This is a genomic window from Pseudomonas sp. Van50 (assembly GCF_055390755.1).
On the sequence record NZ_AP024343.1, the window covers coordinates 2000689 to 2114061 of the forward strand.

Here is a 113373-nt window from a genome sequence, read left to right on the forward strand (position 1 = left end):
CTCGACAGCGACCCGACCAAATTGCTGGACGTCGTGCAGATCGGCAAGGAGCTGTTGGTGACCCGTGGGGCGCTGACCACCTTTTCCATCGCCAACGACATCGCCAAGTATTTCGCCATCCTGCCGGCACTGTTCGCGTCGATTTATCCACAGCTCGGCGTGCTGAACGTGATGCACCTGAACAGCCCGCAGAGCGCGATTTTGTCGGCCATTGTCTTCAACGCCTTGATCATCGTCGTGCTCATCCCTCTGGCCCTGCGCGGCGTGCGCGTGCAAGCGGCAAGCGCGGCGGCGCTGTTGCGGCGCAATCTGTTGATCTATGGCCTGGGCGGGATCGTGGTGCCGTTCGTGGGGATCAAGGCGATCGATATGTTGCTGACGGCATTGCACCTGGTTTGAGCCTGATGTTCGGTGCACAGATTTTTTGTGCCAGGAGAGGTTTTGTGGCGAGGGAGCAAGCTCCCTCGCCACGATGAATTTTTTGATTCGAGGATTTTGAAATGTCCACTCTGATTCGCCCGGCCTTGAGCCTGTTATTGTTGATGAGCCTGATCACCGGTGTCGCCTACCCACTGGTGGTCACCGGCGTGGCGCAAGTCGCCTTTCCCGCCCAAGCCAACGGCAGCCTGATCGTCGATGCCGCCGGCAAGGTCCGTGGCTCAATGCTGATCGCCCAGGACTTCACCGGCGATGCCTGGTTTCATCCACGGCCATCGGCCGGTGCCTTCGCCACGGTCGCCAGCGGCGCCAGTAATTTCTCCCCGAGCAATCCGGCCCTGGCCACACGGGTGATCGATGACGCCCGCAAACTTCAGGTGCCGGGTCAGGGGCCGGTGCCGCTGGCATTGCTGACCACCTCCGGCAGCGGGCTGGATCCGCACTTGCCTCCGGCGGCAATTGCCTATCAACTGGCGCGTGTCGCCGCCGCGCGCAACCTGCCGGCCTCGACCTTGCAGCAATTGCTCGACGACAACATCGAGCAACCCCTGGTGGGCCCACCGGTGGTGAATGTGCTGGCGCTGAACCTGGCCCTGGAAAAACTGTAGAACCTGTGGGAGTAGCGCCTGTGGGAGCAAAGCTTGCTCGCGATGAACGATAACGCGGTCCATCCGTTGAACTGTGTCGTCTTGATCGCGAGCAAGCTTTGCTCCCACAGGTCCAGTGCCCATATGCTTTGCTCCCACAGGTCCGGCTCCCACAGGGTGTTTGATCAATATTTGAAAGAGATTTCCACGCCATGAGCGACTCCGGCCGCGCCGACGCACTGTTAGCCAATCTGCCCCGTAACGGCCGTGGTCGGCTCAAGGTCTTCCTGGGCGCGGCCCCCGGTGTCGGCAAGACCTACGCCATGCTGCAAGCGGCTCACACCCAACTGCGCCAAGGCGTGACGGTCATCGCCGGGGTGGTGGAAACTCACGGTCGTGCCGAAACCGAAGCGCTGCTCGGCGGCCTGGCGCAGCAGCCGTTGGTGCGCTCGGAATATCGTGGCGTGATGCTCGAGGAAATGGATCTCGATGGCTTGCTCGTCGCTCGGCCGCGCCTGGTCCTGGTGGACGAACTGGCCCACAGCAACGCCCCCGGCAGCCGCCATGCCAAGCGCTGGCAGGACATTCAGGAACTGCTCGCGGCGGGCATCGACGTCTACACCACGGTCAATGTCCAGCATCTGGAAAGCCTCAACGACCAAGTGCGCGGCATCACCGGCGTGCAGGTGCGCGAGACGTTGCCGGACTGGGTCCTGCAGGAAGCCGATGAACTGCTGCTGATCGACCTGCCACCCCGTGAGCTGCTGGAGCGTCTGCGCGATGGCAAGGTCTACGTGCCGGAACAGGCCCGGGCGGCGATCGATGCGTTTTTCTCCCAGACCAACCTGACCGCGTTGCGTGAGCTGGCGATGCAGACCGCCGCCGCCCAGGTCGACAATGACCTGGCCCTGGGCTATCGACAACTGGGCCAGGCCGCGCCGGCAGTGCGCGGACGCTTGCTGGTGGGGGTGGACGGTGATGTGCAGGCTGAACGCCTGGTGCGCCATGCCAGCCGCGTCGCTCAGCGTCGGCATTTGCCCTGGAGCCTGGTGCACGTGGACAACGGCAGCGCCCGTGACGAGGCCTCGCGCCAGCGCCTGCAGAATGCCCAGCAACTGGCTGAACGCCTCGGTGGCGAAGTGGTGCTGCTGCGGGCCGGTGAAGTGGCCAGGACGCTGATCCAGCACGCCAGCGAACGTCGCGCCACGCTGGTGCTGGTGGGGCAGTCCCGGCCGCGCCTGCGCCGACGGCTGTTTGGCGGCGGCCTCGCTTCGCGCCTGCTGCGCGGTGCCCGGGGCCTGGAAATCAACGTGCTGGACAGCGATGAGCAACCGCGTCCCGCCCGCGTGCACTCAGGCGCCGTCCAGACCAGGTTCGATTATGTGCTGGCGTTGCTGGCGACCGTGGTGGCCAGCGCATTGGCCTGGGGAATCTCGGGATTGCTGGCGTTGCCCAATATCTCCCTCGTGTTCCTGATGGCAGTGTTGCTGGTGGCCGTACGCAGCAGCCTCGGCCCGGCGCTGGCCTGTGCGGCGCTGTCGTTCCTGGCCTATGATTTCCTGTTCATCCCGCCGAATTTTTCCCTGACCATCCAGCGCGAAGAAGATGTGCTGACGCTGGTGTTTTTCCTGCTCATGGCGGCCCTGACCGGCAACCTGGCCGCTCGCCAGCGCCGCCAGTTGCAGGCCCTGCGCGACACCCAACAGGAAACCGGCGAGCTGCTGGACCTGTCGCGCAAACTCACTGCCGCCACCGACCGCCAGGCCGTGATCAGCGCCGCAGCGCAGCACCTCAACGGTTGGCACGACTTGCAGCTATGCCTGCTCGACCGCGACAGCCAGGGCGATTGGAAGGTCGAAAGCGGTGAGCCGTTGACCCTCACCGAGGCCGAGCGCGCGGCGGCCGATTGGTCCTGGCAGCACGATCAGTCGGCCGGCGCCGGCACCGGGACACTGCCCTCCGGGCGTTGGTGGTGGTGGCCGTTGTCGGCGGAAGGCGGACCGCTGGCCTTGCTGGGCGTCTGCCCGAAAGAAGGCCAACCCCTGAGTGGTCAGCGTCGCCGTTTGCTGGCGGCCCTCAGTCAGCCATTGGCCCAGGCGCTGGCTCGGGCGCAACTGGCCCAGGACCTGGAGGCGGCGCGTCTGCATGGCGAAACCGAGCAACTGCGCAGCGCTTTGCTGGCGTCCGTGTCCCACGATCTGCGCACACCGCTGACCGCCATGCGCGGCAGCATCGACAGCCTGTTGGCGCTGGGGGAGGCGATCCCGCTGGCCGATCGTCGCGAGCTGCTCGAAGGCACCCGCGATGAAGCCGAGCGGTTGGATCGCTACATCCAGAACTTGCTGGACATGACTCGTCTGGGCCACGGCGCCCTGAAACTGGCGCGGGACTGGGTGGCACCGGCCGACATCGTTGGCAGTGCGCTGAATCGCCTGCGAGCGGTGTTGGCGCCCCTGGCGCTCACGGTCGAGGTGCCCGCTGAATTGCCCTTGTTGTATGTGCATGCAGCGTTGATCGAGCAGGCCCTGGTGAACGTGCTGGAGAACGCGGCGCGGTTCTCGCCAGCCCAAGGACGCCTGCTGCTGTGTGCCGGGGCGACCGCCAATGAGGTGTTTTTTGCCGTGGCCGATGAAGGCCCCGGGATTCCTGAAGAGGAGCGGGAGAAAATCTTCGATATGTTCTACACCGCCGCGCGCGGTGATCGGGGCGGGCAGGGCACAGGGTTGGGATTGGCGATCTGCCAGGGCATGGTCGGTGCCCACGGCGGGCGAATCAGCGTGGCCGATGGCCTCGACGGACGCGGCACCTGCATCACGTTGCACTTGCCGTTGCAGGCGCAACCGGGCATGGACGATGAAGCTTGAGCCTGGCTGAGATACTCTCTTGTCACTTGCGTGCCTTTCCACTGGATTGCAACGAACGAACCCCATGAGCCAGACCGCGACCCTTTTGGTCATCGATGACGAACCGCAGATCCGCAAATTCTTGCGCATCAGCTTGAGCTCCCAGGGCTACAAGGTGCTGGAAGCCGGCACCGGTGCCGAAGGGCTGGCCCAAGCGGCGCTGAACAAGCCCGATCTGCTGGTGCTCGACCTGGGCCTGCCGGACATGGACGGCCAACAGGTGTTGCGCGAGTTTCGCCAATGGTCGACGGTGCCGGTGCTCGTGCTCTCGGTGCGGGCCAGCGAAGCGCAGAAAGTCGAGGCGTTGGACAACGGCGCCAACGATTACGTGACCAAGCCGTTCGGCATCCAGGAATTCCTCGCCCGTATCCGCGCGTTGTTGCGCCAGGCCCCGGCCGGCGAGCCACAGGAAGCCGCGCTGAAGTTCGGCCCGCTGACGGTGGACCTGGCCTATCGACGGGTGCTGCTGGACGGCACCGAAGTGGCCCTGACCCGTAAGGAATACGCCGTCCTGGCGCAACTGGCGCGGCACCCGGGGCGGGTCATCACCCAGCAACAATTGCTCAAGGACATCTGGGGCCCGACCCACACCGAAGACAGTCACTACCTGCGGATCGTGGTCGGTCACCTGCGCCAGAAGCTGGCCGACGACCCGACCCGGCCGCGGTTCATCGTGACCGAGGCGGGGGTGGGGTATCGGTTGTTGGGGGAGGGTGGGCTTTAGTTCTATGTTGTCCGGGTTGCCGCCATCGCGAGCAAGCTCGCTCCCACAGGGTTCACCACAGATTCAGCGTGGGAGCGAGCTTGCTCGCGATGAGGCCCCCACAGCCAGCGCAAATGCCTAGTTCTGTTCACGCTCATAGCGATCCAGGGTATCGCTGGCAATCTCCCGCCCCAGGGCGATCAACTCCGGCGCCTTGTAGAACTCGAAGAACCGGCACACCCGTTTCGGCACGTTGATCAGCACATCCGGCGGGTAACCCGCGATCTTGTACTGGGCCAGTGAGGTCTGCATCACTTCGAAGCTCTGGTTGATCAAGTCCAGCAACGAAGCCGGGCCGACGTTATCGATGATGAATGAGCCAGTGGCGGATTTCGGTGCGCCTTCGTTCTCTGGCGCGGCAGCCGGTTGTTGGCCCTCGGGCTCGGCCGAGTCGATCCACGGGTTGATCTCGGCGGCCTCGGCTTTCAAGGCTTCCTGCTCCAGCAGCAGCAACTGCTCGGCCTGCTTGCGGCGAAACGGCAGGCGCGAGCCCAGGGAACTGACCAGGGTGTCGAAGCGGCGCCTGAACGCGGCGGGGCGCGGGATCACCGGTAACCGATACTGTTTCTGGTTGGTGGCGTTGAGGTTGACCGCGATGATCAAGTCGCAGTGGCTCGACACCACCGGCACGATCGGCAACGGATTGAGCAGGCCGCCATCCACCAGCATGCGATTGCCTTGCATCACGGGTGTGAACAGGCTGGGAATCGCCGCTGAGGCGCGCATTGCCTGGTGCAGGCAGCCTTCCTGGAACCAGATTTCCTGCTGGTTGGTCAGGTCGGTCGCGACGGCGGTGTAGGGGATGCGCAACTCTTCAATGTTGAGTTCGCCGACGATCTTGCGGATCTGCCCAAAGACCTTCTCGCCGCGGATCGCCCCCAGGCGAAAACTGACGTCCACCAGGCGCAGGACATCCAGGTAATCCAGGCTTTCGATCCAGTTGCGGTACTCCTCGAGCTTGCCCGCCGCATAGATCCCACCCACGACAGCACCCATGGAACAGCCGGCGATGCAGGCAATGTCGTAGCCACGTCGTTCGATTTCTTCGATCACCCCGATATGGGCATAGCCCCGGGCGCCACCCGAGCCCAATACCAATGCGACACGTTTTGTCATGACCCGGCCTCTTGTCGAACAGACTTCAACAATGCACTCATCGACGGCTCGGCTCAATCGTTGTGGCGCAGACGTCGTTTTTTGACACGCTGCGACGGCATTTGCGTATGCTCGGCCACACTTGAATTTACGCGGTCAAGCAAGGCACTTTTCGCCGTTGCCACCGTCTTAACAGCACGACTGTTGACCTGACCTGAGGTGTTATTGATGAAAGCCCGGATCCGCCTGCCCTTGGTGGCATCTTTGATGATTTTGGCCCTGGCCGGTTGCGCAGGTAAAACCGCTTACCGCGACAGTTGCGGCAGCCAGCTCGACAGCGCCTGGCGTGAACTGGACCTGGCCAAGGCCGAAGGCTTTGCCGGCACCGTCAGCTACTCCAAGGCCTTGTCCCTGCTGACAGGCGCCAAGACCCAGCAGCAATTCGAAGCGTTCGAAGGCTGCTCCAAGAAAGCCGAGAAGGCGCGTTTCTACATTCGCGAATCCCGCGCGGGACGATAAAGGCAGCGACAAGCCATCAGCTGCAAGCTACAAGGGAAGGGGACAGAATCTTTTTTCACGGGTAGCTTGCGGCTTGACGCTCAACGTTGTGTACGGAGTACGTCCATGATCGATCGGCTGGTGGCCCGCATATTGGGCCTGGAAGTCCGCCTGTTGGCCTGTCAGGCCCGCTTGAATGCCCACACCGACAGCGAAGCGCTGCATGACCTGCGGACCACGGTGCGCCGTTTGCGCAGCCTGCTTCGTCCGCTGCGTGGGTTGCCCGGCGTCGAACAACTGGAAACGGCGGCTTCGGCGGTGGGTACCCTGACCACGCCCCTGCGCGATCGGGAAGTGTTGGCGGCTTACCTTGAACAACATGGCCTGGCCGAGGCGGCGCGGCGACGCCAGATACAAATGGCCGATGCCTATCCCGCCGTGGCCGCGAGTGTTGAACTGGCCCAGTTGCTGATGATGCTCGATGCCTTCCCGCGCTTCATTCGCGCCGCCCAGCGTGAGGGGCTGCTGAAGGGCTTGCGCAAAAGCATCGAGAAGCGCCTGGACAAACAGTGGAAGAAACTCGGCGAAGCCCTGCGTGATCCGGCCCATGACCGCCACCGGTTGCGCCTGCTGATCAAGCGCGTGCGCTACGCCATCGAAGCTTACCCTGAGCTCGACCGCCTGCCCGAAGCCGCCATGCCACGGCTCAAATCCGCCCAGGGCGCGCTGGGCGACTGGCACGATTGCTGGCAATGGCTGGCCAGGGCCAGGGAAGAAACCGATCTGCAAGCTTGCGTGCCCACCTGGCACGCCACGATGGAAAAGGCTGAGGCCAAGTCCGACAAGGTGCTCGACAAGCTGATTGCCAGTTGCTTCGAAAAATCCTGAATCCACCCCATTTCCCCTTGTGGGAGCGAGCTTGCTCGCGATGGCGGTGGGTCAGTTTGCATACAGGTTGACTGATACACCGCCATCGCGAGCAAGCTCGCTCCCACAGTGGTTGGGGTGGATTCAGGAATCCTCGGCTTTTCTGTCAGCCTCTTTGGCCGGAATGAGCCCTGTGCCGCCTGTCTGGGCTGGTTAAGATGCCTTCATCCTTTTCCCCTGTTTTCGAGGTCGTCATGCGCTTTTCCGAGTTGATCGATGCCGTGCGCCGGCAGCCAGGTGCTGTGACCATCGCGCCGGAATGGGGCCAGGGCCGGGCCAGTTTTGGTGGGTTGGTGGCGGCGCTGCAATATGAGGCTATGCGTGCCCAAGTGCCGGCGGATCGCCCGGTGCGTTCCCTGGCGATTACCTTTGTCGGCCCGGTCGAGCCCGACGTGCCGGTCAGTTTCGAAGTCGAGGTGTTGCGAGAAGGCAAGGCGGTAAGCCAAGTGTTGGGGCGTGCGGTGCAGAACGGTCAGGTGGTGACCGTGGTGCAAGGCAGCTTTGGTGCCTCGCGCTCGTCCGTGGTGGCGGTGCAGGCCGACCCCGCGCCGGAATTCAAGAGCGTGGAGCAATGCCAGGAACTGCCTTACGTCAAGGGCATGACTCCGGAATTCATGCGGCACCTGGCAATGCGCTGGAGCGTCGGCGGCTTGCCGTTCAGCGGCAATAAATCCCGGAGCATGGGCGGCTGGGTGCGCTTGCGCGGCGATGTGCAGGAGGAGCCGCTGAACGAAAGCCATATCCTGGCCTTGGTGGACGCCTGGCCCCCGGCGTTGTTGCCTCACCTCTCGCAAATGGCCCCGGGCAGCACGCTCACGTGGACCATTGAGTTCGTCCAGCCGCTGCTGGACCTCACGACACTGGACTGGTGCAAGTACCTGGCCGAGATCGAACATGCCCAGGACGGCTACGGCCATGTCGCCGCGAAATTCTGGAGCGCCGATGGCCGCTTGATCGCCCTGAGCCGGCAGACGGTAACGATCTTCGGGTAAGGTTGCTTCGGCTAAGGTTTACGGTGGTGACGGTGGCGATCACGCCAGGCGCGCCACCAGCCACCGCTGAAAAAGAACCGCGGAAAAGTCAGGAACTGCTCCACCAACAGGCGCGACACGGCATCCTTGCGATCGCTGAACGGCTCGGAGGCCTGGGCCTCCAGGCTGTGTCCGTGACGCTGCAAGCCGAGTGCAGCGAGCAGGCCGATGACGCCGATGGCGACGTCCCCCAGGCTCAAGCTGAATACTCCCGTCACAATCAGCAGAAACGCGATGATGAACAGCGGCACAGCAATCAGGTGCAACACCAGGTTGGTGGGGTGGCGATGATTGTCGGGGTAGGCGCGCCATTGCCAGGCTGGAAGATTGGGGTGACGTTTGCCCATGATGCTATTCCTCGATTCGTGTGCACTTATGCTTGAAGAATAGGTGCCGCCCAGGGCGCCTGCGAATCGAGGTTGGTTATCGGGGCGATAGAGTTTCAAAGGTAACATTTGAGTTGACTGTACTGGCCTCTTCGCGAGCAAGCTCGCTCCCACATGGGGTCTGTCGGGTTCACAAACTTTTGTGTCCGACTCGATCCAATGTGGGAGCGAGCTTGCTCGCGAAGGCGTCCTCAAAGCTTGAGCTGCCCAATCGCCTTGCTCAACTCGCCCGCCAACGTTGCCAATTCATCGCTGGTGGTGGCTGAATCGACGGTCTGGCGCACGGTGTTTTCGGTCACGTCGCGAATGCTCACCACCGCCCGGTTCATTTCCTCGGCGACGTGGCTTTGCTGCTCGGCCGCGACCGCGATCTGGGTGTTGCTCTCGCGCATTTGGGCCACGGCTGCGGTGATCTGTGCCAGCGCGTCGCCGGCCTCGCGGGCCTGTTGCACGCAATCGTCGGCCTTGAGCGAACTCTCCTGCATGAAGTCCACCGCGTCCCGGGTCCCGGCTTGCAGGGCCGAGACCATGGTGGTGATTTCATCCGTGGAGGCCTGTACTCGCTTGGCCAGGTTGCGCACCTCATCGGCCACCACGGCAAAACCTCGGCCCATTTCCCCGGCCCGCGCCGCTTCGATGGCCGCGTTCAGGGCCAGCAGATTGGTTTGTTCGGCGATGCTGTGGATCACATTGACCACGCCGTTGATCTTCTGACTGTCTTCGGCCAGGCGCTGGATCATTTCGGCAGTCTGCTGCACCCCCGACGACAATCCGGTGATCGACAGCTGCACCCGACCGACCACTTCGTGACCGTTGCCGGCCAGGGTGTCGGCGGTTTTCGACAGGTCGCGGGTGGCGCCGGCGTGCTGGGCGATGTGATAAACCGTGGCGGACATTTCGTTGATCGCCGTGGCTGCCTGATCGGTTTCGCTTTGCTGGCCGAGCATGCCGTGGCGAACATCGTTCATGCTCGACGCCAGGCGCGCCGCACCACTGTCCAGCTGCCGGGCAGTGCTCGCGACGGTGTCGACCACCCGTTGATAACCGGCCTGCATGGCGTTGAACGCCGCCGCCATCTGGCCCACTTCGTCCTTGCAGGCCAGAGGCACGCGGGCGGACAGGTCACCGGTTTTTTCCACATGCAGCATCACGTCTTTGAGCGTGTTGAGCTGGCTGAGCAAAAAGCGGATCAACAGTTGCGAGGCGCCCAACATTGCCAGCATCAACACAAACACGGCCATGGCGTATTGGCTGAAGCGTTCAGCGAACACTTGGCTCAGGCTTACACCTCGGGCCAACACCGCGAGTGCCTGTCCGTCATCTCGACGGATCACTTGGGCACCCAGCAACGGGTCGTCGCCAAGCAGCGGCCCGGCATCGAGTTCGACCCAGCCATCGGCCTGAGCCAGCGAAGGCAACGGTCGTTCGTTGAACACCGGGACCTGGTCGCGCCGGAATGCCAAGAGATCGTCGGCCCCGGGCAAGGATTGCCCGGCAGGCCAGGCCTTGAGCACCTGTGCTTGGGCCTGGGCGTTCGCCTGGGCTGCGTGGTTGCGCGCCTGCTGCTCGAGGTGCACCGCGTAGAGCACCAGCAGCAGGGTAGTGATAAAGGCGACCGCATTGACCGCCCAGAATTTGTATTTCAACGAGATATTGCTAAGCCAGGCACCCATGGAAGGTTTTCTCTGATAGCGGAAACAGCATTGGCAAGGTGCCATTATTCTGCCGCTATTCAGGTGCCGGGATTTTGATGTGGGTCAACAGACAACAGAGTCGCAGGGTTTTGATGTAGGCCAACAGACAACGAAGTCCTCTTGTGGGAGCGAGCTTGCTCGCGATAGCGGTGTGCAGTCAGCCAATGTGCAGGCTGATACGCCGCTATCGCGAGCAAGCTCGCTCCCACAGGGATCTGCAGGGTTCAGGAGATCGTGGGCAACCCAAAGAACGCCCGGGCGCAGGCGCTGCTGTGGGCTGCCAGGTCTTCCTGGGTTTCGCCCCGGTGCAAGGCCACTTCGCGCAGGACTTCCGTCAGGTAGGCCGGCTCGTTGCGTCCGTTCTTGGGTTTGGGCCGCAGCGTACGGGGCAGCAGGTAGGGCGCGTCGCTTTCGAGCATCAGCCGGCCACGGGGTATTTCGCGCACCAACGGGTGCAGGTGCGTGCCGCGGCGTTCGTCGCAGATCCAGCCAGTGATACCAATATGCAGGTCGAGATCGAGGTAGCTGAACAACGCCTTTTTTTCCCCGGTGAAGCAGTGCACCACGGCCGCTGGCAATTGATCGCGAAACTCCCGGAGGATGTCCAGCAAGCGTTGGTCGGCGTCGCGCTCATGCAGGAAGACCGGTAATTGCAACTGGACCGCCAGGGCGAGGTGTTCCTCCAGGACCTTTTCCTGCTGGGGCGGGGCGAGAAGTCTCGGTTGAAATCCAGCCCGCATTCGCCCACCGCGCGCACGCGGCTGTGCATCAGCAGGTCCTTGAGGTGCCGGGCGCTGTCGGCGGTCCACTCGCTGGCGCTGTGGGGATGAATGCCGGCGGTGGAAAACAGTCGTTCCCCGGTCTCGTCGAGGTGTTGGCACAACTCCAGGGCCTGTTCGCTGCCCTCGATGCTGGTGCCGGTCAAGACCAGTTGGCAGACCCCGGATGCATAGGCGCGCTCAAGCACCGCCTGGTGTTTGTCGGTGAAACTGGGGTTGGTCAGGTTGACGCCGATATCGATGAGTTGCATGGTGCTACCTCGGCCCAAAGGCCGGAAAGCATATCAGAGCTGTAGATTTATAAGAAAAGCCAAGAACTACAACGAGTTGAGGCTGTCTGTTAAGGCCGCGAGACACATAGGGTTGGTATAAAAGCCATCACTGTGCCAGTCTTCCGCACTTTTTCAGCGCCCCAGGCGCTCTGTTTCTGTCGACCCAGCCTCGTTTTTCACGGAGGCGGTCCGCAGTGTTCCTTCCGGAGAGTGGATGACACGTCCCCAGGTATTGTTACTGTTGTGTTGTTCGCTGCTGTTGCCGATACCGGCCGAGGCACGGCTGCCCGGGCCGGTGCAGGCGGCGGCGCCGGGCACGGTGCGCGACCTGGCGCAGATCCGCAGCAGCCGTGTGTTGAAGGTTTTGGTCAACCAGAGCCGCAACAGCTCCGGTGAAGTCCAGGGGCAACCCATTGGCGTCGAATACCACCGGCTGCGCGCCTTCGAGCAATACCTCAACGGCCACGCCCGGGACGGCCAGGAAATTACCCTCAAGATCATTCCCAAGGCCAAGGACCAATTGCTCGGTGCCTTGCAGCGCGGGGAGGGCGACCTCGTCGCGCCGGGTGAGCTGCTTGAGCCTCAGGCCGGCCATGCTGTCAGCGCCAGCAACCCGATTCGTACCGAGGTGCCTTTGCTGTTGGTGGGCATCAAGGGAGAGAAGCGTTACACGCGCGTGGAGCAACTTTCCGGCAAGACCCTGGCATTGCCCAACGGCAGTGCGGCCGGGGATGCCGTGAGCCAGATCAACCAGAAACTGGCGCTGCTCAAGCTGCCGCCGGTGAAGATCGAATGGGTCGATCCTACCCTGGCTGTGGAAGATGTCCTGGAGATGGTCCAGGGCGGGATTTTCCATCTGACCATCGTTGAGCAACCCATTGCCGAGCGCTGGAGCAAGATCCTGCCCAAGCTGCGCTTCGACCGCCAGGTACTGATTGGCGAGCCGGGTGACGAGTATTGGTTCGTTCGCCGTGACGCCGCCATGCTGCGGGCGAGCATCGACCGGTTCCTGGTGACCTACAAGGTGCCCTCCAACCAGGACGCGGCGTTCCTGCGCATCTACCGGCGTTTGTATCAGGTCCACTATCCGCTGGCCCGGGCCAACCGCCAACGCCTGGAAAACTTGCGTCCGGTGCTGCAAAAGCATGCCGATGCCCAGGGCATGGACTGGCTCAACCTGGCGGCCCTGGCGTTCAAGGAATCCGCCCTGCAACCCAATGCCCGCAGCGGTGCAGGCCCCACCGGCCTGATGCAGATCACCCCGGCGGCAGCCCAGCGGGTCGGGGTCGATAACATCCAGAACCTGGACGCCAATGTGCAGGCCGGCGCCAAGTACCTGGCCCTCATCCGTCGCAAGTTCTTTGCCAGCCCCAAGCTTAACGAGCGCGAGCGCATGGCCTTCGTCCTGGCGGCCTACAACATGGGCCCCGAGCGCGTCCAAGGCATGCGCGCCGAGGCCCGGCGGCGGGGGCTGAACCCCAACCAATGGTTTTTCCAGGTCGAACGCATTGCCATGGAGCAGGTAGGAATGGGCGCCGTCAGCTATGTTAATAGTGTGAATAAGTACTACCTGGCATTTGATCGTGAACGGGAGTCCTTGGAACCGAAGGAGCAAAAGGTTGCATTGCGTAAGTGATCGAATAAACTGATTGGTATTACGGATTTTTTCCGCTTTTAACATGAATTTTATTGATTAATATAGCGGCCACTCTCTACTACTCCCAAGGAATGACCTTATGAGCACTCTCATCAACAAAGTTCTGTTCACCCGCGCTGGCTATGGCTTGACTGTCTTGCGCATCGCTGTCGGTGTCATATTTGCCGCCCACGGCTCGCAGAAACTCTTTGGCCTGTTCGGTGGCTACGGCCTGGCAGGCACGGCGCAGTGGATGGAAAGCATCGGCCTGACCCCGGGCTATGTGATGGCGACACTGGCGGGCGGTACGGAATTTTTCGCCGGGCTGGCGCTGATCGTCGGTCTGCTGGCGCGTCCAGCGGCACTGGGCCTGGCCTTCCTGTCGCTGGTGGCGATTTTCTCCGTGCACATCGGTAACGGCTTGTTCATGGCCAACAACGGTTATGAGTTCGCCCTGGCCTTGCTGGCGGGCAGTATTGCCGTGCTGATCGAAGGGGCGGGCAAGCTGTCGGTCGATCGCGCCATCGCGGGTTGAGTGCACGATTGGAACCCGAGGCCCGTCTTGTACGGGCCTTTTTTATGGGGCGTGATTCTTGACACTGGCCGGTCAGCTTCTCTAGGATGCCGCTCATGCGCCGATTTAAACAGCTACTTGCGGGGCGCCAGGTGACTCATCCCGTTGCCGATAGAAGCCGGAAAGAACGGTTTCGAAATACCGCTAAAGCGCTGGTTCGGTGTTGCCTCTCACCTGCCATGCAGACTTTCGAGGCAGAGACACGACACGATGAACGCACCCAGTCCCCTTGTACGTCTTGCGCCGATCACGGCGAACCTTGTGCAACGCAACCCGAAAATTCTCCTGGGCGGCACTCACCAGCCAACACTCTTGCGTTACCTCGACGGCTGGCCGCGTCGCAACCACGGGCCTGCCGCTTTCCTGATCCAGTTTGTCGAAGACGGTGAGTCACTGGCGCGTTTTGCCAATGACAGCTTCGACCTGGCTGTCATCCAGTCCCCCAGCGCAGCGGACGCTCCTGAAATGATCCGGCAACTGACCCGTGTCGCACGGCAGGGCTTGATCACGCGCCGTTGAGGTGAGGGTTACGGATACGCGATGTCCACGATGTAGACCCGTTTCTCGCCTGTGGGCGTCTGGACGCTGACCTCGGCGTCCAGGGCCTTGCCGATCAGCGCCCGTGCCAACGGCGAGTCGATGCTGATCAGGTTCTGTTTCAGGTCCAGCTCGTCCGGGCCGACGATGCGGTAGCGTGATTCCTTGCCGTCCTCATCTTCAACCGTGACCCAGGCGCCAAAATACACTTTGTTCGGATCGCTGGGTTTTTCACTGACCACTTTGAGTGCTTCGAGGCGCTTGGTGAGGAAACGCACGCGACTGTCGATTTCCCGCAGCATTTTCTTGCCGTAGGTGTATTCGGCATTTTCCGAACGATCACCCTGGGCTGCCGCCTCGCTGACCGCCTGGGTCACCTGGGGACGGCGCACATGCCACAGCTCATGGAACTCAGCGCGCATCCGCGCTTCACCCTCGGGGTGATCAGCGCGGTGCCGGCGGTGCGGGGTGGGCGATAACGGCTCATGGCAACTTCTTGTGATAGCGAAGCCGGGAGTCTATCAACCCTCGCGCAATACTGTCAGCGGGCTGGCGTTGAGCGCCCGACGGGTGCCGAACACCCCGGCCGCGCCGATCAACAAAGCCCCCAGCAACGGCAATACCAACAGCCATGGATGCGGATGCCAGGGCAGGTCGAAGGCGTACCGGTAAAGCACCAGGCTCACCAGTTCCGAACCCAGGGCCGCCAGCAGGCCACTGACGGCGCCCAGCAGGCCGAACTCGATGCGCCGGGCCTTGACCAGCAGGGGCCGTTCGGCGCCCAGTGCACGCAACAGCGCGCCTTGGCGGATCCGTTCGTCGAGGGTCGCCTGCAGGCCGGAGAACAACACCGCCATTCCCGCCGCCAGCACGAACAGCAACACGTACTCCACGGCCAGGGTCACTTGGGCCAGGATGCTGCGCAGTTGTTCGAGCAAGGCCTCGACTTGCAGGATCGTCACCGCCGGAAAGGCCCGGGACAGGTCGACGATCTGTTGGTCGTGGCCCGGCGCCAGGTAGAAACTGGTGAGGTAGGTCGCCGGCAGGTCTTTCAATGTACCGGGCTGGAAGATCATGAAGAAGTTGGGTTGGAAATTATCCCAGTTGATTTCCCGCAGGCTGGTGACCTTCGCTTCACGGTTGACCCCGCCCACGCTGAAGACCAGGCGGTCGCCCAACTTGATCTTGAGGTTCTCGGCCACTTTGCCTTCCACCGAAACCCCAGGGACATCGTCCGCAGGCTGCTGTGGCCACCAGGTCCCTGCGGTGACGACGTTGCCCGTCGGCAGGTCCGCAGCCCAGGTCAGGCTCAGGTCGCGCTGCAGCGCCCGGTCACCCGCCGAGTCCTTGGTGACGAACTCCGTCGCCGGTTCGCCATTGATGCTGATCAGACGCCCGGGTACCACGGGGTAGAGCGGGGCCGATTGTGCGGACAATTCCAGCAGTTTGTCGGTGAAGGCCTGCTTGTCGTTGGGCAGGATGTTCAGGGCGAAATAGTTCGGCGCGTTTTTGGGCAACTGGTTTTGCCAGGTGTCCAGCAACTCACCGCGCAGTAGCGCGATCAACGCCATGGACAACAGGATCAGGCCGAACGCCAAGGCCTGGCCGGCGGCTGCCAAGGGATGACGCAGCAATTGGCCGAGGCCCAGCCGCCAGGGCAGGGCGGCGCGGGCCAGCAGGCGACGCAGGCTCTGGAGCAGCAGCAACAACAAGCCGCCGAGCACCAGCGCGGCAACGACGCCACCGCCCAGCAGGGCGAAGGTCAGGACCAGGTCCAGGCTCAGGCGCCACATGATCAGGCCCAGGGCACCCAGAGCGGCACCGTAGATCATCCAGGAGCTGGAGGGGATCGGCAGCATGTCCCGGCGCAGCACGCGCAACGGTGGCACCCGTCCCAGCGCAGCCAGTGGCGGCAGGGCGAACCCCGCCAGCGCCACCAGCCCGGTGCCGATCCCGGCGATCGCCGGCAGCAGGCCGCCCGGCGGAACGGTGGTGGGCAGCAGGTCGTGCAGCAGGGCGAACAGGCCCAGTTGGGCGATCCAGCCGAGCAGGGCGCCGCTGATACTGGCAAGCAGGCCCAGCACCGTCAATTGCAGGCTGAACAGCACCATGGTTTCCCGACGTGAAAGGCCCAGGCAGCGCAGCAGCGCGCTGGCATCGAAGCGTCGGGTGGCAAAGCGGTTGGCCGAGAGCGCGACGGCGACCCCGGACAGCAACACCGCCACCAGGCTGGCCATGTTCAGGTAGCGCTCGGCCTTGCCCAGGGCGCCGCCGATCTGACGGTTGCCGTCGCGGGCATCCTGCAGGCGCTGGTTGGCTTCAAGGCCAGGCTTGACCAGGTCGCGGTAGGTTTGCAAGGCCGGTGCCGGGCCGCGCCACAGGTCGCGATAGCTGACCCGGCTGCCCGGTTGCACCACGCCCGTTGCCTCCAGATCCTTGAGGTTGATCAGCACGCGCGGGGTGAGGCTGTAGAAATTGCCGGCACGATCCGGTTCATAGGTCAGCACTCGGGCCAGCCGCAGGGTTTGGTTGCCAACGTCGATGCTGTCGCCGATCTTCAGGTCCAGTGCCGTCAGCAGTCGTGCCTCGACCCAGGCCTCGCCGGGGTTCGGGCGTCCGCCGGTTTCTTCCGGCGCGAACGGGGCGGGGCTGCTTTTCAGCTCGCCGCGCAGTGGGTAGGTGTCATCGGCCGCCTTGACGCTGGACAGCTGGATGCCATTGTCGGTGGCCACGACACTGGAGAACTCCACCACCCGGGCGTGTTCCAGCCCCAGTTCGGTGCCGCTGCGGATCTGCTCCGGGCGGGCCGGCGAGCTGCCTTCGAGCAGCAGGTCGGCGCCGAGGAATTCGGTGGCGCGCATCATCATCGCGCCGTTGAGGCGGGCACCGAAGTAACCGATGGCGGTACTCGCCGCCACCGCCACCAGCAGGGCGAAGAACAACACCCGCAACTCACCGGCGCGGGCATCGCGAAGCAATTGGCGGACAGCGAGACTGAACAGGCGCAACAGCGGCAAACGTGCCATCAAGGCTCCAGAGGGGCGACCATCTCGCCGGCTTCAAGTCGGATCAGGCGCCGGCAGCGATGGGCCAGGCGTTCATCATGGGTGACCAGCACCAGGGTCGTGCCGCGTTCCTTGTTCAGTTCGAACAGCAGGTCGCTGATGCGCTCGCCTGTGTGGCTGTCGAGGTTGCCGGTGGGTTCGTCGGCAAACAGCACGTCGGGCTCGGCGGCAAAGGCCCGGGCAATCGCCACCCGTTGCTGTTCGCCGCCGGAGAGCTGGCGCGGTGAATGGGTCAGGCGCTGGCCCAGGCCGACGCGCTGCAACAGCTGCGTGGCGCGTTCACGGGCATCCTTGCGGCCGTCCAGTTCCAGCGGCAGCATGACGTTTTCCAGTGCATTGAGGCTGTCGAGCAACTGGAACGACTGGAAAACGAAACCGACATGCTCGGCGCGGATCCGTGCGCGCTGGTCTTCATCCAGTGCGCTGAGGGCCTGGCCGGCGAGTGTGACTTCGCCGCTGCTGGGCAGGTCGAGGCCGGCCAGCAGGCCCAGGAGGGTGGATTTGCCGGAACCGGACGCGCCGACGATGGCCAGGCTGTCGCCTTTGTTCAGTTCCAGGCTGAGTTCGTGCAGGATGGTCAGTTCACCTTCCGCGCTGGCGACCACTTTGCTAAGGTCCGTCGCGGTGAGAATGCTTGAGCCCATGGAGAATCCGATGCGTGTGTGGTTTTTGAGTGCCGGCCTGGCCTTGATGTGCATGGCCCAGAACGCAGCGGCGGGTACAGTCCTGATCGTTGGCGATAGTATCAGCGCGGCTTTCGGCCTGGATACCCGGCAAGGGTGGGTGTCGTTGCTCGAACAACGGCTCAAGGCCGAGGGTTTTGACGATAAAGTGGTCAATGCTTCCATCAGCGGCGACACCAGCGCCGGAGGCCAGGCGCGGCTGCCGGCGCTGCTCGCAGCCCATAAACCGGACCTGGTGATCCTGGAGTTGGGTGGCAACGATGGCTTGCGCGGACAACCACCAACACAATTGCAACAAAACCTTGCAGCGATGATCGACAGCGCCCGCGCCAGCGGTGCCGAGGTACTTTTGCTGGGCATGCAATTGCCACCCAATTACGGACGGCGTTACACAGATGCCTTTGCCCGGGTCTACAGCACCTTGGCCGAGGAGAAAAAAGTCCCGCTGGTGCCGTTTTTCCTCAAGGACGTCGGTGGCGTTCCGACCATGATGCAAGGCGACGGATTGCACCCGTCCGTCGCGGCCCAGGGCAAGTTGCTGGAAAATGTCTGGCCGACGCTAAAACCGCTGCTTTGACGCTTTTCTACAGGCGGGCTTTCGGCTAATGTGGCGCCCCCGATTTGGAGCCCCCGATGCCGCGTCCCGCCTGGTCCCTGTTTGCCTACCAACTGATCGAGCCTGACGAGCAGCTGGATCTGTTCGCCTGCCAGGAAGTGCGGGTGCACCTGGTGACCCGGCAACTGGAACTCGGTGGCTCGGCCGACCGGACCCTCTGCGGTAGCCTGCTGCCGGCCCAGCCGCGCTGGTCGAGCGTCGATCGCAAGATTTTCCAGGATCATCGCCTGTGCTCGCTGTGCCGGGCGATCCTGGAATCCCAGAAGCGCGGCACCTCGCCGATCTGGCCGGAGCTGCGGTTCGAGTTGTAATCCCTCAGCGCGTGCCATGACCCGCGCCCCTGTGGGAGCCGAGCTGAACTGGCCTAATAATTCCGGACACCTCTTAAGGGCGATATGATTTCGCCAACTTGGAGGTTCCATGAACGAAAGAAAGGTCTATACCCGCGAGTTCAAGCTGCATGCTGCCAGCATGGTGCTTGATGATAACTGCCCGGTACCAGAAGTTTGTGCATCTCTGGACATCGGACCCACCGCTTTACGGCGCTGGGTTGATCAGGTTCGTAAGGAACGCGAGGGCCAGCCAGTTAAAGGCACCAAGGCGATTACTGACGATCAGCGCCAGATCCAGGAGCTAAAAGCCAAGATCAAGCGCATGGAGATGGAAGCTGAAATCCTAAAAAAGGCTACCGCTCTCTTGATGTCGGATCCCGATCGTTTCCGATGATCGCAGAGCTAAGAGAGTCATTTCCGACGGCCGTGGTGTGTCGTGTTTTCGGCGTGAAGCGCAGCAGCTTTTATGAGTGGATTCAGCGGCGATCCAAGCCGCGGATCAGACGTGAAGAACTCAGGCTGAAAGTCGTTGAACTGCACAGTGAAAGTCGCGAAGCCATGGGCTCCAGGATGATCAGCAAGGGCCTGAAATCGCAAAATATTGCAGCGGGAAGAAGCCTGGTCAGAGCGCTGATGAGGGAAGCCAACATTGTCAGTAAACAACGCCAGCCGCATCCATTTAGATCCAAAGGCGTGGAGGCATTTGTCGCGCCTAATCGGCTCAAACGCAACTTCAAACCGACTGCAATCGATCAGGTTTGGTGTGGCGACGTTACCAGCCTGATGGTGGGTAAACGCTGGATTCATCTGGCCATCGTGATCGATTTGTTTGCTCGCAGGGTTATTGGTTGGGCTTTTTCTCTGGTTAATGAGGCCAACCTAGTCAGCAAAGCGCTACGCATGGCGACAGCTGTACGAACGTGTCCTCCAGGGCTGATGTTTCACTCAGACCAAGGATGTCAGTACACCAGTCGCAAGTTTCAAGAAGAACTGACCCGCCACGGCATTGTGCAAAGCATGAGTCATCGGGGACAGTGCTGGGACAACGCTCCAATAGAGCGTTTTTTCGGCACACTGAAGTCAGAGTGGGTACCTCGCAACGGCTACAGCCTGATCGAGGAGGCAAAAACGGACATGGTGCGTTTCTTCATGTACTACAACCGCACCAGGCTCCACAGCTACAACAACTACCTGTCGCCAATAGCCATGGAGCAAAAAGCGGCATAAACACCGTAATCGGTGTCCGGGATTACTTGACCAGTTCAAGCTTGCTCGCGATAGCGGTGGCACTGCTTGCATCGAGGGTGAATGTACCGCCGTCATCGCGAGCAAGCTCGGCTCCCACAGGGCGCGGGGTGAATGCCCAAAAAAATGCTGTGCATCGGACGCCGCCTTGCCGCTCTCCCCGAAATAATGGGTGGCAGTGTACAATCGCCGTTTTCATACCCCTTGTTCGATCTGCGAAGGATTTCCCGGATGTTGCCGCGCTTGCCTGCCGTCGCCCGCTGCCTGTCTCTTGCCGCCCTGTGTATGGCGGGCCCCGTTGCTGCACTCGAGCTGCCTCTGCCACCGCCGGGTGAAGACATCATTGGCCAGGTGCAAGTCATCAAGGCCAAGTACGAAGACACCTTCGCCGACCTGGGCACCACTTATGACCTGGGCTACAGCGAGATGGTCGCCGCCAACCCGGGGGTCGATCCCTGGTTGCCTGGCGCTGGCACCGAGATCGTGCTGCCGACCCGTTTCATCCTGCCGCCGGGCCCGCGCGAGGGCATCGTGATCAACCTGGCCGAGTACCGTCTCTACTATTTCCCCAAGGGGCGGAACGTGGTGTACACCTTCCCGCTGGGGATTGGCCGTGAGGGCTGGGGTTCGCCGATCGCTCACACCAGCATCATCGCCAAGACACCGAACCCGACCTGGACGCCGCCCGCATCGATCAAGGCCGAACACGCTGCCGACGGCGACCCGTTGCCGAATGTCGTGCCCGCCGGCCCGGATAACCCGCTGGGCCCTTTCAAGTTCACCCTGGGCACCCCGGGCTACCTGATCCATGGTTCGAACAAGAAGTTCGGCATCGGCATGCGGACCAGCCACGGTTGCTTCCGGATGTTCAACAACAACGTACTGGAAATGGCCGGCATGGTGCCGGTGGGCACGTCGGTGCGGATCATCAACGACCCCTACAAGCTGGGCTTGAGCGGTGGCAAGGTGTACCTCGAAGCGCATACGCCACTGGACGACAAGGGCAACCCGTCGGTGGTGGACAAGCACACCGCGGTGATCAATGCGATGCTCAAGCGCGAAGACATCACCAGTAACCTGCGCATGAACTGGGACGTGGTGCGGGACGTGGTGGCGGCGGAAGATGGCCTGCCGGTGGAAATTGCCGTTCCCAATACCTCGGCACCGATGGTCTCGAGCGCGCCGATCGACTTGCAGCAGTAAAACTCGAAAGCAACCCGCCGACGTTTCGCGATGTCGGCGGGTTTTTTATCGCCTGCTTAAACGCCAAGCAATAAAAAAGCCGACCCAAAAATGGGTCGGCTCGATAACAATCCCGAAGGACTATTACTTGCGGCTAGCTTTTTCCAGCATGCGCAGAGCACGCTCGTTAGCTTCGTCAGCAGTCTGTTGTGCTTTTTGAGCAGCAGCCAGAGCTTCATCAGCTTTACGGTACGCTTCGTCTGCACGAGCCTGGGAGCGAGCTGCTGCGTCTTCGGTAGCAGTCAGACGTGCTTCGGTTTCTTTCGATGCGCTGCTGCAACCGGTAGCCAGAACTGCGGCCAGGGCCAGAGCAGAGAATTTCAGAACGTTGTTCATCGGTTTCCCCTTCAAGGACTTTCTATTAGTGACTGTCTCCCCAGACTGAGGAGTTAGCCGGCGTACATACTACCCATTACTTGTAGTAAGTAAACTGACGTAGCGCAAGAAGCAAAAAAATTGTAGGCGGTGATTCTTTTTCGAGCAACTTTTCTTAGGGCCGTTGAAAAAATATACAGCCCCAAGCCCATGGCTGGAGCGCGTCGACGAAAAAAAGTTCCGCCGCGGGGAAGAACTCTTGCAGCCCTCGCTAACGTCGTTGTTTATTGATTCACCTACACTTTTGTACATTTTTTGTGCAGCGTCCCAGGCATCTTTATTGGTATTGGCGGTGACTTTAACTACGCGCGCTCGTCTCAAGACTCAACAACTGGCGATGTTCAGCTATTGCACCGTGACCGACTACCGCTCGAGGATGGCGCTCAATCGATAAACCCGACCAGGTTTACCCCTTCGATGACAGGCGTGCCTTGAGCATTTGCGTCATTGGTGCCTACTATTCACGACGTGCTCGGGTTTGAGCGGATCGGTTTTGGCGCTCGGTGACCAGGAAGGCACGGGGTGGCGTAGATGTTCCTTCGCCGGAAAAACATCGGTAAGGTAGGGGTCGGCATTCAGACCCGCGAGGAGTAGTGATGAGCGAGGCGGTTACCATCCACCATGACCAGGCTGGTCATCAGTTCGAGACCAATGTGGACGGTCATCGTGCCTATCTGACCTATATGGACCTGGGCAAGCAGACCCTGGATATCTATCGCACCTTCGTGCCCAACGCCTTGCGCGGCCGGGGCATCGCGGCGGCGCTGACCGAAAGGGCGCTGCAGTACGCTGAAGAGATGGGCTACACGGTGATCCCGTCCTGCTCCTACGTGGAGCGTTACATGGAGCGTCACCAGCGGCACGCGGCGAAGCTCTGAGAAAACGGATTCCCCAATAAAAAACGCCGGACTGAAGAGTCCGGCGTTTTTTTATGCCTTAACTTAAAGAGAGCAGAAAGATCGCAGGCTTCGCCAGCTCCTGCATCCCCAGCCCAAATACGTCTATGAGCTGTGTAGGAGCTGTCGAGTGAAACGAGGCTGCGATCTTTTCAACCACGCTGCCGCTTCGGCAGCACGTCCTTGAGTTTGGCGTGCATGCTGCGCAGGGTGTTCTCGGTCGCGCTCCAGTCGATGCAGGCATCGGTGATGGAGACGCCGTACTGCAAGTCGGCGAGGTCTTTCGGGATTGCCTGGCAGCCCCAGTTCAAGTGACTTTCGACCATCAGGCCGATAATCGACTGGTTGCCTTCCAGGATCTGGTTGGCCACGTTCTCCATCACCAACGGTTGCAGCGCCGGGTCCTTGTTGGAGTTGGCGTGGCTGCAATCGACCATGATGTTCGGCTTGATCCTGGCTTTGTTCAGCGCCTGCTCACACAGTGCGACGCTGACCGAGTCGTAGTTCGGCTTGCCGTTGCCACCGCGCAGGACCACGTGACCGTAGGCGTTGCCCTTGGTGGTGACGATCGACACGCCACCTTCCTGGTTGATGCCCAGGAAGCGGTGCGGGCTGGAAACCGACTGCAAGGCGTTGATCGCCACGGTGAGACCGCCGTCGGTGCCGTTCTTGAAGCCCACCGCCGACGACAGGCCGGAGGCCATTTCGCGGTGGGTCTGGGATTCGGTGGTGCGCGCGCCGATGGCCGACCAGCTGATCAGGTCCTGCAAGTACTGCGGCGAGATCGGGTCCAGGGCTTCGGTGGCGGTGGGCAGGCCCATTTCCGCCAGGTCCAGCAGCAACTGGCGACCGATGTGCAGGCCGTCCTGGATCTTGAAGGAGTCATCCAGGTACGGGTCGTTGATCAGGCCTTTCCAGCCGACGGTGGTCCGCGGTTTCTCGAAATACACGCGCATGACCAGGTACAAGGTGTCGGAGACTTCCGCCGCCAGCACTTTCAGGCGCTCGGCGTATTCGTGGGCGGCCTTGATGTCATGGATCGAGCAGGGGCCGATGACCACGAACAGGCGATGGTCGGTGCCGTCCAGGATGTTGCGAATGACTTCCCGGCCCTTGGTCACGGTGCGCAGGGCAGCGTCGCTCAGGGGGATATCGCGCTTGAGCTGGTCAGGCGTGATGAGGGTCTCGTTGGAGGCGACGTTAAGGTCATTGATCGGTAAATCAGCCATCGTGTTACTCGTCAGGTCACGGGTGCCGGCCGCCAGCGATCCCCGCGCGGCGGTGCACAGCGAATTTTAAGCGCGTCGGGGAGCCGAACCTTATCGCGTTACGAGGTGGCTCGACAATGGGCTGGGCCCGGTTTAATGCCCTATAGGCCAGGGAAAAGGCCTTGGCGATGGCTCTGCAACAGATTCGTGAGCGGATGTAATGAAGATTGCATGCCATGCTGCTCGCGCCGATAGTGTGCAGGGTTTTTTTACCAGGAGAGTTGCAACGATGCAGGCAGGGGTTAAACCGCGGATCGGAATGATCGGCACCGGGGCGATTGGCGGGTTTTATGGCGTGATGCTGGCGCGCGCTGGTTTTGACGTGCACTTTCTACTGCGCAGCGAATTTGCCGCCGTGGCCGAAGCCGGTTTGCGAATCGACAGCGCGGTCCATGGCACGCTGGCCCTCGACCCCGTCCAGGCCTATCGCTCGGCAGCCGATATGCCGCCCTGTGACTGGCTGCTGGTCGGCGCCAAGACCACCAGCAATGCCGACCTGGCGCCGGCCATTGCCCAGGCTGCCGCTGACGGGGCAAGAGTCCTGTTGCTGCAGAACGGCCTGGACGTCGAGGACGATCTTCGATCGTTGTTGCCCGATTCGCTGCATCTGCTGGGGGGCCTGTGCCTGATCTGCGTGCATCGCGTCGGCCCTGGCGTCATCGCCCACCAGGCACTTGGCGCGGTCAACGTCGGTTATCACAGCGGTCCCTGTGCCGATCAGGCGCAACGCATGGCGATCGTCGAAGAGGCGACGACCGTGTTCCGCTGCGCCGGTATCGAGGCCCAGGCCATGCCTGGCTTGCAACAGGCCCGCTGGCAGAAGCTGGTGTGGAATGTGCCGTACAACGGTCTTTCGGTTTTGTTGGGCGCCAGTACCACGCCGTTGATGGCCAACAGTCATAGCCGCGAATTGATCCAGGCGCTGATGGTGGAGGTGGTCCGCGGTGCGCAAGCCTGCGGGCATCACATCGCGCCGGGTTATGCCGAGTATCTGTTCACGATGACCGAGAAGATGCCCGATTACTGGCCGAGCATGTACCACGATTATTCCCACAAGCGAGCGCTGGAACTGGACGCGATCTACGGCCGGCCATTGGCGGCGGCGAAAGCGGCAGGGTGTGAGCTGCCGAAAATCGAAGCCTTGTATCAGGCGTTGGCGTTCATGGATCGCTGTAACCGCTGAGCGGGGCGAAAGGGGAGTGGCATGGCAAACAACATCGACGACAAACTGGTGCTGGCGATTTCGTCGCGGGCGTTGTTCGACCTGAGGGAAAGCCACAAGGTGTACTTGTCGAGTGGCGTCGAGGCCTATCGGCAATACCAGATCGAGCATGAAGACGAAGTCCTGGCACCCGGTGACGCGTTCGCCCTCGTGCAGAAACTGCTGGACCTCAACGAACACCTGGGGCGTGCCCGGGTCGAGGTGATCCTGGTGTCGCGCAACAGTGCCGACACCGGCCTTCGGGTGTTCAACTCGATCCATCATTATGGGCTGGCGATTTCGCGCGCGGCCTTCGTTGGCGGTCGCAGTCCTTACCCGTACCTCAAGGCATTCGGCTGTGACCTGTTCTTGTCCACCCACGCTGAAGACGTGCGCAGCGCCCTGGACGCCGGGTTTGCCGCGGCGACCATCCTGTCGGGTGGGGCCAGTCGCGCCGCCAGCGCAGAACTGCGCATTGCCTTCGACGGCGATGCCGTGCTGTTTTCCGATGAGTCGGAGCGTGTCTATCAGGCCGGTGGCCTGGAAGCTTTCCAGGCCAGCGAGCGGCAGTCTGCCCGTGAACCGCTGCGAGGCGGGCCGTTCAAGGGCTTCCTGGCGGCGCTCAACGCGCTGCAGCGCGAGTTCCCCGAGGACGCCTGCCCCATCCGCACGGCCCTGGTGACCGCCCGTTCGGCACCGGCCCATGAGCGGGTCATCCGGACTTTGCGTGAGTGGGATATCCGCTTGGACGAGTCGCTGTTTCTCGGCGGCCTGACCAAATCGGCTTTCCTGGAGGCCTTTGCCGCCGATGTGTTTTTCGATGACCAGACCGGCCACTGCGAATTGGCCCGGGAGGTGGTCGCCACCGGTCACGTCCCCCATGGCATCAGTAACGAAATAAAGCCCTGACTGCCTCTGGGTCGGGACGTCAGGCCGCACGTCGCAGTCCCCGAGGCGCTGCTAAGCTGAATCAATCTCCGCCATTCTGGCACGTGAGGAGGTCACATGATTCGTTCGATGCTGTACGCCACAGACCTGGGCCTTTATGCCCCTTATGTGATGCAGCATGCCTTGGCGCTGGCACGGACGTTTGAAGCCGAGTTGTATGTGGTGCATGCGGTGGAACCGATGGGGCTGTTCGCCGAATCGGTGTTGCAAAGCTATCTCGACGAGCAGGCGCTGAACGAATTCCATCGCCAAGGTCTGAATACGGTGATGGCCAATATCGAACAGCGGGTGCTCGACAGTTTTCGTGAGGAATTGGGGGAAGGGCAACAGGACTTGAAACTGATCAGGTCGGTCAGGGTGTACCAGGGCGATCCTTCCCAGGTCATCCTGGAGCAGGCTGCGAAACTCTCCGTTGATTTGCTGATCGTAGGCAGTCATTGCCAAGGGGCGAACGGTGAAACCCCCTTGGGCAGGACCGCTGCCCGGGTATTGCAGTTATCCCGGGTACCGGTCTACCTGGTTCCGCTGGTCCAGCGTCGACGTCAGGGCGAGGCTTGAGGCTAAATGATGGCGTTTTATAAAAAGTTCTAGATTTATTGTCGTAACCTTCCATATAGTTATATACCGTCGCTGATGCCCGTGGCGTCCAACTGCTTTGAGGGATACATATGAAGCTTCAACAACTGCGCTACATCTGGGAAGTGGCGCACCACGACCTCAACGTTTCCGCTACTGCCCAAAGCCTCTACACGTCGCAACCCGGCATCAGCAAGCAGATCCGCCTGTTGGAAGACGAGCTGGGCGTCGAAGTCTTCGCCCGCAGCGGCAAGCACCTGACCCGCGTGACCCCGGCCGGTGAGCGCATCATCACCACGGCTGGCGAGATCCTGCGCAAGGTCGAAAGCATCAAGCAGATCGCCCAGGAATTCTCCAACGAGAAAAAAGGCACCTTGTCGATCGCCACGACCCACACCCAGGCCCGCTATGCGCTGCCACCGGTGATCAGCAACTTCATCAAGCAATACCCCGACGTGGCGCTGCACATGCACCAGGGGTCGCCGATGCAGATCGCCGAGATGGCTGCCGACGGTACGGTGGATTTCGCCATTGCCACCGAGGCCCTGGAGCTGTTCGGGGACCTGGTGATGATGCCGTGCTACCGCTGGAATCGCTGCGTGGTCGTGCCCCAGGGGCATCCGTTGACCAAGCTGCCGAAGCTGACCCTCGAAGCCCTGGCCGAATACCCGATCGTCACCTACGTATTCGGTTTCACCGGGCGTTCCAAGCTCGACGAAGCCTTCAGCCATCGTGGCCTGACGCCGAAAGTGGTGTTCACCGCCGCCGACGCCGACGTGATCAAGACTTACGTCCGCCTGGGCCTGGGCGTGGGCATCGTCGCGAAGATGGCCGTCGATACCAAGCTCGACAGTGACCTGGTGGTGCTGGATGCCAGCGAATTGTTCGAATCCAGCGTGACCAAGATCGGTTTCCGACGTGGCACTTTCCTGCGCGGCTTCATGTGCGACTTCATCGAGAAATTCGCGCCGCACCTGACCCGGGAAGTGATGGCCAAGGCCATCCAGTGCCACAACAAGCAGGAACTCGAAGAGTTGTTCGACGGCGTCGAACTGCCGGTGCACTAAAAAACGTTACCTGCCTAGATCGCCTCGGTGACAGTGAACTGTTGCCGGGCGCCCGCGACCACGATCTCCACTTCATCCCCTTCGAACTTGCCCAGCAGGCCTCGGCCCAGCGGTGAGCGAGGGGTGATGACGGTGATCGGCTGGCCTACCAGCGAGACCTTCAAGCCTGCCGCATCCGGCCCGAGGAAGAGCCATTGCTGGCGGCCGTGCTCATCTTCCAGCCCGATCAATGTGCCGACCTGAACGCCGCGCTGCTCGTCGTAAGGCCTCAACGTCAGGTTTTGACAAAGGGTGAGCGCCTGGCGGATTTCTTCCACGCGCCTGGCTTGTCCGGCGGCGAGGTAGGACGCCTCGAGGCCCAGGGTGTCGTATTTGTTCTCGGCGATGTTTTCTTCGTGGGTCGCGGTTTCGTAGGCGGTTTGCGCGGCGCGCTCGGCGATATCGAGATCAATCTCGAGCTTGTCGAGAATCAACTGGTGGACGGTCTGTTTGTTCATGTCACTCGCAAAATTGCAGCACGTTGGCACGGCTTTTTTCACTGGGTGCATTCTGGTCCTGTTGCAGCCAGAACTGGCACTTGGGGTTGGACAGGTTGCGAGGGTTGCTGCGGGCCTGATCAAGCGCCTGACGTTGTTCGTTCCTCTGCAGGTTCTGCTGATACTGCTCGAACATCGGCGTGGGCGGCTCGGGGGCCGGTTGCACCGCCGGTGGTTGCGCCAGTTGATGGACGGCGGCGGCCACCGGTGCCAGTTGTTCGTTGAACAGGAATCTGGACAGCAGCCAGCCCGTCAACACGATGGCCAGGAACCCCAGCCACAGGCCCAGGGCAATGCTGAAGGTCAATTGCAAAGCCGTAAGGCGCGAGGGTGTCGAGTGATCGGGCATGGCTGCTTCCTGGCAGGGTCATGGGCAGGCGCTGATTGTCGCATGAAGATTAATCGCCGTCGGCTCTTCTGCGCGATCGGTTTATTCGGGACAATCAGGCCTTTGTCACAGGGAGTCGGGAATGGCTGTGCGCTGGGATATTTTCTGCACCGTCGTCGATAATTATGGCGACATCGGTGTCACTTGGCGCCTGGCTCGGCAATTGGTGGCCGAGCACCAATTCGCGGTTCGGCTGTGGGTCGACGACCTGCGTGCCTTCGAACGGCTGTGCCCGCAGATCGATATCACCCTGCCCGAGCAATGGCAGCAGGGCGTGCAAGTGTGCCACTGGCCTGCTGAGTGGCAGCCCACCGAGGCCGCCGAGGTGGTGATCGCCGCATTTGCCTGCCAGTTGCCGAGTGCCTACATGGAAGCGATGGCCGAACGCCAGACGACGCCCTTGTGGATGAACCTCGATTATTTGAGCGCCGAAGACTGGGTGATCGGTTGCCATGGCTTACCGTCAGTCAAATACAAACACGTGCAGAAATATTTCTTTTTCCCGGGCTTTCGGGAGGGAACGGGTGGCTTGCTGCGTGAGGCCGGTCTGCTGGAGCGCCGTCGGCAATTCCAGCAGGATGCCGAAGCGCAACGCAGTTTCCTGCAAGGATTGGGCGTCGAGCGGGCGCCGCAGGCCTGCCTGATCTCGCTGTTCGCCTACGAGAACGCCGGGCTGGCGAGCTGGTTTGACGCGATGGCAGCCGATACCCAGGCATTTCATGTGCTGGTTCCCGAAGGGCGAGTGTTGGGCGACGTCGAGCGTTGGCTCGGTGTCGACGGCCTGAAGGTCGGTGCGCTGCATCGACGCGGCGCACTGACGGTGCAGGTGCTGCCGTTCGTTCGCCAGGATCAGTACGACCAGTTGCTGTGGTGCTGTGATTTCAACGCCGTGCGTGGCGAAGACTCCTTCGTGCGTGCGCAATGGGCCGGTCGGCCGCTGCTCTGGCACATCTACCAGCAGGAAGAAGACGTCCACCTGGAAAAGCTCGAGGCATTTCTCAGGCTCTACAATCAGGGGCTTTCACCGGCCGCGCAAAAAGCGACCAATGGTCTCTGGCGGGCCTGGAATGCCGGCCAGGACATGGCCGAGCATTGGAAAACCAGCCGCGAACAGCAGCAGGAACTGGCCGAACATGCCCAGGCGTGGTGTCTGGAACAGGCTTCGCGACCCGATCTTGCCGCGGCGCTGGTGAAGTTTTATGTAAATTGGATATGATACGCGGCCTAGATTTTTGTAAATCCCATCCAAATTCGGATATTCGCAATGAAAACTGGTAAAGAACTGAAACCCGGGACCGTGATCCGTCTCGAAAACGATCCTTGGCTGGTTCAGAAAGCTGAGTTCACCAAGTCGGGTCGTAACAGCGCGATCATGAAGACCAAGCTGAAGAACCTGCTGACCGGTTACAAGACCGAGATCGTCTACAGCGCCGACGACAAACTGGACGACGTGATCCTCGACCGCAAAGAAGCGACCCTGTCCTTCATCAGCGGTGACACCTACACGTTCATGGACACCACTGACTACACCATGTACGAGCTGAACGCCGAAGACATCGAAAGCGTTCTGCCATTCATCGAAGAAGGCATGACCGACGTCTGCGAAGCTGTGTTCTTCGAAGAGCGCCTGGTTTCCGTAGAACTGCCGACCACCATCGTGCGTCAGGTTGACTACACCGAAGGTTCCGCTCGCGGTGACACGTCCGGCAAGGTCATGAAGCCTGCCAAACTGAAGAACGGTACCGAACTGTCGGTCGCTGACTTCATCGAAATCGGCGACATGATCGAGATCGATACCCGCGAAGGCGGTTCCTACAAAGGTCGCGCCAAGTAAGCGCAGCCTTCTGTATAAAAAAGCCCGACCATTGAGTCGGGCTTTTTTATTTCAGGACTGAATACCAGATCCCGTGGCTTCTCCTGGTTCCATCATCACTTCAGGTGCTGCTTGAGCTCTTCGGACACCTGCAACATCGCCGAACGCACCGCTGGCACCTGGCTGACCACGTTGAGCAAGCCGTAGTCGTGGATCATGCCGTTGTAGCGTACGGCCGTCACGGGCACACCGGCCGCGTCCAGTTTGCGGGCATAGGCTTCGCCTTCATCGCGCAAGACATCGGCCTCGGCGGTCTGCACCAGCGCTGGCGGCAGGCCCTTGAGTTGCGCGGTGCTGGCCCGTAGCGGCGAGGCATAGATCTCGCCGCGTTGCCCGGCATCGGTGGTGTAGTTGTCCCAGAACCACTTCATCATGTTTTTACTGAGGAAGTGCCCTTCGGCGAACTGGTTGTAGGACGCCGTCTCGAAGCTGGCATCGGTCACCGGCCACAGCAATGCCTGGAAACGGATCGCCGGCGTGCCTTTGTCCTTCGCCATCAAGGCCACGACCGCCGCCATGTTGCCGCCGACGCTGTTGCCCACCACGGCCAGGCGCTTGCCATCGACGCTGATCTGCTTGCCGTGCTCGGCCACCCATTTCGTCGCGGCGTAAGCCTGGTTGATCGCCACCGGGTAATGCGCCTCGGGTGAAGGCGTGTAGTTGACGAACACCGCGACGGCACCGGACCCCGCAACGAGATCCCGAACCAGTCGTTCGTGGGTCGGGAAGTCGCCCAGTACCCAGCCACCGCCGTGGAAGAACATGAACACCGGCAACTCACCCTTGACCCCGGCGGGGCGAACGATGGTCAGGCTGATCGGCTGGCCATCGACCTGGATGGTTTTCTCGCTGACGTCGGCCTTGGGCAAGCTCAACTTTACCCCCGCCTGGGCGCCCATCAGGACGGCGCGGGCGTCCTTGGGCGACAGCTGCTCCAGTGGCTTGCCGGTGCCGGCATTGAGCGCGTCGAGAAACGCCTGGGTGTTGTGTTCGACGATACCGTCGGCGAAGGCGCTGCTGACGCTGAGGGCGAGAAGGGTGCCGGTCAGGGCTTTGCTGAATGTGTTCATGTGCATCTCCTTGAGTTCGGGGCCAGGGTTGGTGGTCAGACGGTCACGTGCAGGCGCACATCCACGTTGCCGCGGGTGGCGTTGGAGTACGGGCAGACGTGGTGAGCCGCGTCCACCAGGCTTTGCGCGTCGGCCTGGTCCAGCCCTGGCAGGCTGATGTGCAGGTCGATGTCGAGGCCGAAACCACCGGGGATCTGGCCGATGCCGACGTGGGCGGTAATCGAGGCGTCGTCCGGGATCTTGCGTTTGCTCTGGCTGGCCACGAATTTCAGGGCGCCGATGAAGCAGGCCGAGTAGCCGGCGGCGAACAATTGCTCGGGGTTGGTCGCCGCACCGCCCGCACCGCCGAGTTCCTTGGGCGTGGCGAGTTTGACGTCGAGAATGTTGTCACTGGAGATCGCACGACCGTCACGGCCGCCGGTGGAAGTTGCGATTGCGGTGTAGAGCGTTTGCATGATGGGAGCCTCGTTTCTGGGTTGGTTTATTTGCGCTAAATGTTTGCGCGCTAAGTAGGTGTGAGGCGAATGTATAGCGCTAATATTTTGTGCGCAAGATAAATTTTCGAGGCAGGTATGAAAATTCAGGCTGAAAGGGCTTGTACCCCTTGAGCTAGAGGGGTTTGGTGGTGTTAAAAATTTTTTAGCTGGTAGGCTGGGAGGCCGCAATCGCGAGCAAGCTCGCTCCCACAGAGGGGAGCGCCGCAACTTCAATGTGGGAGCGAGCTTGCTCGCGATTGCGGTGGGTCAGTTGGCGGGGAGATCGGATGTCCCGGAACCTTCGCGAGCGAGCCCGCTCCCACAGGGGGAGTCAGAGGCTGTCTTGCAAATGCCCGCGTAGCGCTTGCAGGTCATGTTGCAGCTTCTTCAACTGTTCCAGGGTCTGGCCGCTGGCGGCGAGGATGCATTGGGGGATGTCGAGGGCTTTTTCCCGCAGGGCACGGCCCTGTTCGGTGAGTTCGACAATGACCACCCGTTCGTCCTCACGGCTGCGGGTGCGGCTCAGCAGGCCTTCGGCCTCCAGGCGCTTGAGCAAGGGGGTCAGCGAGCCGGGGTCGGTAAGCAGGCGTGTGCTGATTTCACCGACGGTCAATCCGTCCTTTTCCCACAGCACCATCATCGCCAGGTATTGCGGATAGGTCAGGCCCAGGGCCTGCAGCAGCGGCTTGTAGACCTTGGTCATCAGCAGCGACGTGGAGTGCAGGGCGAAACAGACCTGGTTGTCGAGCAACAGGGCTTCGCAGGCTTCGGGGGTGTCGCGCAGGGTGTTCATGGCAAAACCTTCATTCAATGATCGTTACGAATCTAGCGGGCGAATCTTTAATGCGCCAGATAATTCTGACATTCCGGATAGATGTTACGTTTCCCCGCTGGCGCCGACTGCGTAGGATAAGCGCCCTGAGGAAAAGGGGAGTCTTCTGTGTTCGAATTTGCATTGTTCTTGGTGTTTGGTGCCGTGTTAGGCACCTTGGGGGGATTGTTCGGGATCGGTGGCGGCCTGATTGCCATTCCGGTGCTGGGCGTCTGGTTCGGCCTTGACCAGCAAATGGCCCAAGGGACGGCGCTGGTCATGGTGGTGCCCAACGTCATGCTGGCGTTGTGGCGTTACCACCAGCGCAATCGCATCGAATTGCGCCATGTCCTGCCGTTGGCTTCCATGGGGTTCTGCTTTGCCTGGCTTGGCTCGATCTGGGCCGTGGGGATCGATGCCGATAGCATGCGGATCGGTTTCGTGGCGTTCCTGATCGCGCTGACGCTGTACAACCTGGTTCGCATGTTCGCCGCCACCGCACCTGCTTCGGCGCAAATGCGGTATGGCTGGCCATGGCTCGGCGTGCTGGGAGCCGCATCCGGCACCATGGGCGGTCTGTTCGGTGTCGGCGGGGCCGTTGTCGCCACCCCGATCCTGACCAGTATTTTTGGCACCAGCCAGGTGGTTGCCCAAGGTTTGTCCCTGGCGCTGGCCTTGCCCAGCACCGGCGTGACCCTCGCCACGTATGCGTTTCACCACGAAGTGGACTGGAGCATCGGCCTGCCGCTGGCCGTCGGTGGTCTGCTGAGCATCAGTTGGGGGGTGAAAGTCGCCCACGCCTTGCCAGAGCGGCTGTTGCGCGGGCTGTTCTGTGGTTTCCTGGTGCTGTGCGCGGTGTTGCTCGCCTTTAAAGTTTGAAACCTTCGACGATGTGTTCGGCCAGGCACTCGGTGATCGGCGACGGGTTATGCAGGTTGCGGATCAGCATGATGCTGGCCTCGGGCAGCTCCGGCAGGTCTTCGGCCTCGCCCAGTACGCGCATGTCCGGGGTCAGCAGGCTTTCCAGTTGCGCCGTGATTGCCAGGCCGGCCCCCACCACCGCCATGAGCGCCGACAGGCTCGAGCTGTTGTACGCCACGCGATAATCGCGGCCCATGGCATCCAGCGCATTGCAGGCCCATTGCCGGCAGAAACAATCGCTGTTGAACATTGCCAGCGGCAGCGGTGTTTGTTCATGGACGTTGAAGCAGGCGGCTTCGGCCCAGACAAAACGCTCCTTGCGCAGCAACTGGCCGATTTCGTCCCCCGGTTTGCGGGTGACGATGGACAGGTCCAGGTCCTGGCGCAGCAGCAACTGCTTGGACGACTCGCAGTGCACTTCGATTTCGATCAGGGGATAGAACTGGGCGAAGCGTTGCAGGATGCCCGGCAGGAAACGCATCACGTAATCGTCCGGCGTGCCGATGCGCACCGTGCCGACCATATGCGGTTCGCGCAGGGTATTGAACACCTCGCTGTGCAGCTTGAGGATCCGCCGGGCGTAACCCAGCAGCACCTGGCCTTCGGCGGTGAGCTTGACCTGGCGCCCATCGCGTTCGAACAGCCGTCGCTGCAAGACGTCTTCTTCCAGCCGCTTCATCTGCATGCTGACGGCAGACTGGGTGCGATTGACCAATTCCCCGGCCCGGGTGAAACCGCCCTGGTCGGCGATGGCGACAAAGGTACGCAGCACTTCCGTATCGATGCTCGGGTAACTCGACAATTGATCAATCTCCGAGATGTATTGCATAAGAAACATTCGTTGGATTGATCTTAGCGTTAGCGCGAGACTTGAGCCATCCCCAACGGAGGACATCACGATGAAAGGTCAAAAAGGTTATCTACTGATAGACAAACTCTCCCACGGCTTTTCCATCAGCGCCTTGCTGCACAAGTTTAGCCGCTGGTACGAATTGCACCATGAACGCGAACTGCTGGCCGGAATGAGCGACGAGGCGCTCAAGGACATCGGCGTGAGCCGTGCCGACGTGGAGCAGGAAGTGGTTCGGCCATTCTGGGATGACCCAATGCACAAATGAGCCATCCTTTCCTACACAAACCCCTTATTGGTGAGGTAGGTTGCGAGCAGACAAGGAGATCTCCATGCCCGCGACTGTGTCCTTTACCCTCAAACAGGCCCGGCGTCTGGCGTTGGCCGCCCAAGGATTCGATGGGCGGTCGCCGCCAGCTTCGGTGAAACCCTCGCGCCTCAACCGTCTGATCGAACGCCTCGGCGTCCTGCAGATCGACTCCGTCAATGCGCTGGTGCGCTCGCATTACCTCCCGCTGTTTTCCCGCCTCGGTCACTACCCTCGCGATTTGCTCGATCAAGCCGCCTGGAGCCAGGGCCGACGCCGCACGCTGTTCGAATATTGGGGCCATGAAGCGTCGCTGCTGCCGCTGTCCATGTATCCACTGATGCGCTGGCGCATGGATCGGGCGGCGCGTGGCGAGGGCATCTACCAGCAATTGGCGCGTTTCGGTCATGAACGCCAGGATGTCATCCGTCGCGTCCTGGCGTCGGTCGAGGAGCAGGGCGCCCTCGGTGCCGGCAGCTTGTCCACGCGCCAGGAGAAGGCCGGGCCGTGGTGGGACTGGAGCGTAGAGAAACATGCGCTGGAGTGGCTATTCGCGGCGGGCGAAGTCACGGTGGCGGGGCGGCGTGGGTTCGAGCGGCTCTACGACTTGCCGGAGCGGGTGTTCCCGGCCTCGGTCCTGCAACAGTCCCAGCCGGACGAGGCCCAGGCCCAGCGCGCCTTGTTGCTGCATGCCGCCGAGGCCTTGGGCGTGGCTACCGAGAAGGACCTGCGCGACTACTTTCGTCTGGGGCCGGCCGACAGTCGCGGGCGACTGGCCGAGTTGGAAGAGGCCGGCGAACTGTTGCGCTGTGAGGTGCAAGGCTGGAAGCAACCGGCCTGGTATCGACCCACGGCGAAGATCCCTCGCAAAGTAGCGGCCAGCGCCTTGTTGTCGCCGTTCGATTCGCTGGTCTGGGAGCGCAGCCGTACCGAGCGACTGTTCGATTTCCGCTATCGGCTGGAGATCTACACCCCTGTCCACAAGCGGATGTACGGCTATTACGTATTGCCGTTCTTGCACAATGAACGCATCGCGGCTCGGGTGGACCTGCGGGCGGAGCGGGCCCTGGGGCGGTTGGCGGTGCATGCGGTGCACGAGGAAGAGCCGGGGTTGGACGAGGAGGGGGTGCAGGCCTTGGCGGTTAACCTGCGGCGCTTGGCCGATTGGCTGGGGTTGGAGCGGGTCCAGCTTAACTGTCAGCGGGTGGGTGGGGTGCGGTTGGCGGTGGCGTTGGCGCAGATCGGTGGTGACTGAGCAGGCCCTATCGCGAGCAAGCTCGCTCCCACATTGGATCTGCTGTGAACACAAAACCTGTGGCCACCCGGGACCCCTTGTGGGAGCGAGCTTGCTCGCGATAGCCGTCTAACCGGCGAAGAAGAACCTACCGCCGAACCTGCTTCAACGTCTCCGCAATCAGGAACGCCAGCTCCAGCGACTGATCGGCATTCATCCGCGGGTCGCAATGGGTGTGGTAGCGGTCCGACAGCCCGTCCTCGGTAATCGGTCGTGCACCGCCGATGCATTCGGTGACGTTTTGCCCGGTCATTTCGATGTGAATCCCGCCGGCATAGGTGCCTTCGGCTTCGTGGGCCTGGAAGAACTGCTTCACTTCACCGAGGATCTGCGCGAAGTCCCGGGTCTTGTAGCCGCTGCTGGCCTTGATGGTGTTGCCGTGCATCGGGTCGGAGCTCCACAGCACCTGCTTGCCTTCACGTTGTACGGCGCGCAACAGTGGCGGCAGGTGTTCGCCGACCTTGTTGGCGCCCATCCGGGCGATCAGGTTCAGCCGGCCGGGGTCGTTGTCCGGGTTGAGCACGTCGATCAGGCGGATCAGGTCGTCCGGGTCCATGCTCGGGCCGACCTTGACCCCGATCGGGTTGTTCACCCCACGCAGGAATTCGACATGGGCACCGTCCAACTGACGGGTGCGGTCGCCGATCCAGAGCATGTGGGCCGAGCAGTCGTAATAGTCGTTGGTCAGGCTGTCACGGCGCACGAAGGCTTCTTCGTAATTGAGCAGCAGTGCTTCGTGGGCGGTGAAGAAACTGGTTTCGCGCAGTTGCGGCGAGCTGTCCATGCCGCAGGCGCGCATGAATGCCAGGGTTTCGTCGATGCGGTCGGCCAGGTGGCTGTATTTTTCCGCCAGGGCCGAGTTGGCGATGAAGTCCAGGTTCCACTTGTGCACCTGGTGCAGATCGGCGAAACCGCCCTGGGCGAAGGCGCGCAGCAGGTTCAAGGTGGCGGTGGACTGGTGGTAGGACTGCAACAACCGCTCCGGGTCCGGTACGCGGCTTTTTTCGTCGAAACCGATGCCGTTGACGATGTCGCCCCGGTAGGCCGGCAGGGTCACGCCGTCGATGGTTTCGTCGTTGGCCGAGCGTGGCTTGGCGAACTGTCCGGCCATGCGCCCGACCTTGACCACCGGGCAGCCGGCGGCAAAGGTCATGACGATCGCCATCTGCAAGAGCACCTTGAAGGTGTCGCGGATCTTGGCCGCCGAGAACTCGGCAAAGCTTTCGGCGCAATCGCCGCCTTGCAGCAGGAACGCCCGGCCCTGGGTGACTTCGGCGAACTGACGGCGCAACTCCCGGGCTTCGCCGGCAAACACCAATGGCGGATAACTGGCCAGGGTCTGCTCCACCTGCAACAGGTGCGCGGCGTCGGGGTAACGGGGTTGCTGCTGGATCGGCAGGGCACGCCAGCTGTCAGGGCTCCAGGGTTGGCTCATCATGATCTCTAGGTGATTTACGCTCGGACGGCCATGTTATCAGCAAATTAGTACGTGACCTGTTCCGGTTGCTTCGCGGACAATCGCGCCTTTGTCCCGTATCCGCAGGCTCATGCCGGCACGGCAACCATCAGGAGATGAAATGACAGAGGAGCGCGTCGAGCATTTGCTCGCCGAGGTGCACGACGAGTTCGGCATGATTCGCGTATTCGAAGTGGCCGATTACCGGTTTCTGGAGTTTGGCGATGCCATCGAGCAAAGCTGCGTGTTCACAGCCGATCCGAGCTGGCTCGAATATGACTACACCCGCGCCATGCTCATCGGTGCGTTGTGTCACGAGCAGCCGGAAAGTGCGCTGTTCTTGGGGCTGGGTGCCGGTACGCTGACCCAGGCCTGCCTCAAGTTCCTGCCACTGGAAGACGTCGAGGCCATCGAACTGCGTCCCGACGTGCCGCGCCTGGCCATCGAATACCTGGGGCTGGACGACGATCCGCGACTGTACATCCGCGTTGGCGATGCTTTGGAGCTGCTTGAAACGGCGGAACCGGCGGACCTGATTTTCGTCGACCTCTATACCGATGTCGGCCCAGGCGTCGGGCATCTGGCCTGGGGGTTCCTGGAAAACTGCCAGAAGCGCCTCAACCCGGGCGGCTGGCTGGTGATCAACCAATGGGCCACCGACGACGGCAAGCCATTGGGCGCGGCGCTCTTGCGCGGTTTGTACCACCGGCATTATTGGGAGCTGCCGGTGAAGGAGGGCAATGTGATCCTGATTGTGCCGGCGGACCTCGATCAGGAGCTGGACATGCAAGGACTGGTCGCCAGGGCCGAAGGGCTGGCGCCGCGGCTGGGCTATTCGTTGCAGTCGTTGATCAAGGCCATTCGCCCGGCGACCTGATCAAAGGCCCCCAAAACCTTTTTACAAGTGAGTTCCCCTGTGGCGAGGGAGCTTGCTCCCGCTGGGTCGCGAAGCGGCCCCCTTCGATTTCAGATATCAACCCAGGCGTCTGCTTCGCAGCCGAGCGGGAGCAAGCTCCCTCGCCACAAGGGCAAAGTCGTCTGGAGGTGAACCGTTTTAGCTGACTGCCCCAAGGCCTTCTGACAGCGAGCCCCATAACGGGGTTTGGCAATAAAAAAAGCTCCCTTTTCGGGCGAATTCCGGTATAGTGCGCGCCGGCCTTTAGCCGGGCCGCGTCAAGGTAGCGCAATTCTCCGAAGTCAGCTTCGGTTGCATGTCCGCACAACGGATGCTTCCACGACGTTCTTTTTCCATTCATTCGTTTTCGCAAATCCCCGCCGACAAAGCAGCCAGGGCGACTCTTGAGTCTCAACACGGCATGCGCAGCTTTGGAGCATGGGTCTTTGCGGATGCACTTAGAGGCAGACCCATGACCCAGGAAACCGGCGGCTTCGCCGCTTTTAATCTCAACCCGAACATTCTTGCTGCCGTCACCGCGACTGGCTACGAAGAACCTTCGGCGATTCAGCAGCAATCGATCCCGATCATCATGGCCGGCCACGACATGATTGGCCAGGCGCAAACCGGTACGGGTAAAACCGCTGCGTTCGCTCTGCCGATCCTGCATCGCATCGATCCTGCCAAGCGCGAACCGCAAGCCCTGATCCTGGCGCCAACTCGTGAGTTGGCGCTGCAAGTAGCCACCGCTTTCGAAACCTACTCCAAGCAAATGCCTGGCGTTACCGTTGTGGCCGTTTACGGCGGCGCCCCGATGGGCCCACAACTGAAAGCTATCCGTAATGGCGCGCAGATCGTTGTCGCCACTCCGGGTCGTCTGTGCGACCACCTGCGTCGTGACGAAAAAGTCCTGGCTACCGTGAACCACCTGGTTCTCGACGAAGCCGACGAGATGCTCAAGCTGGGCTTCATGGATGACCTGGAAGTCATCTTCAAGGCGCTGCCAGCGACCCGCCAGACTGTATTGTTCTCGGCCACCCTGCCGCAATCGATCCGTGCCATTGCCGAGCGCCACCTGCGCGATCCGCAACACGTGAAGATCCAGACCAAGACCCAGACCGTCACCGCGATCGAACAAGCTCACCTGCTGGTTCACGCCGACCAGAAGACTTCCGCCGTTCTCAGCTTGCTGGAAGTGGAAGACTTCGACGCCCTGATCATGTTCGTGCGCACCAAGCAAGCGACCCTGGACCTGGCCAGCGCCCTGGAAGCCAAAGGCTACAAAGCCGCCGCGCTGAACGGTGACATTGCCCAGAACCAGCGTGAGCGTGTGATCGACTCCCTCAAGGATGGCCGCCTGGACATCGTTGTGGCGACCGACGTCGCTGCCCGTGGCCTGGATGTTCCGCGCATCACCCACGTGTTCAACGTGGACATGCCGTACGATCCGGAATCCTACGTTCACCGTATCGGCCGTACTGGCCGTGCCGGTCGCGAAGGCCGCGCGCTGCTGCTGGTCACTCCCCGTGAGCGCCGCATGCTGCAAGTGATCGAGCGTGTGACTGGCCAGAAGGTGGCTGAAGTTCGCCTGCCGGACGCCCAGGCCGTTCTCGATGCCCGCATCAAGAAACTGACCAACAGCCTGTCGCCCCTGGTGGCTGACGCCGAATCGACCCACGGTGATCTGCTCGATCGCCTGACCGCCGACATTGGTTGCACCCCACGCGCCCTGGCCGCGGCACTGCTGCGCAAGGCCACCAATGGCCAGGCGCTGAACCTGGCTGCGATCGAGAAGGAACGTCCCCTGGTGCCGAACAACGCACCGCGTGGCGATCGTCCCGAGCGCACCGGTGATCGTCCGGACCGTGGTGATCGCGAGCGTCGTGCACCGATCCCGCTGGCCGAAGGTCGTGCGCGCTGCCGTACTGCGCTGGGTGCCCGTGACGGCATCGCCGCCAAGAACCTGCTGGGTGCCATCCTCAACGAAGGCGGCCTGGCCCGCGAAGCGATCGGCCGCATCCAGGTGCGTGACAGCTTCAGCCTGGTCGAGCTGCCGGAAGATGGTCTGGAGAAGTTGCTGACCAAGCTGAAAGACACCCGCGTCGCTGGCAAGCAGCTCAAGCTGCGTCGCTACCGCGAGGATTGATCGGCTCTTGGGCTGATTGATCGAGCATGAAAAATCCCCGACTGGTTCGGGGATTTTTTTTGCCTGTTGTTTGGTGTGCCTTCAGGGGGAGTGGGTGGAGGCCAATCGCGAGCGAGCTCGCTCCCACATTGGGCTTGCGGTGCTCACAAAACCCTGTGGGAGCGAGCTCGCTCGCGATTGAAGCGACGCGGTCCATCGGTCAATCGAACCGATAAATGTCCATCCCCAGCGTCCCCATCGTGAACCCCGCATGGGCAACGCTGAATGTCCCACCGGCACCCCGGGCAAAATACAGCGGCAACAAGTGCTCATCGCTGGGGTGGCTGCGCACGGCGTTGGGGGCTTGGCGACGGTAATCGTGCAGCGTGGTCTCGTCGTCGGCCGCCAGTTGCTCGACCATCCAGTCGCGAAAGGCCTTGGCCCAGGGTTCGATGCTGTCAGGGCCGGCGTTCCAGTCCAGGTCGCGCAGGTTATGGGTGATGCTGCCGGAGCCGATCAGCAAGACGCCCTCTTGGCGCAGGCTCGCCAGGGCCTGGCCGACCTGCGTCTGCAGCGCCGGTCCCTGGTGGCTGGGCAGGGAAACCTGCACCACCGGAATGTCGGCCTCGGGGTACATCAACGACAATGGCACCCAGACGCCATGGTCGGACGGCCGTTGAGAGTCGAGGCGGGCCGGCAGGTGCGCGGCGTTGAGCATGTTCGCTACTTGCGTCGCCAGTCGCGGATCGCCAGGCGCGGGGTACTGCACCTCATACAGCGCCGGTGGAAAGCCGCCGAAGTCGTGCCAGGTGCGCGGCTGCGGATTGGCGCTGACCAGCAGTTCGTTGCTTTCCCAGTGGGCGGACACGATGACGATAGCCTTGGGCTTGGGCAATTGACCGGCCAGGCGAGCCAGTGCCGGCCCGCTGGCGCCGGGTTCCAGGGCGAGCATCGGTGAGCCATGGGAGATAAACAGGCTGGGCAGCATGAACGGACTCCTGAGCGTTAAGATGGGCTCATCTTCCGTCAGGTCTATGATCTAAATCTAATATAAGTTTTAGCCCGTTTTGATCGAATTTTTGGAGTGAATCATGGAGCCCGAGTTTTGGCACAAGCGCTGGTCATCGAACCAGATCGGTTTTCATTTGCCGGAGGTGAACCCCTACCTGCAGCATTTCTGGCCGCAACTGGGGTTGGAACGGGGCAGTCGAGTGCTAGTGCCGCTGTGTGGCAAAAGCCTGGATCTGCTGTGGCTTGCCCATCAGGGGTATTCGGTGTTGGGCGTGGAATTGTCGGAAAAAGCCGCAACCGATTTTTTCCTTGAGCATCAGCTTGAGCCGAGCGTGAGCGAGGAGGGCGTATTCAAGGTCTTTCGTGCGGCTGATATCGAGATTCGCTGCGGTGATTTCTTTGCCCTGGACCGGGAGGATGTGGCCGATTGCACGGCATTGTACGACCGCGCGGCGCTGATCGCCTTGCCGGCGCCGATGCGGGAGCAGTATGCGGCTCATCTGCAGAGGATCTTGCCCAGCGGCGTCGGGTTGTTGATTACCCTGGATTACAACCAGGATGAAATGCCTGGCCCGCCTTTCTCCGTGGGAAATGATGAGGTGCAGCGGCTGCTGGGGGATGCCTGGCGGCTGGAGGTCCTGCAGGAGCAGGATGTGCTGGGGGAAAGCTGGAAGTTCTTGCAGGCGGGTGTGACGCGGCTGGATGAGCGGGTGTATCGGATTTCCAGTCGTTGATGCTGTGCGTCTATGCTGGCGCCATCGCGAGCAAGCTCGCTCCCACAGTTGATCGGCAGTGAATAAAGAGTCTGCGTCCACCGAAGATTCCTGTGGGAGCGAGCTTGCTCGCGATGACGCCAGACCTGACAGCTCATAGACCTGCAGACAAAAAAAGCCCACATCTCTGCGGGCTTTTCTTGACGCTCGAACCTGTCAGCCGCGACGACGCAGTGCGTCGATACGCTCTTCCAGCGGCGGGTGGCTCATGAACATGCGTGCCAGGCCCTGCTTGATGCCACCGTTGATGCCAAAGGCATTCAGGGTATCTGGCATGTGCACCGGCAGGCCTTGCTCGGCGCGCAGGCGTTGCAAGGCACCGATCATGGCGCTGGTGCCGGCCAGGCGTGCACCGGCGTCGTCGGCGCGGAACTCGCGTTTGCGCGAGAACCACATGACGATGGCGCTGGCGAGGATGCCCAGTACCAGTTCGGCGAAAATCGTCGCCACGTAGTAGGCGATACCCTGGCCTTCTTCGTTCTTGAAGATCACCTTGTCGACGAAATTACCGATGATCCGGGCGAAGAACATCACGAAGGTGTTCACCACGCCCTGGATCAGCGCCAGGGTCACCATGTCGCCGTTGGCGACGTGGCCGATCTCGTGGGCCAGCACGGCCTTGACTTCATCGGGCGAGAACCGTTCGAGCAGACCCTGGCTGACGGCGACCAGGGCGTCGTTCTTGTTCCAGCCGGTGGCGAAGGCGTTGGCCTCGTAGGCCGGGAAGATACCGACTTCCGGCATCTTGATACCGGCTTCGCGGGACAACTGTTCTACGGTCTGCAGCAGCCATTGTTCGTGACGCGTGCGCGGCTGGCTGATGATCTGGGTGCCGGTGCTCATCTTCGCCATCCACTTGGAGATGAACAGCGAGAACAGGGAACCGGCGAAACCGAACACCGCACAGAAGATCAGCAGCTGATTGAGGTTGAGGTCAACCCCATTGGCCGCCATGAACCCGTTGAAGCCAAAGAGGCTCAGGGTGATGCTGGCAATCAGCACGACCGCCAGGTTAGTGGCCAAGAACAGCAGGATGCGCATCATGGTTGTGAAAGTCTCCTCATGCTAAAGATGTAGCGTTATGCGGGGTATATAAGGTGCTGCCGCAGGCTATTCAACTCGCCGACTATTTCAAACTGTGTCCTACAGGCGTCCTAAATGTTTGAAAGACTTTTCTGAAAGTGACCAGGGAAAAGAAATACGCTGCCTGCCCCCCGTGAACGTTGAGCCCAGATGCACGTTGACCGTCCAATCCCTAGTGTAGAAGGCCCGACGAAGTCGACGGAACGGATATGTTGCTGAATCAAACAGCGTGCGAGGTGAGGACGCCCCGCACGCCGCCCGGCTTATTGACGGTAGGACTTGAGGAAGTTGCCGATCCGGCCAATGGCCTGGTCGAGGTCATCGACCCGCGGCAGGGTCACGACGCGGAAGTGGTCCGGCCATGGCCAGTTGAACGCCGTACCCTGGACCACCAGCAGCTTCTCGGACAGCAGCAGGTCGAGGACGAACTTTTCATCGTTGTGGATCGGGCAGACCTTCGGGTCGATCCGTGGGAAGGCATACAGCGCGCCCATCGGCTTGACACAACTGACGCCGGGAATGTCGTTGAGCAATTCCCAGGTACGATTGCGCTGTTCCAGCAGCCGGCCCTGGGGCAGGACCAGGTCGTTGATGCTCTGGTAGCCGCCCAGCGCCGTCTGGATCGCATGCTGGCTCGGCACGTTGGCACACAGGCGCATGTTGGCCAGCATGTCGATGCCTTCGATGTAGCTCTGGGCATGGTGCTTGGGCCCGGAGATGGCGATCCAGCCGGAGCGGAAACCGGCGACCCGATAGGACTTGGACAGGCCGTTGAAGGTCAGGCACAGCAGGTCCGGCGCCAGGGAAGCGGTGCACACGTGCACGGCGTCGTCGTAGAGAATCTTGTCGTAGATCTCGTCGGAGAACACCACCAGGTTGTGCTGGCGGGCCAGTTCCAGCATGCCCAGCAGTACTTCCCGGGAATACACGGCGCCGGTCGGGTTGTTCGGGTTGATGATCACCAGTGCCTTGGTATTGGGCGTGATCTTGGCCTTGATGTCCGCCAGGTCGGGAAACCAGTTGGCCTGTTCGTCGCACAGGTAATGCACCGGGTTGCCGCCGGACAGGCTCACCGCGGCGGTCCACAGCGGATAGTCCGGTGCCGGTACCAGCACTTCGTCGCCGTTGTTGAGCAGGGCCTGCATGGACATCACGATCAGCTCGGACACGCCATTACCCAGGTAGATGTCCTCGATGCCGATCCCTTCGACCTGCTTCTGCTGGTAATACTGCATCACGGCCTTGCGCGCACTGAACAAGCCCTTGGAGTCGCTGTAGCCCTGGGCGGTCGGCAGGTTGCGGATGACGTCCTGGAGGATTTCATCGGGCGCTTCGAAACCAAAGGGTGCCGGGTTGCCGATGTTCAGCTTGAGGATGCGATGACCTTCCTCTTCCAGGCGTTTGGCGTGCTTGAGCACCGGGCCGCGAATGTCGTAGCAGACGTTGGCGAGCTTGTTCGATTTGCTGACCTGCATGGCGATGTGTTCCCGAAAATGAACGATCCAGGCGGCGTATGAACTACCGTAACTGGGAATCCTGCGTCTGTGCCCAGGCCTGACGCGGTATAGGCGCCACAATCCGTTTGAATGCGCATGACGTGACTGCCAGACTGGCGCCTGACGAGGCGCAATCATACGTGCCGCCCGATCTGCGGAAAAGCGTCGGATCGGGCTTTTTCAATTGCCGAGGTAGGACGATGGAAAAGTTGGAAAAAACCCTTGAAGAATGGCGCGCCATGCTCGACCCGGAGCAGTACAACGTCTGTCGGTTGAAGGGCACCGAGCGGCCCTTCTCCGGTAAATACAACGCCACCAAGACCGACGGTGTGTATCACTGCATCTGCTGCAACGAGCCGTTGTTCGATTCGCAGACCAAATTCGATTCGGGCTGTGGCTGGCCGAGTTTCTACGCGCCGATCGAAGGCAGCGCGGTGGTGGAGGTGCGGGACGTCAGCCACGGCATGATTCGCACCGAGGTGGTCTGCGCCAAATGCGATGCCCACCTGGGCCACGTCTTCCCCGACGGCCCGCCGCCCACGGGGTTGCGGTACTGCATCAACTCGGTGTGCCTGGATCTCGTGCCCCGCGACTAACCAGTAAGTTGTGGGAGCAAAGCTTGCTCGCGATACAGGCAGCTTGATTTCTGACAGACCGCAGCGCTTTGATCGCGGGCAAGCCTTGCTCCCACAGTTCTCGGCGTCGGTGGTTCCAATTATTAAATTGCACACAATTCAATTGATCGCTATCTTCAGCCTCCAACCTTTAACTGGAGCCTTGCCATGAGCGACAACCTGCTGAGCATCCCGTGCACCACCATCAAGGGTGAGCAAAAGACCCTCGCCGATTTCGCCGGCAAGGCCGTGCTGGTGGTCAACACGGCCAGCCAGTGCGGGTTCACCCCGCAATACAAGGGACTTGAAGCGTTGTGGCAGACCTACAAGGACCAGGGCCTGGTGGTGCTGGGCTTTCCCTGCAATCAGTTCGGCAAGCAGGAGCCGGGCAATGAAGGGGCGATCACCGAGTTCTGCGAGCTGAACTTCGGCGTGAGCTTTCCGCTGTTCAAGAAAATCGAAGTCAACGGCGCCAACGCCCATCCGCTGTTCGTCCAGCTTAAACAGCGTGCACCCGGCGTGCTGGGGTCCAAAGGCATCAAGTGGAATTTCACCAAGTTCCTGATCGGCAAGGACGGTCAGGTGGTCAAGCGGTTTGCCCCGACCACCAAGCCCCAGGACCTGACCGGCGAGATCGAAGCACTGCTCAAATGAATGACTTGTCAGCCGATTCGCTGAAGCTCGACAGCCAGTTGTGCTTCAAGCTGTACGCCGCTTCACGTGCGGTGATCCGTGGCTACAAGCCGATGCTCGATCAGCTTGGCCTGACCTACCCGCAATACCTGGCAATGCTGGTGTTGTGGGAATGGCAGGACACGGCTCCGCCACAGCCGACGGTCAAGGCCCTGGGTGACCGTTTGCTGCTGGATTCCGGCACACTGACGCCGCTGCTCAAGCGCCTGGAACAGTTGGACCTGGTCCAACGCCAGCGTTCGGCCCGGGACGAGCGGGAGGTCCACTTGAGCCTGTCGGCTGCGGGACGGGCTTTGCGCGAACAGGTCGGCCCGCTCAAGGCCCGCCTGTTATGCGACAGCGGGGTCGATCTGGACCGCCTGGGCGCGTTGCGAGACGGTCTCGATCATCTGCTGGGCCAGATCAAAGCGCTGACGTAGTGGGCACCCACTGGTCCAGCACGGCTGCCAGTTCTTCGCGGCGGAACGGCTTGGACAGGTAGTCGTTCATGCCAGAGGCCCGGCAGCGCTCGCGTTCTTCGGGCATCGCGTTGGCCGTCAGCGCAACGATCGGCAGGTCCGACCAACGCCCGCTGCGGCGAATCTGCCGGCTGGCTTCGTAACCGTCCATCACCGGCATGTTGCAGTCCATCAACACCAGGTCGAACACCCGCTGTTCCAGTTGATCCAGGGCTTCGACACCGTGGGCCGCGACGGTGACTTCGCAGCCCAGTTTCACCAGCATGCCCTTGGCCACCAGTTGGTTGACCGGATTGTCCTCCACCAGCAGCACCCGTCCACGCTTGGATGGCGTCGGGGTTTCGATCTGTGCATCGTTGATGGTGGTCGCCTCGCTCTGCATGGCGCGCCGCACAATCTGGTACAGCGCATGGCGCGCCAGCGGTCGGGCCTGTTGTATCAGCGGGGCGAGGGCGGCGGCCTCTTCGCCGGGCATGAAGCTGCCGTAGGCGGTCACCAGCAGGATCGGTGCCTCAAAGGTCGGCCGCAGGTTGAACAGGCATTCCGGGCAGTCAGTGATCAGCACGTCAGGCTTGAGTCCCAGCAGCCCGTCATCGATGGAGCGCTGCACATAATCCAGGCCCCACTCCGGCAACAACATGCCCAGTAACTCGGCCAGGCCGCTGCTGCTGGCGGTGATGGCGACGACGTTGCCGCGCAACGGGTCGACCGGCGTTGCAGGGAGATGGCAGGGCAGGGGCAGGTCTGCGCAGAACTGACTGCCGAAGCCGGCTTCGGAACTGATCGTCAATCGGCCCTGCATGGCTTCGCAGAGGTTGTAGGTCAGTGCCAGGCCCAACCCGGTGCCGCCAAACTGACGGGTAATCCCGGCGCCGGCCTGGGTGAATGGCTGCAGGATTCTCGCCTGGGCTTCCTGGGGAATGCCGATACCGGTGTCGCAGACGTCGATTCGCACGCCGCCTTCGTAATGGCTCAACTTCACGTCGACCCGGCCGAAGCGTGTGAACTTCAGTGCGTTGGACAGCAGGTTGCTGACGATCTGGCGTACCCGGGTCGGGTCGCCGAGCACCTGCGCCGGGAACCGGGGATCGATCAGGCAGGCCAGCTCGACACTGGGAGCCGCGTTCTGGGAAAGCAGGTTGGCGGTATCCTCCACCAGGGCGCCGAGGTCGAACGGGATGCGTTCGAGCTCCAGTTGACCGGCGTCGAATTTCGACAGGTCGAGGATGTCGTTGAGCAACTCGACCAAGACCTTGCCCGAGTCATGGGCGATCGAAAGCTGCTGCTGTTGCTCGGCCGTCAGGGGACCGTCCAGGGACAGGGCGATCATGCCCAGCAGGCCGTTGAGCGGCGTGCGGATCTCGTGGCTCATGTTGGCGAGGAACACGGAGCGGGCTTCGGCCATGTCCAGGGCCGTGCGCCGGGCCACCTCCAGCTCTTCGTTGGACTGGCTGAGGCGGGCGTTGATGGCCTTGAGTTCGGCGGTGCGTGCCGAGACGATGTTTTCCAGTTGCGCCAGGTATTCGGTGAGGCGATTTTCGGCGGTGCGCCGCTGTTGGATTTCCGTGGAGATATTTTCGAACTGCTGGTTGGCGACGGACACCAGCACGCCGATTTCATCAGACTGGTGGCCGGAAGGGCATTCCAGGCGGTTCTGTTCGCTGCTGCTCGGGTCGCGGCTGCTCAGTTCGCGGATGACCCGCACCAGGGGTTTGGTCAGCATCACGTAGAACAGCGCCAGCAGCAGGCCGGTCAGGATCAGGCTGCGGGCGAAGCCGTTGAGCAAGGTGACTTCGGCGCGGCGCAGGAAACGACTGCCGAACGCATAGGTGTCGACGTCCAGTCGCAGCATGCCCAGGGATTCGCCGGGCAAGTGGTCCAGGTAGAGCCGGTCCTCGAACTGGCGCTGGGCACCGAACAGGAAGTCGCTGATGAACCGGTAGCTGCTTTGCAGCTCGGGCCGCTTGACGCTGGCCAGCACGGTATTGTTGTTGTCGATCAGCTCGGCGCCGATGATGGCCGGTGAGCGCAACAGGCCCATGGCCAATTCCTGGGCGAGTTCGGCGTCGATGTTGTAGGCGATGCGCGAGGCCGGGTTGTGGCTGATTTCCAGCAGCGACAGGATTTCACGGTTGATCGACGCGTCTTCGCTGGCATAATCGATGCCGATCTGCATCAGGCTGAGCAAGGTGCCCAACACGAAGCCCACCAGCACGGTCAGGCGGGCCTGCTTATAGGAAAGCCGTTGGGTGAATCTGATGTCCATTGAGTGATGAACCACTTACGTTTCCCTTCGCCGGTCAAGCATAGCTGATCATCTCTGAATTCCGGTGCGGCCGGTGTGTATTGTGTGAAGTAGACCCGCCATTGGATAAGGCGTTTCGTTGTTGGAGCGCCATCATTACTGTGAACCTGTCCGAGGAAAAGACGTGGACTCGCGATTGAATGCTTTTCTTGAGCGTGCCGATGCCGTGCTGGCCCGGATCGAGCCTTTGCTGCCGGCGCCCCGGCCCGCCATCGATTGGACCCAGACCCTGGCCGCCCGCTGGCAGCGTGACGGCCGCAGTGGCTACCTGTTGCCGCTGCACGTCAGCCTCGACATGCGCCTGTCGGACCTGATCGGCGTGGATCGCCAGGTCGAACAGCTGGGCCGCAACACCCGGCAGTTCCTCGATGGCATGCCCGCCAACCATGCCTTGCTCTGGGGCTCGCGTGGTACCGGCAAGTCGTCCCTGGTGCGCGCCCTGTTGGCCGAACATGCCTCGCATGGCCTGCGGTTGATCGAGATCGAACGCGATCACCTGGCTGATCTGCCCCGGGTGGTCGAGCAGGTTGCGAAACTGCCGCAGCGCTTCGTGTTGTTCTGCGATGACTTGTCGTTCGAGTCCGGCGAAGGCGATTACCGCGTGCTCAAGAGTGTGTTGGATGGCTCCTTGGAACAGGCGCCGGACAACGTGCTGCTGTATGCCACTTCCAATCGCCGGCACCTGGTGCCGGAAAAGGAGAGCGACAACGAGAACTGGAAACGGGTCGACGGTGAACTTCATCCCAGCGAAGCGGTGGAGGACAAGATTGCCTTGTCCGACCGCTTCGGCTTGTGGCTGTCGTTTTATCCGTTTACCCAAGAACATTTCCTCAACGTCGTGGAGCACTGGATCGGTGAACTGGCGGCCAAGGCCGGGCTGGCCTGGCAGCGCGACGAAGCGCTGGATGTGCTGGCGGTGCGCTGGGCAACCGGTCGCGGCAACCGCAACGGACGTTGCGCTTATCAGTTTGCCCGTTATTGGGTAGGCCTGAAATTGTTGGAGCACAAGGCATGATCGATTTGAAGGGCAGCGGTGTTGGCCTCGATGGCTACGACTTGTTATCGGCACAGTTGGAATCCTTGCTGGCCGATGAACGTGACTTCATCGCCAACGCCGCGCAGTTCTCGGCCTTCCTGTCCAGTCAGCTGGACGACTTGAACTGGGCCGGCTTCTACCTCAATCGCAACGAAGAGCTGGTCCTGGGACCGTTCCAGGGCCAGATCGCCTGTGTGCGGATTCCCTTTGGCCGTGGCGTGTGTGGCACGGCGGCAGCGACCCGGCAGACCCAGCGCGTCGAAGATGTCCATGCCTTCGCCGGACACATCGCCTGCGACAGCGCGTCGAACAGTGAACTGGTGGTACCGCTGGTCAAGGACGGGCGCCTGATCGGCGTGCTTGACCTGGACAGTCCGAAACTGGCGCGTTTTACCGAGCATGATCAAGCTGGCATTGAAGCATTGGCTGCGATATTCCTGCGCCTGACGGATTGCTGATCATGCCTTCAGCCCGGCCTTGACCAACAGGCTGTCGGGGTCGACCTCATCGATCTGGTGCGGGTCGAGGAACTGCTCGGCGTAGCCCAGGTAGATCTTTTCTTCGATGAACAGCCAGAACAGCTCGGGATCGATATGGGCGTCGCGGCACATGGTGGCCATGATGCCCAGGGCCTCGCTCAGCGTCTTGGCTTTCTTGTAGGGCCGGTCGGCCGCCGTCAGTGCTTCGAAAATGTCGGCGATGGCCATCATTCGTGCCGGCAGGCTCATTTCCTCGCGCTTGAGGCGCTTGGGGTAACCGCTGCCGTCCATTTTCTCGTGATGCCCGCCGGCGATCTCCGCCACGTTGTTCAGGTGGCTAGGGAAGGGCAACTGACTGAGCATCAGGATCGTCTGCACCATGTGATGATTGATGACGTAGCGTTCCTCGCGCGTCAGCGTGCCTCGCGTGATGCTCAGGTTGTAGAGCTCGCCGCGGTTGTATTTCCAGGCCGGCACATCGAGCTGGAAGCCCCACGGGTTGTCCGCCGGGATCAGCTCGGCTGCGTGGCGCTCGAACAAGTGTTCGGGCTTGTCCGCCAACAGCTGCTCGGTGGCCGGCAGTGTCGGCTTGGGCGTACGGGCCTGGCGTCGGTTTTCTTCCCAGGAAACCCCCAGGCGGTCATCGAGGGTCCGGCTCCACGGGCGTTGCGCGATGTGTTGCAGGCGTTGCAGATCGGCCTCGGCCATGGCTTCGGAGCCCAGGTTGCAGCGGGCGACGAAAGCAAAGTCGTCATCCAGTGCCGTCAATGTCGCGTCACGCTGTCGCGCCAGGGATGACGATTCGCCGCCGTTTGCCACGGCCTGCCAGTAATCGACCCAGGCGTCGCGCTTGAGTACTTCGAAACGGGTGCGTATCTCGTGGATCCGGTCGTTCAGGGTTTCCAGTTTGGTGGCTTTGTCGACGACGTATTCGGGGGTGGTGACCTTGCCGCAATCGTGCAGCCAGGCGGCGATGTGCAGGGCTTCCCATTCATCCTCCGTGGGCCGGTAGGCGCTGAACGCCGGGGCCTGGCTGGCAGCGGCGGCCTGGGCGAGCATCAGGGTCAGGACCGGCACCCGCTGGCAATGGCCGCCGGTGTAGGGGCTCTTGGCATCGATCGCGCCGGCCAGCAGTTGGATGAAGGCGTCCAGTAGCTGCTTTTGCTTGGCTTGCAGGCGCTGGCCCTCGATGCTCACGGTGGCGGCGCCGGACACGGCTTGGAGGAAGGCGATGCGGTCGGGCTGGAGTTTTTCCAGGTCGGCTTCGGTGCCGCTGTCGGTGATCAGCAACACCAATACGCCGACGGTTTCCTGATGGCGATTGCGCAAGCGGATGCCGATCAGGTGGACCCGAGGCGAGTCCAGTGCCTGCAGGATGCCTTGCAGGTCGGCCGCCTGCTCGAAGCCCAGGGAGGTCACGAGATTGTCCGCGACGACCAGTTGTTGGAGCCATTGCGGGCTGTCGCCCGCTTGTAGCTCATGACTGCGCAGCTTGAAGGCGGCGAGGTCCCTGGGGGTTCCATCGATCACCAGCCCATAGGGCTTGAGCCGATTTTCGTCGTTCTCGCGCAGGTAGATCAGGCCGGCCTGGGCCTGGCCGATTTTCACGGTTTCGAACAACATCCGTTCCAGCAACGGGGCGAAGCGGGTTTCGGCGCGCAGGCTGGCGGTGATTTCAAAGAAACTTGCCAGGGTCTCTTTCATGCGTGCCATCGAGACACTCAACTGATCGACCTCCAGTACCGGGGAGCGGCGGGACACCGGGTAGTTGAAGTCAAAGCTGCGAATGGCGTCGGCCTCCTGCACCAGTTCGCGCAAGGGCTTGACCAGGATCCTGGACGTCAGCCAGCCCAGGGGCAGGCACAGCAGCAGGGTGGCCAGGGTGATGAGCGCGCCTTGCCAGCGCATGCGATAAGCGTTGTCCAGCAGTTCATCCTCAGGCACCAGCAGCGCCAGTTCCAGGCCTTGGGGCCCGCCTTCCTGCATGTGGCTGCGCGACACGATCCACTGGCGTCCGGCCGCTTCCAGTCGGGTCGTATCAGTGTTGTCGTCGAGGACGGCGGCGATGGCCGGGTTGAGGTCGCGGGCCTTGATCAGGCGCGCCGACCGGGCGTCGGCGAGCAGCCGGTCGCTGTCGGGATAACCCACGGCGTTGCCCTTGGGATCGAGCAATACGATCTCGGTACCGGTGGTCACCTTGTGCTTGGCCAGGGTCTGGGACAGGGCTGCCAGGGTCAGGTCGGCGCCGATGACTGCCTGCTCGCCGCTGCGCCGGGCGAGGGTGGTGCCGACGTTATGCGTGGAGAAGAAAACGTAGGGCTCGGTGGTGATCTGCCCGGCGCTGCCGGCGGCGCTGCGAAACCAGCCACGGCTGCGCGGATCGTAGGTTTCGTCGGCCATGTCCCGGCGATCGATGAGCGTCAGGGTCTCGTCGTAGAACAGCGATTGGGAGTGGACCGGGCCCTGCTCGGTGGCCCGCTCCACGGTCCAGACCTGATAGGCCGCCTCGGCGGGGGCCCGCAGGGCGGTTTTCAGGGCCGGGGTGCGCAATGGCCGGACCATCAGGAAGTTGCCGCGCTGATCGCCCAGGTACAACGACGCCAGGTTCGGGTTGTCCCGCAATGCCTGGCTGAAGGGCACGAGCAGGGCCAGGCGTTGCGCCATCTGTGGCGTGCGTGTTGCCGGGTAGTCGGCCAGCAGGCTCAGCAGGTGGCGGATGGGTTCGTAGGTGTCATACAAGTCCAGGCGCACCTCCTGTTCAATGCGGTTGAACAGTTGTTCACTGCTGGACAGGATGATTTGCGTGGTTTGCCGGTAGTTGAAAATACCCAGCACCACCCCGGTCAACAACAAAAGCAGGGTAAACATCACGCTGATGTGGACATGCAGGGGAAACCGGCGTTTGTCCGGACGCGGTGCGCTGGGCATTGCAGTCACTCCAAGTGTCAGGGGGTGTTCTCGATGGGTGTTCCCGCGTGCAAGGGAAACCGATCGAGAACACCCCAGGTACGCACTGCTGAGCGAATAGCATAGTAAACGCTGGATTATTTTGCCTTGGCGATCTCCGTTTCCAGGGCCCGCTCCAGTTCGCTCATGGCGCGGTCGAGGGCGTCGATGCAGGCGCTGATTCGTTCAGGGGCCTGTGCCGGATGACACGCCTGCTCCAGCACCTCGCACCGCTGGATCAGCGTGGTCGCCTGGACGATGCGGGCGACGCCTTTTATCTTGTGCGCCGTTTCGGTCAGCGCTTGGCGGTTTGCGCCCTGGGCGACGTCGAGCAACTCCTGGCGGTCCGCGCGGCAGCTGCTGAGTAACTCCGCCAGCAGGCGCCGGTTGGACGAAGGGTCGCCGCCGGTCAACGCCTGGAGACAGTGCACGCTGAAAGCCGTTGGGTGACCGACGGGTTTGACCGTCTTGATCCACTGGCTCAAGGCGCTCAGGCTGATCGGTTTGAACAGGCAGTCATCCATTCCGGCGTCCAGGCAGCGTTGTTTTTCCTCCGGTTGAGCATTGGCGGTGAACCCCAGGAGGGTGCAGGGTGGCCGTCGCTGTTCGGACTCATCGCGACGAATCGAGCGGGCCAGTTCGTAACCGCTCATGATGGGCATGTTGCAATCGGCGATGACCAGATCGAAATGGCCTTCCTGCCAGACCTCGAGCCCGTGGGCACCATCGTGGGCGACCCGGTAGTGATGGCCGAGGTATTCCAATTGCTGGGACATCAGCAGGCGGTTGGCGGGATGATCGTCCACGATCAGGACGTTCAAGGCGGCCTGGGCCGTTTCGATGACCGGTTCGAGTGGGAGGCTCACCGGCGCCGTCGACAGGACGGTCAGCTGCAGGTGGACCTGGACCTGGGTGCCGACACCGGGTTGGCTGCTCATGTGCAGGTTGCCGCCCATCATCCGGCACAGGTTGCGACTGATCACCAGCCCCAGCCCCGCGCCTTTGCGGGCCATTCGGCTGGTGTTATCGACCTGGGCAAACGGCTCGAACAAGCGTTGCAAGTCTGCCGGGCCAATTCCGATGCCGCTGTCGTTGACCTCCAGATACATGTGCAGGACGTCGTCCTGTTCGGTTGGCGCTAGCCGGACCTTGACCACGACCTGGCCCTGCTCGGTAAATTTGAGGGCATTGCTGATCAGGTTCGACAGCACCTGCTTGAATCGCAAGGGGTCTATCAACACGTCGGGATTGCCCTCGGCGGCATCGAACTGCAGCGACAACGCCAGGTTTTTCTGCCGGGCCACACCCTCGAAGACCCGTATGACCGATTGCAGCAAAACCCTGAGGTTGACGCGTTCGGGGGCCAGGCTCAGATGGCCTGATTCGATACGGGCGATGTCCAGGATATCGCCGATCAGCTCGAGCATGCCGGAAGCCGACTCGTAGGCGACTGCGATGGTCGAGCGGTCCACGTGGCCCTTGTCGGCGTGTTTCAGGGCCAGCTCGAGCATGCCGATCACCGCGTTCATCGGGGTGCGGATTTCATGGCTCATGGTGGCCAGGAACGTGCTTTTGGCGCGGTTTGCGTCATCGGCCCGTTGCTTGGATGCGCGCAGTTCCTCGAACAGCTGCCGTCGTTCGCTGATGTCGATCCAGCCGCCGATGATGCCTTGCACTTGCGCGGCGGAGTTTCGGTAGGGAAGGATCCAGTGATAGATCGTCAGTTTCCGGTCGCCGATGTGCAGGGGACGGTCCACGATCAGCGCGGTGCCTTCGGCCATGACGCGCTGGTAGTCCGCCTGGTATTCCTGCGCTTCGAAGGCATTGCTCATGGAACCTGGCATCGAGTCCTTGCCGATGACGTCTTCGCGCCTGGCGTTGAACGTTTCCAGGTAACTGTCGTTGCAGCTCTGCAGGATGCCGTTGCGATCCCTCACGTAGATAGGGTGGGGGGTGCCATTGAGCAGCGAATGCATGAATTCGAGTTGATCGTTGAGGGCCAGTTCAGCCCGTTGACGTTGCCTGATCTGGCGCTGCATGTAGGCGTTCCATGTCAGGGAAAGCAGCAGCAACAGGCCGACGCCCGCGACGACCTGGAAGAACAGGCGGTTATACGTGCGCCAGGTGTGTTCCGAGGGCGAGACGTAACCGCGCCAGCGGTTGTTGATGATGCCCAGTTCGTCGGGGTCGATGCTGGTCAGGGCCTTGTCGAGGATGGCGTTCAACTCGCTGGCGTGTTTGGCCGTGGCCAGCGCGAACAGCGCCTGTTGGGTGCCCACCGTGCTGCTGATCTGCAACCGGTCCCGCCACGCATGGGAGGAGATGAAGTAGTTGGCCATCACCTGCGAGTTCACGCTGCCGTCGACCTGGCCATGGGCGAGCATTTCCACGGCGTGCAAGGGGCCGTCCGTTTCGATGATCCGGATGTTCGGGTACTGGCTGCGTAGCCATTCAATGAGCGGGTTGCCCTTGGCGATCGCCAGGCTGGCGTGGCCGAACTGATCGAGCGTGGTGGGCGTGTCGGACGGCTTGCGGGTCAGCAGGACGAACGAGCTGTCGACGTAGGGACGGCTGAATTTCAACTGGCGTTGCCGTTCACTGCTGGGCAACAGCGCGGCAATCACGTCGGCTTGATCGTTCAGGACCGCGGCAATCATTTCACTGTCGTTCTGGCGGCGCTGGATGTCCAGGCGCAGGCCGGTGCGCAGCCGGATCAGCTCCAGCAGGTCGGCGCTGATGCCGCGAAAATCGCCGTCCGGATCGAAGAAGGTGAAGGGGGCGGAAGTTTCGTTCACCACCACCCTGACCACCGGATGCCTGGCCAGCCAGCGTTGCTCGCGGTCGGTCAGTTGTACCCGGTGGTCCGTGAGGTACAGGTCGCTGCCTGCACTCCAGCGCTTGGCAATGGCCGCCTGTTCGGCGATGGGGACCTGGTTCAGCGTCGCGTTGATGATCTCCAGCAAGCGGGTATCGCCACGGCGTACGGCGAAACCGAACCCATAGGATTCATGTTTGCCGAAACTGGCCATGCGGATATTGCTCAAGTAGCCCTTGCTGATCATGTAATGGGTGGACAGGGTATCGCCGAGAAATACATCCGCCTGGCCAAAAGCGACGGCATTGATGGCGTTCTGGTAGGACGGATAGGTGGTGATGATTGCCTTGGGGTAGAGTTTTTCGATTTCCTGCAGCGGCAGGTAGTGATAGACCATGCTCAGCCGCAACCCCTTGAGGTCTTCATTCAGGGATCGGCTTTCATTCGTTCGGGTGACGAGAACGGGTTGGTCCACTGCGTACGGCGTCGAGAGCGCAATGTCGGGGTCGCGGGCCTCGAAACCGTTGGCGGTGCCAAGCATGTCGATTTGCCCGTCCTTGAGCGCCGCCATGGCTGCCTCACGGGAGGCGAAACGCAGGACTCTCATGGGCAAGCCGGTGGACTTGGCGAGAATGTCGGCATAGTCGGCGGTCAGGCCTTCGTAGTCGCGTCCGCTGGCAGACAGATCGAAGGGTGGGTAGTCCGGTGCGGAAGTGCCCAGGACCAGTTCCTGCCGGCTTTTTAGCCAGGCGCGGTGAACATCATCGAGCTTGATCTCGGCCTGAGCCATGGACGAACGCCCCAGCAGCGTGTATTGCCCGGGCGCATCCGGTGTCGCCGCGAGCACTCCTGCATATAACGCTGCGCTGATCAGCAGGAGACATTCGGTTATGCGTCTGAGCATCCTGTTTTCTCACACCAGCGCGTTGCGCTTCGCCATTTCAATCAGCTCGACCAAGGACTTGACCTTGAGTTTCTGCATCAGGCGTTTTTTATAAGTGCTGACGGTTTTATTGCTGAGAAACATCCCCTTGGCTATTTCCTTGTTGGTTCGGCCCTGGGCAAAAAGTTGCAGTACCATCAGTTCCCGATCATTGACGCTTTTGAAAAGGTCCAGCTCTATACTGCGTGGATCATCCGGGCGTATCGGGTTCAGCGCCTGGCTGGGGAAATAGTTATAGCCGGACAATACCGCTTTGATCGCGCTGACAAGTTCGCTGAGGTCTTCCTGTTTGCAAACGTAACCGGAGGCACCGGATTGCATGCATCGGATACCGAAGAGCGTCGGCGACTGTGCCGTGAGCACCAGTGTCTTGAGCGGCGTGGTCATGGCGTTGAAGCGCGACAGAATTTCCAGCCCGTCAAGTTTGGGGATGCTGATGTCCAGGATAACCAGGTCTGGCATGCATTCGCGCACCATTTGCATCGCGTCGACGCCGTTGTCAGTTTCTCCTACGACCTTATAGCCCTCATGTTCCAGGAGCATGCGAACGGCGAGGCGGATGACCGGATGATCGTCGACAATGAAAACGGAGTTCATGAATAAATTACCCTGCGAACTTGAATAAAGCGCGCACCTTAGCCCACTTACAGCCAGGGCCGTACGAAGAGACGGGCATGCAACTTCAATTTCAGAAGTTTCCTACAAAAAAAGAGGCAAGATATTACGATGTAATCGGTTTTTTAGTAGGTGGATGACAATAAGAGGAGGAAGGTGTTGGCAGTGTGTGAAGGGATATTTCTTTGATTGTGTTGTTTGTGCAAACAAAGGAAACGTTCTAATCGAGGTTTGTGTAAGCCATACCTTTATTTATCTACTTCAAACTCCTTGTGGGGTGGCGCTACAAAAACCACATGCACCGCCAGTAAGGTGGCTGCACGATCCATATCCACCGCAATCCCTGTGGGAGCGAGCTTGCTCGCGATGGCGGTGGATCTGTGCGCATCGATGCTGGATGCGCCTGCGTCATCGCGAGCAAGCTCACTCCCACATTTTTTCGAGGTGCTGCAAAGGGTGCCTTTATTGGCGCGTGCGGCCTGTCATCTCCTGGGCCATTTCGCTGGCGTAGCTGTCGGTCATGCCGGCGATGAAGTCGATCATTCGCAGGAACGCGCCATGCAAAGGGCCATTGGGATCCGGCGCATTGTTCCCCAGCAGGTCGAGAATGCGGCGATTCTTGAACGAAGGCGTGCGGCCGCCGTGCTGTTCGAGGGCTGCGCCGCAAAAGCCGTTGAGCAGGATTTCCAACGTGGTGTAGGCGCCGATTTCATGCAGGGTCTTGCGTTTGTCCTGGAAGATTTTCCGGCGCGCCATGTCCTTGGCATTCAACACGCAACGTTTGGCCGGGCCGTGCATATGTTCCACCAGGTCCCCTGGCAGCGTGCCGGCAAGCAACGCTTCCTGCTGCTCGACAAACGCCCGGGCGGCGGCGTTGGTCAGGTGTTCGATGGCCTTGCCTCGCAGGATCGCCAGTTTGCGCCGCCGCGAGTCCAGCGGCCCCAGTTGCCGGTAGGTGTCCGGAAGATCGTCGCCCACCAGGTCCAGGAGCAGCGATTCCACCTGTGGGTACTCCAGAAGATCCATCTCCACGCCGTCTTCCAGGTCGATCAGCGCGTAGCAGATGTCATCGGCGGCTTCCATCAGGTACACCAGTGGGTGCCGTGCCCAACGTTGATCCTCGATCTGTGGCAAACCGAGCTTGTGGGCAATCTGCTCCAGCAGTGGCAGTTCGCTCTGGTAGCAACCGAACTTGTGCTTCTTGTAGCCCAGGGAATCGGCGTGGCGGGCGGTCCAGGGGTATTTCAGATACGTACCGAGGGTGGCATAGGTCAGCCGGGTTCCGCCGTCGAACTGATGGTATTCAAGCTGGGTGAGGACGCGGAAGCCTTGGGCGTTGCCTTCGAAATTGAGGAAATCGTTGCGCTCGGCTTCGCTCATCGCATCAAGCCAACCCCGTCCGGCGGCCTGCTGGAACCAATAGCGAATGGCGTCCTCGCCGGAGTGACCGAACGGCGGGTTGCCGATGTCGTGGGCCAGGCAGGCCGATTGCACCACCATGCCCAGGTCGCTGGGCTCGCACCAGTCGGGCAGGGCATTGCGGATGGTTTCTCCCACGCGCATGCCCAGGGAGCGCCCGACGCAACTGACTTCCAGGGAATGGGTCAGGCGCGTGTGGATGTGGTCGTTGCTGGAAACCGGGTGCACTTGCGTCTTGCGCCCCAGGCGGCGGAAGGCACCGGAAAAGATGATGCGGTCGTGGTCCTTGTGGAAGGGGCTACGGCCCAGCTCTTGCGGGCTGTGCAGCGGTTTTCCGAGACGTTCGCGAGTCAGCAGGGTATGCCAATCCAAGGCCGGTTGCTCCGTTCGATGATGTCGATGCCCTAGCTTCCCGGTTCGTGGGTCGCCCTGCAAGGCCTATGGGCCTGCACGGACCTGATACGTAACCCTGTGGCGCTAGCCACAGGGTGTCGGTCGTCAGGGTTTGCGCAGGTCCTTGGCCAGCTTGACCAACGGCAGCAATGTCGTTGCCAGACGGATCAGGCCTGTCAAGCCACCGCCACCACCATGGCGGGTCCGTTTGCCGGTGAGGAAGCCGAGCAGGGACACCGCCGCCACGCCCCACAGTGGCGCATGCTTGATGCCGAAACCTTCGTGCCAGCTTTGCGTCAAGCCGCGCACCCGATGCAAGGGTTGCAGCAATTGGCGTGTCTCCTGACGGATTTCCTGGCGATGCATTTCCATGCGCAGGCGCACCAGTGCCTTGCGCATTTCCTGTCGTGTCCGGGCTTGGGGAATATCAGGCAGGCTCATGGCAGCAGGCGCTCCCGGTCATTGGCCAGTTCTTCGAGGGTGGCGTTGAAAGGAGAGGACTCGTCGTAGATCGCGGCCTTGAGCCGAAGACCGCAGAACAGGGCCGCCAGCAGGTAGAACAGGCACAGGCCGATAATGCCCGACAGGCGATAGGTGTCCCATACCAGGATCAGCACCAGCGCCGAAAGCCCGACCAACAGCAGCAAGCCGAACACCAGCGCAAGGCCGGCGAACAGCAGGAGGCTGACGGTGCGAGCCTTCTGTTCCTGCAACTCCATGCCGAACAATTCGACGTGGCTGTGCAGCAAGCCAAGAAATGCCGCGCCCAGGCGGCGCGCTGTGGGTTGTGTGCCCGCTTCGGACGAGCCGGATTCGTCGATACCCATGATCAGCGCCGTGTCGCCAACAGACCGATCAGAAAACCAACGCCCGCGGCAATGCCTACCGATTGCCAAGGGTTGGCCTGTACGTATTCCTCGGTGGCGACTACAGCAGCCTGGCCGCGTTCGCGCATGGAGTCTTCGGTCAGCTTGAGTGTTTCGCGGGCGCGCAGGAGGGTTTCGTGGATCTGGCCGCGCAGCGCATCGGCCTGATCGCCTGCCAGCGTCGCGGTGTGATCGAGCAAGCGCTCCGTGTCGCTGACCAGCGTCTGAAAATCTTCCATCAGGATTTCTTGAGCAGTCTTTGCCTGGGTTCTGGCCATGGGTGAATCTCCGTAAGTGACGTCTGAAGCGTTCGAGTATGAGCCTTGCCGGAAGGTTCAGTGCAAGTGACTGGTACAACTTTTGCTCAGGCTTCTGCCATGTACTGGTGCGTCAGCCTGTGCCAGTGCGCTGAAGCTGGGCGAAAGCCCGTAAAACCTTAACCAAATAATCAAAACCCGCGAAGCACCTCGAAGCGGGACTTCGTTTTGCCTGATCTGACGCACCAAAGCAGTTCATCGGCCTGATTGCGGCCAATGAGTCGTTTCAACTTGGTGCATTCATGGGGTGAGCGAACCGGTTTGGTGCTTTTTTCAACTTTTTCAGGTCTGCCAACACCATGGAAAATATGCAAAGTGCCGTGGACAGTCTGGTCCACAGCTCCAATACGCTGTTCATCCTGCTCGGCGCCGTCATGGTCCTGGCCATGCATGCCGGCTTCGCGTTCCTTGAAGTGGGAACGGTCCGGCAGAAGAACCAGGTCAATGCGCTGTCGAAAATCCTCAGCGATTTCGCGGTCTCGACCCTGGCCTATTTCTTTGTCGGTTACTGGATTTCCTACGGCGTGACCTTCCTGCAGCCGGCGGCGGTACTCAGCACCGATCATGGCTACAGCCTGGTGAAGTTCTTCTTCCTGCTGACCTTTGCCGCCGCGATCCCGGCCATCATTTCCGGCGGTATAGCCGAGCGTGCACGGTTCGCGCCGCAGTTGTGCGCCACGGTGTTGATCGTGGCGTTTGTCTACCCGTTTTTCGAAGGCTTGGTCTGGAACGGCAATTTTGGCTTGCAGGCTTGGCTGCAAGCTCGGTTCGGCGCCAGTTTCCATGACTTCGCCGGTTCAGTGGTGGTGCACGCCATGGGTGGCTGGCTGGCGTTGGCCGCAGTGCTGTTGCTCGGGCCGCGTAATGGCCGCTACCGGGATGGTCGCCTGGTGGCGTTCGCGCCTTCGAGCATTCCATTCCTGGCCTTGGGCTCGTGGATCCTGATTGTCGGCTGGTTCGGTTTCAACGTGATGAGTGCCCAGACCCTGCCTGGGGTGAGCGGGCTGGTGGCGGTCAATTCGTTGATGGCCATGGTGGGCGGTACCGTGGCGGCATTGATTGTCGGGCGCAATGACCCAGGCTTCCTGCACAACGGCCCGCTGGCCGGGTTGGTGGCGGTCTGTGCCGGTTCCGACCTGATGCACCCGGTGGGGGCGCTGGCCACCGGTGCCATTGCCGGTGCCTTGTTTGTCTGGTGCTTCACGGCGGCCCAAGGCAAGTGGAAGATCGACGACGTGCTCGGCGTCTGGCCGCTGCACGGGTTGTGCGGGGTCTGGGGTGGCATTGCCTGTGGCATCTTTGGCCAGGCTGCCCTGGGCGGCCTGGGTGGGGTCAGCCTGATCAGCCAGTTGATCGGCACGGCGCTGGGTGTTGTCGTCGCCCTGGCCGGTGGGTTCGCGGTCTATGGCGCGATCAAGGCCGTGCTGGGGCTGCGCCTGACCCAGGAAGAAGAGTATTACGGCGCCGACCTGTCGATTCACAAGATCGGCGCGGTCAGCCAGGACTGATCGTTGCACAGTATTTGTGATACAGGACACTAGGGCTCCTTGTCCTGGTTGCCAGGGTAAAAACCGTGGAGCAGGCGATAACGGTCGTGACGGACCTGATCCACATGATGCCGGACTTGTTGTTCGGGCAGGCCGAGCATGATCAGGGCATGGGACGCCAGCATCAGGCTCGATTCCAACAGTTCCGGGACCACTTCGCTGGCCCCGGCGGCCTGCAACTCGGCCAATTGGCTGTCGTCGCGGGTGCGCACCAGGATCGGTACCTGTTGGTTGACCCGCCGGGCCGCCTTGAGCACGGTGATGGCGATGTCGGTCTTGTCCACCGCGATCACCAATAGCCTGGCGCGGCTCAAGCCAACGGCGGCGAGCAGGTCACCCCGTCGCGAATCGCCGTAATGCACGCAGTTTTCCCCGACGGTGGCTTCCTGGATGATCACCGGGTCGTCATCCAGGGCGACGAACGCCTGGCCTTCGCGGCGCAGGAAGCGCCCGATGGACTGGCCGACGCGCCCGTAGCCGCAAATCACCACGTGATCCGACAAGCCGGCATTGAGTGCGCTGATCTGGTCCAGTTGCGCCTCTTCGTTGGGTTTGCGATGCAGGCGCGCGGCGATGCGCGGCGCCGCACGCAGCAACAGCGGCGTCAGCAGCATCGAGCAGAATGTCGCGGCCAGCAGCAGGCCGCTGATGTCGGCGGGCATGAGACTGTTCTGTTGCATCAGCGCCATCAAGGCAAAACAGAATTCGCCGCCCTGGGCCAGGGCCAGGCCGCTGCGCCAGGCGGTTTCCCCATCACTGCCGCGCCATTTCACCAGGGTGGCGACCACGCAGCCCTTGAGGAGCATCAAGCCGAGGGTCAATCCCAGGATCAAAAGGCCGTCATCGAGGAACAGTTGCAGATCGATCAGCATGCCGATGCTGACGAAAAACAGCCCCAGCAGGATGTCGCGGAACGGGCGTATGTCGGCTTCGATCTGATGCCGGTAGTGGCTTTCACCCAGCAACATGCCCGCCAGGAATGCCCCCAGGGCCGGCGACAAACCGAGCAAGTGGGTAAGCCATGCCGTCAGTAGCACGATCACCAGGGCCAGCAGCACGAACAGTTCTGCGGACCGGGACGCCGCCACCTCATGGAACAGCCGGGGCAACAGCAGCCGGCTGGCCAGCAGCAGGCCACCGAACAACACCAGCGTCTTGCCCAGGGTCAGCGGTAGCGCCCAGTACCACGGGTGCTCGCTGCTGCCGGCGAAGACCGGCACCAGGGTCAACAGCAGCACCGCGACGACGTCCTGGAACAACAACACGCCAATGGCGTTCTGGCCGTGGCTGCTGAAGATCTCGCCCAGGCTGGTCAACTCCTTGCTGACAATGGCGGTGGAGGACAAGGCCAGCCCCGCCCCGAGCAGCAGCGCGGCGATCACCGGCGCGCCGCACACGGCCAGCAATCCCGCCAGCAGCGCCCCCGAACACAACACCTGCAGGCTGCCGAGGCCGAACACGACCCGGCGCAGTTCGAGCATTTTCGACAGGGAAAACTCCAGCCCCAACGAGAACAACAGGAACACCACCCCGAGCTCGGCCAGGTCTGGCAGTTCTTCGCTGTCGTTGACCCAGTCCAGCGCGGTAGGCCCGACCGCCAGCCCGACACAGAGATAACCCAGTACGGGCGGCAGGCGCAGCCGCCTGAAGAGGGCGATGACCACCAGGGACGAGGCAAGGATGATCAGCAGGTTGGCAAACAAGGGGAACTCCGTTTCAAGGCTACAACGCACAGCGTAGAGGGGAAAACGTGACCAGCGTCGCTGGAAAAGCATTTATGTTCAGTGATTTGCATCAGCGTTTTACCGAAACACCCGGAAGCGAGCCAGCGACTCGACGGTTTTCCGAGGCGGGCCTAGAATGACCGTCTATCTTTTTTGGGTCTACCCGCCATGCTTCCTGAATGCCAGTTGTTCGGCACCCTGGGGTGTCATCTTTGTGAGGTCGCCGAAGCTGAACTGATACCTTTCGTCGAACATGGATTGTTGGTGGAGTTGGTGGACATTTCGGAACGTCAAGCCTGGGTGGACGATTATGGTCTGCGTATCCCCGTGCTGCGCAGGCTGGATACCGGTGCCGAACTGGACTGGCCCTTCGAGGCCGAACAGATCGTGACCTTCCTCCGTTGAACGGTTCGTCCTTCGGTTCCCAAGACAGCGGTTGGCGAAAGTAGCGAGCTTCGGTTACTGTATGTTCATACAGCTATCTGGAGTGCATCCCCTTGGTCAATGTCGAACAACTGAAAAGCAGCGTAAACAGGATGTCCGCGGATGTTGTGCGTGAGGCGGTCTTGGAGCTGCGCCTGGATGGCCTGGTGACCGAAGGCAAGACGCCTTTCAATAAACTGCATTTCAACACCTGTTTCGCCGAGATCGAAGCGTTGTTCCAGCGTGCCGGCTATCACAAACAGTTGGATGTGGTGGGTTACCAGGGTTTGCTGTACGCGCTGTACGATCCAGGCCGCTGGGAGGCGGTGGACGTGCTGCGCTGGTTGAAGGAGTTCACCGAAGCGGCGGCCAAATCGACGTCGGTCACGGCGTAAAGCAATCATCGCTGGGCTGACCGGTGTGACTGTCGGATAATGCCGCCCTGCAAAAACGCCTGAGAGTTTTCAATGTCCGGTTCACCGTTTTCCGCCGCTGATCATCAGGCCAGTACGCTGTATCTGCCGCCCGGTTCCTGGCCGACGGTGCTGGAGTGCCTGTGCGAGCATTTCAGCGCCATCAGTCGTGAGCAGTGGCTGGACCGGATCGCCCGGGGCAGGGTATTGGACGGGGAGGGCAAGGCCATCCATGTCGACTTGCCGTACCGCGAAGGCCTGCGCATCCACTATTTTCGTGAAGTGCCCGACGAGAAGCCCATCCCGGTGGTGGAGTCGATCCTGTACGCCGACGAACATCTGGTGGTGGCAGACAAACCGCATTTTCTGCCTGTCACTCCGGCAGGCGAATACGTCGAGCAAACCTTGTTGCGACGGCTGATCCGGCGGCTGGACAACCCGCATCTGGTGCCCCTGCACCGCATCGACCGGCACACAGCCGGGCTGGTGTTGTTTTCCGCCAATCCGCACACCCGTTCGGCGTATCAGTCGTTATTCCCGACGCGGCAGATCGAGAAGCGCTACCAGGCCATTGCCCGCGCGTTGCCTGGGCTGACCTTCCCCCGGGTGCATAGAAGTCGGATGATCGATGGTGAGCCGTTCTTTCGGATGCAGGAAGGGCCGGGTGAGCCCAATACCGAAACGGCCATCGAAGTGCTGGAAAGGCACGGTGACCTGTGGCGCTACGGGTTGTCTCCGGTCACGGGCAAGAAACACCAGTTGCGGGTGCATATGAATGCCCTGGGAGCGGGCATCTGCAACGATCCGTTTTACCCTGACGTGCTTCGGGACGCCGAGGACGACTACGCCAACCCGCTCAAGCTACTGGCACAGGGGCTGCGTTTCATCGACCCGGTCACTGGCCAGGAACGTGTATTCCAGAGCGAGATTACATTGCAGTGGTAGTGCCCATGGTTTTCGACCAGGCATAAAAAAGCCCGCAAATGCTGCGGGCTTTTCGTATCTGGCGGTAGCGTTGAAGATTACAGGTCTTTAACGGTACGAACCTGATCCTTGTTCACGCGAGTCTGCTTGCCATCCAGTTGCTCGAATTCGTAGAAGCCGCTTTCTTCATCGTAATGAGGGGTATCGACGGCCTGGATTTCGCGACCGTCATTCAAGGTGATCACTGTTGGCGAAGCGCACCCGGCAAGGGTGGCGAGGCCCAGAGCGAGCATGAACGTGGCGAGGGTCCGTTGTGTCATGGTGTTTCTCCGAAATGGATTCTTCAAGTTACTGACCTTCAGACGTATACATTGCGCGCAAGTTCCTGGCTAGTGTCAATCTGACACGCCTTTATGTCGGACCAGTAACTCCGGGGTGTTCAGATTGGCCAGCCGCGGATCGTCGGCGGGGCATTGCAAGGCAACGGCGTGCAGCGCGCGCATAACCCGACCGGGGCTGCGCTCGCCTTCGCTCCAGGCTTTTTCGAAGCTCGCTGCCAGGGCCAACGGGATGACACACAGCAGCGGTTCCCAATGCTCGCCGTGCCGCACCATCAATGGCTGATCGGGGTGCTGGCTGGCCGTCCTGCGCATGTTGTCGAGCAGGCTGGCGTCGACCTGCGGCACGTCGCACGGCAGCACCAGCAAATACGGGTGCCTCGCAGCCTTGAGACCTGCCCGGATGCCCGCCAGTGGCCCGGGAAAGTCACCTTCCTCGTCATGCACCAACTGATCGGCATACGCTGCATAACGTTGCGCATTACGGTTGCAGGAAATGATCAGGTCATCGCTCATGGCGCGAGTCTGGCGATGGATATGGGCAATCAGCGGTTCGCCTTGCCAGTGCACCAGGCCTTTGTCCTGTCCGCCCATGCGTTGCCCGCGGCCACCCGCCAAGAGCAGAATGGAGCAGGATGGCAGCGGCGTAATCGAGGTCATGGCGTGTCTCCGCACGGGCGAAAAAATGAAGCGCTGTGATATAACACCGGGCTGTTTCCTCTACAACTGGACGAGCCTATGAAAGCCAAGGCTGATGTACCTTTCGTGCCGCTCAATATCGCGGTGCTGACAGTCAGTGACACCCGTACCCTGGAAACCGATACGTCCGGGCAGGTCTTCGTCGATCGGCTCACGGCGGCTGGCCACAACCTGGCGGCGCGGGTCCTGCTCAAAGATGATTTGTACAAGATCCGGGCGCAAGTCGCGACCTGGATTGCCGAAGACGTGGTGCAAGTGGTGCTGATCACTGGCGGCACCGGTTTCACGGGGCGTGACAGCACGCCGGAAGCCGTCACGTGTCTGCTGGACAAGCAGGTCGATGGGTTTGGCGAGTTGTTCCGGCAAATATCAGTGGCCGACATCGGCACTTCCACTGTGCAGTCCCGCGCGCTGGCGGGCCTGGCCAATGGCACGCTGGTATGTTGCCTGCCGGGGTCGACCAATGCGGTGCGTACCGGATGGGATGGGATCCTGGCCGAACAATTGGATGTGCGGCATCGTCCGTGCAACTTCGTGGCCCATTTGAAACAGGCAGCCCCTTGTGAATCCCGTGGGTAAACCGGGCAAGGCCGGCGCCTTGATGGCCGTTGAGGTGGCGTTGGAGCGGCTGCTCGAGATGGCGGCGGCCACACCGATTGTTCAGCGCGAACATTTGCCTTTGGCCGCGGCGTCAGGGCGAGTGCTCGCCGAGGACCTGGTATCGACCCTTGATTTGCCGCCATGGCCCAACAGCGCCATGGATGGCTATGCCTTGCGGCTGGCGGACTGGAATGGCGAGCCGTTGGTGGTCAGCCAGCGGATTTTCGCCGGCCAGGCTCCGGAGCCGTTGGCCGTTGGTACCTGCGCGCGGATCTTCACGGGGGCGCCAGTCCCTGCCGGCGCCGATTGCGTCGAGATGCAGGAAAACGCCGTGGTTGAAAGCGACCAGCGGGTGCGGTTTACCGAGCCCATGGTCAGTGGGCAGAACATTCGTCCCCAGGGGCAGGAGACCACCGTTGGCGAGCAAGTCCTTTCTGCCGGTACTCGCCTGGGGCCGATCGAGCTGGGCTTGGCGGCATCCTTGGGCTGTGCATCGCTGGAGGTGGTGCGCAAGGCCCGCGTCGCCGTCCTGTCCACGGGCGATGAACTGGTCGAGCCCGGTCAGGCGTTGGGTCCTGGCCAGATCTACAACAGTAACCGCGTGCTGTTGTGTGGCTGGCTGCAACGCATGGGCTGTGAAGTGGTTGACGCGGGTATCCTGCCCGACGATTTGTCGGCCACCCGCGAGCGCCTGGCACAGTTATCGGATGTCGATCTGATCCTGTCCACCGGGGGGGTATCGGTGGGAGAGGCGGACTTCCTGGGGATCGCCTTGCGCGAGGACGGCGAGCTGGCGCTGTGGAAACTCGCCATCAAACCGGGTAAGCCGCTGACGTTCGGGCATTACCGTGGCGTGCCGGTCATAGGCCTGCCTGGAAACCCCGCTTCGACCCTCGTGACGTTTGCCCTGCTGGCAAGGCCTTACCTATTGAGACGCCAAGGCGTTCAGTCGGTGGCGCCACTCAAGTTCAAGGTGCCGGCCGGTTTCGCCTGGCCAAAGGCGGGCAGTCGCCGAGAATACCTGCGAGGCCGTATGGAGAATGGTCGAGCGATCATCTACCGAAACCAGAGCTCGGGTGTCCTGCGCAGCGCGGCCTGGGCCGATGGGTTGGTCGAGGTGCTCGAAGGGCAGACGCTGGTGGAGGGCAACGAAGTGGGCTTCATTCCCTTGAGCGAAATCCTGGGCTAGCACCTGGCAGGTGTTCTCCGGCCCGGGTTGGACGTCCGGGCCTTTGCGCGCCTCACCTTTACCGCGTGAGCAGCGTCACCAACTGATCGAATCGATTGTTGGCAATCCAGCCCAGCAGACCGAGCACCACCGCCGCGGCGCCAGCCGAATAGGCCAGCCTGTGGCGGATCACCTTGACGTCGGTGCGTATTTCATCCATGTCTTTGCGGATGTATTTGAGGTGGGTTTCCAGTTCAACGACGCGCGGTTCCAAATCAATTCCTCCAACGGGATTACTGCAACTTTTGCATTCGTTTCGAGTATCGGCCCGCCCGCTTCCAAAGGACGCGAGCTGCCGCGGTGACAGCTTGTATTCACGGTTATGCATGGGACGGTCCATCCCCTTGGCCATAACTGTTCGAGCGACTGATCCGGCCCCTGCGGGCCGTGACGTATCCATCCATGGGAGAATGCTTCCTTGTGTGATGAGGGTTTAAGCGATCCAGCAAAACATGAAGCCAAGGTGTCTCAATACCGCTAGAGGGTCAATTGAGCTGATTCGCCAGATCTTGTAAGAAAACTCTTCGAATCAGGGCGTGTCGATCGGACCAGTCGTCCTGCTCGTTTAATAAATTGAGACGCGCCGGGCTTTTTCGCGCCAATGAGCGGTCCCATGCCTGAACCTTCCAATGACGGAGACCACGATGAGCAAAGGCAAGGCGCTGTTGATTCTGCATGGCAAGCAAGCGCTCAACGAAGAGGTTCGCTCGGCAGTGATGCTCAAGCGCGAACAGGGCTGGGAGCTGGCGGTACGGTTGACCTGGGAAGCCGGTGATGCCCAGCGATGCGTCGATGAAGCCCTGGATGCCGGTTATACGCGACTGATCGCCGGCGGCGGTGATGGAACCTTGCGTGATATCGCCGAGGCGATCGTCCACAAGTCCAGCGATGCCAGCCTGGTACTGCTGCCGCTGGGCACGGCCAATGATTTCGCCCGGGCGGCGGGTGTTCCGTTGGAACCCGCGCAGGCCCTGGATCTATTGGACGTTGCGCCCCAGGCCGTTGATGTGGGTGACGTCGGCGGGCGGATTTTCCTGAACATGGCCACTGGCGGTTTTGGCAGCCAGGTGACGGCGAACACCTCCGAGGATCTCAAGAAGGTCTTGGGCGGCGCCGCCTACCTGTTCACGGGCCTGTCCCGATTCAGTGAACTGAGTACCGCCTATGGTGAGTTGCAGGGCCCCGATTTTTACTGGCAGGGCGATTTGCTCGCGCTGGGCATCGGTAATGGCCGGCAGGCGGGGGGAGGCCATGTGCTGTGCCCGCAAGCGTTGGCTGATGATGGGTTGCTGGACATCAGCATCCTGCCGGCGCCCCAGGAAGTGGTCAGTACGTTGAAGGACTTGCTGGCAGGCGGCCTGGGCATCGACAACATGTTTGTCCGCGCGCGCTTGCCATGGGTGGAAATCAAGGTCGCGCAAGGCCTGGACATCAACCTCGATGGCGAACCGTTGCAGGTCGACACCCTGCGCTTCACTGTCCGCCCGAAGGCGCTGCGGCTGCACCTGCCGTCCGATTCGCCGCTGTTGGGCGGCGCGACGGCGCTCAGTCATCCAGGCTGATGATTTGCTCGCGCACCGCGAACAGCACAAGGCCGGCCACGTCATGGATCTGCAAGCGCTTCATGACTTGCGCTCGGTGGGTTTCCACGGTCTTGACGCTCAGGTTCAGCCCATTGGCAATTTCCCGAGTGGACTTGCCGCGCACGATCAGCCGCAGGATTTCCAGCTGGCGTGCGGTCAGGTTATGGGCCTGGGCAGGGTCCGGCTGGTGTTTCTGGACGCGGGTCAGCGCCTGGTTGATCACCGTGTGGGCGATGGCCGGGCTCAGGTAGCGTTCGTCATTGCGCAGCGCTTCCAGGGCGTGTTTCAGCTCGGTGGCGGTGGTGTCCTTGAGCAGGTAGCCATGGGCGCCTGATTCCAGCGCCTGCATGATCAGCGCAGGATCCGTATGCATCGACAGGATCAGCACCTTGCTGTGGGGGCGCACCCGCTTGAGCTGTTGCAAGGCATCCAGGCCGCTGGTGTCCTTCATGGAAATGTCCAGCAGCACGATGTCGGGGTTCAGTCGTTCTACCAGTTCCACCAATTGTGTGCCGTCATTGGCTTCGCCGATCACGGCATAGTCCGGGATATCCATGACCAGAGCTCGTACGCCGGCCCTGATCAGGGAGTGGTCATCTACCAGGAGCAAATTACAAATCAAAGGAGAACCTTATTCTTACTGGCTCGCTCCAGGGCACGCGGCGCCCAGGGAAAGCGTGCTTCGATGTGCGTGCCTTTGCCGGCCTCGCTCACGACCTTGAGGGTGCCGCCCAATTGTTCGACCCGCTCCAACATGCCGGCCATGCCCCGTTGACCTTCGCGAGCGGGGTGGCTGGCCGGGACAAATCCCTGGCCGTCGTCGCTGATCAGCAGGGTCAGGCCGTCGGGCTGGCGTTGCAGGCGTACCAGCAGATTCGTCGCCCGGGCATGGCGCAAGATATTGGTGATCGCTTCCTGGGTGATCCGGAACACCGCGACTGACATCTCCTCCGGGATACCGGTCATGCGCTGCTGGCAATCGAGGCTCCACTTCACCGGGGCGTTGGCCAGGGTCTTGAGCAGGTGCGCCCGCAGGCTGGCCTCAAGCCCGAGGCTGGTCAGCTCCCTGGGGTTGAGGATCGCCGATACGTCGCGGACCTTGTTGAGGGTTTCGTCCAGGGTTTCGCACAGGAGTGCGCACTGACCTTGCAATTCTTCCGGCATCCGCCGCTTGAGCCATTCGCCTTGCAGTTTCGCCGCGGTCAGCAATTGGCCAATGTCGTCGTGCAATTCGCGGCTGAGCCGATGGCGCTCATTCTCCTGGACCTCGAGCAACCGCTCGGCCAGCTCCTGGGGCTGGAACTTGATGGACTTGCGCGACAATCGATGGTGGATCCAGACACAGCTCAAGGCCGCGACATTCACGGCCAGCAGGCCCAGCGGCACCGTGTGGGCGTACAGGTAGGTCAGCAGGCAGCCGAGGGTCGAGCACATGCACAATAATAATGTGAAGCGACGGGCGTTTTCTCGGGAGGGAGGCCAGGTGATGAATGACTTGAGGCTGGCGTGCATAGCGGATGGAGCCAATGAATGTTCGCTGCGGGCAGGCCGGTCAGCGCATCTGACAGGCCGGGTCGGGTAAACGTTTCAGGTCGAAGGCAGCTTCGGTTGGCGGCTATTACGGCGCTGCCTGGAAGTGGCTGACGCGGGAGATAGTACCACTTCGCCTATCGTTGGTCGCGCTCGGCATGGTGCCGTGAAAGCACTGGGGAGCAGGCGCATTGCCATCGTGTCAGGCTTGTTTCTGGGGATAAGACACCAGCGCCAGTGGACGTGACGCGGCCAATGCCTGGTCGGGACTCTGGCCGACCTGGAAAGCGAATGCCTCGATCAAGGACGTTTGTTCGCTGTTGTCCAGGCTCAACTGGCCGGTGGTGTGGTCGACCAGTTCCAATTGCCAGGCCATCAGGGTGAAGCAATCCTTCAAGGCATCCAGGGCCTGGTCATGCAATTCCATGTGGTTTTGCGCATGGCTGAGCAAGCCATGGATATGCAGGGAAAACTCCGAAACGGCTTCCAGCGCCAGGGCATTGGTCTTGTTTGCCAGTTTCAGCAAGGTGCTGAGCATGCAATCGATGGCGTCCTTGTCATTGTTGATCAATTGCAGATGGCTCAGGCATTCCTCCGACTTGGCCAGCAGTGTCTCGGCCTCGATCAGAAGTTCGGGAAGACGTTGACTCCAGTTCCTACGATCGTTCGGCATGCTTATCTCCACAACATCATGTCAGGCGAAAGGAAACCGCGTATGGCGAACGGCTGGATCTCAAGGTCGACCGCGGACGGACGCGCGAATACACGCCCGTGCCGTTCAGCGAAGGTGAATTCGTAAACGATTGCACGGGTGGGATCGGCCGAAAGGCTGCAGGTCCGATGTCCTGTGGTCGCGCACAAAAGCCTGACTCCGTTCAGCAATGAGAATGGCGTCACATTAATGGCTATTGGATAACGGGAATATCAGGTTGGACCTGATTGTGCCTAGGGGAATCCCTTAGACAGGGGAACTTAGTGCGCAAACCGGAGTCGCGCAGCGGGATAAACAGCAGATGAAATCGTGAAGCCAGTAAAACATGATGTTAATGTGATATCAATTCCCCACTTGTATTTTAATCCGGGGTCAAGAATCGGTTCGTGCAGCCGATATCGGTTTTATTGGATTCATCCGAACAAGCCCAGGAGTCATCGATGGCCGGCATTCTCGACACAGTAGATCAACGAACCCAACTGGTGGGTGAGAATCGCCTGGAAATTCTCATGTTTCGCCTGGCGGGTCGGCAGTTGTTTGCCATTAACGTATTCAAGGTCCAGGAAGTCCTGCAACTGCCGAAGTTGACCCTGATGCCGCAACGTCACCCGTTCGTGTGCGGCGTGGTCAATCTGCGAGGCCAGACGCTGCCGGTGATCGACCTGTCCCAGGCCATTGGCATGCGTCCGCTGGTGCCGGGCGCCAACAGCACCATTATCGTGACCGAATACAACCGTTCGGTTCAGGCGTTCCTGGTGGGCGGCGTCGACCGTATCGTCAACATGAACTGGGAAGCCATCCTGCCACCGCCGACCAGCGCCGGCCGCGAGCACTACCTGACCGCCATCAGCAAGGTGGACGATCAGTTGGTGGAAATCATCGACGTGGAAAAAGTCCTGGCCGAAATCGTGCCGTACAACGCCAAGGTCTCCCGGGACAAACTCGAAGACCCGGTGCTGGAGCGTGCCCGTGGCCGCGAAGTGCTGCTGGTGGACGACTCCAACGTCGCGCTCTCGCAATTGCGCGACACCCTGGGTCAACTGGGCGTGAAAATGCACATCGCCAGCGACGGCCTGAAGGCCCTGAACATGCTCAAGGCCTGGGCCGATACCGGCGAGGTCATGACCGACAAATTGTTGATGATCTTCACCGATGCCGAAATGCCGGAAATGGACGGCTACCGCTTGACCACCGAAATCCGCAACGACCCGCGTTTGCGTGGGCTCTATGTCGTACTGCACACCTCGCTGTCCGGCAGCTTCAACGATTCGATGGTCAAGAAGGTCGGTTGCGACAACTTCCTCTCCAAATTCCAGCCGGACAAGCTGGTCGATGTGGTGCGCCAGCGGCTGATGCTCGACTGAACCCGATGGTGGTTTGCTTCAATGGCCGGCTCGTATAAGGTGGCATTTTTTTGCCACCGGGGAAGTTGACCATGTTGCGGCTGAGCGCTCTGTATCGGTATCCGTTGAAGTCCGGCAAGGGCCAGCCCCTGCAGCAGATTGGCCTGGACAAGCTAGGGCTGGACGGCGATCGGCGCTGGATGCTGGTGGATGAGGGCACGGGGCGGTTCCTGACCCAGCGCGCCGTGGCGAAGATGAGCCAGCTTTCGGCCTTGTGGAACGAGGCGGGTGGCCTGACGCTCAGCGCGCCGGGCCATGGCGCCATCGATGTGCCGCTGCCACCCACCCAGCAAGAGCAGCGGCGCGGTGTGATCATCTGGCGTGACACCTTGCGTGTGCCGGATGCCGGTGATGAGGCGGCGGCCTGGGTCAGCGAATTCATCGGCAGCCCCACGCGGTTGGTGCATGTGCCGGTGGAACTGGCGCGCACCACCGCCGCCGGTTATGGCAAGGATGACGACAAGGTCGCCTTTGCCGATGGTTTCCCCCTGCTGCTGATTGGCCAGGCCTCATTGCAGGACCTGTCGACCCGGGTCGGCCGCTCGCTGGAGATGTTGCGCTTTCGTCCCAACCTGGTGGTGGAGGGCAGCGAGGCGTTTGCCGAGGACGGTTGGAAGCGTATTCGTATCGGCGAGGTGGAGTTCCGGCTGGTCAAGCCCTGCTCGCGTTGCATCATGACCACGGTCGATCCGCACACCGGCGAACGCGATCCGAATCGCGAACCCTTTGCCACGTTGCAGCAATACCGTTCGACGCCGGACGGTGCGATGTTCGGCCAGAACCTGGTCAACGACAGCAACGGTCGGCTTGAAGTCGGCATGCCGGTTGAAGTGCTCGAATAAAAAGAACCGTGAACAAAAATGCCCGTGTCCAATGACCCGGGCATTTTTGTTTATCTGGCAACAGCTTTTCTAGCTTTTGTGGCGAGGGAGCTTGCTCCCGCTGGGCTGCGAAGCAGCCCCTCTTGCTAACCGCAGGGGACGCTGGCGCGTCCAGCGGGAGCAAGCTCCCTCGCCACAGGGGTAACTGTGTCCCCGCTTTGCAGTGCGCCGAATCAGCCGCGATATTCACACAGGTAAGCGGTGTCGACGGCCACTTTGAGCTGGAACTTGCTGTTGGCCGGTACATTGAACTGGCTGCCGGCCGCGAAGGTTTCCCAATCGGTGCTGTCGGGCAGCTTCACGGTCAGGGCGCCGGAGACGACGTGCATGATTTCCCGTTGGGCCGTGCCGAACTCATATTCGCCCGGAGCCATGACGCCGATGGTCGCGGGGCCTTCGGCAGTGCCAAAAGCGATCGACTTGACGGTGCCGTCGAAGTACTCGTTGACTTTAAACATGGGCGATTCCTCGAAAAAGGGGCTGAAAAAGGCCGGCCAGTATGCACAAGGCTGCAACATTCGTCATCTGCCGCGCCGGGAGGTGGACGCCGCTCAACCCGGAAGCACCAGGGGCAACAACCGCGCGGTATTGCGGGCATCTTCCAGGGCGCGGTGCTGTTGCCCGCAAAATTGCAGGCCCGCCAGTTGCAGCGCGCCATTGAGCCCTAGCGGTCGTTCCAGTCGACGGGCCTTGGCGAAGCGTTGCTTGAGGTTCATGTGCGACACCTGGGCGAGGACACTGTGCAACTGCTGGCGTTGCCATTCCTGAAGCAGTTGCTTGCGGTCGTAGTCGCCCCAACTGACCCAGCTTTCCAGCTTCGGATGATACGGCGCCAGCCAGCGCTCGAATGCCGGCCAGACCTCGGTCAAGGGCGCGGCGCCGTCGATATTGGCCTGGGTGATGTGGGTCAGTTCGCGACAGAAAGGCGTGAGCAGCGGTCGTCTCAGGGGCCGCACGAAGCGCTGGAAATGATCCACTTCGCGGCCGTCACGACTCACCAGCGTGGCGCCGATCTCGATAATTTCCATTTCGGTTACCGGCCAGCCACCTTCATCGGTGGTGGCCTCCAGATCAATCACCAGCCAGTGAGGCATTGCAGTGTTCCCGGTATCGGCGTGCTGATGGGTTTGAGCGTAGTCAAACCCCAGGCATCCGACTAGTGGGCTGTTTCAATGCGCAACAAAACCTGGCGTTTTCTCACCTGATCACCCCGTGTAGCCTGCAGTTGCCTGACCACTCCGTCGCTGCCTGCCTTGAGTGGGTGCTCCATTTTCATCGCTTCGAGCACCATGAGCAGTTGGCCTTGGCGCACCGGGCTGCCTTCGCTGACCAGTACCTCGACAATGGCACCGTCCATGGGCGCCAGGAGTGTACTGGCACCGGCACTGGCCTTGCTGGCGACCGGGGCCAGGGTCCGGTCTTGCAGGTGCAGGCCGCCGGGGCGGGTGGACAGCCAGAGATCATGGCCTTCGAGGTGCCAGGCGTGGCGCTGGCCAATCCCGTCGATGACCAGTGTTGCGCCCTGCGCATCAACGTCGAGCAGCCTCAGTTCGATCAAGCGCCCGTCACTGCGGATGTTCAGTGTCCCGTCGGTTTCGGTTTCAAGGCTCAGCACCCAGTCGCGCTCCCCGACGCCGATCCGATAATGCAGCGCCGTGCCGATGCTGTTGCGCCATCCGCCCAGGCCGGGTGCATGCCGTGCCTGCGATGCCTGATAAAACGCCGCCGTGGCGATGGCCAGTTGTTCGACCGAGGGCTCAAGGGGCAGAAGCGCCGCATGATTGGCAAAATGCTGGCTGATGAAGCCGGTGTTGAAGTCGCCGTCGATGAACCGTGGATGCGCCAGCAAGCCGGCGAGCAAGCGCTGGTTGCTCTGGACCCCAAGCAGCACGCAATCCTCCACCGCTCGCAACAGTTTGCGGCGTGCTTCGTCGCGGGTGGCGCCGTGGACGATGAGTTTGCCCAGCATCGAATCGTAGAACGGCGTAATGGCCTGGCCCTGCAGCAGGCCATGGTCGACTCGCACACCATCGCGGATAGGGGGCTCCCAGCCAACCAAGCACCCGGTCTGAGGCAGGAAATCCGCCGCTGGGTCCTCGGCGTACAACCGCACTTGCAGGGCATGACCGCTGAGCGTCACCTGCTCCTGGCGCAGGGGCAGCGGCTTGCCGGCGGCGACGTCCAATTGCCAGGCCACCAGGTCCAGGCCGGTGATCGACTCGGTGACCGGGTGTTCGACCTGCAGGCGTGTGTTCATCTCCAGGAAGTAAAACCGACCGTCCGCCGCGAGCAGGAATTCCACGGTCCCGGCACCGACGTAATTCACTGCGTGCCCCGCCGTGAGTGCTGCCTCGCCCATGGCCCGGCGCAGGTCGGCGGTCATGACCGGGCAGGGCGCTTCCTCGATGATTTTCTGGTGGCGCCGCTGGATCGAGCAGTCCCGCTCGCCCAGATGGATCAACTGGCCGTGGTGGTCGCCGAAGATCTGCACTTCCACATGCCGCGGATCGATCAAGGCTTGTTCGAGGATCAACTCGTCGCTGCCGAAGCCGTGCAGGGCTTCCGAGCGTGCGCTGCGCAACTGCTCCAGCAGGTCCTCGGCGCGCTGGACCAGGCGCATGCCGCGGCCGCCGCCACCGGCACTGGCCTTGATCATCAGCGGGTAGCCAATGCGCCCGGCTTCGCGCTGCAGCGTGTCGTCGTCCTGGGCGGCGCCCTGGTAACCGGCGATGCAGGGAACACCGGCCTGGATCATGGCGATTTTTGCGCGGCGCTTGCTGCCCATCAACTCGATGGCCTCGGGGCTGGGGCCGATGAAAACCAGGCCGGCCTGCGCGCAGGCGTGGGCGAACCGCGCATTTTCCGAAAGAAAGCCGTAGCCGGGGTGGATCGCATCGGCGCCGCTGCGCCGGGCCGCCTCGAGAATGACCCGGGGGTCGAGGTAGGACTGCTGCACCGGGGCCGCGCCGATCAGCACGGCTTCATCGGCCATGCGCACGTGCAGCGCATCGGCGTCGGCCTCGCTGAACACCGCCACCGTGCGATAACCCAGGGCCTGGGCGGTGCGCTGGATGCGACAGGCGATTTCGCCGCGGTTGGCGATGAGGATTTTGCTGAAGGCGGGCATGGGGTTCATTCCTGGAGTCTTGCGGTGTCTGTTTGGGCCTCATCGCGAGCAAGCTTTGCTCCCACAGGCGAATGCACTCACAGGGCATTGTGGGAGCAAAGCTTGCTCGCGATGGCGGTCTGGCAGGCGATGTACTCAGTTTTTCTTCCCCGGCAAAATGCCCATGAGCTTGCAGATGATGCCCAGCATGATTTCGTCCGCGCCGGCGCCGATGGACACCAGCCGTACGTCGCGATAGGCGCGGGCGACCGGGTTGTCCCACATGAAGCCCATGCCGCCCCAGTATTGCAGGCAACTGTCGGTGGTTTCCCGGGCCAGGCGCCCGGCCTTGAGCTTGGCCATCGACGCCAGTCGCGTGACGTCCTGGCCGTGGATGTACTGCTCGGTGGCCTGGTAGACCAGCGCCCGCAGGGATTCGATTTCGCTGGCCAGTTCCGCCAGGCGGAAGTGGATCACCTGGTTGTCGATCAGGGCCGTGCCGAAGGTCTTGCGCTCCTTGCAGTACTCGATGGTGCTGTCGATGCAATGCTCCAGGCCCTTGAGCATGTTGGCCGCGCCGAACAGGCGTTCTTCCTGGAATTGCAGCATCTGCATCATGAACCCGGCACCTTCCTGGCCGATGCGATTGCGTTGTGGCACCCGCACGTCGTCGAAAAACACCTGGGCGGTTTCCGAGCTGCGCATGCCGAGTTTGTCCAGATGCTGGCCGAGGCTGATGCCGGCGCTGCGCATCGGCACCATGATCAGCGATTTGTTGACGTGGGGCTTGTCGTCCGAGGTATTCGCCAACAGGCAGATGAAATCAGCGCTCGGCGCATTGGTGATCCACATCTTGCTGCCGTTGATGACGTAGTCGTCGCCGTCCTTGCGCGCCGTGGTCTTGAGGCCGGCGACGTCGGAGCCGGCACCGACTTCCGAGACGCCGATGCAGCCCACCTGTTCGCCGCGAATGGCCGGGCGCAGGAACGCTTCGCGCAACTCGTCGGAGCCGAAACGGGCCAGGGCCGGGGTGCACATGTCGGTCTGCACGCCGATGGACATCGGCACGCCGCCGCAATGAATAGTGCCGAACTCCTCGGCCGCGACGATCGAATAGCTGTAGTCCAGGCCCATGCCGCCGAAGGCCTGCGGCTTGGAAATACCCAGCAGGCCCAACTCGCCGGCCTTGCGGAAAATCTCGTGGATGGGGAAACGCCCGGCCCGCTCCCATTCGTCGACGTAGGGATTGATGTCGTGGTCGACAAACTGGCGGACGGTGCGCCGCAGTGCTTCGTGTTCCTGGGTGAAGATCATTTTTATTGTTCTCCTGGAGGTTGCGCTCAGAAGCGGGCCACGCCGAAGCTGTTGGCTTGCAGTGGCCGCTGCTCGGCCTCGTGACAGATGTCCAGCAGCAAGCCCAGCAAGGTGCGGGTGTCGCGCGGGTCGATGAGCCCGTCGTCCCACAGGCTGGCGCTGCCGTAGAGGGCGGTGGATTGGCTGTCGAGTTTCTGCGCGGTGGTTTGCTCGAGCAGGTCCAGCATCTTCGGGTCGGGGCTCAGGCCGTTCTTGAGTTGCGTGGCCTCCGTGACCATCCGCAGGACCTTGCCGGCCTGGGCGCCGCCCATCACGGCGGTGTGGCTGTTGGGCCAGGCGAAGATGAAGCGCGGGTCTAGCCCGCGGCCGCACATGGCGTAGTTGCCGGCACCATAGGAGCCGCCCACCACGACCGTCAGCTTGGGCACCCGGGCATTGGCCACGGCCTGGATCATCTTGGCGCCATGCTTGATCACCCCTTGTCGCTCCGACTCGGTGCCGACCATGAACCCGGTGGTGTTGTGCAAGAACAGCAACGGTGTGCGGCTCTGATCGCACAACTGGATGAACTGCGCCGCCTTGGCCGCGCCCTGTGGCGTGATGGGGCCGTTGTTGCCGATCAGGCCGCAGGTATGGCCGCGAATGTGCAGGTGGCCGCAAATCGTCTGGGTGTCGAATTCGCTTTTGAAGGCCAGGAAATGCGAGCCGTCGGCGATGCGGGCGATGATTTCCCCTACGTCATAGGGTTTCTTCGGGTCGTCGGGCACCAGTCCCAATAATTCGTCGGCGGGGTAGAGCGGCTCCGTCCAGGTCCGTTCGGGCTGTGGCGGCAATTGTGCATTCCAGGGCAGCAGATCGAGGATTTCCCGGGCCAGGCGTATGCCATCGGCGTCGTTCTCCGCCAGGTATTCGGCAGTGCCGGCCACCTGCACGTGCATCAGCGCACCGCCCAGTTCCTCTTCGCTGGCCACTTCGCCGGTCGCGGCCTTGAGCAACGGCGGCCCGGCCAGGAACAGCCGCGCCTTGTCGCGCACCACCACCACGTAATCCGACAAACCCGGCTGATAAGCGCCGCCGGCCGTGGCCGAGCCATGCACGACGGTGATCTGCGGCAGGCCCATGGCCGACATACGTGCCTGATTGGCGAAGCAGCGCGCGCCTTCGACGAAAATCTGCGCCGCGTAATTGAGATTGGCGCCGCCACTTTCGGCAAGGGTGATGACCGGCAGTTTGTTTTCCATGGCGATCTGTTGCAGGCGCAGGGTCTTGTGCAAGCCGCTGGGGGAAATCGTGCCGCCCTTGATCGCGCTGTTGTTGGCCACCACCAGTGCCCGCACCCCGGACACATAGCCGATCCCGGCGATCAGGCCGCCGCCGGCCTGGCTGCCGTCCTTGTCGTCATGGAGTTTGTAGCCGGCCAGGCTCGCCAGCTCGAGGAACGGTGCGCCGGGGTCCAGCAGCAAGTTCAGGCGCTGGCGTGGCAACAGTTGGCCGCGCTGGTCGAACTTGTCCTGGGCCTGGGCGGCTTTCGCCAGCACGGCCCGTTCGAGTTGGCGCAGTTGTTCGACACCGGCCAGCATCGCCGCATGGTTGCGTGCGAAGTCAGCGCTGTGGGGATCCAGGTGCGATTCGATGACCGGCATGCAGACTCCTCGTGTTGGAACGGATCAGAGACCCCCTGTGGCGAGGGAGCTTGCTCCCGCTCGATTGCGCAGCAATCGCAAAAACCGGGGTCGCTGCGCAACCCAGCGGGAGCAAGCTCCCTCGCCACAGGGGCTGCTGATCGTTTATTTGCCATGGCGACCGCCCTTAGCCGACCTGATCGGCAATGTGTTGCGGCACCGGTATCTGAATCTCCAGCAACTGCTGGGCGAACGCCTTGCCCTGGGGATCGATGCGCAGGCTGGCGACACCGCCGCCACCGAGGGCGTTTTCCAGCAGGAAATTCAAACTGTGGGTGCCCGGCAGGTACCAGCGTTCGACCCGGCCCAGCAGCGGGTCGAGCACGTGGCTCATCCAGTCGACCATCACCTCCGGGGTCAGCGCCTCGGCGATCCAGGGCAGGTATTCGGGTTCCCGGGCGATCACGCCAATGTTGCTGTGGTTGCCCTTGTCGCCGGAGCGCGCCACCGCCAGTTTGATCAGCGGCACGCTGGCGTCGGCCCGGCCCTGGGGTTTGGGCGGGGTCGGGGCGACCGGCAGATCGGTGGTGTGCAGCGGTTCGAAAGCGGGCAGGGAGCAGGGGTGGCGCTGGCCGTCGAGTTCGATGGCGAGCCGGCAGGTGGTTTTGTCGATCAGGAACGAGAACAGGCGAATCAACGGCGACACCGTCGGCCGGCCACCGACCAGGCCGGTCAGTCCCGGCGCCATGCCAGTGGCGGCCTGGGCGATTTCCCTGGAAAACAGCACCAGCGGCTGCTTATCCGGGTGCCGTACCGCCAGCTTGATCACCACCTCTCGGCTGTCCCGGCGCTGGCCGTGCTGGCCATAAGTGGCTTCGCTGCCCAGCAGTTCGATGTTCACGTCGCTGTAGGGCGCCCAGCCACGTTGACGCAACAGCTGTGAGGTCTTGGCGACGATCGCCTGGCTGACCCGTTCAGCCTTGGCCACCGCATCGATGCCGGCGATCAGGCAGGTGGCGGTGCAGCGCCAGCCGTCCAGCCAAGTGGCGCAGACCTTGTACCGGTCGCCGGGCGGCAGGCCCCTGGCCCCATGGACGCGCACGGCGTGCTTGCCCTGCTGGGTCAACCTGACCTGGCTGAAATCGCAGATCACGTCGGGCAGCAGGTAGCCTTGCGGGTCGCCGATTTCGTAGAGCAACTGCTCGCCGACGGTCAACGGCGTAACCAGCCCGCCGCTGCCTTCGGTCTTGGTGACAATGAACGGGCCATCGGCGCTGACTTCGACGATGGGAAAGCCGATGTGCTCATAATCCGGCACTGCCTGCCAGTCGGTAAAATTACCGCCGGTGCACTGGGCGCCACACTCGATGAGATGCCCCGCGAGCGCGGCCTGGGCCAATCTGTCGTAATCGTCCCAGGCCCAGCCGAACTCATGCACCAGGGCGGCGCTGACCACGGCACTGTCCACCACGCGGCCAGTGATCACCACATCGGCGCCCAGGCGCAGCGCCTCGACGATGCCGGGCGCGCCGAGGTAGGCGTTGATGGACACACACGCGGGAGGCAGGGGCTCGCCGCTGAACATCTCGTCGATGCCCTGGGCGGCGAGCCGTTCGTGTTGCGGTTGCAGGTCATCGCCCAGCAGCACGGCAATCTTCAGTGCTACGCCGGCCTGATCGCAGGCTGCTTGCAGAGCCTTCGCACAGGCCTGGGGATTGACCCCGCCGGCGTTGCTGATGACGCGGATCCCGTCGTCATGCAAACGCTGAAGCAGCGGGGTGAGGACCTCGATGAAGTCCGTGGCATAGCCGCTCGAAGCATCTTTCAGGCGCGCCCCGGCCATGATCGACATCGTGACTTCGGCCAGATAGTCGAACACCAGGTAGTCCAGCGCACCGCCCTCGACCAGTTGCGCCGCCGCGGTGCAGGTGTCGCCCCAAAAGGCGCTGGCGCAACCGATTCGGATCGTTTTGGGCATGGCGTTCCCTCCGGCAAAGGTGGCTCGAGACTACCAAGCAAGCGCTTGGTTTGTAAACGGCCGCCGGTTCTTCTGGCCGAGCGCTTGCTTGGTTGCTTCGCTCGGCTTAAATTGCCCGCGCCACCGATGGTTTGCTGTGCAGTGGCGGCGCGTTGGTTGATCGACTGTAGGAGAGAATGGGTGGACGAGCAAAAAGCCCTGGGCGTGATGCGTGAGCTGGTCGACAACGGGCAACTGACCGACCCGGACAGTGCGCGCGGCAAACTGCTCCAGACTGCCGCCCACCTGTTTCGCAACAAGGGCTTCGAGCGCACCACGGTGCGCGACCTGGCCAGTGCCGTGGGCATCCAGTCGGGCAGCATCTTTCACCATTTCAAGAGCAAGGACGACATCCTGCGGGCGGTGATGGAAGAAACCATCCGCTACAACACCGCCTTGATGCGCGCTGCCCTGGCCGAGGCCGACAACGTGCGCGAGCGGGTGCTGGCGCTGATTCGCTGCGAATTGCAGTCGATCATGGGCGGCACCGGCGAGGCCATGGCGGTGCTGGTCTATGAATGGCGTTCGCTCTCGCCGGACGGACAGCGGCACGTGCTGGCCCTGCGTGATACTTATGAAGACTTGTGGCTCGAGGTCCTGGGCCAGGCCAAGGAGGCCGGGTATATTCGCGGGGACGTGTCCATTACCCGGCGATTCCTCACGGGGGCGTTGTCCTGGACCACTACCTGGTTTCGCGCCGAAGGCAGCCTGAGCCTCGATGAACTGGCCGAGCAGGCCTTGATCCTGGTGCTTGAAGAAAAACAATAATCGAGCGGCGCTTTAAATGGCCGCATGGCTGGCTAAGCGGCTGAAACCGCCTAGCTTGATTGTAGTGATGGGGACTTTTGGGGAGTGGGTTATCTTGACGTTTTCGCCGATGGGGATGACCTCCCGTGTGCTGCTGGCCACTCTGGCCGTTTTCCTGGCGTTGCCGATCGAGGCGGCGCAACTGGTGCGGATCGGCGCGGCACACTTTCCACCCTATACCGTTCGTCCCGAGAACGGTGCCGACACCGGCCTGCTGCCGCAGATGGTGGAGGCCTTGAATCAGTCGCAAAGCGACTATCAGTTCATCCTGGTGCCGACGTCGATCCCGCGCCGGTTCAATGATTTCAAGCAGGGCCGGGTCGACATGGCCATTTTCGAGAACCCCGAATGGGGTTGGCAGGATGTGCCGCACACGTCGGTGGACATGGGCCTGGAAGATGCGGAAGTCTTCGTCGCCCAGCGCCAGCCGGAGCGCCAGCAAAGTTATTTCGCCGACCTCAGGGGCAAGCGCCTGGCGCTGTTCAGCGGTTATCACTACGCCTTTGCCGAATTCAACGCCGACCCCAAGTTTCTCGCCGGTCAATACAACGCCACGCTGACGTATTCCCACGACAGCAATCTGCTGATGGTCTTGCGCGGGCGGGCGGATATCGCCCTGGTGACCCGTTCGTACCTCAACGATTACGTGTTGCGCAATCCCGAAGTCGGCCCGCAATTGCTGGTGTCTGAACGCATCGATCAGGTTTACCACCATTACGCGCTGATCCGGCCACAGGCGCCCATTTCCAGTGAAGCGTTTGCACAGTTGCTGCAAACGCTGCGGGATAACGGTCAGATGCTGAAGATTTTCCAGCCCTACCAGATCCAACTGGTCTCCACGCATGCCCATTGAAGGCGACCCTAAATTTCCCGCCCCGGCTCACGTCACACGTTGACTACCGACGAATACGCGAGCCGCTCCCATGTCCAACCTCAACCACCCGACGACGCTGCCCTTGCCCGGTGGCCGTCGTCTCGGCGCCGATGAAACCGAACGCCACCTGAGCCTGATGCTCGAAGGTGCGCCGCTGATCCGGCTGCGCCTTGTGCGCGGCCCCGAGTTGCATGTGCATTTGCAGGAAATCAACGACCGCCCAGTGGGTCCGGCGCTATGGGCGGCCTGCTATTGGCTGTTTGCCCGCGATCCCGAGTGTCAGCACCTGACCTGGCACCTCGACGAGCGCCCCGGCGAAGCCTTGCTCAGCGGTTTATTGACGGTCACGGAGCGTGCCGGTGAATACCGTTGCGAGCGCACGATGTTCTGGCAATTGCCGCAGCCCTGGCTGGGGGAGTCGTTCAGCGGCAGTTACCCGCAACAGATGGTCATCACCGATGGTCGCCGCCATCCACGCCGGCCCATGAAGCCGCGTGGCGAGGTGTATCGACGTTTCGATGCGCGGCTGGGGGCCTGGGTGTCCTTGCGCACCCTGGAAATCGAGCAGGACCTGGAGCGTTTCAACCGCTGGCAGAACAGCCCGCGAGTGGCGAGCTTCTGGCAGGAGGAGGGCAGCCTGGAACAGCATCGCGAGTACCTGGGCAAGCTGCAGGCCGATCCCCGGGTCTTGACCCTGATCGGTTGCTTCGATGACCAGCCGTTCGCTTACTTCGAAGCCTATTGGGCCAAGGAGGATCGGATCGCGCCGTTCTATGAAGCCGACCACTACGATCGCGGCATCCACATGCTGGTGGGCGAAGAGCAGCACCGCGGGCCGCACAAGGTGGCGAGTTGGTTGTCGGCGCTGGTGCATTACCTGTTCCTGGACGACCCGCGCACCCAGCGCGTGGTCGCCGAGCCCCGGGCCGACAATGCGCGGATGATCGGGCACCTGCACAACCAGTGCTTCCATTGTGAAAAGGAATTCGATTTCCCCCACAAGCGCGCGGCGCTGATGATCCTGGGGCGTGAGCGGTTTTTTGATCGGTGTGGGTTGATGTAAGGGGAGGGGCGGTCATCAGGCCGCCATCGCGGGCAAGCCTTGCTCCCACAGGCTCCGGGCTTCACAAACTATCTGCCTGCCAGAAAAAACTGTGGGAGCAAGGCTTGCCCGCGATGGGTCCGCAACTAACACCCCCTATCACCGCCGGGCGAAAGTATCCCCCCGAACCCCCGACACCTTGCGGCAATGCACCAGTGCGTCGCGGATCATGAAGTTCACCAGGGTCGGCGAGACCCCCAGCTCCTTGGCGATGTCCTTCTGTGGCACGCCGTGCAGGCGGTACATCTCGAAGGCATAGCGGGTGCGGCTGGGCAGTTCGGTCAGCGCGTCGGCGATGTGCTCCAGCGTCGAGAAGTTGATATGGGAGGTTTCTGGCGAAGCACCCTGGATCACCACGTTCAACCCTTCCTCCTCCGGCCCCGAGTATTTCTGTTCCAGCGCCTGCTTGCGGTAGTGGTCGATCGCCAGGTTGCGCACGATCTGGAACAGGTAACTGAGCTGCGCCTTGAACGAGGAGGTGATCTGTGGTGCCGATTGCAGCCGGAAAAAGGCGTCCTGCACCACATCTTCCGCGCGGGACCGGCAACCGGTAATGCGCGCCGCGATCTTGACCAGGATCAGTCGGTTATCGACGAACGCCTGGAGTAACGGTGAGTCGCACCTGCTTGTGGATACTTGTTCCGTCATGGAATTCACCTTGCTGCAAAAAGTTAGCGGGACGTCCGGATGCCGGACCCGTCCTACACATCGAGCGCCAAATTAGGCTTAATGATAATGATTGTCAATTGAGAAGAAGAATTATTGATGTAATAAAGTCCAGCCTCGGCGCCGCGACCCATTGCCGCGGTGCCTGGCCGCTGGCTGCCTGGCTGCATGCCGCGGTGAGTCGGCTGCCGGACTAATTATTTGCCGCGGCTATCCGTTCCATGGGGGACAACTTGCAAGCCGAATTCAGGCAGGAAACCCCCATGACCGACGCGTTCGAACTCCCCAGCACCCTGGCTCATGCCCTCCAGCGCCGCGCCGCGTTGACGCCGGACCGGGTGGCCCTGCGCTTCCTTGCCGACACCCCTGGGCAGGGTGTGGTGTTGAGTTATCGCGACCTGGACCTGCGCGCCCGGACCATCGCCGGCGCCTTGCAGGCCGAAGCGGCGTTGGGTGATCGCGCCGTGCTGTTGTTTCCCAGTGGCCCGGATTACGTCGCGGCGTTCTTTGGCTGCCTCTACGCCGGGGTGATCGCGGTGCCGGCCTATCCGCCGGAGTCCGCCCGTCGCCACCATCAGGAGCGCCTGCTGTCGATCATCGCCGACGCCGAACCGCGCCTGCTGCTCACCAGCAGCGATCTGCGCGAGCCGTTGCAAGCCATCGAGTCGGCGCCGCCGGTGTTGTGCGTCGATACCCTCGACCCGGCCCACGCCGGGCAATGGCGGATGCCGACGCTGCAGGACGATGACATTGCCTTCCTGCAATACACCTCCGGCTCCACCGCGCTGCCCAAGGGTGTGCAGGTCAGCCACGGCAACCTGGTGGCCAACGAACTGCTGATCCGCCATGGCTTCGGCATCGACCTGAACCCCGACGACGTCATCGTCAGCTGGCTGCCGCTGTACCACGACATGGGTCTGATCGGCGGTCTGTTGCAGCCGGTGTTCAGCGGCGTTCCCTGCGTATTGATGTCCCCGGCTTATTTCCTGGCCCGCCCCGTGCGTTGGCTCGAAGCGATCAGCGAGTACGGCGGCACCATCAGCGGCGGCCCGGATTTCGCCTATCGGTTGTGCAGCGAGCGGGTCAGTGATGCGGCCCTGGAACGTCTCGACCTGAGCGGCTGGCGCGTGGCTTATTCCGGCTCCGAGCCGATCCGCCTCGACACCCTGGAGCGTTTTGCCGAGAAATTCGCTCCGTGCGGCTTCACGCCGGACAATTTCATGGCCTCCTATGGCCTGGCCGAAGCGACTTTGTTCGTCGCCGGCACGCCGCGCCGCCACGGCATTCCTTCGTTGCGAGTGGATGACGCAGCCTTGGCGCAGAACCGGGCCGAGCCGGGGCAGGGCAGCGCGGTGATGAGTTGCGGTGTCAGCCAGCCCGGGCACGCGGTGCTGGTCGTCGAGCCCACCACGTTGCAGCCGTTGGCCGACAATCAGGTCGGTGAAGTCTGGGCCGCCGGGCCGAGCATCGCCCTGGGTTACTGGCGCAACCCTGAAGCCAGCGCCAAAACCTTTGTCCAGCACGACGGCCAGACCTGGCTGCGCACCGGCGACCTGGGTTTCCGGCGCGGCGGCGAACTGTTCATCACCGGTCGCCTGAAAGACCTGCTGATCGTGCGCGGGCACAATCTCTATCCCCAGGACATCGAGCAAACCATCGAGCGCGAAGTGGAGGTGGTGCGCAAGGGCCGGGTGGCGGCGTTCGCGGTCAACGACAACGGCGAGGAGGGCATCGGCATCGCTGCGGAAATCAGCCGCAGCGTGCAGAAAATCCTGCCGCCCGAAGCCTTGATCAACGCCATTCGCCAGGCCGTGGCCGAGGCCTGCCAGCAAGCCCCGAGCGTGGTGGTGCTGCTCAATCCCGGCGCGCTGCCCAAGACCTCCAGCGGCAAGTTGCAGCGCTCGGCCTGCCGCATCCGGTTGGCCGACGGCAGTTTGGACAGTTACGCTCAGTTCCCGTCAGCGGCAGCAGACGTGGCTGACGAACCCGCCCCGTCCTCCGCGTTGCAAACCCTCATCGGTCAGGTCTGGCGGGAGCAATTGCAGGTCGAGCAGGTCCGGGCCGACGATCATTTCTTCCTGCTGGGCGGCAACTCCATCGCCGCCACCCAGGTGATCGCACGCCTGAGCGAAACCCTCGGGCTGGCGCTCAACCTGCGCCTGCTGTTCGAAGCGCCGACCCTGGCTGCGTTCGCGGCGGCGGTGGCGAACCAGCAGCGGGACGGCGGCCAGGCCCAGGGCGCGATCAGCCCATTGCCGCGCCATGCGCCACTGCCGCAATCCCTGGCGCAGAACCGTTTGTGGATCACCTGGCAGCTCGACCCGGTGAGCCGTGCCTACAACATTCCCGGCGCCTTGCACCTGCGCGGCGAGCTGGACGAAGACGCGCTGCGGGCCAGTTTCCAGCAACTGATCGAGCGTCACGAGTCCTTGCGCACGCGGTTCCTGGAGCGGAATGGGGTGGCCTTGCAACAGGTCGATCCGGCCGGCGAATTCAAGCTGCAGGTGATCGATCTCAGTGACGAACCTGCCAACCGGCGCGAAGCCCGGGCGCGGCAGGTTCGAGAAGACGAAGCGGCCACGCTGTTCGATCTGGAGAAGGGACCGCTGCTGCGGGTCACCCTGTTGCGCCTCGACGAGGATGACCATCAACTGCTGGTGACGCTGCACCACATCATCGCCGACGGCTGGTCGATGAATGTACTGATCGAAGAGTTCTCCCGCGTGTACGCCGCCGCGTCCCAAGGCCAGGTTGCTGAACTGGCGTCATTGCCTTTGCAATACGCCGACTACGGCAGTTGGCAACGCCAGTGGCTCGCCCAGGGCGAGGCCGAGCGCCAACTGAGCTACTGGAAGCAGCAACTGGGCGCTGAACAATCGGCCCTGGTGCTGGGCACGGATCATCCACGCAGCGCTCAACGCCAGCGCAGCGCCGCGCGGCACAGCCTGCGCCTGGACAAGGACCTCGGCGAGGCCCTGCGCCACGTGGCCCAGGCCCATGACGCGACGCCGTTCATGCTGTTGCTGGCGGCTTTCCAGGCGCTGTTGCAGCGTTACACCGGGCAATCCGACATCCGCGTCGGTGTGCCCAACGCCAACCGTCCGCGCCTGGAAACCCAGGGGCTGATCGGCTTCTTCATCAACACCCAGGTCCTGCGCGGGCAGGTCGATTCCCGTCAACCGTTTGCCGCGTTGCTGGCCCAGGCCCGGGAAGCCACGCTCGGGGCCCAGGCCCACCAGGACCTGCCATTCGAGCAACTGCTCGAAGCGTTTCCCGAGGCGCGCGAGCAAGGTCTGTTCCAGGTGATGTTCAACCACCAGCAACGTGACCTGAGTGCCTTGCGCCGGCTGCCGGGGCTGCTGGCCGAGGAGTTGCCGTGGCACAGCCGCGAAGCCAAGTTCGACCTGCAATTGCACAGCGAAGAAGATCGCAACGGCCGGTTGACCCTGTCGTTCGACTACGCCGACGAACTGTTCGAGGCGGCGACCATCGAGCGGCTGGCAGCGCATTACTGCAACCTGTTGCGGGCGGTCTGTGCCGATCCGCAGCAAGCCATCGGCGATGTACCGTTATTGACCGCCGATGAACACAGCCAACAGCAGCAGTGGAGCGCGGCCCCGTGCGCGCCGGCAAGCCAATGGCTGCCGGAGCTGTTGAACGAGCAGGCCCGCAGCACGCCGCAACGGATCGCCCTGCGCTGGGACGGTGGTCAACTCGATTATGCCGAGCTGCACGCCCAGGCCAACCGCCTGGCCCATTACCTGCGAGACAAGGGCGTTGGTCCGGACGTGTGCGTGGCAATTGCCGCCGAGCGTTCGCCACAGTTGCTTATCGGCGTGTTGGCCATCATCAAGGCCGGCGGTGCCTATGTGCCGCTGGATGCGGACTACCCGGCCGAACGCCTGGCCTACATGCTCGACGACAGCGGCGTCGACCTGCTGCTGACCCAGACCGCGTTGCTGGAGCGTTTGCCAGCCTGCGACGGCGTCACTGTCATCGCCATGGACGCCTTGCACCTGGAACAATGGCCGAGCAACCCGCCGGGCCTGCACCTGCACGGCGATCATCTGGCCTACGTGATCTACACCTCCGGCTCCACCGGCCAGCCCAAAGGCGTCGGCAACACCCACGCGGCCCTGGCCGAGCGCCTGCAATGGATGCAAGCGACCTATGGGCTGGATGCCACCGATGTGCTGATGCAAAAGGCCCCCATCAGTTTCGACGTGTCGGTCTGGGAGTGCTTCTGGCCGCTGATCACCGGCAGTCAACTGGTCCTGGCTGGCCCCGGTGAGCACCGTGACCCGCACCGCATCGCCCAGTTGGTGCAGCAGTTTGGCGTCACCACGCTGCACTTCGTACCGCCGTTGCTCAGCCTGTTTGTCGAAGAGCCGCTGAGCGCCCGCTGCACCAGCCTGCGCCGGCTGTTCTGCGGTGGCGAAGCCTTGTCGGCCGAGTTGCGCAACCGGGTGTTGGCGCAACTGCCGTTGGCGCAATTGCACAACCGCTACGGCCCGACCGAAACCGCGATCAACGTCACCCATTGGCATTGCACCGAAGCTGATGGCGAGCGCTCGCCCATCGGTCGCCCCCTGGGCAACGTGCTGTGCCGGGTGCTCGACAGCGACCTCAATCCCGTGCCGGCCGGTGTGCCGGGCGAGCTGTGCATTGGCGGCCTGGGCCTGGCCCGGGGTTACCTCGGGCGTCCGGGCCTGAGCGCCGAGCGTTTCGTCGCCGACCCAATGGGGTCGGCCGGTGCGCGGTTGTACCGCACCGGCGACCGGGCGCGTTGGGGCGCCGACGGCGTGATCGAATACCTCGGCCGCCTCGACCAGCAGGTCAAGCTGCGCGGCTTCCGGGTCGAACCGCAGGAGATCGAAGCGCGCCTGCTGGCCCAGGACGGCGTCGCCCAAGTGGCGGTGCTGGTGCGCGACACCTCGGCCGGCCCGCAGTTGATCGGTTATTACACCGCGCCGGAGGTCGCCCAGGGCCAGGACGAATTGAACACCCGGCTCAAGGCCGCCCTGGCCGCCGAACTGCCGGACTACATGGTGCCCGCCCAACTGCTGCGCCTGGACGCCATGCCCTTGAGCCCGAGCGGCAAGCTCGATCGCCGCGCCTTGCCTGAACCGCAATGGCAGGTGCGCGAGCATGTCGAGCCGGTCAGCGCCCTCCAACAGCAAGTCGCCGGCATCTGGCGCGACGTGCTGGGACTGGCGCGCATCGGCCTGCGGGACGATTTTTTTGCCCTCGGCGGTCATTCGCTGCTGGCGACCCAGATCATTTCCCGCACTCGCCAGGCCTGTGACGTGGAACTGCCGTTGCGAGCGCTGTTCGAGGCGAGTGAACTGGGGGCTTTCGCCGAGCAAGTGCGCTTGATCCAGGCCAGCGGCCAGACCAATCGCCAGCCGCCCATCGAGAAGGTCGACCGCAGCCAACCGGTGCCGCTGTCGTATTCCCAGCAGCGCATGTGGTTCCTCTGGCAGATGGAGCCGGACAGCCCGGCCTACAACGTCGGCGGCATGGCGCGGTTGCGCGGGGTGCTGGATGTCGGGCGCTTCGAGGCGGCCTTGCAGGCGTTGATCCTGCGCCACGAAACCCTGCGCACCACGTTCCCGAGCGTCGACGGCGTGGCCTGCCAACAGGTGCACGGCGAGACGGGCCTGCGCATGGACTGGAAGGACTTCTCGATGCTGGCCGCTGACATTCGTCAGCAGCGGGTGCAGCAACTGGCCGACAGCGAGGCGCACCAGCCCTTCGACCTGGAAACCGGACCGCTGCTGCGGGCCTGCCTGGTCAAGACCGCCGAGCATGAGCATTACTTTGTGCTGACGCTGCACCACATCGTCACCGAAGGCTGGGCGATGGACATTTTTGCCCGTGAACTGAGCGCACTGTACGAAGCCTTTGTCGACGACCGTGAATCCCCGCTGGAACCCTTGCCGGTGCAGTACCTGGACTACAGCGTCTGGCAGCGCCAGTGGCTGGAATCCGGCGAGCGTCAACGGCAGTTGGACTACTGGACCGCGCAACTGGGCCGCGAGCATCCGCTGCTGGAGCTGCCCGGCGACCGCCCGCGTCCGTCGGTGCAGAGCCATCGCGGTGAACTGTTCCGTTTCGATCTCAGTGATGAGCTGGCCGCGCGGGTCCGCGCCTTCAACGCGCAACAGGGCCTGACCCTGTTCATGACCATGACCGCCGCCCTGGCCGTGTTGCTCTACCGCTACAGTGGCCAGATCGACCTGCGCATCGGCGCGCCGGTGGCCAACCGCATCCGCCCGGAAAGTGAAGGGCTGATCGGTGCGTTCCTCAACACCCAAGTGCTGCGTTGCCAGCTCGACGGGCAGATGTCAGTGGGCGAACTGTTCGAACAGGTGCGCCACACCGTCATCGAAGGCCAGTCCCATCAGGACTTGCCATTCGATCATCTGGTGGAAGCCCTGCAACCACCGCGCAGTGCGGCCTACAACCCGTTGTTCCAGGTGATGTGCAACGTGCAGCGCTGGGAATTCCAGCAGAGCCGCACGCTGGCCGGCATGACCGTCGAATACCTGGTCAACGACGCCCGGGCCACCAAGTTCGACCTCAACCTGGAAGTCACCGACCTGGATCAGCGCCTGGGTTGCTGCCTGACCTACAGCACCGACCTGTTCGACGAACCGCGCATCGCGCGCATGGCCGGGCACTGGCGCAATCTGCTGCAAGCGCTGCTGGACGATCCGAGCCGACGGCTGAGCGAGCTGCCGTTGCTCGATGCAGGCGAGCAGCAACAACTGCTCGACAGCCTGGGCGTCGAGCCCGGTGAGCATCGCCTGGACCAATGCATTCACCCACTGTTCGCCGAACAGGCCCGGGCGCGTCCCGATGCACCGGCCCTGACCTTCGCCGGGCAGACCCTGACGTATGCGCAACTGGACAGCCGCGCCAATCGCCTGGCCTGGCGCCTGCGCGAGGCAGGCGTCGGGCCGCAGGTGCGGGTCGGCCTGGCCCTGGAGCGCTCGCTGGAAATGGTCATCGGCCTGCTGGCGATCCTCAAGGCCGGCGGCGCCTACGTGCCGCTGGACCCGGAATACCCGCTGGATCGCCTGCACTACATGATCGAAGACAGTGGCATCAGCCTGCTGCTCAGCGACCGGGCGATGCTCCAGGCCCTCGGTGCACTGCCCGAGGGTGTGGAGTGCTGGTGCCTGGAAGATGATTCGCCGGCCTTGGCGCAGTACCCGGATCACTCACTGCCGCTGATCAACCTGCCGCAACACCAGGCCTATCTGATCTATACCTCCGGTTCCACCGGCAAGCCCAAGGGCGTGGTGGTGTCCCACGGTGAAATCGCCATGCATTGCCAGGCGGTGATCCAGCGCTTTGGCATGCGCCCGGACGACTGCGAGCTGCATTTCTATTCCATCAACTTCGATGCGGCCACCGAACGCCTGTTGGTGCCGCTGCTCAGTGGTGCCCATGTGGTGTTGCGGGCCCAGGGCCAGTGGGACGCCGAGGAAATCTGCGGGCTGATTCGCCAGCACCGCATCAACATCCTGGGGTTCACCCCCAGCTACGGCAGCCAGTTGGCGCAGTGGTTGGCGACCCAGGGCCAGACCTTGCCGGTGCGCATGTGCATCACCGGCGGCGAAGCCCTGACGGGCGAGCACTTGCAGCGCATTCGCGCGGCGTTCAGCCCGAGCCTGTTCTTCAATGCCTATGGCCCGACCGAAACTGTGGTCATGCCCCTGGCGAGCCTGGCCCCCGAGCAATTGGAGGAGGGGGCGGCCAGTGTGCCGATTGGCAGCGTGATCGGTGCCCGGGTGGCGTATATCCTCGACGCGGACCTGGCGTTGGTGCCGCCAGGTGCCACGGGCGAGTTGTATGTGGGCGGCGCCGGTCTGGCCCAGGGGTATCACCAGCGTCCGGGGATGACCGCCGAGCGCTTCGTCGCCGACCCGTTCGCCACCGACGGTGGACGCCTCTATCGCACCGGCGACCTGGTGCGCCAGCGTGCCGACGGGTTGGTGGAGTACCTGGGACGGATCGACCATCAGGTGAAAATCCGTGGTTTCCGCATCGAACTGGGGGAAATCGAAACCCGCCTGCTGGAACATGAGGCGGTGCGCGAGGCCGTGGTCCTGGCCCTCGACACGCCCGGCGGCAAGCAACTGGCCGGCTACCTGGTGAGCGACATCGCCAGCCAGGATGACGAGCGACAAGCGGCCCTGCGCGACGCCTTGAAAAACCACCTCAAGGCGCAGTTGCCGGACTACATGGTGCCCACGCACCTGATCCTGCTGGCGAGCATGCCGCTGACCGCCAACGGCAAGCTCGACCGCCGCGCCTTGCCGCTGCCCGATCCTGAACTCAATCGCCAACTTTACGTGGCGCCGAGCAATGCCCTGGAACAGACCTTGGCGGCGATCTGGTGCGACGTGCTGAACGTGGCGCAGGTGGGCCTCAACGATAATTTCTTCGAGCTGGGCGGTGATTCGATCCTGTCCATCCAGGTGGTCAGCCGTGCCAGGCAACAGGGCATTCATTTCACGCCCCGGGACTTGTTCCAGCACCAGACCGTACAGACCCTGGCCGCCGTCGCCACGCGCAGCCAGCAAGTGCATGCCGAGCAGGGCCTGTTGCAGGGCGAGTCCGGGTTGACGCCGATCCAGCACTGGTTTTTCGACCGCCCGATCCCCAACCGCCATCACTGGAACCAGGCGTTGCTGCTGGAGCCGACCACGGCCCTGGACCCGCAACGGCTGGAACAGGCGCTGCGTAGCGTCTTCCAGCACCACGATGCCTTGCGCCTGGGCTTCGACGAAAGCGCCGGACATTGGCGTGCCGAGCACCAGTCGCTGGCTGACGCTGTGCTGCTGCAGCAGGTCTGCGTGGACACTGCCCAGGCGTGCGAAGCGTTGTTTGCCGAGGCGCAGAGCCGTTTCAATCTAGCCACCGGGCCGTTGCTGCGTGCCGTGCTGGCGCAGTTGCCGGATGGCCGGCAACGGTTGTTGATCGTCATTCATCACCTGGTGGTGGACGGTGTGTCGTGGCGGGTGCTGATGGACGATCTGCAAACCGTCTATCGCCAGCTCGTCGCCGGGCAGGCGGCGCAACTGCCGGCCAAGACCAGCCCGTTGCGCGACTGGGCCGCGCGCTTGCAGGCCTACGCCGGCAGCGAGTCCCTGCGCGAGGAGTTGGGTTGGTGGCAAGCGCAGTTGAGTGGCGCGCAAGTGCAACTGCCGTGCGCGAATCCTGACGGCGGGTTGCAGGAGCGTCACGGGCAAACCGTCAGCGTGCGCCTGGACGCCGAGCGTACCCGGCAACTGCTGCAACAGGCGCCAAGCGCTTACCGCACCCAGGTCAATGACCTGCTGCTCACGGCGTTGGCCCGGGTGCTGTGCCGTTGGAGCGGCCATGATTCGGCCTTGGTCCAGCTCGAAGGCCACGGCCGCGAAGCGCTGTTCGACGACCTCGACCTGACCCGCACCGTCGGCTGGTTCACCAGCGTCTATCCCGTGCGCCTGAGTCCGGCGGTTGAGGATTTCAGCGCCTCGATCAAGACCATCAAGGAGCAATTGCGCGCGGTGCCCCACAAGGGCCTCGGTTATGGTGTGCTGCGTTACCTGGCGGACGCGCCGACACGCGAGGCGATGGCCGGCCTGCCGCACGCGGCGATCACCTTCAACTACCTGGGCCAGCTTGACCAGACCCTGGGCCAGGAGGCGCTGTTCCAGCCGCTGGATGCGCCCCTGGGTGCCATCCACGATCCCGATGCGCCGCTACCCAACGCGTTGAGCGTCGACAGCCAGGTCAGCGGCGGCGAACTGGTGCTGCGCTGGACCTTCAGTGCCCAACGCCATGAGCGCGAGACCATCGCGGCCCTGGCCGAGGCTTACCTCGATGAGTTGCAACGCCTCATCGAACACTGCCTGACGGACGAGGCGGGCGGGCTGACGCCATCGGACTTCCCCCTGGCGAAGTTGACCCAGGGCCAGCTGGACAGCCTGCCGGTGCCGGCCGCGCAGATCGAAGACGTCTACCCGTTGACGCCCATGCAGGAAGGCATGCTGTTGCATACCCTGCTGGAGCCGGGCACCGGCCTGTACTACATGCAGGATCGCTACCGCATCGACAGCGCACTGGACCCGCAGCGTTTTGCCCAGGCCTGGCAGGCGGTCATCGCCCGTCACGAAGCCTTGCGCGCATCGTTCTGCTGGAACGTCGGCGAAGACATGCTGCAAATCATCCACAAGCCAGGCCGCACGCCGGTGGATTACCTCGACTGGTCCGAGGTGCCTGAAGACGCCCAGGAAGCCCAGCTCCAGGCCCTGCTCAAGGATGAACGCGAGGCCGGTTTCGATCTGTTGAACCAGGCGCCATTCCACCTGCGGCTGATTCGGGTCGGCGCGGCGCGCTACTGGTTCATGATGAGCAACCACCACATCCTCATCGATGCCTGGTGCCGTTCGCTGCTGATGGATGACTTTTTCGAGATCTACACCGCCCTGGGCGAGCAGCGCGAGCCGCAGTTGGCCGTGCCGCCGCGCTATCGCGACTACATCGGCTGGCTGCAACACCAGAGCCTGGACGCAGCCCGGCAGTGGTGGAAGCACAACCTGCAAGGCTTCGAGCGGACCACGCCGATCCCTGGCGACCGGCCGTTCCTGCGCGAGCACGCCGGTGACAGCGGCGGCATGATCGTCGGCGACTGCTACACCCGTCTCGATGCCCGGGACGGCGCACGGCTGCGGGAACTGGCCCAGGCCCATCAACTGACGGTCAACACCTTCGCCCAGGCGGCGTGGGCCCTGGTCCTGCGCCGGGTCAGCGGCGACCGCGACGTGCTGTTCGGCGTCACTGTGGCCGGGCGCCCGGTGGAACTGCCGCAGATGCAACGCACCGTCGGGCTGTTCATCAACAGTATCGCGTTGCGCGTGCAGATGCCCGAGGACCATCAGCGCTGCAGCGTACGGCAGTGGCTCAGCGATTTGCTGGACAGCAACATGCAACTGCGCGAGTACGAATACCTGCCGCTGGTGAGCATCCAGGAAGTCAGCGAACTGCCCAAGGGCCAACCGTTGTTCGACAGCCTGTTCGTGTTCGAGAACGCGCCGGTGGAAGTCTCGGTGCTGGACCGTGCCCAAAGCCTCAATGCCACCTCCGACTCGGGCCGCACCCACACCAACTTCCCGCTGACGGCGGTCTGCTACCCCGGGGATGACCTGGGGCTGCACCTTTCCTACGACCAGCGTTACTTCGATGAAGCCACCGTCCAGGGTTTGCTGAGTGAGTTCAAGCGGCTGCTGCTGGCGCTGATGGAGGGCTTGCACGGTGACATGAGCGAGTTGCCGCTGATCGGTGCCCAAGAGCAGGACTTCCTGATCGAAGGCTGCAACCAGAGCGAGCATGGCTATCCGCTGGAGCAGAGCTATGTCGAGCTGTTCGAGGCGCGGGTCGCGGTTCATCCGCAACGTCTTGCGGTCAGTTGCCTGGACACGACCTACAGCTACGCCGAGTTGAATGCGCGCAGCAACCGCCTCGGCCACGCGCTGATCGCGGCCGGGGTCGGTCTGGATCAGCCGGTGGCGTTGCTGGCTGAACGGGATGCGCAACTGCTGGGCATGATCATCGGCAGCTTCAAGGCCGGTGCCGGCTACTTGCCGCTGGATCCCGGCCTGCCGAGCCAGCGCCTGAGCCGCATCATCGAATTGAGCCGCACGCCTTTGCTGGTCTGCACCCAGGCCTGCCAGGCCCAGGCCCAGGCGTTGCTGGACGAGTTCGCCTGTTCCGGACGGCCGAAGTTGCTGGTGTGGGAAACCGTCCAGGCCAGCGACTTTTCGTCGCAAAACCCTGGCGTCTACAGCGGGCCGGACAACCTCGCCTACGTGATCTACACCTCCGGCTCCACTGGCCTGCCCAAAGGCGTGATGGTGGAACAGCGGGGCATGCTCAACAACCAGCTGAGCAAAGTGCCGTACCTGGCGCTGAGCGAGGCGGATGTCATCGCCCAGACGGCGTCCCAAAGCTTCGATATTTCGGTCTGGCAGTTCCTGGCCGCGCCGTTGTTCGGCGCCCGGGTCGACATCGTGCCCAACGCCATCGCCCACGACCCGCAAGGGCTGCTGGAGCATGTGCAGCAACAGCGCATCACCGTGCTGGAAAGCGTGCCGTCGCTGATCCAGGGCATGCTCGCCCAGGAGCGCATCGGTCTGGACGGCCTGCGCTGGATGCTGCCCACCGGTGAAGCGATGCCGCCGGAGCTGGCCCACCAGTGGTTGTTGCGTTACCCGGACATTGGTCTGGTGAATGCCTACGGGCCGGCGGAATGCTCCGATGACGTGGCGTTCTTCCGCGTCGACCAGGCGTCGACCCGTGGCACTTACCTGCCGATTGGTACGCCCACCGACAACAACCGTTTGTACCTGCTCGACGGCGCGCTGGACCTGGTGCCGCTGGGTGCGGTGGGTGAGTTGTGCGTGGCGGGCACCGGGGTCGGGCGCGGTTATGTCAGCGATCCGTTGCGCACCGCCCCGGTCTTTGTGCCGAACCCGTTCGGGGCACCGGGAGAGCGGCTGTACCGCACCGGCGACCTGGCGCGGCGGCGCAGCGACGGGGTCTTGGAATACGTCGGTCGCATCGACCATCAGGTGAAGATTCGTGGCTACCGCATCGAGCTGGGGGAAATCGAAGCGCGCTTGCATGAGCAGCCGGAAGTGCGCGATGGGGCGGTGGGCGTGCAGGAGGGCGCCAATGGCAAGCATCTGGTGGGCTACCTCGTGGCCACCGACTCGGCACTCAAACCCGCCGAACGCCTGGAGCGCATCAAGCAGCGCCTGCGGGCCGAACTGCCGGAATACATGGTGCCGCTGCACTGGCTGTGGCTCGATCGCCTGCCCCTCAACGCCAATGGCAAGCTCGACCGCAAGGCCTTGCCGGCCCTGGAGATCGGCCAGTTGCAGAGCCAGGACTATCAGGCACCCGGTAATGAACTGGAGCAGACCCTGGCAGACATCTGGGCCCAGGTGCTGAAAGTCGAGCGGGTAGGGGTACGGGACAACTTCTTCGAGTTGGGCGGTCATTCCCTGCTGGCGACGCAAATCGCCTCACGGGTGCAAAAGGCCCTGCAACGCAACGTGCCGCTGCGGGCGATGTTCGAGTGCAGCACGGTGCTGGAACTGGCCGACTACATCCATGGGCTGGCGGCCAGCGAAATCACCGTGGAGAAGGTGGATCGGTTGAATGATTTGATGGCGGAATTGGAAGGGTTGTAGTTTTGCGGCGTCTATGAAGGCCTCTTCGCGAGCAAGCTCGCTCCCACAGGGTTTTGTGAACGACGCAAATCCCATGTGGGAGCGAGCTTGCTCGCGATGGCGTCAGTCCTGACACAGCAAAGCCCAAGGTTGACGCCTCGCCCCGCACGGCTCAGTCTTCCCAAGCTTTTTTCCAGACTCAAACAAGGAGGTCACCCATGCCCTTTGCAACGATCGACGGACAACCGCTTCACTACCTGGACCAAGGCCAGGGCCCGGTGGTGCTGCTGGGCAGCAGCTACCTGTGGGACCACAGCATGTGGGCGCCGCAGATCGAGGTGTTGTCGCGGGATTATCGGGTCATCGCCCTGGACTTATGGGGCCACGGCCAGTCCGGGCAATTGCCTGAGGGCATGACCTCCCTGGACGACCTGGCCCGCCAGGCACTGACATTGATGGATCACCTGGGCATCGACCGCTTCAACCTGGTCGGGCTTTCGGTGGGCGGGATGTGGGGGGCGCGGCTGGCGTTGGCGGCGCCTGAGCGTGTGCAGACGCTGGTATTGATGGACACCTACGTCGGCGTCGAGCCTGAGCCGACCCGCCAGTACTATTTCTCGCTGTTCGACAGGATCGAAGCCAGTGGCAGCATTCCCGAGCCATTGCTGGACATCGTCGTGCCGATCTTCTTCCGACCGGGTATCGATCCGCAGTCGGCGCTCTACCAGCAGTTTCGCGCCACATTGGCCGCGCTGCCGACCGATCGCCTGCGCGCCAGCATCGTGCCGCTGGGGCGGATCATTTTCGGTCGGGACGACATCCTGCCGCGCCTGCATGCACTGGATGCCAAGGGCACAGTGGTTATGTGCGGCGACCAGGACAAACCGCGTCCGCCGTCCGAGGCCAAGGAAATGGCCGAACTGATCGGTTGCCCTTGTCTACTGATACCGGACGCGGGACACATTTCCAATCTTGAGAACCCGGAGTTCGTGACCGAGGCGTTGCTGAAGGTCTTGCGCAGCTGATCCACCGCATCGCGAGCAGGCTCGCTCCCACTGGGATTTTGTGACCGATGCAAACCCACTGTGGGAGCGAGCTTGCTCGCGATTGCAGTGTGTCTGTCACATCAATGCTGACTGATCTGCCGTCATCGCGAGCAAGCTCGCTCCCACCGGGGGCTGCAGTGGTTGTCGGTCACTTCGGCCCGAGAATCTTCACCAGCTTGTCCGGTGACGGCGCGCCTTGCTGCTGTTGCAGGTCGCCCTTGTCATCCAGATAGAAAATCGCCGGGGTGGCGGACAGTTCCAGTTCGTCCATCAACTGCTGGTTGGCGTCCAGTTTGGCCTGGATGGCGGGCGGTATGTCCTTGAGCGGCTTGAGCGGGCTGCCCTTGCCGGCCTTTTCATGCTCGGCCAGGGTTTTTTCCGGGTCCTTGGCGGCCAGCAAGGCGGCGGATTTACCCGGGCTGTCTTCGCGGATGATGCCCACCATGATGTGGCGCAACTGCACCTTGCCGGCCTTGACCCAAGGCCGGGCCTGTTCCCAGAACATGTTGCAGTACGGGCAGTTCGGGTCGCTGAACAGGTACACCGTGCGCGGTGCGTCCTTGTTGCCGTCGGCGATCCAGTTGCTCGCTTCCATCTTCGCCCAGATGGCCTTGGCCATCGGTGCATAGACCAGTTTTTGCAGCGGCTCGGCGCTCAGGTCCTTGCCCTCGGCGTCGTACAGGTTGCCCAGCAGGACGTGCTGCCCATCCGGGGTCAGGTACAGCGCCATGCCGCGGTTCTGGTACTGCGCCGCGTAACCGCGCAACCCGTCCGGGGCCTCGAAAGTGCCGACGATTTTCGCGCCCTTGGCTTCGATCTTCTTGATGGCCGCAGGCAATTCTTCGGCCTGCAGCAGCGGGGCCTGCGACAGTGCGGCGGCGACGGCCAAGGTCAGCAGGTGGCGGAGGCGGGGCATGGCGGTTTCCTTGTGGCGGAGTGGGGCGTCGTGGACGAATCCGGCGTTTCGAAGTTTTCCAGGGCGCGGGCCAGGCTCGCTTCCGACAATTCACCCAGGTGGCTGCCCAGCAGGCGACCGTCGGCGCTGTAGAACAGGGTGGTCGGCAGGGCCATGGAACCCACGGCCTGGCCGAGGCGGCCGCTGCCATCGAACAATACGTTGGTCAGGCTCAGGCCCTGGGTGGCCAGGTAGGTGCTGACGCTTTGCATGCTTTCGGCCTGGTTGACGAACAGGAAGGTCAGGTCCGGACGCTGTTGCTGGGCTTCTTCGAGCACCGGCATTTCACGTCGGCAGGGCGGGCACCAGGTGGCCCAGAGGTTGATCACCAGGGGCCCGCCCTGGTAGTCGGTGAGTTTCACGGTCTGGCCGTCGGCGGTGCGCAGGGTGATGTCCGGCAACCGGGTGCCCTGTTCATAAATCGTCAACGACAGGCTCGCCACCAGCCAGAACAGCAAGCCGCTGCCGACGCCGAAGCCCAACGGACGGCGCAGGGCCGGGCGGTGCCGGGCCCACAACAAGGCGCCTATCAGCAGCGCCACGATCCCCGGCCAGGCGAGGAAACCGCCGTCCCGCAGGTCGACGATCTGCCACGGGTCGTCCCGGTAATGTTGCCAATAGGCGACGACGAAGCCGATCCGTGCGGCCAAAAGCCCCAGTAGAAACAACACGAACAGCACCGACTCCGGGTTCTCGCCACCGCGCCTGGCCACCCGCCAGCCGACGAAGGTCGCCAGGGCCAGTGCGCTGATCAGCAACAGATGGTTAAGGGCGATGGCGAAGGTGCCCAGGGTGAACGTCAGCATCAGCGCGCGTCCCGGGTGAGGTTCCAGCGCTCCAGGAACGCCTTGGCGTCGACTTCCCCGGTGATCCGCTGGCTGCGGCGCTCTTCACCGTCGGCGCCGATCCACAGCAGGCTCGGCGGCCCCGGTACCTGGTAACGGCTCAGCAACGCGCGGCTGGCGGGGCTGTCGGCGGTGACGTCGAGGCGCAGCAGGCGCACGCCTTGCAGGGCGTCCAGCACCTCGGCGCGGCCGAATACCTGTTTTTCCATGATCTTGCAGGACACGCACCAGTCGGCGTAATAGTCCAGCAGCACCCACTGGCCCTGGCCCTTGGCGGCGTCCAGTTCCCGTTGCAGGGCGGCGGGCTCGCTGACGGTGACGAATGTGTCGTGGGCTTTGACGGTCGCGCTAGCCTCGCTGCCGGCGTAGACCTTCAGAGGTTGGAAGAGATCATCGCCACCGCCCGCCGCGCCAATCACCAGCAGGCTGCCCCACAGGCCGAACAGCAACGAAGCGCTGCCGCAGAGGTAGGCCATGCGACCGAAGCCTTCGGTCTGGCGCCAGGCGCTGTAGGCGGCGATCAACAGCAACACGCCCCACAGTCCGATCCACAGCGAGCTGTCGATGATCGGGCGAATCATCAGCAGCGCGGTGCCCAGGAACAGGAAGCCGAACACGCCCTTGAGCAGGTTCATCCAGGCGCCGGGCTTGGGCAGGAAGCGGTTGCCCACGGTCACCAGGAGCAACAGTGGCAGGCCCATGCCGATGCCCATGGTGAACAGGATCAACCCGCCGTGCAGTGCATTGCCGCTCTGGGCGATATATAGCAGGGCGCCGGCCAGCGGGGCGGTCATGCACGGGCCCACCAACAGGCCGGACAGGGCGCCGAGCACGCCGGCGCCCACCAGGCTGCCACCGCGTCGCTGGCGTCCGGCGTTTTCCAGGCGGTCACGCAGCGCCGCGGGCAATTGCAATTCGAAGAAGCCGAACATCGGCAGCGCCAGCAACACGAATACGGCCGCGAAGCTGCCCAGCAGCCACGGTTGTTGCAGCAGTGCCTGGAGGTTGGCCCCCAGCAGAGCGGCGAGCACGCCCATGGCCGCATACACCAGGGCCATGCTGATCACGTAGCTGCCGGCCAAGGCCAGGCCACGTCTCGGCCCGGCGCCGCTGCCCACCACCAGCCCGGCCAGGATCGGCAGCATCGGCAGCGAACAAGGGGTGAACGCCAGCAGCAGGCCCAGGCCGAAGAACACCAGCAGGCTCCAGCCCAAGGCCCGTTGTTGCAGGCCGCTGGCCAGGGCCTGGTCCGGCGCCTCGCCGGTGGCCGCCGCCGGTGCGCCGCCGCCCAGGTCAATCACCTGGGTCTGGGGCGGATAGCACAGGCCGGCGTCGGCACAGCCCTGGAAACCCACCTTGATCTTGCCCGTGGCACCGGCGGGGATCTTCAGTTCCAGCGCTTGGCGATAGACTTGCTGGTCGCCGAAAAACTCGTCGCTGTGGGCCTCGCCCTCCGGCAACTTGGGTTTCTGTGCCTCGGCCAGGCCCTCGAACTTGAGCCGCTGCTTATACAGGTAGTACCCATCGGTAATCTGCCAGAACAGCTGCGTTTCACCGGAGTCCAGGCGTTCGGAGGTCAACACGAACGCCTTTTCCACCGGCAGGAAATCGGGTTTGGTTTCGAAGGGATTGGCGGCCTGGGCCAGGCCCGAGATCAGAAACAGCCACAGCAAAAACAATCGACGCATGGATAAAGCCTTAGAACGAAGCGAGTGGAAAACACAATGGCGACTGGCGATTAACCGTCGATTAACCCGGCGGCGACCGGCAGGCCGTAATGATCGCCCATGTTTGCCGTACTCGTCGCATAATGTCGGCTTAATCGGCCGGCGGCCTAATGTACCTTTTTCCACGGGGCTTACCATGCGCGTACTGGTCTGCGAAGACGATGAGTTGATTGCCAGCGGGATCGTTGCCGGCCTCACGGCGCAGGGCCTGACGGTCGAGCACGTGGCCACCGCATCGGCGGCGCGGGCGATGGTCGGCGTGGCGGAGTTCGATGTCATGGTGCTGGACCTGGGATTGCCCGATGAGGACGGTCTCAAGCTGCTCCGGCAACTGCGCCAGCAGGGGCTGGAGACGCCGGTGCTGATCCTCACCGCCCGCGATTCGGTGACCGACCGGGTCGACGGCTTGCAGGCCGGGGCCGATGACTATCTGCTCAAACCCTTCGACCTGCGCGAGCTTGCGGCGCGCCTGCACACGTTGCTGCGGCGCGTGGCGGGGCGCAGCGTCAACCTGATCGAGCACGGTCGCCTGACCTACGACCCCAGCAGCCGGGAAACCACCCTGGACGGCCAACCGGTGGACCTGTCCCGGCGCGAACAATCGCTGTTGCAGGCGCTCTTGCACAGTCGCGGCCGGGTGCTGTCCACCGAGCAACTCAAGGACAGCGTCTACGGGTTCAACGACGAGCTGGAAAGCAATGCCCTCAACGTCCATATCCATCACCTGCGGCGCAAGCTGGGTAACGGCATTGTCGAGACCGTGCGCGGCCTGGGCTATCGCCTGGGTCCGGCCGACGGCGCAGAGTCCTCCAAGTGATGAGCCTGCGACTGCGCCTGAGCCTGACCCTCGGCGCCGCCTTCGCCCTGATCTGGGCCCTGGCCGCGGCGTGGATGCTCAGCGACCTGCGCAACCAGATGATGTTCTCCCTCGACCAGCGTCTAGTGGCCTCGGCGCGGATGGTTGCCGGGTTGCTGGAGCAGATGCCGCCGTTGCCCAGCAAGGGCGACGGTACGCACTTGAGCTCCGAGCAACTGAGCATTCCCGGCGGCATGGCCTGTCAGGTCAGTTCCTTGCGCGGCGAGATTCTGGCCCGCAGCCACGGGACCCCGGAACAGGCCCTGGAAGCCGAGAAAATGGGCTTCCACGACCAGATGATCGACGGTGCGCCCTGGCGCAGCTTCACCCTGGCCCGAGGGGATTTGCGCATCACCACCGCCGACCGCCAGATCGAGCGCGAAGCCCTGAACATGTCGATACTGCTGGCTGCCTCGGTGCCGGTGGGCGTGGCGTTGCTCGGTTGCCTGTGCCTGTTGTGGCTGGGCATCGGCCAGGGCCTGGCGCCGCTCAATCGCATGCGCGATGCGCTGATGCGGCGCAATGCCGATTCCCTGGAGCCTTTGCAGATCCATCCGCTGCCCAGCGAGTTGCGACCGTTGCTGGAGACCCAGAACCAGCTGTTCCAGCGTATCGGCAAGACCATCGAGCGTGAGCGACGGTTGACCGGCGACGCTGCCCACGAGCTGCGCAGCCCGTTGACCGCCATCAAGACGCACCTGCAAGTGGCGCGCATGACCGAGGGCGCCGCCCGCGACCAATCCCTGGCCCGGGCCGAGGAGGGCGCCGACCGCATGCATCGCACACTCGAACAGTTGCTGCTGCTGGCTCGGGTCGAAGGCAGCCTGTCGTTCGACGATGGCGTGCACTGCAACGCCGAGCAGGTTGCGCGACTGGCGATCCAGGACGCGGCCAGCAGTGAGTCCCGGCGAATCAAATTGCACTTGGCCCCAGGGCTGTCCGACGCGCCGGTGCAAATGCCGGCGGTGCTCTCCATCGCCGCCTTGCGCAACCTGCTGGATAACGCCCTGCGCCATACCCCGGACGATACCGATGTGGAGCTGAGCCTGGAAATGATCGGCCAGCGCGTGCGTTTCCAGGTCCGCGACCATGGCCCCGGCATCGCCGCCGACGACATCCAGCACTTGACCCAACGCTTCTGGCGCAACGGCCAGAGCACCGGCTGCGGGCTGGGGCTGGCGATCGTTCAGGCCATCGTCCAGCGTTGCGGTTGCGGCCTGCATTTCGACAGCCGCCCGGATGGATTGCGGGTCGAATTGACGATGCCGGTGCAGCACCCCTGATCAAACGAGGGGTTCCGTGGCGAGGGAGCTTGCTCCCGCTGGGTCTGTAGGAGCTGGCGAAGCCTGCGATCTTTTGATCTTGAACTTTCGCTTGAGATCTAACTGTCTGGGACAAGATCGCAGCCTCGTTGCACTCGTCAGCTCCTACAGGCGCACTCGGCGGGAGGTCGTTGTACATCTGCTGTAACGACCTGCCATTGGCGCCCCGGCCTTATCCGGGTCTATGTTTTTTTCAGCTCGACTCAAGGACTGAGGAAAACCGCGCCATGGACACCTTCATCGAAATCTGCACGGCCACGCCCAGCGATGCCGGCATCATCAGCCGGATCGCCGAACGCTCCATCCGGGTCGGGTGTGCCGCCGAACATCGCAACGATCCCACTGTCGTCGCCGCCTGGGTACGCAACAACACCCTCGCGCATATCCGCCCCTGGCTGGTCGACCCACGCTTGCGCCTGACCCTGGCCCGTTTGCAGGGGCGGCCGGCGGGTGTCGCCATGGCCTCGGCCAGTGGCCGGATCGCCTTCTGCTACGTACAGCCGGAGTCCTTCCGCCGCGGTGTCGGCCAGGCGCTGGTGCGGGACATCGAGGCCTGGCTGCGCGGGCGCGGCGTGGCCCGGGTGCGCCTCAACAGCACCCGTAGCAGCCAGGCGTTCTATCGACACCTGGGGTTCGAGCAAAGCGCTGATGCCTTCGCCATTGGCGGGGTCAAGGCCATTGCGATGCACAAGCCACTGATCGCGCCACAGGAGAAAGTGCTGCCCGCGAGTAAATCCTCCCGTGGCTGATGCGTTTCCACTACAGGAAACCTGCATGTGCGCCCCGACCGGATGCGCACCTGCCCGGTGTGTCGTTTTGGGTCACTACGTACTGCGGGGTCGAGAGATGTCAGTCGCCAACAGCCTTATCGAAGCACAGCCGGCCCGGGTCAGCCCCGTGCCGGCCGAGACGCTCTACCAGTTCAATGAGTCGCCGCTGCTGGCTCGCCAGAGTCGGCAGGAGTCCAATGCCCGCAGCTATCCACGGCGCATACCCCTGGCGCTCAAGCGCGCCAAGGGGTTGTATGTCGAGGACGTCGAGGGCCGCACCTTCATCGATTGCCTGGCCGGCGCCGGCACGCTGGCGCTGGGGCATAACCACCCGGTGGTGATCGACGCGATCCAGCAGGTGCTGGCCGATGAGCTGCCGTTGCACACCCTGGACCTGACCACGCCGGTCAAGGACCGCTTCGTCCAGGACCTGTTCGGCCTGTTGCCGGTGGAGCTGGCCGCCGAGGCGAAGATCCAGTTCTGCGGCCCCACCGGTACCGACGCGGTGGAAGCCGCCCTCAAGCTGGTGCGTACCGCGACCGGACGCAGCACCGTGCTGTCGTTCCAGGGCGGTTATCACGGCATGAGTCAGGGGGCATTGAGCCTGATGGGCAGCCTGGGGCCGAAGAAACCCTTGGGCGCCTTGCTCAGCAGCGGCGTGCAGTTCATGCCATACCCCTACGATTACCGCTGCCCGTTCGGGCTGGGCGGTGTCGAGGGCGTGAAGGCCAACCTGCATTACCTGGAAAACCTGCTGAACGACCCGGAGGCCGGCGTGCAATTGCCGGCGGCGGTCATCGTCGAAGTGGTGCAGGGCGAGGGCGGAGTCATTCCCGCCGACCTGGACTGGCTGCGCGGCTTGCGGCGGATCACCGAGCAGGCAGGGGTGGCGTTGATCGTCGATGAAATCCAGAGCGGCTTCGGTCGTACCGGCAAAATGTTTGCCTTCGAGCATGCCGGGATCATCCCGGACGTGGTGGTGTTGTCCAAGGCCATTGGCGGCAGCCTGCCGCTGGCGGTGGTGGTTTACCGCGACTGGCTCGACACCTGGTTGCCGGGCGCTCACGCCGGGACCTTCCGTGGCAATCAGATGGCCATGGCCGCCGGCTCGGCGGTCATGCGTTACCTGCGAGAGCACGACCTGCCGGCCCACGCCGCCGCCATGGGCGAACGCCTGAGCGAGCACCTGCACATCCTGCAGCGGGACTACCCGCAACTGGGCGATATCCGCGGTCGCGGGCTGATGCTCGGTGTCGAGTTGGTGGACCCGGCGGGCAAGCCGGACGCCCAGGGCCATCCACCGGTGCATGCACAACTGGCGCCACGGCTGCAACGTGAATGCCTCAAGCGCGGGCTGATCCTGGAGCTGGGCGGTCGCCAGGGCGGCGTGGTGCGGTTCCTGCCACCGTTGATCATCACCCGGGCCGAAATCGACCGGGTCGCCGAGATTTTCGGGCGAGCCCTGCATGCGGCGGTCACCGAGAGCTAATTTTCAGCCGGCCCCGTACGTTCCTTTCATATCCTGGCTGCGCATGTGACGCAGCGAACCTCGAGCAAAGATGGAGAGACACCCATGACTTCAGTATTCGACCGCGAGGACATCGTCTTTCAGGTCGTGGTCAACCACGAAGAGCAATATTCGATCTGGCCAGACTACAAGGCCGTCCCCGAGGGCTGGCGTACCGTCGGTAAAAGCGGCTTCAAGAAGGAGTGCCTGGCCTACATCGAAGAAGTCTGGACCGACATGCGCCCGCTGAGCCTGCGCAAGAAAATGGACGAGCAGGCGGCTGCGACCCACTAAAATGTAGAGCCTGTGGCAGCAAGAAAGTTATCCACAGGAAGGCTGCGGGAGAATGCAAATCTTGCAGTCACATCAGAACCGCTGTGGGAGCGAGCTTGCTCGCGATAGCGGCGGATCGGCAATATCAATGCCGGCTGACACTCCGCAATCGCGAGCAAGCTCGCTCCCACAGAGGCCGGCCGGCGTTACCAGCTATTGCTCGATCAAAAAATCAATCAACGCCCGTGCCGCCGCCGGCAATTGCCGATGGGGCGGGTAGATGATTGAAAAGGGTCGGCTGCGCCCGCCAAAGTCCTCCAGCAAAGCCACCAGTTCCCCACGCTCGATTCGCTCCCGGACAATGAATTCATAGGTCTGGCAGATCCCCATCCCGGCCTGTGCCAGGGACACGATACCCAATACATCATCGGACACTTGCACATTGCCCGCCGGCAGCCATTCCCGGTCTTCATGATTGTCGCGAAACAGCCAGGGTGCGATGCGTCCGCTGCTGGGCATTACGAAGGGCAGGCAGGCGTGGGCAGCCAGTTCATCGACGTGCCGGGGCGTTCCGGCGCGCTGCAGGTAATGCGGCGCGGCCACCAGGCACAGTCGGGCGTCTTCGAGCTTGCGCCCGACCAGGCCGCTGTCCGGCAGCGGCCCAAGGCGGATCGCCAGGTCATACCCCTCGGCCACCAGATCGACATTGCGGTTGGTGATACTCAGCTCGACCCGAACTTGCGGGTAAGCTTCGGCGAAACGCGACAGCAGCGATGGCAGGCGGTAATGACCGTAGGTGGTCGGTACGCTCAAGCGCACACGACCGGTCAAGACACCGTCCTGGCCTTGGATTCGCCGCTCGGCGTCGTCAATCAGGGCAAAGGCCGAGCGCGACTGTTCCAGGTACAAGGTGCCGGCATCGGTCAGGTTCAGGCGCCGGGTCGTGCGTCGCAACAGTTGCACGCCGAGCCGGGCTTCGAGGCGGGAGATGGCGCGGCTCAGGACCGAAGGCGTAGTGCCCAGCGCCACGGCACCGGCGCTGAGCGTGCCTTTTTCCACGACCGTGACGAAGGCTTCCACGTCGGCCAGATAATCGAATCGACGGGCCATTGTTGCCTCCAGGGGCCAAGTGATGTTCCGGTGCGCCAGTTTATCGCCGGTGAACGCATCAATACAGTGAGCGCATCTTTTATCGAAACAGCCTGGAGTCATCATGAAAAAGCTCACGACCTTGGCAACGTCTGTCGTTCTGGCGGGTATTGGCGTCACGGCCCATGCCGATAACGTGCTGGTGGTCCTGTCGGATTCCGATCATCTGGATCTGAACAACGGCAAGGTTTTCCCCACCGGGTTTTACCTCAACGAATTGCTGCAACCGGTGAAGCTGTTGCTGGATGCCGGTCACCACGTGACGTTCGCCACCCCGGAGGGCAAGGCGCCGACGCTGGACCGGTCCTCGGTGGACAAGATGTACTTCAACAATGATCCGGCGGAGCTGGAGCGCTACCAGGCGTTGCTGGCTCAACTGAACATCACTTCGGCCAAGGACTCGCCGGTGATCAGCCTGGCCCGTGTCGAGCAGATCGGTCTGGAGCAGTTCGATGCCCTGTACATTCCCGGCGGGCATGCGCCCATGCAGGATTTGCTCACGAGCGCACCGCTGGGGCGGGTGTTGACGCACTTCCATGACAAGGGCAAGACCACCGCGCTGGTTTGCCACGGGCCGATCGCGTTGCTGTCGACCCTGCCTGATGCCAAGGGCTTCGTTGGTCAGTTGACTACCAAAGGCCAGGCCTCGGCCCCGTCGAATTGGATCTACGCCGGGTACAAAATGACCGTGATCAGCAATCAGGAAGAAGAACTGGCCAAGGGGCTGCTGGGCGGTGGGAGCATGAAATTCTACCCACAGACCGCGTTGCAGCAGGCTGGCGGGCAGTACAGCAGCAACACCACGCCGTGGACTGCCCATGTGGTGACGGATCGGGAATTGATTACCGGCCAGAACCCGGCGTCGGCGCTGGCGGTGGGGCAGGCGTTGGTTGAGCGGTTGAAACCATAGGCCGGAAGACTTCCCAACCCTTGTGGGAGCGAGCTTGCTCGCGATTGCGGCGGGTCAGCAAGATCAATGTTGGCTGACACTCCGTCATCGCGAGCAAGCTCGCTCCCACAGGTTTTCTGGCACACCGCCTGGTTATTTGAACCGCCGCTCCACCCCTTTCTCCACCAGGATCTTCGCCGAAATCTCTTCCACGGAAAAATGCGTGGAGTTGATATGGGGAATGTTCTCCCGCCGGAACAGGTTTTCCACCTCGCGCACTTCGAACTCGCACTGGGCGTAGCTTGAATAACGACTGTTGGGCTTGCGCTCGTTGCGGATTGCCGTGAGGCGGTCCGGGTCGATGGTCAGGCCGAACAGCTTGTGCTGGTGGGCGCGCAGGGCGCTGGGCAGTTGCAGGCGCTCCATGTCGTCTTCGGTCAGCGGATAGTTGGCCGCGCGGATGCCGAATTGCATCGCCATGTACAGGCACGTCGGTGTCTTACCACAACGCGACACGCCCACTAGGATCAGGTCGGCCTTGTCGTAATAATGCGTGCGGGCGCCGTCATCGTTGTCCAGCGCGAAGTTCACCGCCTCGATCCGCTCCATGTAGTTGGAGTTGTGGCCAATGGAATGGGACTTGCCGACCGAGTAGGAAGAGTGCTCGCTCAGTTCCTGTTCCAAGGGCGCCAGGAAGGTGGAAAAAATGTCGATCATGAAACCATTGGACGTTGCAAGAATCTCACGGATGTCCTGATTGACGATGGTATCGAAGATGATCGGGCGGAAACCGTCGGTTTCGGCGGCTTTATTGATTTGCTGTACCATGGCCCGCGCCTTGTCGACGCTGTCGATGTACGGACGTATGAATTTGGCGAAGGTAATGTTTTCGAACTGTGCCAACAGGCTCTGGCCTAGCGTTTCGGCCGTGATGCCGGTGCCGTCGGAGATAAAGAAAGCAGATCGTTTCATTTGCGCCTTGGGCCTTAAGCTAGTGAGCTAGTGACGATTCTTGGATATGATAGGCGCGATTTGCCGGCCGCCAGTGGCCCGCATTCTCACTTATTTTCCAGGTCCAGGCCATATCGCCGGCAAGCGCTCCCCTGGAGCCGCCGGTGCCTTGAGCTTTTCCAACACAGTTAGTGGAGAGATCACCTTGGTAGAGTACGTAGTTTCCCTCGATAAGCTCGGCGTCCATGATGTGGAGCATGTGGGGGGCAAGAACGCATCCCTGGGCGAGATGATCAGCAACCTCGCCGGTGCCGGCGTATCGGTGCCAGGTGGCTTCGCCACGACCGCCCAGGCTTATCGTGATTTCCTGGAACTGAGCGGCCTGAACAAGCAGATCCACGATGCGCTCGATGCCCTGGACGTCGATGACGTCAACGCCCTGGCCAAGACCGGTGCCCAGATCCGTCAATGGATCATGGAAGCCGAGTTCCCCGAGAAACTGAACGCCGAGATCCGCACCGCTTTCGCCAAGCTGTCCGAAGGCAATCCCGATATCGCCGTCGCCGTGCGTTCCTCGGCCACCGCCGAAGACCTGCCGGATGCCTCCTTCGCCGGCCAGCAGGAAACCTTCCTGAACATCCGTGGCGTGGAAAACGTCATCCGTGCCGCCAAGGAAGTCTTCGCCTCCCTTTTCAACGACCGTGCCATTTCCTACCGCGTGCACCAGGGCTTCGACCACAAGCTGGTCGCCCTGTCCGCCGGTGTGCAGCGCATGGTCCGCTCCGAAACCGGCACCGCCGGCGTGATGTTCACCCTCGACACCGAGTCCGGCTTCCGTGACGTGGTGTTCATCACCGGCGCCTACGGCCTGGGTGAAACCGTCGTGCAGGGCGCGGTGAACCCGGATGAGTTCTACGTTCACAAGGGCACGCTGCAAGCCGGTCGCCCGGCCATCCTGCGCCGCAACCTGGGCAGCAAGGCCATCAAGATGATCTACGGCGACGAAGCCAAGGCCGGTCGCTCGGTGAAGACCGTCGACGTGGACAAGGCCGAGCGCGCGCGTTTCTGCCTGAGCGACGCCGAGGTCAGCGAGCTGGCCAAGCAGGCAATGATCATCGAGCAGCACTACAAGTGCCCGATGGACATCGAGTGGGCCAAGGACGGTGACGACGGCAAGCTGTATATCGTGCAGGCCCGTCCGGAAACCGTGAAAAGCCGCACCCAGGCCAACGTCATGGAGCGCTACCTGCTCAAGGAAACCGGCACCGTGCTGGTGGAAGGCCGGGCCATTGGCCAGCGCATCGGCGCGGGCAAGGTACGGATCATCAAGGACGTCTCGGAGATGGACAAGGTCCAGGCCGGCGACGTACTGGTCTCCGACATGACCGACCCGGACTGGGAACCGGTGATGAAGCGCGCCAGCGCCATCGTCACCAACCGCGG

The 113373-nt window shown here is 62.5% G+C and carries 98 protein-coding genes and 2 pseudogenes (2 of these 100 cut by a window edge); 54 read left to right on the forward strand and 46 right to left on the reverse strand.

Features of this window, described 5'->3' with window-relative positions; all coding sequences use genetic code 11:
- The 4 genes from kdpB to ACZ5M5_RS08845 all read left to right on the forward strand — a co-directional run.
- Positions 1 to 399, forward strand: the 3' portion of a protein-coding gene (gene kdpB, locus ACZ5M5_RS08830) for a potassium-transporting ATPase subunit KdpB (protein ID WP_103308848.1). The gene continues 1656 nt to the left of window position 1, outside the view; only the last 399 of its 2055 coding nucleotides appear in the window; its start codon lies beyond the left edge, outside the window; it ends in the stop codon at positions 397 to 399.
- 101 nt (positions 400 to 500) lie between these two features.
- On the forward strand, positions 501 to 1046 hold the full coding sequence (gene kdpC / locus ACZ5M5_RS08835) for a potassium-transporting ATPase subunit KdpC (RefSeq protein WP_060738566.1): 546 nt from the start codon (positions 501 to 503) through the stop codon (positions 1044 to 1046).
- 191 nt (positions 1047 to 1237) lie between these two features.
- Positions 1238 to 3889: a DUF4118 domain-containing protein gene (locus ACZ5M5_RS08840; protein WP_464738903.1), complete on the forward strand. Its 2652-nt coding sequence runs from the start codon at positions 1238 to 1240 to the stop codon at positions 3887 to 3889.
- Positions 3890 to 3953: 64 nt separating this feature from the next.
- Positions 3954 to 4652: a response regulator gene (locus ACZ5M5_RS08845; protein ID WP_060738564.1), complete on the forward strand. Its 699-nt coding sequence runs from the start codon at positions 3954 to 3956 to the stop codon at positions 4650 to 4652.
- Positions 4653 to 4769: 117 nt separating this feature from the next.
- Here the strand turns inward: ACZ5M5_RS08845 and ACZ5M5_RS08850 are convergent, their stop codons facing one another.
- Complete coding sequence (locus ACZ5M5_RS08850) at positions 4770 to 5807, reverse strand: patatin-like phospholipase family protein (RefSeq protein WP_207281367.1); 1038 nt, start codon at positions 5805 to 5807, stop codon at positions 4770 to 4772.
- Between the two features lie 207 nt (positions 5808 to 6014).
- On the opposite strand from ACZ5M5_RS08850, the gene ACZ5M5_RS08855 reads away from it, so the two are divergent.
- The 3 genes from ACZ5M5_RS08855 to ACZ5M5_RS08865 all read left to right on the forward strand — a co-directional run bounded on the left by ACZ5M5_RS08855 (position 6015) and on the right by ACZ5M5_RS08865 (position 8203).
- Positions 6015 to 6305 carry a hypothetical protein gene (locus ACZ5M5_RS08855; RefSeq protein ID WP_060738562.1) on the forward strand — a complete coding sequence of 97 codons (291 nt, stop codon included), beginning with the start codon at positions 6015 to 6017 and terminating at the stop codon, positions 6303 to 6305.
- Positions 6306 to 6410: 105 nt separating this feature from the next.
- Complete coding sequence (locus tag ACZ5M5_RS08860; protein WP_103309625.1) at positions 6411 to 7172, forward strand: CHAD domain-containing protein; 762 nt, start codon at positions 6411 to 6413, stop codon at positions 7170 to 7172.
- Between the two features lie 233 nt (positions 7173 to 7405).
- Positions 7406 to 8203, forward strand: coding sequence for an acyl-CoA thioesterase (locus ACZ5M5_RS08865; RefSeq protein ID WP_060738560.1), 798 nt, complete (start codon positions 7406 to 7408; stop codon positions 8201 to 8203).
- A gap of 11 nt (positions 8204 to 8214) precedes the next feature.
- Here ACZ5M5_RS08865 and ACZ5M5_RS08870 read toward each other — a convergent pair whose 3' ends face one another.
- The 3 genes and pseudogenes from ACZ5M5_RS08870 to ACZ5M5_RS08880 form a co-directional block, all read right to left on the reverse strand.
- Complete coding sequence (locus ACZ5M5_RS08870) at positions 8215 to 8589, reverse strand: terminase (protein WP_103309627.1); 375 nt, start codon at positions 8587 to 8589, stop codon at positions 8215 to 8217.
- Between the two features lie 230 nt (positions 8590 to 8819).
- The gene (locus tag ACZ5M5_RS08875; protein ID WP_060738558.1) at positions 8820 to 10301 is read right to left on the reverse strand and encodes a methyl-accepting chemotaxis protein; all 1482 of its coding nucleotides are present in this window, start codon (positions 10299 to 10301) and stop codon (positions 8820 to 8822) included.
- Positions 10302 to 10546: 245 nt separating this feature from the next.
- Positions 10547 to 11352: pseudogene (locus ACZ5M5_RS08880) on the reverse strand (TatD family hydrolase).
- A 235-nt stretch (positions 11353 to 11587) separates the two neighbouring features.
- Here ACZ5M5_RS08880 and ACZ5M5_RS08885 point away from each other — a divergent pair.
- The 3 genes from ACZ5M5_RS08885 to ACZ5M5_RS08895 all read left to right on the forward strand — a co-directional run bounded on the left by ACZ5M5_RS08885 (position 11588) and on the right by ACZ5M5_RS08895 (position 14102).
- Positions 11588 to 13009, forward strand: coding sequence for an MltF family protein (locus ACZ5M5_RS08885; protein ID WP_060738556.1), 1422 nt, complete (start codon positions 11588 to 11590; stop codon positions 13007 to 13009).
- Between the two features lie 100 nt (positions 13010 to 13109).
- Complete coding sequence (locus ACZ5M5_RS08890) at positions 13110 to 13544, forward strand: DoxX family protein (protein WP_092167599.1); 435 nt, start codon at positions 13110 to 13112, stop codon at positions 13542 to 13544.
- Positions 13545 to 13793: 249 nt separating this feature from the next.
- Positions 13794 to 14102, forward strand: a complete 309-nt coding sequence (locus ACZ5M5_RS08895) for a hypothetical protein (protein WP_024618163.1) — start codon at positions 13794 to 13796, stop codon at positions 14100 to 14102.
- Positions 14103 to 14110: 8 nt separating this feature from the next.
- Here the strand turns inward: ACZ5M5_RS08895 and greB are convergent.
- The 3 genes and pseudogenes from greB to ACZ5M5_RS08910 form a co-directional block, all read right to left on the reverse strand.
- Positions 14111 to 14607: pseudogene (gene greB, locus ACZ5M5_RS08900) on the reverse strand (transcription elongation factor GreB).
- A 34-nt stretch (positions 14608 to 14641) separates the two neighbouring features.
- Entirely contained in the window at positions 14642 to 17146 is a 2505-nt protein-coding gene (locus ACZ5M5_RS08905) for an ABC transporter permease (RefSeq protein WP_464738904.1), read from the reverse strand.
- Positions 17146 to 17829, reverse strand: coding sequence for an ABC transporter ATP-binding protein (locus ACZ5M5_RS08910; RefSeq protein WP_060738553.1), 684 nt, complete (start codon positions 17827 to 17829; stop codon positions 17146 to 17148). Before ACZ5M5_RS08910 ends, ACZ5M5_RS08905 begins: the two co-directional genes overlap by 1 nt.
- Before the next feature lie 10 nt (positions 17830 to 17839).
- Here ACZ5M5_RS08910 and ACZ5M5_RS08915 point away from each other — a divergent pair, with 10 nt between their 5' ends.
- The 5 genes from ACZ5M5_RS08915 to ACZ5M5_RS08935 all read left to right on the forward strand — a co-directional run bounded on the left by ACZ5M5_RS08915 (position 17840) and on the right by ACZ5M5_RS08935 (position 21264).
- Positions 17840 to 18445: an arylesterase gene (locus ACZ5M5_RS08915; RefSeq protein WP_060738552.1), complete on the forward strand. Its 606-nt coding sequence runs from the start codon at positions 17840 to 17842 to the stop codon at positions 18443 to 18445.
- A 56-nt stretch (positions 18446 to 18501) separates the two neighbouring features.
- Positions 18502 to 18795, forward strand: coding sequence for a hypothetical protein (locus ACZ5M5_RS08920; protein WP_003199347.1), 294 nt, complete (start codon positions 18502 to 18504; stop codon positions 18793 to 18795).
- A gap of 109 nt (positions 18796 to 18904) precedes the next feature.
- The gene (locus ACZ5M5_RS08925) at positions 18905 to 19210 is read left to right on the forward strand and encodes an IS3 family transposase (protein ID WP_060738273.1); all 306 of its coding nucleotides are present in this window, start codon (positions 18905 to 18907) and stop codon (positions 19208 to 19210) included.
- Positions 19207 to 20043: an IS3 family transposase gene (locus ACZ5M5_RS08930; RefSeq protein WP_060738274.1), complete on the forward strand. Its 837-nt coding sequence runs from the start codon at positions 19207 to 19209 to the stop codon at positions 20041 to 20043. Before ACZ5M5_RS08925 ends, ACZ5M5_RS08930 begins: the two co-directional genes overlap by 4 nt.
- 249 nt (positions 20044 to 20292) lie before the next feature.
- Positions 20293 to 21264, forward strand: coding sequence for a L,D-transpeptidase family protein (locus tag ACZ5M5_RS08935; RefSeq protein ID WP_060738551.1), 972 nt, complete (start codon positions 20293 to 20295; stop codon positions 21262 to 21264).
- 123 nt (positions 21265 to 21387) lie between these two features.
- Here ACZ5M5_RS08935 and oprI read toward each other — a convergent pair whose 3' ends face one another.
- The gene (gene oprI / locus ACZ5M5_RS08940; RefSeq protein ID WP_003183784.1) at positions 21388 to 21639 is read right to left on the reverse strand and encodes an outer membrane lipoprotei OprI; all 252 of its coding nucleotides are present in this window, start codon (positions 21637 to 21639) and stop codon (positions 21388 to 21390) included.
- A gap of 635 nt (positions 21640 to 22274) precedes the next feature.
- On the opposite strand from oprI, the gene ACZ5M5_RS08945 reads away from it, so the two are divergent.
- A complete protein-coding gene (locus ACZ5M5_RS08945) occupies positions 22275 to 22556 on the forward strand; it encodes a GNAT family N-acetyltransferase (protein WP_053120470.1) in 282 nt (93 codons plus the stop codon).
- Between the two features lie 170 nt (positions 22557 to 22726).
- On the opposite strand, the gene ACZ5M5_RS08950 is transcribed toward ACZ5M5_RS08945, so the two are convergent.
- On the reverse strand, positions 22727 to 23803 hold the full coding sequence (locus ACZ5M5_RS08950; RefSeq protein WP_060738550.1) for a 3-deoxy-7-phosphoheptulonate synthase: 1077 nt from the start codon (positions 23801 to 23803) through the stop codon (positions 22727 to 22729).
- A gap of 268 nt (positions 23804 to 24071) precedes the next feature.
- Between ACZ5M5_RS08950 and ACZ5M5_RS08955 the strand changes: the two genes are divergently transcribed.
- From ACZ5M5_RS08955 to cysB, 4 genes are all read left to right on the forward strand, one after another.
- Positions 24072 to 25025: a putative 2-dehydropantoate 2-reductase gene (locus tag ACZ5M5_RS08955; protein WP_464738905.1), complete on the forward strand. Its 954-nt coding sequence runs from the start codon at positions 24072 to 24074 to the stop codon at positions 25023 to 25025.
- A 21-nt stretch (positions 25026 to 25046) separates the two neighbouring features.
- Positions 25047 to 25952: a 5'-nucleotidase gene (locus tag ACZ5M5_RS08960; protein ID WP_060738548.1), complete on the forward strand. Its 906-nt coding sequence runs from the start codon at positions 25047 to 25049 to the stop codon at positions 25950 to 25952.
- Positions 25953 to 26048: 96 nt separating this feature from the next.
- A complete protein-coding gene (locus ACZ5M5_RS08965) occupies positions 26049 to 26549 on the forward strand; it encodes a universal stress protein (RefSeq protein WP_060738547.1) in 501 nt (166 codons plus the stop codon).
- 110 nt (positions 26550 to 26659) lie between these two features.
- Positions 26660 to 27634 carry an HTH-type transcriptional regulator CysB gene (cysB, locus tag ACZ5M5_RS08970; protein ID WP_003199376.1) on the forward strand — a complete coding sequence of 325 codons (975 nt, stop codon included), beginning with the start codon at positions 26660 to 26662 and terminating at the stop codon, positions 27632 to 27634.
- Between the two features lie 14 nt (positions 27635 to 27648).
- Here cysB and ACZ5M5_RS08975 read toward each other — a convergent pair whose 3' ends face one another.
- Positions 27649 to 28131: a GreA/GreB family elongation factor gene (locus ACZ5M5_RS08975; protein WP_060738546.1), complete on the reverse strand. Its 483-nt coding sequence runs from the start codon at positions 28129 to 28131 to the stop codon at positions 27649 to 27651.
- Position 28132: 1 nt separating this feature from the next.
- Entirely contained in the window at positions 28133 to 28519 is a 387-nt protein-coding gene (locus ACZ5M5_RS08980; protein WP_060738545.1) for a hypothetical protein, read from the reverse strand.
- Positions 28520 to 28640: 121 nt separating this feature from the next.
- Between ACZ5M5_RS08980 and earP the strand changes: the two genes are divergently transcribed.
- Positions 28641 to 29774, forward strand: coding sequence for an elongation factor P maturation arginine rhamnosyltransferase EarP (earP, locus tag ACZ5M5_RS08985; RefSeq protein WP_060738544.1), 1134 nt, complete (start codon positions 28641 to 28643; stop codon positions 29772 to 29774).
- 48 nt (positions 29775 to 29822) lie between these two features.
- Positions 29823 to 30392, forward strand: a complete 570-nt coding sequence (locus ACZ5M5_RS08990; RefSeq protein WP_003199385.1) for an elongation factor P — start codon at positions 29823 to 29825, stop codon at positions 30390 to 30392.
- Between the two features lie 95 nt (positions 30393 to 30487).
- Here ACZ5M5_RS08990 and ACZ5M5_RS08995 read toward each other — a convergent pair whose 3' ends face one another.
- From ACZ5M5_RS08995 to ACZ5M5_RS09005, 3 genes are all read right to left on the reverse strand, one after another.
- On the reverse strand, positions 30488 to 31501 hold the full coding sequence (locus tag ACZ5M5_RS08995) for an alpha/beta hydrolase (RefSeq protein WP_103309635.1): 1014 nt from the start codon (positions 31499 to 31501) through the stop codon (positions 30488 to 30490).
- A gap of 35 nt (positions 31502 to 31536) precedes the next feature.
- Positions 31537 to 31956: an organic hydroperoxide resistance protein gene (locus tag ACZ5M5_RS09000; RefSeq protein ID WP_103309637.1), complete on the reverse strand. Its 420-nt coding sequence runs from the start codon at positions 31954 to 31956 to the stop codon at positions 31537 to 31539.
- Positions 31957 to 32308: 352 nt separating this feature from the next.
- Complete coding sequence (locus ACZ5M5_RS09005) at positions 32309 to 32770, reverse strand: MarR family winged helix-turn-helix transcriptional regulator (protein ID WP_060738541.1); 462 nt, start codon at positions 32768 to 32770, stop codon at positions 32309 to 32311.
- A 147-nt stretch (positions 32771 to 32917) separates the two neighbouring features.
- Here ACZ5M5_RS09005 and ACZ5M5_RS09010 point away from each other — a divergent pair, with 147 nt between their 5' ends.
- Positions 32918 to 33667 (forward strand): sulfite exporter TauE/SafE family protein, encoded by a 750-nt coding sequence (locus tag ACZ5M5_RS09010; protein WP_060738540.1) that lies wholly within the window; start codon positions 32918 to 32920, stop codon positions 33665 to 33667.
- Here the strand turns inward: ACZ5M5_RS09010 and ACZ5M5_RS09015 are convergent.
- Positions 33657 to 34511 (reverse strand): LysR substrate-binding domain-containing protein, encoded by an 855-nt coding sequence (locus ACZ5M5_RS09015; protein WP_027912697.1) that lies wholly within the window; start codon positions 34509 to 34511, stop codon positions 33657 to 33659. The genes ACZ5M5_RS09010 and ACZ5M5_RS09015 overlap by 11 nt on opposite strands.
- Positions 34512 to 34608: 97 nt before the next feature.
- On the opposite strand from ACZ5M5_RS09015, the gene ACZ5M5_RS09020 reads away from it, so the two are divergent.
- Together ACZ5M5_RS09020 and ACZ5M5_RS09025 are read left to right on the forward strand one after the other, a co-directional pair.
- Positions 34609 to 34827 (forward strand): DUF1127 domain-containing protein, encoded by a 219-nt coding sequence (locus ACZ5M5_RS09020; protein WP_053120494.1) that lies wholly within the window; start codon positions 34609 to 34611, stop codon positions 34825 to 34827.
- Positions 34828 to 34891: 64 nt separating this feature from the next.
- Positions 34892 to 36121 carry a winged helix-turn-helix domain-containing protein gene (locus ACZ5M5_RS09025; RefSeq protein ID WP_464738906.1) on the forward strand — a complete coding sequence of 410 codons (1230 nt, stop codon included), beginning with the start codon at positions 34892 to 34894 and terminating at the stop codon, positions 36119 to 36121.
- 127 nt (positions 36122 to 36248) lie between these two features.
- Here the strand turns inward: ACZ5M5_RS09025 and ACZ5M5_RS09030 are convergent, their stop codons facing one another.
- Positions 36249 to 37595, reverse strand: coding sequence for a class II 3-deoxy-7-phosphoheptulonate synthase (locus tag ACZ5M5_RS09030; protein WP_109751450.1), 1347 nt, complete (start codon positions 37593 to 37595; stop codon positions 36249 to 36251).
- 142 nt (positions 37596 to 37737) lie between these two features.
- On the opposite strand from ACZ5M5_RS09030, the gene ACZ5M5_RS09035 reads away from it, so the two are divergent.
- Entirely contained in the window at positions 37738 to 38493 is a 756-nt protein-coding gene (locus ACZ5M5_RS09035) for a spermidine synthase (RefSeq protein WP_025212625.1), read from the forward strand.
- 490 nt (positions 38494 to 38983) lie between these two features.
- Positions 38984 to 40657, forward strand: a complete 1674-nt coding sequence (locus ACZ5M5_RS09040) for a DEAD/DEAH box helicase (RefSeq protein ID WP_014337279.1) — start codon at positions 38984 to 38986, stop codon at positions 40655 to 40657.
- A 199-nt stretch (positions 40658 to 40856) separates the two neighbouring features.
- On the opposite strand, the gene ACZ5M5_RS09045 is transcribed toward ACZ5M5_RS09040, so the two are convergent.
- Positions 40857 to 41624, reverse strand: a complete 768-nt coding sequence (locus ACZ5M5_RS09045; protein WP_464738907.1) for a DODA-type extradiol aromatic ring-opening family dioxygenase — start codon at positions 41622 to 41624, stop codon at positions 40857 to 40859.
- A gap of 103 nt (positions 41625 to 41727) precedes the next feature.
- Here ACZ5M5_RS09045 and ACZ5M5_RS09050 point away from each other — a divergent pair, with 103 nt between their 5' ends.
- The gene (locus tag ACZ5M5_RS09050; protein ID WP_464738908.1) at positions 41728 to 42381 is read left to right on the forward strand and encodes a thiopurine S-methyltransferase; all 654 of its coding nucleotides are present in this window, start codon (positions 41728 to 41730) and stop codon (positions 42379 to 42381) included.
- A gap of 195 nt (positions 42382 to 42576) precedes the next feature.
- On the opposite strand, the gene htpX is transcribed toward ACZ5M5_RS09050, so the two are convergent.
- Together htpX and ACZ5M5_RS09060 are read right to left on the reverse strand one after the other, a co-directional pair.
- A complete protein-coding gene (gene htpX / locus ACZ5M5_RS09055; RefSeq protein ID WP_003183732.1) occupies positions 42577 to 43464 on the reverse strand; it encodes a protease HtpX in 888 nt (295 codons plus the stop codon).
- 302 nt (positions 43465 to 43766) lie between these two features.
- A complete protein-coding gene (locus ACZ5M5_RS09060; protein ID WP_018603142.1) occupies positions 43767 to 44978 on the reverse strand; it encodes a pyridoxal phosphate-dependent aminotransferase in 1212 nt (403 codons plus the stop codon).
- A 221-nt stretch (positions 44979 to 45199) separates the two neighbouring features.
- On the opposite strand from ACZ5M5_RS09060, the gene msrB reads away from it, so the two are divergent.
- The 3 genes from msrB to ACZ5M5_RS09075 all read left to right on the forward strand — a co-directional run bounded on the left by msrB (position 45200) and on the right by ACZ5M5_RS09075 (position 46725).
- Positions 45200 to 45595: a peptide-methionine (R)-S-oxide reductase MsrB gene (gene msrB / locus ACZ5M5_RS09065; RefSeq protein WP_060738535.1), complete on the forward strand. Its 396-nt coding sequence runs from the start codon at positions 45200 to 45202 to the stop codon at positions 45593 to 45595.
- Between the two features lie 186 nt (positions 45596 to 45781).
- Positions 45782 to 46267, forward strand: coding sequence for a glutathione peroxidase (locus ACZ5M5_RS09070; protein WP_003199416.1), 486 nt, complete (start codon positions 45782 to 45784; stop codon positions 46265 to 46267).
- Positions 46264 to 46725, forward strand: a complete 462-nt coding sequence (locus ACZ5M5_RS09075; protein WP_060738534.1) for a MarR family winged helix-turn-helix transcriptional regulator — start codon at positions 46264 to 46266, stop codon at positions 46723 to 46725. Before ACZ5M5_RS09070 ends, ACZ5M5_RS09075 begins: the two co-directional genes overlap by 4 nt.
- Here the strand turns inward: ACZ5M5_RS09075 and ACZ5M5_RS09080 are convergent.
- Positions 46709 to 49030: a hybrid sensor histidine kinase/response regulator gene (locus ACZ5M5_RS09080; protein WP_060738533.1), complete on the reverse strand. Its 2322-nt coding sequence runs from the start codon at positions 49028 to 49030 to the stop codon at positions 46709 to 46711. The two genes, ACZ5M5_RS09075 and ACZ5M5_RS09080, sit on opposite strands and share 17 nt — an antisense overlap.
- Before the next feature lie 163 nt (positions 49031 to 49193).
- Between ACZ5M5_RS09080 and ACZ5M5_RS09085 the strand changes: the two genes are divergently transcribed.
- Entirely contained in the window at positions 49194 to 50084 is an 891-nt protein-coding gene (locus ACZ5M5_RS09085; RefSeq protein WP_060738532.1) for an ATP-binding protein, read from the forward strand.
- Positions 50081 to 50563: a GAF domain-containing protein gene (locus tag ACZ5M5_RS09090; RefSeq protein WP_060738531.1), complete on the forward strand. Its 483-nt coding sequence runs from the start codon at positions 50081 to 50083 to the stop codon at positions 50561 to 50563. The genes ACZ5M5_RS09085 and ACZ5M5_RS09090 overlap by 4 nt, the downstream gene beginning before the upstream one ends.
- On the opposite strand, the gene ACZ5M5_RS09095 is transcribed toward ACZ5M5_RS09090, so the two are convergent.
- The 7 genes from ACZ5M5_RS09095 to ACZ5M5_RS09125 all read right to left on the reverse strand — a co-directional run bounded on the left by ACZ5M5_RS09095 (position 50564) and on the right by ACZ5M5_RS09125 (position 60859).
- Entirely contained in the window at positions 50564 to 53512 is a 2949-nt protein-coding gene (locus ACZ5M5_RS09095; RefSeq protein WP_464738909.1) for an HD domain-containing phosphohydrolase, read from the reverse strand.
- Positions 53513 to 53628: 116 nt separating this feature from the next.
- The gene (locus ACZ5M5_RS09100; RefSeq protein WP_464738910.1) at positions 53629 to 57249 is read right to left on the reverse strand and encodes a transporter substrate-binding domain-containing protein; all 3621 of its coding nucleotides are present in this window, start codon (positions 57247 to 57249) and stop codon (positions 53629 to 53631) included.
- A gap of 9 nt (positions 57250 to 57258) precedes the next feature.
- Positions 57259 to 57885, reverse strand: coding sequence for a response regulator transcription factor (locus tag ACZ5M5_RS09105; RefSeq protein ID WP_042730435.1), 627 nt, complete (start codon positions 57883 to 57885; stop codon positions 57259 to 57261).
- 480 nt (positions 57886 to 58365) lie between these two features.
- Positions 58366 to 59694 (reverse strand): deoxyguanosinetriphosphate triphosphohydrolase, encoded by a 1329-nt coding sequence (locus ACZ5M5_RS09110; protein WP_053183171.1) that lies wholly within the window; start codon positions 59692 to 59694, stop codon positions 58366 to 58368.
- A gap of 126 nt (positions 59695 to 59820) precedes the next feature.
- Positions 59821 to 60156 (reverse strand): hypothetical protein, encoded by a 336-nt coding sequence (locus ACZ5M5_RS09115; protein ID WP_060738528.1) that lies wholly within the window; start codon positions 60154 to 60156, stop codon positions 59821 to 59823.
- Complete coding sequence (locus tag ACZ5M5_RS09120; RefSeq protein ID WP_060738527.1) at positions 60153 to 60542, reverse strand: phage holin family protein; 390 nt, start codon at positions 60540 to 60542, stop codon at positions 60153 to 60155. The genes ACZ5M5_RS09115 and ACZ5M5_RS09120 overlap by 4 nt, the downstream gene beginning before the upstream one ends.
- A 2-nt stretch (positions 60543 to 60544) precedes the next feature.
- Positions 60545 to 60859 carry an ElaB/YgaM/YqjD family protein gene (locus ACZ5M5_RS09125; RefSeq protein ID WP_060738526.1) on the reverse strand — a complete coding sequence of 105 codons (315 nt, stop codon included), beginning with the start codon at positions 60857 to 60859 and terminating at the stop codon, positions 60545 to 60547.
- 338 nt (positions 60860 to 61197) lie between these two features.
- Between ACZ5M5_RS09125 and ACZ5M5_RS09130 the strand changes: the two genes are divergently transcribed.
- Positions 61198 to 62406, forward strand: a complete 1209-nt coding sequence (locus tag ACZ5M5_RS09130; RefSeq protein ID WP_103309175.1) for an ammonium transporter — start codon at positions 61198 to 61200, stop codon at positions 62404 to 62406.
- 29 nt (positions 62407 to 62435) lie between these two features.
- Here ACZ5M5_RS09130 and ACZ5M5_RS09135 read toward each other — a convergent pair whose 3' ends face one another.
- Positions 62436 to 64148, reverse strand: a complete 1713-nt coding sequence (locus ACZ5M5_RS09135; RefSeq protein WP_103309173.1) for a cation:proton antiporter — start codon at positions 64146 to 64148, stop codon at positions 62436 to 62438.
- A gap of 189 nt (positions 64149 to 64337) precedes the next feature.
- On the opposite strand from ACZ5M5_RS09135, the gene ACZ5M5_RS09140 reads away from it, so the two are divergent.
- The 3 genes from ACZ5M5_RS09140 (at position 64338) to ACZ5M5_RS09150 (ending at position 65950) form a co-directional block, all read left to right on the forward strand.
- On the forward strand, positions 64338 to 64574 hold the full coding sequence (locus ACZ5M5_RS09140) for a glutaredoxin family protein (RefSeq protein WP_060738523.1): 237 nt from the start codon (positions 64338 to 64340) through the stop codon (positions 64572 to 64574).
- 92 nt (positions 64575 to 64666) lie between these two features.
- Positions 64667 to 64987, forward strand: a complete 321-nt coding sequence (locus ACZ5M5_RS09145) for a hypothetical protein (RefSeq protein ID WP_060738522.1) — start codon at positions 64667 to 64669, stop codon at positions 64985 to 64987.
- A gap of 72 nt (positions 64988 to 65059) precedes the next feature.
- Positions 65060 to 65950 (forward strand): pseudouridine synthase, encoded by an 891-nt coding sequence (locus ACZ5M5_RS09150; RefSeq protein WP_060738521.1) that lies wholly within the window; start codon positions 65060 to 65062, stop codon positions 65948 to 65950.
- Positions 65951 to 66027: 77 nt separating this feature from the next.
- Here ACZ5M5_RS09150 and ACZ5M5_RS09155 read toward each other — a convergent pair whose 3' ends face one another.
- On the reverse strand, positions 66028 to 66249 hold the full coding sequence (locus ACZ5M5_RS09155) for a YgdI/YgdR family lipoprotein (protein ID WP_003199454.1): 222 nt from the start codon (positions 66247 to 66249) through the stop codon (positions 66028 to 66030).
- A 75-nt stretch (positions 66250 to 66324) separates the two neighbouring features.
- Positions 66325 to 66927: a molybdenum cofactor guanylyltransferase MobA gene (mobA, locus tag ACZ5M5_RS09160; protein ID WP_464738911.1), complete on the reverse strand. Its 603-nt coding sequence runs from the start codon at positions 66925 to 66927 to the stop codon at positions 66325 to 66327.
- A 78-nt stretch (positions 66928 to 67005) separates the two neighbouring features.
- On the opposite strand from mobA, the gene moaB reads away from it, so the two are divergent.
- A complete protein-coding gene (moaB, locus tag ACZ5M5_RS09165) occupies positions 67006 to 67545 on the forward strand; it encodes a molybdenum cofactor biosynthesis protein B (RefSeq protein ID WP_053120541.1) in 540 nt (179 codons plus the stop codon).
- A gap of 22 nt (positions 67546 to 67567) precedes the next feature.
- Positions 67568 to 68755, forward strand: coding sequence for a molybdopterin molybdotransferase MoeA (locus ACZ5M5_RS09170; protein WP_162491249.1), 1188 nt, complete (start codon positions 67568 to 67570; stop codon positions 68753 to 68755).
- A gap of 58 nt (positions 68756 to 68813) precedes the next feature.
- Here the strand turns inward: ACZ5M5_RS09170 and ACZ5M5_RS09175 are convergent, their stop codons facing one another.
- Entirely contained in the window at positions 68814 to 69122 is a 309-nt protein-coding gene (locus ACZ5M5_RS09175) for a hypothetical protein (RefSeq protein ID WP_225613369.1), read from the reverse strand.
- Between the two features lie 316 nt (positions 69123 to 69438).
- Here ACZ5M5_RS09175 and yegS point away from each other — a divergent pair, with 316 nt between their 5' ends.
- Positions 69439 to 70356: a lipid kinase YegS gene (yegS, locus tag ACZ5M5_RS09180; protein WP_060738517.1), complete on the forward strand. Its 918-nt coding sequence runs from the start codon at positions 69439 to 69441 to the stop codon at positions 70354 to 70356.
- Here the strand turns inward: yegS and ACZ5M5_RS09185 are convergent.
- From ACZ5M5_RS09185 to ACZ5M5_RS09195, 3 genes are all read right to left on the reverse strand, one after another.
- Positions 70340 to 70999: a response regulator gene (locus tag ACZ5M5_RS09185; RefSeq protein ID WP_060738516.1), complete on the reverse strand. Its 660-nt coding sequence runs from the start codon at positions 70997 to 70999 to the stop codon at positions 70340 to 70342. The genes yegS and ACZ5M5_RS09185 overlap by 17 nt on opposite strands.
- A complete protein-coding gene (locus tag ACZ5M5_RS09190) occupies positions 70996 to 71889 on the reverse strand; it encodes a sensor histidine kinase (protein ID WP_103309167.1) in 894 nt (297 codons plus the stop codon). Before ACZ5M5_RS09190 ends, ACZ5M5_RS09185 begins: the two co-directional genes overlap by 4 nt.
- A 220-nt stretch (positions 71890 to 72109) precedes the next feature.
- Positions 72110 to 72580: a hypothetical protein gene (locus ACZ5M5_RS09195; RefSeq protein ID WP_060738514.1), complete on the reverse strand. Its 471-nt coding sequence runs from the start codon at positions 72578 to 72580 to the stop codon at positions 72110 to 72112.
- A 479-nt stretch (positions 72581 to 73059) separates the two neighbouring features.
- On the opposite strand from ACZ5M5_RS09195, the gene ACZ5M5_RS09200 reads away from it, so the two are divergent.
- Positions 73060 to 73983, forward strand: coding sequence for a chemotaxis protein CheV (locus tag ACZ5M5_RS09200; RefSeq protein ID WP_053120553.1), 924 nt, complete (start codon positions 73060 to 73062; stop codon positions 73981 to 73983).
- A gap of 71 nt (positions 73984 to 74054) precedes the next feature.
- Complete coding sequence (locus tag ACZ5M5_RS09205) at positions 74055 to 74864, forward strand: MOSC domain-containing protein (protein WP_060738513.1); 810 nt, start codon at positions 74055 to 74057, stop codon at positions 74862 to 74864.
- A gap of 212 nt (positions 74865 to 75076) precedes the next feature.
- Here the strand turns inward: ACZ5M5_RS09205 and ppnP are convergent, their stop codons facing one another.
- From ppnP to ACZ5M5_RS09235, 6 genes are all read right to left on the reverse strand, one after another.
- Positions 75077 to 75361, reverse strand: a complete 285-nt coding sequence (ppnP, locus tag ACZ5M5_RS09210; RefSeq protein WP_003183665.1) for a pyrimidine/purine nucleoside phosphorylase — start codon at positions 75359 to 75361, stop codon at positions 75077 to 75079.
- A 93-nt stretch (positions 75362 to 75454) separates the two neighbouring features.
- A complete protein-coding gene (locus ACZ5M5_RS09215) occupies positions 75455 to 75997 on the reverse strand; it encodes a 3'-5' exonuclease (protein ID WP_060738512.1) in 543 nt (180 codons plus the stop codon).
- Positions 75998 to 76059: 62 nt separating this feature from the next.
- Entirely contained in the window at positions 76060 to 78030 is a 1971-nt protein-coding gene (locus ACZ5M5_RS09220) for an acetyl/propionyl/methylcrotonyl-CoA carboxylase subunit alpha (protein WP_464738912.1), read from the reverse strand.
- 135 nt (positions 78031 to 78165) lie between these two features.
- Entirely contained in the window at positions 78166 to 79323 is a 1158-nt protein-coding gene (gene atuD, locus ACZ5M5_RS09225) for a citronellyl-CoA dehydrogenase (protein ID WP_103310927.1), read from the reverse strand.
- A 26-nt stretch (positions 79324 to 79349) separates the two neighbouring features.
- Positions 79350 to 80966 (reverse strand): geranyl-CoA carboxylase subunit beta, encoded by a 1617-nt coding sequence (atuC, locus tag ACZ5M5_RS09230; RefSeq protein WP_060738509.1) that lies wholly within the window; start codon positions 80964 to 80966, stop codon positions 79350 to 79352.
- A 166-nt stretch (positions 80967 to 81132) separates the two neighbouring features.
- Complete coding sequence (locus ACZ5M5_RS09235) at positions 81133 to 82923, reverse strand: acyclic terpene utilization AtuA family protein (protein ID WP_464738913.1); 1791 nt, start codon at positions 82921 to 82923, stop codon at positions 81133 to 81135.
- 180 nt (positions 82924 to 83103) lie between these two features.
- On the opposite strand from ACZ5M5_RS09235, the gene ACZ5M5_RS09240 reads away from it, so the two are divergent.
- From ACZ5M5_RS09240 to ACZ5M5_RS09250, 3 genes are all read left to right on the forward strand, one after another.
- Positions 83104 to 83730, forward strand: coding sequence for a TetR/AcrR family transcriptional regulator (locus ACZ5M5_RS09240; protein WP_060738507.1), 627 nt, complete (start codon positions 83104 to 83106; stop codon positions 83728 to 83730).
- Between the two features lie 115 nt (positions 83731 to 83845).
- Positions 83846 to 84622, forward strand: a complete 777-nt coding sequence (locus tag ACZ5M5_RS09245) for a substrate-binding periplasmic protein (RefSeq protein ID WP_060743063.1) — start codon at positions 83846 to 83848, stop codon at positions 84620 to 84622.
- 70 nt (positions 84623 to 84692) lie between these two features.
- On the forward strand, positions 84693 to 85706 hold the full coding sequence (locus tag ACZ5M5_RS09250; RefSeq protein ID WP_060738506.1) for a GNAT family N-acetyltransferase: 1014 nt from the start codon (positions 84693 to 84695) through the stop codon (positions 85704 to 85706).
- A 138-nt stretch (positions 85707 to 85844) separates the two neighbouring features.
- Here ACZ5M5_RS09250 and ACZ5M5_RS09255 read toward each other — a convergent pair whose 3' ends face one another.
- Positions 85845 to 86393: an RNA polymerase factor sigma-70 gene (locus ACZ5M5_RS09255; protein ID WP_024619408.1), complete on the reverse strand. Its 549-nt coding sequence runs from the start codon at positions 86391 to 86393 to the stop codon at positions 85845 to 85847.
- A gap of 281 nt (positions 86394 to 86674) precedes the next feature.
- Between ACZ5M5_RS09255 and ACZ5M5_RS09260 the strand changes: the two genes are divergently transcribed.
- The gene (locus tag ACZ5M5_RS09260) at positions 86675 to 99661 is read left to right on the forward strand and encodes a non-ribosomal peptide synthetase (RefSeq protein WP_464738914.1); all 12987 of its coding nucleotides are present in this window, start codon (positions 86675 to 86677) and stop codon (positions 99659 to 99661) included.
- A 197-nt stretch (positions 99662 to 99858) separates the two neighbouring features.
- A complete protein-coding gene (locus ACZ5M5_RS09265; RefSeq protein ID WP_464738915.1) occupies positions 99859 to 100665 on the forward strand; it encodes an alpha/beta fold hydrolase in 807 nt (268 codons plus the stop codon).
- Between the two features lie 169 nt (positions 100666 to 100834).
- Here the strand turns inward: ACZ5M5_RS09265 and dsbG are convergent, their stop codons facing one another.
- Genes dsbG through dsbD form a run of 3 tightly spaced genes read right to left on the reverse strand, consistent with a single transcriptional unit; the run spans position 100835 to position 104174 of the window.
- A complete protein-coding gene (dsbG, locus tag ACZ5M5_RS09270; protein ID WP_464738916.1) occupies positions 100835 to 101602 on the reverse strand; it encodes a thiol:disulfide interchange protein DsbG in 768 nt (255 codons plus the stop codon).
- A complete protein-coding gene (locus ACZ5M5_RS09275) occupies positions 101578 to 102447 on the reverse strand; it encodes a TlpA disulfide reductase family protein (RefSeq protein WP_060738502.1) in 870 nt (289 codons plus the stop codon). The genes dsbG and ACZ5M5_RS09275 overlap by 25 nt, the downstream gene beginning before the upstream one ends.
- On the reverse strand, positions 102447 to 104174 hold the full coding sequence (gene dsbD / locus ACZ5M5_RS09280) for a protein-disulfide reductase DsbD (RefSeq protein ID WP_464738917.1): 1728 nt from the start codon (positions 104172 to 104174) through the stop codon (positions 102447 to 102449). Before dsbD ends, ACZ5M5_RS09275 begins: the two co-directional genes overlap by 1 nt.
- A 175-nt stretch (positions 104175 to 104349) precedes the next feature.
- On the opposite strand from dsbD, the gene ACZ5M5_RS09285 reads away from it, so the two are divergent.
- The 5 genes from ACZ5M5_RS09285 (at position 104350) to ACZ5M5_RS09305 (ending at position 108962) form a co-directional block, all read left to right on the forward strand.
- Positions 104350 to 105030: a response regulator gene (locus tag ACZ5M5_RS09285; protein WP_060738500.1), complete on the forward strand. Its 681-nt coding sequence runs from the start codon at positions 104350 to 104352 to the stop codon at positions 105028 to 105030.
- On the forward strand, positions 105027 to 106352 hold the full coding sequence (locus ACZ5M5_RS09290) for an ATP-binding protein (protein ID WP_060738499.1): 1326 nt from the start codon (positions 105027 to 105029) through the stop codon (positions 106350 to 106352). Before ACZ5M5_RS09285 ends, ACZ5M5_RS09290 begins: the two co-directional genes overlap by 4 nt.
- Positions 106353 to 106618: 266 nt before the next feature.
- Positions 106619 to 107140 (forward strand): GNAT family N-acetyltransferase, encoded by a 522-nt coding sequence (locus tag ACZ5M5_RS09295; RefSeq protein ID WP_464738918.1) that lies wholly within the window; start codon positions 106619 to 106621, stop codon positions 107138 to 107140.
- A 97-nt stretch (positions 107141 to 107237) separates the two neighbouring features.
- Entirely contained in the window at positions 107238 to 108650 is a 1413-nt protein-coding gene (locus tag ACZ5M5_RS09300) for a diaminobutyrate--2-oxoglutarate transaminase (protein WP_464738919.1), read from the forward strand.
- A gap of 84 nt (positions 108651 to 108734) precedes the next feature.
- Positions 108735 to 108962, forward strand: coding sequence for an MbtH family protein (locus ACZ5M5_RS09305; RefSeq protein WP_060738496.1), 228 nt, complete (start codon positions 108735 to 108737; stop codon positions 108960 to 108962).
- Positions 108963 to 109154: 192 nt separating this feature from the next.
- Here the strand turns inward: ACZ5M5_RS09305 and ACZ5M5_RS09310 are convergent, their stop codons facing one another.
- Entirely contained in the window at positions 109155 to 110051 is an 897-nt protein-coding gene (locus ACZ5M5_RS09310) for a LysR family transcriptional regulator (protein ID WP_103309716.1), read from the reverse strand.
- Between the two features lie 103 nt (positions 110052 to 110154).
- Between ACZ5M5_RS09310 and ACZ5M5_RS09315 the strand changes: the two genes are divergently transcribed.
- Positions 110155 to 111000, forward strand: a complete 846-nt coding sequence (locus ACZ5M5_RS09315; protein WP_464738920.1) for a type 1 glutamine amidotransferase domain-containing protein — start codon at positions 110155 to 110157, stop codon at positions 110998 to 111000.
- 132 nt (positions 111001 to 111132) lie between these two features.
- Here the strand turns inward: ACZ5M5_RS09315 and ppsR are convergent, their stop codons facing one another.
- A complete protein-coding gene (gene ppsR, locus ACZ5M5_RS09320) occupies positions 111133 to 111951 on the reverse strand; it encodes a posphoenolpyruvate synthetase regulatory kinase/phosphorylase PpsR (RefSeq protein ID WP_003199510.1) in 819 nt (272 codons plus the stop codon).
- A 184-nt stretch (positions 111952 to 112135) separates the two neighbouring features.
- Between ppsR and ppsA the strand changes: the two genes are divergently transcribed.
- A protein-coding gene (gene ppsA / locus ACZ5M5_RS09325) for a phosphoenolpyruvate synthase (protein ID WP_192259685.1) crosses the window boundary here: on the forward strand, positions 112136 to 113373 show its 5' portion. 1138 nt of this gene lie beyond the right edge of the window; 1238 of the gene's 2376 nt are visible here — the first part of the coding sequence; its start codon is at positions 112136 to 112138; its stop codon lies off the right edge, out of view.

Bases quoted from the DNA above. Each gene is read 5' to 3' on its own strand.
- kdpC (WP_060738566.1), top strand. From the start codon at position 501: ATGTCCACTCTGATTCGCCCGGCCTTGAGCCTGTTATTGTTGATGAGC.
- ACZ5M5_RS09100 (WP_464738910.1), bottom strand. From the start codon at position 57,249: ATGCTCAGACGCATAACCGAATGTCTCCTGCTGATCAGCGCAGCGTTA.
- atuC (WP_060738509.1), bottom strand. From the start codon at position 80,966: ATGCCGGTCATCGAATCGCACCTGGATCCCCACAGCGCTGACTTCGCA.
- ACZ5M5_RS09175 (WP_225613369.1), bottom strand. From the start codon at position 69,122: ATGCATAACCGTGAATACAAGCTGTCACCGCGGCAGCTCGCGTCCTTT.
- ACZ5M5_RS09125 (WP_060738526.1), bottom strand. From the start codon at position 60,859: ATGGCCAGAACCCAGGCAAAGACTGCTCAAGAAATCCTGATGGAAGAT.
- ACZ5M5_RS09310 (WP_103309716.1), bottom strand. From the start codon at position 110,051: ATGGCCCGTCGATTCGATTATCTGGCCGACGTGGAAGCCTTCGTCACG.
- ACZ5M5_RS08890 (WP_092167599.1), top strand. From the start codon at position 13,110: ATGAGCACTCTCATCAACAAAGTTCTGTTCACCCGCGCTGGCTATGGC.
- ppsR (WP_003199510.1), bottom strand. From the start codon at position 111,951: ATGAAACGATCTGCTTTCTTTATCTCCGACGGCACCGGCATCACGGCC.
- earP (WP_060738544.1), top strand. From the start codon at position 28,641: ATGGCTGTGCGCTGGGATATTTTCTGCACCGTCGTCGATAATTATGGC.
- ACZ5M5_RS08845 (WP_060738564.1), top strand. From the start codon at position 3,954: ATGAGCCAGACCGCGACCCTTTTGGTCATCGATGACGAACCGCAGATC.
- ACZ5M5_RS09115 (WP_060738528.1), bottom strand. From the start codon at position 60,156: ATGAGCCTGCCTGATATTCCCCAAGCCCGGACACGACAGGAAATGCGC.
- ACZ5M5_RS08915 (WP_060738552.1), top strand. From the start codon at position 17,840: ATGCGTGTGTGGTTTTTGAGTGCCGGCCTGGCCTTGATGTGCATGGCC.
- ACZ5M5_RS09255 (WP_024619408.1), bottom strand. From the start codon at position 86,393: ATGACGGAACAAGTATCCACAAGCAGGTGCGACTCACCGTTACTCCAG.
- ACZ5M5_RS09035 (WP_025212625.1), top strand. From the start codon at position 37,738: ATGACAGAGGAGCGCGTCGAGCATTTGCTCGCCGAGGTGCACGACGAG.
- dsbG (WP_464738916.1), bottom strand. From the start codon at position 101,602: ATGCCCCGCCTCCGCCACCTGCTGACCTTGGCCGTCGCCGCCGCACTG.
- ACZ5M5_RS09235 (WP_464738913.1), bottom strand. From the start codon at position 82,923: ATGCCCAAAACGATCCGAATCGGTTGCGCCAGCGCCTTTTGGGGCGAC.
- ACZ5M5_RS09045 (WP_464738907.1), bottom strand. From the start codon at position 41,624: ATGCTGCCCAGCCTGTTTATCTCCCATGGCTCACCGATGCTCGCCCTG.
- ACZ5M5_RS08995 (WP_103309635.1), bottom strand. From the start codon at position 31,501: ATGAACACATTCAGCAAAGCCCTGACCGGCACCCTTCTCGCCCTCAGC.
- ACZ5M5_RS09050 (WP_464738908.1), top strand. From the start codon at position 41,728: ATGGAGCCCGAGTTTTGGCACAAGCGCTGGTCATCGAACCAGATCGGT.
- ACZ5M5_RS08950 (WP_060738550.1), bottom strand. From the start codon at position 23,803: ATGGCTGATTTACCGATCAATGACCTTAACGTCGCCTCCAACGAGACC.
- ACZ5M5_RS09150 (WP_060738521.1), top strand. From the start codon at position 65,060: ATGTCCGGTTCACCGTTTTCCGCCGCTGATCATCAGGCCAGTACGCTG.
- ACZ5M5_RS09130 (WP_103309175.1), top strand. From the start codon at position 61,198: ATGGAAAATATGCAAAGTGCCGTGGACAGTCTGGTCCACAGCTCCAAT.
- ACZ5M5_RS08895 (WP_024618163.1), top strand. From the start codon at position 13,794: ATGAACGCACCCAGTCCCCTTGTACGTCTTGCGCCGATCACGGCGAAC.
- ACZ5M5_RS08870 (WP_103309627.1), bottom strand. From the start codon at position 8,589: ATGGGCAAACGTCACCCCAATCTTCCAGCCTGGCAATGGCGCGCCTAC.
- ACZ5M5_RS08910 (WP_060738553.1), bottom strand. From the start codon at position 17,829: ATGGGCTCAAGCATTCTCACCGCGACGGACCTTAGCAAAGTGGTCGCC.
- ACZ5M5_RS08960 (WP_060738548.1), top strand. From the start codon at position 25,047: ATGGCAAACAACATCGACGACAAACTGGTGCTGGCGATTTCGTCGCGG.
- ACZ5M5_RS08905 (WP_464738904.1), bottom strand. From the start codon at position 17,146: ATGGCACGTTTGCCGCTGTTGCGCCTGTTCAGTCTCGCTGTCCGCCAA.
- ACZ5M5_RS08975 (WP_060738546.1), bottom strand. From the start codon at position 28,131: ATGAACAAACAGACCGTCCACCAGTTGATTCTCGACAAGCTCGAGATT.
- ACZ5M5_RS08935 (WP_060738551.1), top strand. From the start codon at position 20,293: ATGTTGCCGCGCTTGCCTGCCGTCGCCCGCTGCCTGTCTCTTGCCGCC.
- msrB (WP_060738535.1), top strand. From the start codon at position 45,200: ATGGAAAAGTTGGAAAAAACCCTTGAAGAATGGCGCGCCATGCTCGAC.
- ACZ5M5_RS09305 (WP_060738496.1), top strand. From the start codon at position 108,735: ATGACTTCAGTATTCGACCGCGAGGACATCGTCTTTCAGGTCGTGGTC.
- ACZ5M5_RS09295 (WP_464738918.1), top strand. From the start codon at position 106,619: ATGGACACCTTCATCGAAATCTGCACGGCCACGCCCAGCGATGCCGGC.
- ACZ5M5_RS09060 (WP_018603142.1), bottom strand. From the start codon at position 44,978: ATGCAGGTCAGCAAATCGAACAAGCTCGCCAACGTCTGCTACGACATT.
- ACZ5M5_RS08965 (WP_060738547.1), top strand. From the start codon at position 26,049: ATGATTCGTTCGATGCTGTACGCCACAGACCTGGGCCTTTATGCCCCT.
- ACZ5M5_RS09005 (WP_060738541.1), bottom strand. From the start codon at position 32,770: ATGAACACCCTGCGCGACACCCCCGAAGCCTGCGAAGCCCTGTTGCTC.
- ACZ5M5_RS09040 (WP_014337279.1), top strand. From the start codon at position 38,984: ATGACCCAGGAAACCGGCGGCTTCGCCGCTTTTAATCTCAACCCGAAC.
- ACZ5M5_RS09080 (WP_060738533.1), bottom strand. From the start codon at position 49,030: ATGGACATCAGATTCACCCAACGGCTTTCCTATAAGCAGGCCCGCCTG.
- moaB (WP_053120541.1), top strand. From the start codon at position 67,006: ATGAAAGCCAAGGCTGATGTACCTTTCGTGCCGCTCAATATCGCGGTG.
- ACZ5M5_RS09000 (WP_103309637.1), bottom strand. From the start codon at position 31,956: ATGCAAACGCTCTACACCGCAATCGCAACTTCCACCGGCGGCCGTGAC.
- ACZ5M5_RS09120 (WP_060738527.1), bottom strand. From the start codon at position 60,542: ATGGGTATCGACGAATCCGGCTCGTCCGAAGCGGGCACACAACCCACA.
- ACZ5M5_RS08875 (WP_060738558.1), bottom strand. From the start codon at position 10,301: ATGGGTGCCTGGCTTAGCAATATCTCGTTGAAATACAAATTCTGGGCG.
- htpX (WP_003183732.1), bottom strand. From the start codon at position 43,464: ATGATGCGCATCCTGCTGTTCTTGGCCACTAACCTGGCGGTCGTGCTG.
- ACZ5M5_RS08850 (WP_207281367.1), bottom strand. From the start codon at position 5,807: ATGACAAAACGTGTCGCATTGGTATTGGGCTCGGGTGGCGCCCGGGGC.
- ACZ5M5_RS09260 (WP_464738914.1), top strand. From the start codon at position 86,675: ATGACCGACGCGTTCGAACTCCCCAGCACCCTGGCTCATGCCCTCCAG.
- ACZ5M5_RS09265 (WP_464738915.1), top strand. From the start codon at position 99,859: ATGCCCTTTGCAACGATCGACGGACAACCGCTTCACTACCTGGACCAA.
- ACZ5M5_RS08885 (WP_060738556.1), top strand. From the start codon at position 11,588: ATGACACGTCCCCAGGTATTGTTACTGTTGTGTTGTTCGCTGCTGTTG.
- cysB (WP_003199376.1), top strand. From the start codon at position 26,660: ATGAAGCTTCAACAACTGCGCTACATCTGGGAAGTGGCGCACCACGAC.
- mobA (WP_464738911.1), bottom strand. From the start codon at position 66,927: ATGACCTCGATTACGCCGCTGCCATCCTGCTCCATTCTGCTCTTGGCG.
- ACZ5M5_RS08920 (WP_003199347.1), top strand. From the start codon at position 18,502: ATGCCGCGTCCCGCCTGGTCCCTGTTTGCCTACCAACTGATCGAGCCT.
- ppnP (WP_003183665.1), bottom strand. From the start codon at position 75,361: ATGTTTAAAGTCAACGAGTACTTCGACGGCACCGTCAAGTCGATCGCT.
- atuD (WP_103310927.1), bottom strand. From the start codon at position 79,323: ATGATCTTCACCCAGGAACACGAAGCACTGCGGCGCACCGTCCGCCAG.
- ACZ5M5_RS08860 (WP_103309625.1), top strand. From the start codon at position 6,411: ATGATCGATCGGCTGGTGGCCCGCATATTGGGCCTGGAAGTCCGCCTG.
- ACZ5M5_RS09190 (WP_103309167.1), bottom strand. From the start codon at position 71,889: ATGCACGCCAGCCTCAAGTCATTCATCACCTGGCCTCCCTCCCGAGAA.
- ACZ5M5_RS09285 (WP_060738500.1), top strand. From the start codon at position 104,350: ATGCGCGTACTGGTCTGCGAAGACGATGAGTTGATTGCCAGCGGGATC.
- ACZ5M5_RS09215 (WP_060738512.1), bottom strand. From the start codon at position 75,997: ATGCCTCACTGGCTGGTGATTGATCTGGAGGCCACCACCGATGAAGGT.
- dsbD (WP_464738917.1), bottom strand. From the start codon at position 104,174: ATGCGTCGATTGTTTTTGCTGTGGCTGTTTCTGATCTCGGGCCTGGCC.
- ACZ5M5_RS09105 (WP_042730435.1), bottom strand. From the start codon at position 57,885: ATGAACTCCGTTTTCATTGTCGACGATCATCCGGTCATCCGCCTCGCC.
- ACZ5M5_RS08990 (WP_003199385.1), top strand. From the start codon at position 29,823: ATGAAAACTGGTAAAGAACTGAAACCCGGGACCGTGATCCGTCTCGAA.
- ACZ5M5_RS09030 (WP_109751450.1), bottom strand. From the start codon at position 37,595: ATGAGCCAACCCTGGAGCCCTGACAGCTGGCGTGCCCTGCCGATCCAG.
- ACZ5M5_RS09195 (WP_060738514.1), bottom strand. From the start codon at position 72,580: ATGCCGAACGATCGTAGGAACTGGAGTCAACGTCTTCCCGAACTTCTG.
- ACZ5M5_RS09275 (WP_060738502.1), bottom strand. From the start codon at position 102,447: ATGCTGACGTTCACCCTGGGCACCTTCGCCATCGCCCTTAACCATCTG.
- ACZ5M5_RS08930 (WP_060738274.1), top strand. From the start codon at position 19,207: ATGATCGCAGAGCTAAGAGAGTCATTTCCGACGGCCGTGGTGTGTCGT.
- ACZ5M5_RS09090 (WP_060738531.1), top strand. From the start codon at position 50,081: ATGATCGATTTGAAGGGCAGCGGTGTTGGCCTCGATGGCTACGACTTG.
- ACZ5M5_RS09095 (WP_464738909.1), bottom strand. From the start codon at position 53,512: ATGCCCAGCGCACCGCGTCCGGACAAACGCCGGTTTCCCCTGCATGTC.
- ACZ5M5_RS09170 (WP_162491249.1), top strand. From the start codon at position 67,568: ATGGCCGTTGAGGTGGCGTTGGAGCGGCTGCTCGAGATGGCGGCGGCC.
- ACZ5M5_RS09200 (WP_053120553.1), top strand. From the start codon at position 73,060: ATGGCCGGCATTCTCGACACAGTAGATCAACGAACCCAACTGGTGGGT.
- ACZ5M5_RS08945 (WP_053120470.1), top strand. From the start codon at position 22,275: ATGAGCGAGGCGGTTACCATCCACCATGACCAGGCTGGTCATCAGTTC.
- oprI (WP_003183784.1), bottom strand. From the start codon at position 21,639: ATGAACAACGTTCTGAAATTCTCTGCTCTGGCCCTGGCCGCAGTTCTG.
- ACZ5M5_RS09205 (WP_060738513.1), top strand. From the start codon at position 74,055: ATGTTGCGGCTGAGCGCTCTGTATCGGTATCCGTTGAAGTCCGGCAAG.
- ACZ5M5_RS08855 (WP_060738562.1), top strand. From the start codon at position 6,015: ATGAAAGCCCGGATCCGCCTGCCCTTGGTGGCATCTTTGATGATTTTG.
- ACZ5M5_RS08955 (WP_464738905.1), top strand. From the start codon at position 24,072: ATGCAGGCAGGGGTTAAACCGCGGATCGGAATGATCGGCACCGGGGCG.
- ACZ5M5_RS09020 (WP_053120494.1), top strand. From the start codon at position 34,609: ATGAAAGGTCAAAAAGGTTATCTACTGATAGACAAACTCTCCCACGGC.
- ACZ5M5_RS08925 (WP_060738273.1), top strand. From the start codon at position 18,905: ATGAACGAAAGAAAGGTCTATACCCGCGAGTTCAAGCTGCATGCTGCC.
- ACZ5M5_RS09220 (WP_464738912.1), bottom strand. From the start codon at position 78,030: ATGCCCGCCTTCAGCAAAATCCTCATCGCCAACCGCGGCGAAATCGCC.
- ACZ5M5_RS08865 (WP_060738560.1), top strand. From the start codon at position 7,406: ATGCGCTTTTCCGAGTTGATCGATGCCGTGCGCCGGCAGCCAGGTGCT.
- ACZ5M5_RS09250 (WP_060738506.1), top strand. From the start codon at position 84,693: ATGTCCAACCTCAACCACCCGACGACGCTGCCCTTGCCCGGTGGCCGT.
- ACZ5M5_RS08840 (WP_464738903.1), top strand. From the start codon at position 1,238: ATGAGCGACTCCGGCCGCGCCGACGCACTGTTAGCCAATCTGCCCCGT.
- ACZ5M5_RS09140 (WP_060738523.1), top strand. From the start codon at position 64,338: ATGCTTCCTGAATGCCAGTTGTTCGGCACCCTGGGGTGTCATCTTTGT.
- yegS (WP_060738517.1), top strand. From the start codon at position 69,439: ATGAGCAAAGGCAAGGCGCTGTTGATTCTGCATGGCAAGCAAGCGCTC.
- ACZ5M5_RS09025 (WP_464738906.1), top strand. From the start codon at position 34,892: ATGCCCGCGACTGTGTCCTTTACCCTCAAACAGGCCCGGCGTCTGGCG.
- ACZ5M5_RS09155 (WP_003199454.1), bottom strand. From the start codon at position 66,249: ATGACACAACGGACCCTCGCCACGTTCATGCTCGCTCTGGGCCTCGCC.
- ACZ5M5_RS09070 (WP_003199416.1), top strand. From the start codon at position 45,782: ATGAGCGACAACCTGCTGAGCATCCCGTGCACCACCATCAAGGGTGAG.
- ACZ5M5_RS09245 (WP_060743063.1), top strand. From the start codon at position 83,846: ATGACCTCCCGTGTGCTGCTGGCCACTCTGGCCGTTTTCCTGGCGTTG.
- ACZ5M5_RS08980 (WP_060738545.1), bottom strand. From the start codon at position 28,519: ATGCCCGATCACTCGACACCCTCGCGCCTTACGGCTTTGCAATTGACC.
- ACZ5M5_RS09315 (WP_464738920.1), top strand. From the start codon at position 110,155: ATGAAAAAGCTCACGACCTTGGCAACGTCTGTCGTTCTGGCGGGTATT.
- ACZ5M5_RS09075 (WP_060738534.1), top strand. From the start codon at position 46,264: ATGAATGACTTGTCAGCCGATTCGCTGAAGCTCGACAGCCAGTTGTGC.
- ACZ5M5_RS09300 (WP_464738919.1), top strand. From the start codon at position 107,238: ATGTCAGTCGCCAACAGCCTTATCGAAGCACAGCCGGCCCGGGTCAGC.